The sequence below is a fragment of the Haloarcula nitratireducens genome (assembly GCF_019599505.1).
Window position 1 is genome coordinate 1 of the sequence record NZ_RKLT01000009.1, and the last position, 115,343, is coordinate 115,343.

Sequence of the window (115,343 nt, forward strand, 5' to 3'; positions counted from 1 at the left end):
GAGCAGGCCAAACTCCTGTTCGCGAAATCGATCCACGGCAACGATAATTTCGCGCCAGACGAAGAGGGTGTCGTCATTGGCATCGATACAGCCGAACAATTCTGAGAGCATCTACCCGCTACTACAGAACGGCAGTTCCACGCAAATCGTATAGAGAACTAGTGCCCTTCTGTCCAGACACACCACTGTTTCCGCTGAAAACCACGCAACACTGGTGGTACGTTTGTACACGGCGGAATATTTGCTGAGACCAACGAGAAAGCCCTCGTAGCCTAATCCTCAATAGCATCGATTAACTCAGCCGCCGTACTCGAAATCCGATCCAACCGGTCTCGAACCGTCGCTGGCGCGTCTTCGTCCCACGCGACCAGATAGAACGCCGAGTTGTCCGGGTCCAAGCCGAAGTGCCGACCGACGATGTAGGCCACCGCCTCAACCTCGACCTCCAAGCGGGATTTCTCCTCGCCGGGTTCACGCTCGAAGTGCATGGTCGCGTGGGCAAACTCGTGGATGAGCGTACTCGCAAGATCCGCGCGGTTCTCGCGGTCGATTACTTCCACGACCGGGTTCGTCGTTATCGGACTCCGTCGTTCACACACTCCACGTGCGGACCCGTGCTCCCACTCATCGGGAGCGACGATAGTTGCATCCACGCCGATGGCATCGGTTGCAGCCAACAGGTCCTCGACGAGGCCGTCTGCATCACCATACACTTCGGTTTCGAGCTCGAGCAGTGGTTCGCCCTCAGTCTGGGAGATATCAAACACCGATGTCGGCCGAAACCCAACCAGGCCTCGGGACCACTCGTCGGGCTCGGTCTCGTCGTACTCACACTCCGTATTCGCGTGATACGATGGTGCGTTCCCACACTCGGGACATTTGTTGGTGATGATGGGTGCCCAAATCCAGATCGCGTCCTCGCCTTGCTGGACGTGCCGGTCGAACTCTGCTTGCCACGTGTTGTACCCGGCGACCTTAGTCGCGTTAGGACACTGCAACTGGATGAGCAGCGTGTTCCGAGCCGAGTAATCGTGGAACTTGCTCTGCACCTCCAGCCACTGCTGGAACTGCTCGCTGACCTGGGCCTCGTCGGTCAGTTCAGCGAGGTCCTCGACCCAGGAATCGAGTTGGTCACGCATATCGTCGACTCGGGTGTCTGAATCGTCGAAAGAGTGCGTAGTTTGCTGGCCAGACGTCTCTGCATCAGGAAGATCGATTTGGATCGTCGCCATTGAGTTCTGTTGGGACGCACTCTCGGGTACGCCCCCGCACCTCCCTCGGGAGGCAGAAAATTCACGCTGTAGCGCTGTATGAGCGGTGAGAGACTGCGGCGCTGCTGCCGAAAGGCGAACGCTCAGTGCGGACTCCAACTAATATAGAGACTACCTGGACGCATTGCTATAGGAAGAAGCAGATCCCTCAATAGGACAGAAAATATCCGCTGCTCGGTCCCTCTTGAAGATAGGTTAGGGCCAGTTAGGCGGGAGTTCGTCTGCGTGATTTTCGATTAAATCGAGTAATGGCTCGATCTCGTCATACCGAGGTCCCTTCGAGACCTCACCCGTCTCGCGGTGCCACTCGATATAGCCTGCCTCAGCCAGTTTTGGGAGGTGAGTATGGATCAGCTGGAGCTGCGGATCATCTGCGCTGCCTGCGCCGCGAAACACGAAGTCAGACTCGTGTTTCGTCGCTCCATCTTGGAGGGCAAACAAAATCAAGCGCCGCTGGCGCTTGGCGAACATATCGAGGACCCTGTCCATGTTCGATGCTCCCAGCACACCCCATGAGACACTCTCACCCATAGTCTATCGTGATTAATCGCAATGGATATAAACATTTCGTCAAACTAACATACTGAGACGACACGTCATCTGCAAGAGAAACTAGATGGGCTACTCGCTTGCAGCCTCCCAGCCCGCGTGGAAGTACGCAATCGCTTGATTCGACTCGAAGACTTCTCCTGACGGCGAGTGAGCGAGTAGTTGCTCCGGTGGACTGACATCGACCACTCCCGCAGCACGGAGGTCCTCGACGAGATCGTGTGCTACAGACTCGTCGAGAGACAGTGGATCCGTTCCTCTGTCGCGGTCGTTGGTTAGCTGGCGGCGCTCGAGCCGTTCGTACTCTGGAATCGTTTCATCCATTATGTCACGAGAGGTCGACCCCTCACTCCGCCAAGGGGACAGAAAATTGACTAACCAACAGTTAGCGAGCTGTCCACCGAAGTGTTGGTTAGCGACACACCACTATGTCCGGAGCTTTTCGATTAAGAGCGCGGTCAGGTCGGTAGTTTCGGCGCGACCATGAACTGGCAGACGTCCTCGGCGTCGAGGAATGGTGCGTAGTCGTGACCGGACTACTCCACGGAACGGACTGTGTCGCCATCTCTACGGATCCGGTCGAACGTTGAGAGATACGCGAGCCGGTCGTGAACTTCGTCGGTATCCAGCTCCAGTTCGGCGGCCAGTTCATTGACGGTTATCGATTCGTCGAGTGTCTGGAAGATTTCGAGTCCCCGATAGTACCTATGCGTAAGCTCTTGGACGCGGTCTTCGATCGGCGTGGACACCCCGTACCGCTTCTCGAGTTCGACCAGGGCCTCGTTCGCGAACGTGGCGAACTGGTCGTTACCAAGGCGTTCGATCTGGGCTTCGAGTTCATCTCGGACGACGTCGTAATCGAGGCCGGCCTGCACAAGCATAGCTACTGGTCAATGTCGACATGCGCTGGATCAGGATCCATCTTGAAGACGACATTGGGTTCCCAGAGGAGCCGATGCTCCTTGTAGGTCCCCTTACCCATCCCGCCGTGTTCTTGGTTCGATTCCGTCACCTCAAGGAATGCGAGCTCGCTGAGCAACCCTCGAATTGTATCAGTTGTGAGCGTGTCTGTCCCTTCGACGTTACAGACCTTCTTGTAGATATCGTAAATAACGGTCGTCCGGAACCAGACATTGTCTTCGGCGTTGTTAGTTAGATTTGCGAGCGCGTAAAGGATGTACTTACTGTGTGGTGGGAGCCCGGCGATTAGTTCTTTCAGCCGTTCGACTTCGGCTTGTTCTTGGGCAAGTTCAAGGTGATCTTCTGTAACTTCACCGATGTTATTGTTTTTCGCGTAGTCGCCTGCGTGACGGAGGAGACGAATCGCTTTCCGAGCGTCACCGTGCCGTTGGGCTGCCAACGCAGCCGTTTTCGGGATGACACCGGGGTTGAGGACCCCGTCGTGGAATGCATCCTTGCGGTTTTCGAGGATTTCCCGGAGCTGCTCGCCATCGTACGGGTCGAAGATGGTTTCATTGTGACCGAGGCTACTCTTGACCCGTTCAGTCATCTGCTCGCGGAAATTCACCTTGTTCGAGATGGAAATGATGCCGATAGGGACGTCAACTTTCCCGGCTTCGCGAGCCCTGGAAAGAAGCATCAACACGTTATCGTCGCCGAGCCGATCCACCTCGTCGAGTGTGATGAGTGCTGCATCGTACTCTTGGTTGAGGATATTCCAGAGGCGGTTATAATACTCGTTTGTAGAAATCCCTCGTGTCGGTACTTTCACACCAGAAGATGGCGTGTTGATCGATTCGGCGATCGTCTGGATTGTGTCGGCTTCCCCCTTCGCCTGCGCACAGTCAACTGTTACCGTCGCTAACCGCTTCCCCCGTCGGTCAGCTTCATTCCAAGCACGTTCCATGACGTGGTTTGCGACGAGTGATTTTCCAGAGCCGGTTTTTCCATACAGAATGACAGAGTTGGGGGGAGAGCCAGTCACCGCAGGGCCGACCTCGTTTGCGAGTTCCGTGATGTGTTTATCCCGGCCGACGATTCGATTCTCGTCGGGGACGTGGTCGATATTGAGAAGTTCGCGATTCGCAAAAATATCGTCCCCGCCGGTTTCATCGACGGTCTGGAAGAGTTCGTCAGGCTCCTCCAGGTCACCGCTCTCGTTACCGTCCATGAGGGTCGTTTCACCGAACCACATCAAAAATCTTGGGACTTGACTCCGAGTTAGAGATGGTCTCTACACAGTGAATTCGACCGCGAGAAAGGAAGAGAAGGTAACTTTGAATCCAGTATGGACCCACCGATTTCCGAGTTAGAGATGTCAGGACGGTAGTTGAGAGCGATTCCCACATTGATGCAAATAGTTGTTGGAGATCCATTGACACTGGCACAGGCGACGAAACAAAGACACACCCGATTCCGAGTTAGTTTTTAAATCGCGAATTAGAGTGAAATAATCCGAATAGAGTTTGACCAAGCACAATTATACAGAATCAAGGAGAATACCTGCGGCTTTAGCCGCAGGATGACTCTGACACTACTCGAGACAATCTACCACTCGATAGCACGCCAGAGTTTCCACTCCGCAATGTCCAAGTAGTGCCACTTTGTCGCAGGGAGCAAGGTCAGGTCGGAACGGAGCGGATTCCGAACGACCTTCGGAGGCGGTCTACCCGCCACTAATGAGACAGTATCCGAAACGCCGACGCGGTGAACGCGAATCCTCGAAGGGTTTGTCTTTCGTGCCCGTCGGTTGAGCAAAGCCTCGAAGATACCTCCGAGTCGTTGAAGTCTGCCGGACTCTCTGTGGCAAAAATAACACAGAAAGTCCGAATACGATGAAGGATAGGAGTACCGGCGGGTTGGCACCGCCAGACAGCCACCGACCACGACGACTGGGTGAAACGAGTTCCCGTAAAGTGGCGGCGACCCTGGTTGCAGACCTGAAACTCCCACCGCTCGGGATTCCTCCGCCTTCAAGCGGAGGAGGATGTCAATCGGGTGCTAAACGCTGGAGACTGCGAATCTCGTCAGCAACACTCTCGACAAGTTCGAGGTGGAGATCTTGCTCTCACAGAGTGAATAAATTGGAGCAAGGATGCTCGGGTATGGTTGGTTAGCACGATATACTGGGCGAGCTGTTGCTAACCAACACTATTGGTGATCCGCGTTGGTTAGCTACTCGTTGCCGTAGCGCAACGTCGATAGTGGGTTTGTCAGGTTGCGCTGCTGTCACTCCCGGCGGCGGGGGACATCTTGTGCGGTGGCGGTATCGTGAGCATCCCGCGGGGCCGCCCGAGTGCCGGATGGGTGAAAGCCCGGCACGGCTCCGCCGTGCCCGGAACACAGCGAACGACGCGCGGTCGCGTGCGACCGCGGGAGACGAACGGCGACGCCGTGAGTCAGTGAGCGTCCTCGTTCCGGCGAGGGAGGGCGGCCCCGAGGGTTCCGTGGATGTCGGCGGATGGAACTCTACAGGACAGTCCGCGGTCGGTTTCGGTTCGACACCCAAGTGGGGCGCTCGGACAGATTCTGAGGCTATAGTATGAGCTCAACTGTCGGCCGACCAGAAACGGCGCTGGTGGGAGTCCACGTGCACTGGTATGGCACCAGCTGCGGATTTGGGGCGGCTGTCGAGCATACGATTCGTAATAAGTGGATGCGTCGAATCGAGCGGGCAGTGTGATGACCGCGACGTCTGGGTCTTGGCGAAGTGGTGGCGGCGATGAGACGGTGAACGCTGCAATCGACGCAGTGATCGGCCAGAGGTTGAGTGCGGGAGACGATGTGTGCTCGCAGGACGGGTCTGACGAGCTGGTCAGCGACTGCGAGGCGGGGATCCCGATGGTCCGTAGCAAAGTCCCCGTGGTAGTTCTGGAACTCGCTGGGGACCACCGGGAGCCGATAGCGCTGGACACGGCTGGAACGGTCGAGGGCGTTGCGGACTACGTGGGTGTTGTTGCAGACGAGATCTGGCAGAAGCTTCGGTACGTGGCGTCAGTCGGCTCAATATGTGTTTGGTCAGTCGTCATCGATGGCCTCCGTCACTGGTTCATTCATGATCCCGATGCAGAGCTGCACGAGCACGTAGCGGTATATGTGGATGATGCGTAGGGACGACTGTGGCCAGTTCGGGCGGAATACACGCTCTCGGACGAGTACCGAGACTATAAAATAGATGAGAGTAGGAACTTCTGGTGGCTAGTGATCTTAGTAAATCTGACCAGTCTTTGGTTGGTGGAATTTGGCTCGATCAAGTAGTAATACAATCTCTTCACAAGACGTATTCCTATAGTAGTGGTTTATATCGATATCACCTCCTCGATATGCGTGACAGTATAACAAAACTGGTTTCAATCGCGTTCCTCGGCGGCCTTATCGGTCGTGGATTCCGGTACGGATTCAGTGTCACGATAGCGCGAGGCTTAGGGCTTGATGCGCTCGGTATATTCGCGTTTGGGATGGTCGTGATGAAGGGTGCGGGGGTATTCGCACGCGTTGGATTAGACAGTGCAGCGAACAAATATATCCCCATTTACCGAGGACAGGATGACGCAGAGAGACTAAACGGAACTGTTCTTCTCTGTCTTTTGATTCCTCTCCTTGTTGGTACTATTGTCGCCGTACTTCTCTACTTCGGGCGAGGAGTCATCCATTCAACAGTTGGAGTAACGTTTGATCCGACGACGCAGTTGTTCATCGCCGGGATCCCGCTCTTTGCCGTGATGATGGTCGGTGTGAATGCAACGTATGGACTGAATGAAACGAAATACTCGGTTTACATCCGAGACTTCGGGCAATCCGGTGTCGGTATCGTGCTCATCGCAATCGGGGCGTTCATCTTTTCGGACCTGAACGCGCTTGTCGTGGGCTATCTGGCTTCGATAGTTATCGGAGTTGGGCTTGCCGTTGTTTTCCTCCTGCGTGAAGACGCACTCCGATTCGACGTTCAACCCGTCTTCGAATATCGGGAGATACTTGCTTTCGCACTCCCGCTTACATTCGCCGCAAGCATACAGTACCTCGTCTCTTGGACGGATATCCTCGTCCTCGGCGTCTTCGTCCCCGCAACGCCGATCGGGCGGTATCAGGCGGCATACCAGACATCCGTCCTTCTTCTCATCGTGCTACAATCGGCAAACTCGGTTTTTCCCCCTCTTGCCTCCGAACTCCACGACTCCGGAAAGCGAGCAGAGTTGAACCGCGTATACACTGCGGTGACGCGTTGGGTAACGTACCTAACTGTACTCGGATTCGCATTTGTTGCCATTTACGCAGCGGATATCCTCTCGATTTTCGGAACAGACGCACGATCCGCTCAAACTGCTCTCATAATCCTTGCCGCTGGCCAAATGATTAGCGCCATTGTTGGCCCCACTGGCTACCTCCTCATAATGACCGACTATGAGCGTCTCACCCTCGTCAACAACGGGTTGGCAGCACTCCTCAACCTCGTGCTCAACGTCGTCTTGATTCAGACATACGGGATTCTTGGTGCTGCCATCGCTACAGGAATATCGCTGGCTACGATGAACATCCTCCGACTTGCGGAAGTCTGGTACTTTCTCGAAATACATCCGTACTCTCGACGGTATTGGAAAGGTGGAATCGCTATTGCGGCCTCAATCGTTGTGCTCTTCCTTGGGAAGCTGCTGCCGATTAGCAGCCTCCCCCGCGCGATTCTTGCCGGTGCAGTGGCCCTCGGCCTATTTGGTATCGTAATTTGGCGACTCGGATTCGATGACCTTGACGCGGCTCTCGTCGAAGCGATAAAATAGATTTACTCTGCGTATCCCAGGTCTCGAAGTCGTTCTGCGACAACATCACTACTGACGTTTTCAGTGTCGGTACTCGGGTCGTCAGCGCGGATTTCTCGGCGTGGGCCATTCTCAAAGACTAGCCAGGGAACGGTGACAAGTTCTGGTGTATACATGCCCCGAGGGTGGCCCCACTCAGAAATCGCGATGGGAGAAGAACGTTCTCCAACCATATTCCCATGGTCGCCAGTGACCACCGTTTTACCGTCTAGTTCCGTCATTAGCTTCTCGATGTGCGGAAGGGCCCGGTCCAGATTATCCTCGTACATGCGCCAAATCTCGTCTGGGCTGATGTCGATTTCGCCCGTGATCAATTTATCCCAGACGTTCCCAGTCCGATCCTCACCCGTCAAATGTTGCTTGTCGAACTGTGTTGCGGAGTCGATGAACGGGTAGTGGGGCTGCATATAGTGCACTAAGAGTCGCTTGTTCGGATACTGTTCTGCCGCTCGGTTCGCGTACTTCGTGACGGTCTCCGGGAGAACAGTCCCGTACTCCTCATCCCATCCCTCGCGCTGCCAGACTTGGATAACCTTGTGGAATGTCGTATCGATTGTTTCTTGGTTCTGATAGAACTGAGGATTTGCTGTTACATACACAGTATCGCGGAGATCTCGACCGTTGAGATTGGCGCTGAGGAATTCAGTTGTTGCTGACCCCCTCGACACTCGGGATTCCAGCTGGCCTGGAAGTTCTGAGCGCCGCTCAAACATGTCGTACCGGCAAGCATCAAGAATGAGTAGACTATCCCAGTCTTCCTCGAAGATATAGGTCCCGGACGTATTGCAATCTCGCGTTCCCAGACGTCGATGGTAGAGGCGGTTTACGTGACGGAGAAAAAGCACAGGACTGTCGAGTGCACGGCGAATTCGCGAATACGTGTTCATAAACGGGCTAAAGAGAACCGATACAATGAGAGTTGTGATAAGACATATAAGTAAACATCGGAGAATGATAGAAACCACAAGCATTAATCCGGTCTCGGTGTACCAACCAAACATTGCATATTTGCTATCTATTCCATCAAGAGTTTCCTCGGAATAATGGGACTGCACTGAACGAATACGCACGAATACTGGTGGATAAGGGCCATGAGGTAAGCGTTATCGCAGCAACGACGAATGAGAATCAAGTAGAAAAGACAACCATTCAAGGAATCAATGTCTATTATATTCAGACATCTGATTTGGGAAAGAAGTCCTTAGCAGCGACTCGTTTTGGGTATAACGGGTTACAAACGGTTAACCAGATACAGCAGAACAATTCTATTGACGTCCTACATATGAACGCATTTCCTGGACTAGGAGCGGTTTTGAAGCCACTCCCCGGCAAGAAGAGCCCGGATGGAGTAGTAGCCGACGTTCGAAGCCTAGCGACTAGTAACAGGATATTCAGTTTAATATCGAAATCCGTTCTTAATATCCAAAACAAGCTTGTAGAGAATATGGCGACGATTGATCCACTGATGGCGAAAGATATCTTTGGTACATCTGAGGATATTGATATTATCCCACTAGGTGCAGACTTTGATAGATTCTATCCTGGCAAGCAAGAAGAGATAAGAGAAAAGCTGGGACTTGACCCGAATGATATCGTTTTCGGATATACAGGGGTTCTCAATGAGGTAAGAAGAATAGATACAATAATTGAGGCTTTTGCAAAGATAAATGGGACTTATCCAAGAGCAAAATTAGTTATCATCGGTGGAGGAAATGATTACGACCGACTTACGCAATATGCATCAACTCTTGACTGCGATGAGGCGGTAATCTTCACTGGAGAAGTAGCTTTTAAGCAGGTTCCAAAGTACGTACGTACCTTTGATATCGGCATTTCCCACATCCCAGATCGCCGACCTTTCAAGATTCAACCTCCGATAAAAACAGTAGAATTTCTTGCTTCTGGACTGCCGGTGATCGCGACAGCCACAGCAGGGAACGAAAGGTTTGTCATTGATGGAGAAAATGGGATTCTATGTCCAGAACTATCTACAGAATACGCGAACGCAATGGAAAAATTAATAAATAATCCTGAAGAGCGTGAAGAAATGGCAGAATCTTCTCGTAGCTCAGTAGAAGAATACGATTATAAAAATATAGTTTCAACCAACTTACTGCCCCTTTACAACCGGATATGCTGAAGAATAGCTCCCGGCATTATAGTCCGCTCAATGTACCAGTCTTTGTATTCATCAGTGCAGTATTTGGAATTCTTACCCTATTACCGCCTATTGTAACAGTTGTAGTGCTAACGCTTCTCACCATTGTAGCTGGCTATCTGGCTCTTCACTTCGACAATTATGTCGCATCGATCTTCTCTGTTGCTTACCTTCTTCGCCTTTTTGTTATATTAGTTGACTCTAAAATTGGCCTTCTCCCCTCCCCACCAATTGCGACAGGCCACAATCAGCACGCGATTCAATTAGTATCTGCTTGGACAAGTGGCCAGTTTCTTGGCGTTCTATCTAGTCTCACCCCCATGCGAATATTTATCGCACATATTCTTTCTCCGTTTTACATTCTTATAGGAAAATCTCCCATTTCTGGCCGTATTGGGATTGCAACAATAAGTCTCCTCATAGGATATATTATTTTTAAATTGGCACGGGAAGTGGTAGATCGAAGAACTTCGATGCTAGCTGCTGCAATCGTACTCTTGTGGCCGACGATATTCTACCGGTCAATCGTAATTCAGCGAGAGGTAGTAGTAACAGTTGTGTTGCTTACAGCATTGTGGGCAGCCTCTCGAATGATAAACGAAATTACAGTCTCCTCAGTGATTCTCGTTATTCTTTGCACATTAGCAATGGTCGTACTTCGAAAGGAGAATCTCGTACTGATCGCAGCCATGGTCGGAGTGGTCAGTCTGATTAAGAGTCGCGATAAGCCCTATTATCTTGCTGGCTTCGCGCTGCTCGCGATTCCATTCACAGCGTTCTTCATCCTAAATTTCAATGATTTTACTGGATATGGAACCGCTCTCACACCACAGGCCCTAGACGCGTTCGCGTACGGGCGTGCTCATGGGTCCGCAACGTACCTTATCGGGCTACATTACAACACATGGCTTGATGTCATACTCTACGCTCCAGTAAAGATACTATACTTCCTCTATTCGCCGTTCCCCTGGCAGATCCGGGGGATGACTGGGGTGTTAGCTGGGGGAAGCGCTATAATGCTCTTCGTTGCGACGCTGTTCCTCCGGCGTGGGATTGCGACGCTCAAAAACAGGCCCTATTATCTCACGCTCCTGCTCTCGTACCTGGTACTGGGCATTACGACATACGCGATCGTAGAAATGAACTACGGCGCTGCGGTTCGCCGTCGGATACAGTTTGTTCCGATACTCATCCTCATTGGTGTGGTCGGCCTCTCGAATGTCCGCTTCAATGTTCGATGGTGACCGCGATGACACAAGCCATTTTATCGCGGTTGAATAAAATGGTACTATCATGACTAACGTGCTCTTTCTCGTCGTGGACTCCCTCCGGTATGATGCGGTATTTGGGAATGAGTTTGAGACGCCAAATATCGACGAACTTGCGGCAGAAGGGGTTTCATTCTCACAGAGTTTCTCTCAAGGTATCAGCACTGCTCCATCGATGACGGCGATGCTCACCGGTCGATACCCGCTGGATTATGGCGGGCACTGGTACTTAGAGGAGGACCAACCGACGATAGCGGAGGAGTTCCAGCGAAACGGCTACACAACCGGTGCGATTCATTCGAACCCGAACGTCTCCCGTCTCCGAAACTTTCATCGTGGGTTCGATACGTTTGAAGAGAATATCCTTCCGATCGATCCCGACGGTTTCGTGGAAAACGCTCCGAATGACCTCATCAGGTACGCGAATAAGCTTGCGCGAATACTGCGCCGGACCCCGTATATGCCCGCTCGAAACGTGAATAAGCATCTTACAGAGTGGGTAGATGAGACGGACGAACCGTGGTTCCTCTGGACGCAGTACATGGACGTTCACGGCCCGTATCTCCCTGGAGACGATTTCAGTTATCGGAACAAATTCCGGGCGGAACGCCTCTGGCGAAAAGCAGCGGTGAATGCTCCGGAAGAGGTAACCGACACCGAGCACCAGGAACTATGGACGAACTACCGAAAGGAAGTCGAATACTTGGACCAAGAGATTGGGTCGTTCCTAGACAAGCTTGACCGACTCGGCGAGCTGGAAGACACTGCAATCATCATTGTAGGCGACCATGGAGACGAATTTAGAGAGCATGGACTCTATGGCCACAGAAACCTCCCATACGATGAGTTGACGCGGGTGCCGCTAATAATCCGATTCCCTGATTCGTCATCAGTGGACCAGCCAGCGACGGTCGAAACAATGGTCCGGACCATCGATATTCTCCCTACGATGCTTGACCTCGCGGACGCAGATCTCTCAACAGAGATGGACAGTCGGATAAACGGCGAATCACTTCTCCCCGTGCTTAACGGCCATGAGCCGAGCTATGACGTAATCGTGACTGAGAAAGAAGCCCGTGGCGAAGATTTCCTCCGATTTGGGTTCCGAACGGAGGAATGGAAATACCTGTATGATGGTGGGGACAGCACGCAGTATCTCTTCAATCTCTCGAATGATCCAGGGGAGACAGAAAACGTTGCCGACAGAAACCCAGATACGGTAGAGCGGTTTCGTGAGCACCTAAACCAGCGATTCGAAAGCATCGAAGCCACTTCCGAAGATATCGAGATCCCCGAAGTCGATGACGAACAAGGTGTAGAGGGGCAACTGCGCGCTCTGGGCTACAAATAAGTCACTCCCATCGTCCATTGAGCGCGAGTTCGGCGACTTCCTGCATCGACCGTCGTTCGATTTGTCCCCGGTCGGCAAACTCGTCGACAACGGCGAGTACGTCTTCGAGTCGTTGGAGATCTCGCTTGGGCTCGTGGCCGAGATTGAACGGATGGAACCAGAGGTGGAAGACACCGCCAGTTCGAGCCGCGCGTTCGATTCCCTTCTCTGCTCGCTTTACGGTGCTTTTCGAAGGTGTATATTGCCAGCCGCCATGAGTAGGACGGAAGATCTGTGATCCGGGAACTGCCACAAGGCCGTCATGGACAGACGGCGTGACTGCTGGGGGGGTTTGGTGGAGGGCTTCGTCGGCGAAACGAAGTGGAGGTTTCAACGCGCTAGGGAGACGTGGTGTCTCGTACCATCTTGCATCGACCTCGCGGTACACCTGCATCTGTGTCTCTCGAAGTACATCGAGATGGCCGATGTCGTTCCGCGGGAAGATGAACGTCTGGGGATCCTCGCCGAGCGCATTGAGTGTTTCAATAGCGCTACCAAGTTCTTCGCGTGCGTTCTGGGCTGAACAGCCGTCAGCTCCGAGCGGCATGTGCGTTGCGCCGTGTAACCCAATCTCCTGCTCGGTTTGGCACGATCGGAGCCGATCGAGTAGCCATGGGGCGTACCAAAGGTCGCGGTCGAGACCATCAGTGCAGGGAAGTGCGCCAAACCAGTCGTCAACCCATTCGAAATCGGGGTTAGATTGACCAACGTGTGTGGAGTCGCCTTCACAGTCAGTCAAGAGATGTGAGACGATCGCCCACGTCGCAGGGATTCGGTACTCGTCGAAGAGGTTACAGAGGTGTTCGATGATGGAGGGTGTCTGTCTGTACGCTGCTTCGAACTCGTCGACGCGGCCTAAGTCGAACATCCCCCACGCGAGCTCCGTATCGAGGGAGAGAACGAATACACCTGTGTCTTCGTCCACGAGCTACTCCATATATCCGAGATCTTCTAATCGCCCAGTTACGTCTTGGTCCGGGGTCTCGGTTCTCCTGGCTTCCTGGGCGATCGAATCCGTATATGCAACCGCTCGCTTATCTGGTTCGGACTCTGGCAAGAACAGTTCGGTACGAGGCTCCCCGTCCATTTGCCGGGGGATATCTTCGCCGTGGAGGTGGAGAAGCGTTGGGGCGATATCGAGGATGTGCATGTCGGCAAGGTCGGCATCACCATCGATATCCGATCCGTGTGCTATGAACATCCCTGTGTCTTTGTTCTCACCGCGCCACTTGCTCGGCGATCCGAAGACGGAATCACTTCCAACCTTGCCCTCAATATGGACGCCAGGAGCTTGATTAAGAACGATGTCGGGGCCGTCGTCAAGATGTTCGCCCGTATAGACGTCGTCACCTGAGAGGACCTCGTCGAAGACTGGCTGCCCCTGATTATCCGTAATACCGGAAAGTGCTTCCATCAATTCGTTGGCGAGCTGTTCTCGCTCTGCCGGGTCGTCGACTAAGAGGTATACCGGTCCCTGCCCACTCGCGATAGCCGTCGACTGTTCCCAGTCGATAACGTCTTCCTTTGCGCTCTTGTTTACTGACCCTTCCTCGTCGGGGAGATACATCTGAACGCGCTCGGGGAGCAATCGTCGGGCCCACCACTCAACGCCGATTTTGGCGAGGACGGGACGGATACGTTCTTTCGTAATACCCAGTCGATGAAGGTAGTCACTGATGCCGGAGTGTGTGTGCAAGTAGCCGTTCTCCTCGAGCCAAGTGTTGATTCGAAATGTCGTCGTGATCTCGTTTGAACCATGGTCGGACATTACGAAGAGGTTGTCTAGCTCCTCGTTCTCGACGAGGTTGCCGACCCGTTTGTCGATTCGCTCCCATGCTTGCTTGACCATGTTCCAGTCCCAGTAGAAATGTTGCAGGACGTTTAGATAGAACACAGTCACGTGGATTGTCTCGTAGTTCCCTGTCGAGAGTTCGTCTTCGAGTACGTCGAAGCGCATGTCGATCAGGTCGTATATCTCGTCGATGCAGGGGTTGTCGGGAGCGTCACGGGAGAGAAGAGACATCTTTTCGGGGTGAACGGCGTAATCATACTGTTCTCGCAGTTCCGTTTCCAGTTCGGCTGGGTATGTGTACCCCGACTGTTCTGCTCCGGGACCGCCAGCAATGTGAATCCCGTTGAGTTCGGACGGCGGGTAGGACGTTGGGAGGTTGATTACGGCGGTGCTCCCGTCAATGAGTCGCCAGTAGTGTGTGCCGTCGAAATCGCCAGCAGCACTTCGATTCTCGATTTTCTGTGCGTCTCGATCGACGGCTTCCCACCAGAAGACACCGAGTTTTCCTGGGTTCGTTCCGGTTGCGTAGCACTGCCAGTTCGGACATGTCACGGGTGGGAGACAGCTTTGCATATCCTCGGCGACCCCCTCTTCGGTAAGAGCAGCGAAGTTCGGGAGGACACCATCGTCAATCCACGGTTGGATCAATTCGAAGCATCCCCCATCTAACCCGAGGACCACGGTCGTCATTTGACAGTCATCGACTCTCGATGAATAAATCAGCTACGGCTTCGGTATTTCCGGATACGCGGGACCCTACTGGAGAACAGATTTGTTAGTTGGGATCCTTGAGGAGAGTATCATAGGCGGCTGCCACGTCATCAAGCATAGCGTCTGTCGAGAACTGCTTCGCGCGGTCGGCGCCACGAGCGCCCATCTGTGCTCGGAGTTCGGAATTAGCGAGGAGTTCTTCGAGGCGGTCGGCGAGTGCATTAGGGTCGCCAGTTGGAATAAGATACCCGGTTTCACCGTTCTCGACCTGCTCCGGAATCCCAGCGATATCCGTCGCGACGACCGGGAGGCCGCTCGCCATCGCTTCAGTGATCACACGTGGTGTCCCTTCCCGGAACGAGGGAAGCACAAGAATGTCACTGGCTGCGAGAACGTTCGGGATATCCGTTCGGAACCCAGTCAGGAACACGGTATCAGAAAGGCCGCGGTTTCGGATCTGCTCTGCAAGCGACTCACGGAGTGGGCCGTCGCCAACGAGGCAGACCGAGAGGTTCTCGTGAGACATCGACGCTACGCTATCGAGAAGTATATCGAACCCCTTCCCCTCTGCCAAGCGACCGATCATCACGACGCGCGGTCGACTACCCGGGAGATCGGTCGCGGGTTCAGCGTCCTGAAACGTCTCTAAGTCAGTCCCAATGTAAACCGTCGTGTACTGTTCCGGCGAACCGATCCCGCGTTCAAGATACTCATCTGCGATCACGTCGGCATTTGTGAGTATGCGGTCGGTCCGACTGGCGGCTGATCGCTCGCAGCCGAGTACGAAACGGTTCAGCAACGTGTTCCGGTCGTCAGTGAAGGGGACACCATGCACGGTATGAACGACATTGGGGACTCCAGCGAGAGACGCAGCAAACCGACCGATGATACCGGCTTCGGTGCTATGGGTGTGAACTATGTCGAACTCGTGGTTCTGTAGATAGTTTGCGACGGATAGCACTGCAGGAACGCCTGTGACGGGATTATAGTGGCGAATTAGAGAGAACACTTCCGTGTCAACTCCATTTTCGTGGAGGTGAGCGAGTTGGTCGTCATCGTAGGACGCTCCACAGCCGACAGTGAATTGATAGTCTTCAAGCCCGAGAGCGATGTCAAGGACAACGCCCTCGGCGCCTCCCTTAAGTAATCGAGTAATCAGATGGAAGACACGCGGACGAGTATCACTCATCGGCCGTATACATTCCTAGGTAGGACAGGATAATTTGATACCAGCGTTCTGATAGGGTCCGCTTGAAACATATATTCGCTCTTCTACCGATATCTTGACTGTCAAACTGATTTAGTCGCTTTGCTCTGCAGGCACTGTTCGTAGATCGGCCTTTGTCCATCCAATCTTGCTTCCATATATCCTTAGGGCCTTAGCAGTCTTTCATACTATGCGTGCTACTAAGAACTATCTCTTACATGTCTGATGTCATAGATGCCGGCGAGTATCTGTACCGCGGGCACTGGTCACTACTCTCGTAGCAGTGCAGCGCTTACATCGTGACCCAACGCCGTTGCTTCGTCGAGCGCGTCGATTGGGGGTGGGTCGCCTGTGTCGATTCCCCCGTCGAGACAGATGCGTTCCTGATTAGGTGTCACATTTGCTTGTTCGAAGTCTATGGACTTCAGACTACCGAGCGCTGGTGGGTTTGGAGTGGCAGCAAGGAATGCGCCGTTAGTCGGAACCTCACCGATATGTCCAGTTGTATCAGATCTACGTCTCCAGTATGATTTCCCCTTATATTCGAAGAGACTACACCAGATCTCTGTCTCTGTTCCTCCAGAAATCATGTGGTTAATGCATAGATTAATAACAAATGACAAACAAACAGATTGTATGGATAAATATACTGAGGAGAAATATAGTAAAAATGAAAGTGCTGCGTTGTGTCCGAAGTGTGGTCATGAGCTTGGAGATGACGAGGTTGACCGTGATTACGAAGGTGGTGACTTTACAAAATACGACTGTCCTAACTGTGAAGAAGTAACGTATGACGAATCGTACGGTAGTCGGGCTCAACGGGTTTCCGCTGGGGAAGTTGAACCTGAAGAGGTGTTCCCGTGGATGAGAATAGATCACCGGAACGAAGACGAAAAACGAGAAGCAATCGAAGCAGAGGAAGAGCCCCTCGAATGCGACTTCAGCGATACCATTGAAGAGGGCGTTTGTGCGAACCCCATATGTGAACACGAGGGCGATCTGAAGATGACCGTTTACGGTACGAAGCTCTGTCAGGAGCACTACAACCGAATCAGCAAGGAATCCAAACTGGAGTGATACAGAACGCTGAACCACTGCACTGACGACTATTCATAGAATTTTCGATGCCATCAGCGAGGCTTGCAGTGAACGCCTTGTTCACCATCGGGGTAAAGCCCCGAGGCACTCGCCTTGCTTATCTATAGAGAAAGATACCTGCGTGATCGTATTCGTGGTGTAGTGCCTCGAAATCCTTCGCGTTATTTGACAGCAGGACAGTCCCGTGCTCACCACACCACTCGACGAGCTCGGCATCAGTCGTGTATTCACCGACCCGGTCTTTCGCCTGCTTAACGGTGTGGCCACGTTCTCGGAGCAGTCGTTCGAAGACTCGACTGACATGTTCGTCGAGTAAAATCTGTGCGCCCGTCACTGCACGGGTTCTTTGGGCTTTAGTGACGACTCCTGAACTCGATTGAATGCCGCGTCGTTTGCAGCCTCGAGGTCGCGCAGCTCGTCAATATGCGCGTAGTAGTAGGACAGCGATTCGTAGACATCCGCAAGAGCAATGTCGAGTTGGTCCGCAACGTGAGCGGGCGACTGCCCACTGTTAATCACCCGGGCAGCAACGTGACGAACACCGATACGCGTGCCATCGATTCGTGGCTCGCCACCAAGGTTGTCCTCATCATGGGTGATATTCATAGGTCCTGCTAGGGACTCTCATCGGTTATCTCTTTGCGGTGGCCGGTTCCGTCTTGCTGACCGATGCGCACTTTGATCGATATGGCTGGGTTCCTGCCCCGTACTATCCTGACGTTGTATCGGGTACGGCTGCGAGTAGATCTTCATGGGTGATGGCGTCGGCGTCACGTTCGGCGGCGTGCATGGCAGCGTCGTCGACGATCCCAACGATGTCGGCGCTGCTCAGCCCTCCTGTCTGGTCGGCGAGTGCCTGGTAGGCCTCCTCGTCGAGTGTGGTTGGGCGGTCACGCAGCTGGACGCGGAAGATCGCCGCACGAGCGTCGTGGTCGGGTTTGCCGATTTCGTACTGTTGGTCGAAGCGGCCTCGACGGGTGGCTGCGTCGTCGAGGAGGTCGGCGCGGTTCGTTGCGGCGATCACGAGGAAGTTCGGGTCCTCGGCGTCGAGGTGGGCGAGGAATTCGTTGACGACCTGGGCGTGTTCGCGATGGAGGTCGTCGTCGCGACCGGCCAGCAAGGCATCGATCTCGTCGATGAAGATGACACAGCGCTCGAAGTGTTGGGCCTCGGCGAACAGTTGGGTGACCTGTTCGGTGGATTCGTTGATCCAGCGGGATTTGATGTCGCCCGCCGACAGTTCGAGATACGGGTGGCCCAGTTCCCCGGCGATCGCGCGGGCCAGGAGGGTTTTGCCCGTGCCGGGTGGGCCATGCAGGAGGATGCCGTTTGGGGGGGCGACGTTGAAGCGTTCGTAGGCCGCGTCTGTGTTGCAGAGTGGGCGCAGGACTGTGCGGCGGAGGTCGTTTTTGCGGTCTTGGAGGCCGCCGATGTCTGCAAAGTGGGTTTCTGGGGGTTGTTGCCATCCATACTCGAGGTTTCGATGATTCGACTCCGGACTGCTCTCACCATTATTGTCTGGTCTAGGGCTACCCCCGTTTGCGCTCTCTCTGGATTGCGTTGGTTGGTCTAGATCGGCCCGCTTCCGATGTTTTGACTTTGAGGAACTTCCACCTGTATCAGTCTCTCCGTGAGCGGCGAGATCAGCGTATGTCATCACAGGAACTGAAACAACCCAACTGAGAGCCATTGGCCATGTATTATCGAACAACGCTGATACTCGGAGTACTTCGATCGTTGCTGAAATATTAGGCAGTGCGGGGCTCCAGAGAGGAAGAAACCAAATTGCAGTCAAGATTGTTGATCCAGTAATTATGCTTAGAATCCAGCCTCGCTCTATATCTTCATCATCTTGACCTGCTGCCAGCTCCAGAACCGTCACCAAGGCTATCGCAGCGAATCCAGGAAGAAACCAAATAGAGGGAACGCTAGCAATTGCTGCGAGCCATCCAAGTGACCCCGAAACTTTTGCAGCAGTCCAGATTACGGCCAGTGGAATAAATAGATAACATCCAGTCAATAGGACCGCTGAGGTGAGGATTACACTAATCGTTCTGAAGACGTGTCTATACCCTCGCTTACCGGCTGTCTGCTTAATTGAGGACGTGTTGTTTTCTCGATCGTCCATCATCTTGTTTCTAACTACGAGATTCTCTCTCTAGTAGCTTGAACCGTATTCATGGTCATTCTGATCGGTCCTTACTTGCGTCGGTGTCTGCCCAGTCATCTAGTTTCCGTTGCCTTGGTTCTGAGTTATCCGTCGTATCTACAACCGGGTTCTCACGATAGCGCTCAAGACCTGCTTCTGCCCAATCAAGAGGTGACTCGTGGAGGCTTCGTGTAGCGTAATCTGCCCCGGCATGAGCATCTTGAGCTGTACGCTTTCCACCCTCCTTGATCGCTTCTCCTTTGCTTTTACTCCATTCTCTCTTCCCCTCTGAGACATTGTTTGCGACAGTACCTTTGACTGCACTTGTAGCCTGCCCAGCAGCGGCACCAGCTTTCCCCGCTGCGGCGCCACCTGCGCCTCGAGTAATGTGTTTATCGACGCCGCGAAGTCCTTTCGACGTCCCGTGCTTGGCTTGCTCCATCAGCTTTGTACGAGTCGACTGCTCGCCGGCTTGGCTCGATGAGGAGCCCTGTGAGCTGGACTTACTCTTCGCGCCCTGTCGGCCGGACATCTTGCCGGGTGACAGTCCAGCCATCGCTGCGGATTTGATGCCAACGAGTGCAGGGGCGACGAGGCCGATCAGCCAGAAGAGATACGCCTCAAGCACTTCGCCGAAGCCGGGATCACCAGCCTGTTGACTGGCGGCGGTTGCGCCCTGTCCAGCCACGTCGGCGTAGGCACCAGCAGCGGCGGCGCCCGTCTGCAAGAGACCTGCCATCACGATACCAGCCAGCAGCATGTAGGTGGTCGCTCGGAGCACGGTTTTCGCGAGCTCCGAGGCATAGCGGAGTGGCCCGAAGTCCAGATAGAGCATCGCACCGAGGACAGGCAGCAGAATGAACGTCGCGTTGAAGAGGAACTCCCGGAGGACGAAGACACCCAAGGCGAGGAGAATGCCCGCCACGGAGATCATGCTCAAGATGAGGGCGCCGATCGTGACGCCAGCGGCCGAGGCGGCTGCCCCGTCGATACTCGCTTTCAATACTTCCGGCCCAAAGGCAGCGCCGTACTCGGCGGTAAAGACGTAGCGAATAATCGCGTTCGTCAGGAGCAAGCCAAAGTGCATGAGCTGGCGAGCGACAGCGACGAAGATGATCACCTTCAGTGCCTTCCAGACGAGCATGAAATTCGTCACCTCGCGTGCGTCCGCGAAGGGTTTGCTGGCGACGCCCGCCATGAAGACAATGGCAAGGAGTTGGGGGAAGATATCCAGATTGTGTTGGAAGGCTGCCTGCAGCGCTGGGTCCGAATAGGGACTGTCGAAGATGATGAAGGTGCGCATCCCGTTGGCGATGAGTTCGCCAATGAAGCCCAGAATGCCAGTCAGAATGTACGTGAAGAAATTGGCTATCCAGTCGGTGAATGCGAATGCCAACGGGATGAACATGCTGTCGGTCGGGAGTGTTCCGATGGCCTGCTCGACTGACGCTGGGACTCTCGGACCGACGCTGTTGGCGACGACGCGGAGTGATATGATCTGTGAGCCAATCATCGGTGTGACATTATGGGGACGGTAGCTTTTGGGTCGTATCGGGGCTGTTGTCCAGGCATGATTTTATCCTGTATCTTGTCGGAGGTACACAAACGGTAGGAACAAGAGAAGAAAGGCGGCGATCGATACGATGGCGCCGGCGAGGCTCGTCAGTAACTGATAGATGTTGAACGGCTCGGGCTCGAAAGCCAGCTGTGTCTCTGCCGGCGAGTAGTAGACATTCTGTGTGGTGTTGGTGACGCCCGCAAACGAGACAGTGACGTAGAGGTCACGTCGCTCGACGGTGATTGTGCCATCACTCTCTGTCGTCACATTGCTCTGGGCAGCGCCGGACAGCCAGAGTGTTCGATTGGGGAGTGGCTGGCCAGTGGTTCCGTCGGTTAGCTGGATCCGGGCGTGAGTCTCGTTTTGCATCGTCGTCGACAGCGTCGCATTGCGTGCCTGCACGGTACGTGTCGTTAGGGGAACCGAGTCGTTGTGGATATCTCGAACGCCCGTAATCGGCTGGTCGGTGTTTTCGATGACGACGGTCCGGTAGCTGCGTGGGCGAACCGACGAGAGATTCACGTGCTCATCGAGGGGGGCTGCGTTCGTCGAGAGGTTGTCCCCCTCCAGTCTGGTAATCGTCGGTGCTGCGGTGACGCTTTGATTTTGCTCCCAGTGGAGCGTGGGCCAGCGTTGCTGGGCGACGAGTTGCAGTTCGAGGATATTTGGAGCAGTGACGGGTTGGCGACGTGACTCGGCCGCTGTCAGCGACTGATCGCTGAGAGTCGCGTTGTCGAGCGATTGGGTGACCGTTGCGTTCGGCTCAGTGAGTGTTCGGTGGCTACGAGTGGCGTTATCGTATTGTCGCTGTGAATAGACGCCCCAGACGTTCTGGAGGCGACCAGCGTCTTCGAACCGGGCATAGCTCCAGAGGCGTCGGTCATGGAGAGAGTGTGATCCCTCGAACTGCAGGATGACTTTCTCGATTTGGCCATCGGCGTGGACGACGGTCTGGGTGACGGTGAGCTGTTGATTGGTGGTTACGAGGATAGGAGTGCTATCGGTGACTGTCTGGGAGAACGACCGTGACTCCGACGTCGTGTTCGCCGCTTGCCAGCCACCGCCAGTACGAGTGTACGTCGTGGTCTCTCTGGTAACGGTCGTGTTGATGGTCGCACTCACCTGCATGGTCGTCGGCTCGGTGGCGGTCGCGTTCGTGTACGTGAGTTGCCGGGGCGACGTTTCGTTTCCGGCCCACGTCTGGGTGCCAATTTGGACCTGCCGTGAGACGTCCTGCTCGAGAAGCTCGTAGCTGACACACGTCCTGGTGTCGCCAGTAACGGAACAGGTCTGGTCAGGGAGCCGCGTCGTGTAATCGAGGTAGGTCAGTGCCGTCCCGGTGCGGGGAATCAGCAGTGGGTCGCTCTCGTTCGATTGGGTGGTCGTATTGAGGCGAGTCCGTGTTCCTTCGCGTGTGCCAAGCAGCGTGATGTGAGCGTCGGCGACAACGGTGCCGTTGGTAAGCTGGGACTCAGGGAACCACAGGCTCGTCGAGTCGTTTCGCGCGATCGACTGGAGCTGTGCGAGGCGATACGCTTCGAGTGTTTGCTGGCCTGGGCCGACGCTATACGGGGGCTGGGTCGTCGCGTACGTGAAATCCCGCATGCGACTCACGTTCGTCACGGAGACGTTCTCCGCTCGCACGGCAGTGTCGAGTCCAGAGCTGACGAAGGGCGGCAGTGTGCCGGCTGCTGGATCCCGATCGTCGGCGATGAACGCTCGTGTCGCGTTGTTAGGTGTGTTGCTGGCTGCTGTTGTGACTGCACTCCCGATCGGGAGAATGAGGAGGACAACCAGTAGCAGACCGACGCGAGGGTGAGTAGCCAGCATAGCAGACGGAGGAGTCGCTTGTATGGGACAGCTGCCGGTGTTAGGGCATGACGGGCACGATCATGCCCGGGGCGAGGTTCTCGAAGAGGCCGACGAAGACGTTGTAACTGACTGAGAGGACGATCATGCCGGCGCCGCCCCACATCCCACGCCAGCCCCACTGGGCGCGGTCGGCGCTGCGTCCGGAGACAAACCAGACGGCGGTGCCGACGAGAAAGATGATGATTCCGAGTTGCCCGAGTGTGGTCGCGACGAACTGCTCGATCTCTGTGAGCGAGCTCGTGATCTCGCTCTGTTGGGCGGCGGCCACGCCGGTACTTGCAATCACCGCGGTCAACGCAACCAAAATCCGTGTGAGACCTTCACGCGGTCGCATACAAGTTGTACATCAGACTAGCGACAGTTAAAGTATTTGATTAACTCAATAACTTGTAATTTAGAGGATTAATACATCGGTTCTAACTGCTATTCTAGACAGAATAGTATATTCAAACTCCTGATTATTGGAACCTTAGTCTTGTACGTTGAGGAACACGGGTAGTGTCGCGGGACAGAGAACCTGTTTGTGACGTCTTCTATTGAGTCGCTGACACGAGTCGCGTCCCACTACATGAGTGTTACTTTGCTAGACATTTTGGTGAGGATATGATAACCAACACTGCTTTTGTCTGTTGGTTAGCGTCATTTGGATAGGGTTCGGTTCGGTGCTGCAGAGTGGGCTTGAGGGGATGCGGTGATTGGAACCCGATACAAAGCGGACGAACAGCATGACCACCCGTTCAAGTGTTTCAACTGAGTGGTTCCTTTATATTCATTTGCTCGGTCATCACACCCCGTCGTTCAAGTGAATACAAGCACATTCACTGAGAAGGCGAGCTCTACGATACTTCGAAAGGCGCAGTACGTGGGCGACATAGAGGCTCCAATCCGATTAGAAGTTGAGGACCGACTCGATATCTTCCTTGCTGGCAGTATTGCCCTCTTTGATATCGTCGATAGCGCGAAGAACCCTATGGGGAACAACGGGCCGACCATCTTGGCCGTCCACGTCCGTTGGTATGAGACCGATATCATGAACGGGGCTAGTGTCAGCCTCACTCATCGTATCTCGTAGCATGACGTGCTACAATATGGAAACTCACATGAGGACATCACCAGATGTGCTAACCAACATCTGCTGCTCAAACATCGCTATTGTTGGTTAGCCACTCGTCGCGGTCGTGCACTGCTAATACTTTGTAGTTCGAGTCACCGACTGCCACTTCCGGCGGCGGAGGACATCTTCTGCGGTCGCGGAGTTGTGAGCATCCTGCGGGCTGCCCAAGTGCCGGATGGGTGACAGCCCGGCGTGGACACCGGCCGCGCTCACACCACAGGATTCGACCCTTTGAATCCACTTTCACTGCCTTCCCACCTCGTGTGGGAACCGATCTCCTCATTATGGGTCGCTTCGATCTCGCCCTCTAGCAGGAGTGCGCCACGGGCCGTGACAGATCACGATCTGGAATCAGATAAAGAAGAAATACATTACGATACCGATCGCAACCAACGATCCAAGTCCCAAGAGGTACGGAATAACTGACCGGCTCTTGGATTTCGGATAACTGTCGGCCTGTAAACGACCTTCTATATCGAATAGTCGGTAGTCTTCATCTTCATATTCGTAATCGATCCCCGACGCGCTGATAGACCGTCGTTCGATTTCGGTTCGAAGCAGAACTTGTTCGTCCAGAACGTCAACGCCTCGCCAATCCTCGTCGGTCCGGATGAGGTTTCCGCCAGCCTCCGTAATCATACCTGGTGGAATTCCAATTGCGGAGTGACCGTTCACAGATTCTGTACTTTCGAATTCGAGCGTTCCGATATCCGCAGTGATCAGTTCTTGCTCACCAGTACAGGTTCCACAAGTTACTCTCGTTGTCCCTCTGCACTTGCTGCAGGTGACGATACCTCCACCCCCACAGTTGGTGCATCGGTGCTCGCCTTGGCCACTGCAGCTGTTACACATCACGTGCCCGGATCCAGTGCAGGTCCCACAAGTATGAGATGTCCCATCGGCTTGCCGTGACCCACTTCCATTACAGTCTGGACAGGTGATCCGTCCGTTCCCACCTTTGACTCCCCAGCCAGAGCAGTTGCTACAGCTTTCCATCCCGCTTCCAGTGCAGGTACCACAGCGGTGCTCACCATTCGTACAGTTCGTACACTCTATATCACCAATACCATCGCATGGCTCACAGGTATCGATACGTAGCGGTTCCGTGACGTAGTCGACAGTCGTATCTATACACTCCTCCCGAGCAGGCTCTAATCGTCGTTCGAACGGTACCCGCTCATCAGCTAGTTCGTCGTATTCGCTCGGCGGAACCTGAATGTTATCCCTCGTCTCAAGAACGTACTGTTCGCGACGAATCGTCTTCTCACACTCTTCAGATTGGACGTCTACTAACCGCGCTGAATCGGCGAAATCATTCGGACGCTTCCAGCTGTCTCCGAATTCCGCAAGAGAAGCTTCCCCGAACTGCATTGCTTCATCGGTCGATGTATTGGTTGATTGTTTGGCTTTAGTTGTCATGATTTTAGATACTGTTGGTGAGTTGTCCTGAGTCAATTCTTTAAGCGACGGTGCAACCAGTGCCATCCGCGGAGGCTTGTTGTCCAAGCAACGAGTCCGAAGGTGGGAAGACTGGCTAGTGCCAGAAGGCGGTCCCTGTCGAACCACCACCAGAGATAGGTTTCTTCATACGGGTTGGGGTAGCTAGCAAGGAGGCCGTCTAATCCAGCCCACACGAATGCAAGCGTAACGAGGGCGATAGTGACCGTCCACCCAAACAGGGCAGCAGTCCCCCGAAGCGATTCCCGGCTCCCGCCTGGCGGCGTCTCTCGGGTAATTCGGGCGACGCGATGTGCCCCCATGATGACGATACTGGCGAAAAGGACAGTCTCGATAGCGGGAGTCAAGTGAATCCCCGTGATATCAGTGTACCCAATCTCCAGTCCAGCGACAGCCGGTGTATCGAAGGCGTCGGCCAGGAACATTCCAGTTAGCGAGACTGGCAAGAGGAGTACAAATTCCGGGATACGAATTCTATTTCCGAGATGGTCGGTCCAGTCGGCAGAGAGGACAGCTCCAGAAGCCAGCCAGCCGATAGCGAGGGCTGCGCAGTAAAGTGCTGTTTCCATTACGATCACGACGAGATGAGATAGCTCATCGCCTACACCTGCGACCGTACCTATCAGTGCGACAGCACCGAAAATGAATCCGACAACGATGATAGCAATGATGAGCATCCCTGCCAGAAGCGCGAGTCCGATAGTACTCGTGAACTCAACTACGAGAGCTCGAAGTTCGACGCCAAGCCACGGCCCGATGTAACTCTCCGGTGGTTCGTATTCTTCTCGCTCGTAGGATTGTCGGTGATTGTACGCTTTTTGGGTATGGTCTGTTCGTGTAGATTCCCGGTTAGTTTTACTCTCTCGAGTTGCCTGTGCTGTCGCGTCTGTACGGGCCTGAGTGGTCTGGGTGGTCGTCTCGCCAGACCGTTGATCTCCACGACCGGACCTTGATCGCTTGTCCTGCGTCTGAGAGTCGATGTCCTGGGGCGTGAATTGCTCCGGCGGAATCGTTGCTCCAAACCGTTGCCAACTCTGGTAGACGGTTGGCGCTTGGTCACCGAACCGAGACAGGAGGGTGTCATAAGCTGATCTATTTGACGGAGACCCAAGACACTCTGATGCATCCATAATCCGCTGAAATCGGTGCCGTGCTTCCGGATGATCGCTAATATCGGGGTGGCTCATCTTCTTCCCCGCCCGGATTGCCGACTCAATCAGCTCGCTATCCGCTGTTCGTGGAACATTGAGTCTAGCATAGAACTCATCCACCTCAGGCGACGGAGCGAACTCATCGCTTTCTCGGCCCCTCATCAGCTGGCAGTCCTCTCAGTCCCAGGCGTGGGACAGCTGTTGTGGACTTCGCTGATCCTGATGTTCGAAAGTCTCCAGCCCATATCACTGTCAGCCGTCCATTCGGTGGTTGTCAAGCCGGGTGAAGAATTCGAGTCGTTCGGCTTCGTCCTCTCGTTCGTAGATGCCAGGTGACGAATCGATTACGGAGTCGACCAGGGGACCGAATATAGTTTTCACTTCAAGAAGGTCCTCAGTGCTCACCTGGGTCATTGACACGTCTATCAAGAACGGTGCCATGATCAGGTCTGTCGGATATTCGATTTCGACAGCGTCCTCCAGTATGAAGATCGCCATAGAATGGTCTGGATCATCTTCGAGTGGACATACGTAGGCCACTCCAGGATGGCTAATGAGTTCGTCCAAATACGAGGTCAAGACCGTATCTAGATCTGCCAGCATCTGGTCTAGACGTTCCTCGGGTCCAAAGAGGGGCTCGTCTAACATCTCTAGGTTTCGAGCGAGCGAATCTCCTTCGGCAGTAAGATTGACCACCAGAGATTGGTACTTCGAACCTAAATCCAGGCCTTCGTCAATATCGCTGATATATTCAGACTCTTTCAGTCTCTCGATGAGTTCTTGTTTCCCGTTGATCAGTGTATATACTGAAATGAAGCCATCGCCTGGCTGATCGGCCGGCACATAGTATGCCGTGACGAACGCATCCTCTAAGGTTTTAGCTGCGAGTAGTGTAGCCCGTAGGTTGGATTGTCGTTCGACTTCCTTTCGTTTCTCGTTGATTCCATTGACCTTGTCCTTCATCCCGTCGAATAGGCCCATAGCTTCTATCTTACAATTTCATATATAAATTTTCCTAGTGAAATATCAATAGCGATAGACGAGGTGATTTGACTTGATCGAACCGTCTCTGTAAGAGACAAAGGCTAGTGTTTTACTGCACCTTAGAACAGGTAAAAGCCAGACTGAGAAAGTGTAGACCTGACTGTTCCTATCAAGATATTCATCAAAATTCTCGATAGCGGGAAGTTCACTTGTTGTTCCTAACCAACGTCGTAGCGGCTCTCGTTGGTTAGCTCCTCGTCATTGTCGAGCACCTCAACAATTGGTAGTCCGGGTTACCGATTGGCACTGTCGTCGTCGGGGGAACATCTTGTGCGGGTGCGGAGGCGTGCGCATCCCGCGGGGGCGCCCGAGTGCCGGATGGGTGAAAGCCCGGCACGGCTTCGCCGCGCCCGGACCACAGTGAGCGACGCGAACGTCCTCGTTCCGGCGAGGGAGGGCGGCCCCAAGGGTTCCTCCGAACATGACTACGGGAGACGAACAGCGCATCACTCCGGGGCTTGTAGTATACTGCGTTTAGTTTTCACGGGCGTGTGGACTTCAGCGGCTGGTGGTCGACCTACGCAGTAACCCGCTCGATCAACGAGGTGATAATCCGTGATTCGGCTTTGCGGAGGTGCTCGGCTGCAGTCGCCGTGGCACACTCCAGGTCGGTTGCGAGCTGCTCGAGCGTGACGGTCCGTGGGATCTCGTAGTAGCCACGAGCGACTGCCACTTCGAGTGCTTCTCGCTGTCGAGTCGGGAGCGACGCGATGATACTCTCTGTTGCGACTCGGGAGCCACCGACCTCCTCGATTGTTACTGTCACCGCATCGGGGAGTGCGTCCATGGCCGCTTGCATGTCGGACTGGGCGCCGACGAGCGTGAGTGTCACCGTCTCATCTTCATTCAAGACGATTGGCGGGATAGTCAGCAAGGTCCCTTGCGTGAACACCTCGAATAGCGACCGCGACGCCGCAGTCGCCTCCCCTCGCAGGTAACAGTAGCAGTTACGGTCGGACAACGGGAGAATCTCGTAACCCTCGACGTACGAACTCGCCGCGAGTATCGGCTCCAAGTGGTCGTACGATCCGTAGATTCGGAGCAGGAACGTCGTCGGTTGGTCAGCGACATTCCAATTGATAATCTGTGTCTCGTCGATCTCGTCGCTACTCGTGAGGTGCTGGTGCATCGGTCGGGCGCCGAGCGTGGTCGGATCGATCGTGAGACGGACACGTTCCATTGTGGCAGCGGTCGTTCGTACTCGGTTGGTTCGTTCCGGTTCGGTATAAACCCGCCAGAGAAATCCGGCCGTCGTGACTTCTCCCTGCGGCCGTTTCAGCTAGGTATGCGACACAACCTTGACACAGTCGATCGCATCATTCGCGGCGTCGTCGGTATCTGGCTCATCATGGTTGCGTTCACAGCGCTTCGTGTTCGCCGGCGAACGACGGCTGCGATTGTGGGGATCGCTGGTATCGGACTGCTTCAGAACACGGTTACAGGATTCTGTGGCTTCAATGGTCTTCTCGGCCTCGACTCAACTGAAGAGCGGTGCGACGACTGTTGATATTGATAGGGAGATACTATATGATCGCCCGAATATGGTTGATTCATATGGTCGTAAGGCGTTCAGTTCCAGCTAACAGGTGTTGTTAGCCAGAACAGGTCGAAGAGTGGTAGCGAACCGCCGCTCCGCGCCGGTATTCGCCGCTCCGCTCGAGATAGCCGCACCGCTACTGCGATGAACAAGACAACTGCACGCCAAAGTCAGCTCAACCGAACTTGTCTCAGGGTGGTGGGAGTCTTGTTACTCGGCCGTTGTGTGGCCTGCTCTCGGCCGGTGGGTAACACCGCACACCCCCGTGTGCGCTAACAACAGGTGTTAGCCCAGATTCGTTCATCGTTGGGCCTCCGCGGCACTGATGATCGCCTGTGGATGCCAGATTGTCACTCTGTGAGCACCGTCGTTGGTCTTGTCCTGTCGCACGCGGCGCGGTGAGTCTCCCGCGAGGGCGACGAGTTTCTCGAAGATGCGCTTGAGCTGGCTACTGGCGAACTGTTCGTTGGCATGGGCTTCGAGATACGGACACAGTGTCGTCGACGTGAGTACGACGCGTGTGCCGTTGCCATCCGAGACGTACTGGCCCCACTCCTCGAGATGGGTCAGGACTTGCTGGACACGGCGATGGACTGGGTAGGGATCGGCCACGACCGCTCGTGGCCCCTCGCGAACGAGCGTCACGAGTTTGTCGTCGTCGGCGATTGCGTCGTCGTCGATCTCGGTGCCAATCGTGTCCGCGAGATGGGTGACACGTTGCTGGGTTCGGGCGTCGGCCCGGGAGCGGGTCTTCTGTTCGTCCCGGAGATCGTCGCGGACATCCTCGATCTCGTCTTCGACCGTCGACTTGAGTGAGCTGATCGCTTGCGTGCGCGTGATCTGTTCGTCTTTGAGGGCTGTCTCGCGCTGGTGGCGCTCGGCGGCGAGTTTGGACTCGAAGCGGTCCATGACTTCGGCTGTGATCGCGTCGGTGTCTTGGTCGACTTGTTGTTGGAGGTCGTCGACGCGGTCCTCGAGGCTGTTGACCCGAGCCACGAGGAATTGGATCACGTCCTCGTCGGCGTCGCGGTCGGGCTGGACTCCGTCAGTGCTCATGGGTCGCTACTGTGTTGGGTCGGAGTGGCTGGTGGATGAGTCTGGTCGGTGGCCGTGGGCGTGATATCAAGGCCGGTGACGGTCTCCACGCCAGTCTGTCGCCACGCACAGCCAGTCCAGACCTCTTCGATGCGGTGTAGCTGGTCGTCGTAGGGTTCGAAGCGGAGACGTCGTTGTGCGCCTCGTGTCGGCTGCCACGTGATGGTGGTGCTCTCAGACCGCATTGGTGGCCTCCGTCGGTTGTTCGTTGTTGGTCACACACCGAGAGTCGATGCTATTTTTCGGGAGTCGCGTATAGTCGTACATGCTTCCGATTCCGTTGGAAGCACGGTCGGACGTGCTGGACCACGTCCCGGCCATTTGTGGACCGGTGTCCCGTGCCTCTACGTTCATCTCCAGCACCCGGCCACTTAGTGGTTTGCAATACAAAGTGCATCTCATAGTGCATCCCAATTTATATTACAAATGGCCATGTACTATACGCTACCAATGGTATTGCATCGACAGCAATCGATGCCAAACGAGAACTACGAGCCCACAGCGAAAGACGAGCAAGTTCTCGATGCGCTCAAAGCGGGTCGGGACGCAGGACAGCCGTGGGGGCGAGCGAATCCGAAATGGCTAGTGGAGCAAACCGATCTTGATAAGGGAAATATCGAGTTCTGTCTGCGGAATCTCCGCAACGCAGGGTGGGTCAAGCGTGTCGCTCGGGGGTTGTATGAGTTCGTTGAGGATCCCCGGACGTGTGAGGGTGGTGACTGAGTGGTACAATAGTAGTTCGCCATCGCTTTGGTCAACACAGTAAGCAAAGTCCCACACTGGCTACTAATCTAATTGGCATCTACCACGAGTGGCCTGCTGGAGAGAGGTTTATATTCACCGTAGAGGTTGGATAGATTCGAAAGTGCTTATTCACCTCGGTCAAGAGGCGACTCACTACATTTCGTCAGAATACGCGAATAACCCCTCCATTTCTGTTAGCTCTCTTGCCAGAGCTCCTTCCATCGATGCGGCTTGGGGTCGTGAGCCACAGCTCCGCACTTTGACCAAGCTTTGAGGAGAGAGTGTGTTCGTGAAATTCACTCCACTTTCGTCGGTCCCACTCAGATGTTCCCGAACACGCTTACCAATGTCATTCGTCGAACCGACATAGTATACACGTTTGCTCTGGTTCAACGCGTTGGTAGCCTGTTCCTTCGGTTCGAACTCTGAGAGTGGGGCCCCTGCCTTGATTTTCGTCTGGACGGCTCTACGGCGATCCCAAATCTTTGGAGGTTCATCTTCGATTGACGGCGTGCAGTCTAGTACATATACAAAATAGGGGGAATCAGCAGTGGCGAACTGAGTCTCAACCTGCTGGATCCCAGAAGTGGATTCCAGATCAGTAATGATCTCGAAGGGTGAGTGGGGCGTCGCAGACCGACTTGGGGGATTATCAACGAATGCAGTCATGTTCAATGGAAGAGTTGTCGGTGTATGAGCCCCCATTCCGTAGTCAACGCCTTCATGAAAGGCATCTATTGCAGTGATACATTCGGCAAAATCTTGCTTTTTTAGTGTCTCCACCGGGGCGTATAGCGGGCGCCCGACTTGTTCATGGAGTAGTCTCTTTAGTGCGATAGCTCTCGTTGCAACACGAGACGTATCCTCGGAATAGCCCTCACTCTTTCGTGCGTATTCGACAGGTCTTGTTCCCGGTCTGAGCTCGGTGAACATCGCTGTTGTGAGTGGATTGACGCTGGTAGTCCGCTCACCAAGCTTCTCCGCCAAGATTCCGATTAGTTGATCTTTTTTGTACTCGTCCTGAAGTCGGTTAATTTCCTCACGAAAATCAGGCATAGTGGACACGATTTCTATCCCCGGTAACATGAGTATGTGTCCTCTAGTTGACTGGTGTAGGATATTCGAATCTATGATTGATATTAGATATTTAACTGTTGACATTCAGTTTATTAGAAAAACCGCTTTCTCTATTCCGAATGGTTTCTGAAACCCATCACTGTCTGCGATGAGGTTGGCATCTCGCTCTGTAACTCGCCTCTTGTCTTGTCAGCCAATTAGTGGAAACAGTGGGGTGTGCTACTAATATCAGTCACTTGACCCGCAAGGAAACATTCTTTTTCAAGCTCAGGAATCCTCGACCAAGCAAACGATTCAATTTCTAGAAATTGCTCACCAAGAGCCGTCGATGGCACGTTGATACGCAGTCTCGGCTTGATCTGCAACCGCATCCCAATCGTATTGCTGTGCCCGTTGCGTAGGACTCGAAGATGGACGGTCGCCATGGAGTGCGGCCTCGAGTGTCTCTGCTAGTGAGTCAACCGTTGGATCGGCGAGAAAGCCTGCATCACCGATGACTTCATCAGCAGCGGATTCCGGGTGGTCGGCTGCGATAACAGTGCAATCGGCAGCCATCGCTTCCGCGAACGTGATGCCGAATCCCTCGCGCGTGCTCGGTGATGCGAAGACGTCCGCGGCATGCATCTGGGCGAGGACATCTTCGTACTCCTCAAGGAATCCCAAGAACGAGATCTGCGGGGCACTATCCAGATTGCGTGCCTGTTGTTCGAGCGCTGCTCGCTTTGGACCATCACCCACGATGCCGAGTGTCGTCTCTGGTGGCGCAACTCTATCGAATGCCTCAAGGAGAAGATCGACTCGCTTATCTTCGATCAACCGCCCCGCGAATAGCACGTCAAATCCATCGTCGGCTGGTGTAGTCTCTTGGATTCCCGTGTAGTCAATTCCATTGGGGACCGTTTGAATCTGAGAGCTGTCGGGCCCGATTTCCGTAAGCCGGTTCGCGGTCACGCCTGACACTGCGATTGGATACTGTGGAATCCGTGCTGTGACACGCTCGACGAGCTTGCCAAATGGAGCAAGATTTCCGAGATAATCGTCCCAATACGTACGCCAGACTTCGTGCCAAGTCGTTACAACTGGCGTCGCTGCACTGAGTGTCGAGAGTTTGGCGGCGAGGACGGGGAAGTACGGAAAGACACTGGCAACAACGACATCGTGTTCATCACGACGGCGCTGTAATGGGATGACGACATCCTTCGCGAACTCCAAGGCCTCTGTAATTGAACGCTCCCCATCTGCGCCAGTGTAGAGCTCGCGCTCTGGACTCACCGCGCGTAGCGTCATCCCTTCATGGGTGATTTCTTTGGGACCGTCCCAGAAGTGCCGACCATAGATGGTAACGTCGTGGCCATCGTCGGCGAGACGAGTGCCGATCTCGTGAATGCGCTTTTCAGCCCCGCCGGTGTTGAACGGGTAAACGACATTGGAGACGAAGGCCACGCGCATTATCGGATACACTGCGAGTAAGGGATAATTTCTTTTCGATGTGCCGACAGTGCATCAGTTACACGAATCCGTGATGCGGTTTGCGGTCTTCGAATGGTATCGGTCACGTAACACCTATATCATACCATGTTTTGAATCAAGACAATGAGCGAAGATTGGGAGAACGTGATTCTGCTGTCTGCGGATGCGCTTCGCGCAGACCATCTCTCCTGTTATGGCTATCACCGCGAGACGTCGCCCGTACTGGACGAACTCGCTGAGGAGAGTATTCGGTTCACGAACGCGTACAGTGCGAGTTCGCATACCCGCGAAGCGGTGCCCGCACTATTAACGGGGAAATACCCGGATGTCGCTATCGACTCGAAGTATCACCTTGCTTCGGACACTATCGCAACAACACTCTCCGAAGAAGGATTCGCTACTGCGGGCTTTCACTCGAATCCCTTCGTCTCTCGAGCATACGGGTTCGACCAGGGCTTCGATGTCTTCGACGACGATCTTCATCTCGGCCAACACAAGCTAATCGCACTCGCCCAGCGGGCGCTCGACAAGTTTCGGAATCGCCATTATGCACGGGCTGAGGAAATCAACGAGCGCTCGCTGAAGTGGCTCGACTCTCTAGATGACGAGGAGCCGTTCTTCCTTTGGAACCACTATATGGACACGCACGGGCCGTACGAGCCTCCCGGTGACTATGCGACACTGTACGCTGATCAGGGTTTGTCGGGGCGGGATGCACAATCACTGTACCAGCGTGCTATCGATGATCCCGAGTCGATTACAGACGATGAACGGCAGCTGTTGATCGATCTGTACGATGCTGAAATTCGATACAATGATGAGTATATTGGTGAATTATTCGATGAGCTTCGTGAGCGGGACCTGCTTGAGAGGTCTCTACTGATTGTGACGGCTGATCACGGCGACGCATTTGGAGAACACGGCTATTATGAACATCCACGGTATCTACATGATGAAATTACAAAGGTACCTCTATTTGTTCGGCCGCCAAGTGGAGTCTCAAGGACCGTGAACACACCCGCCAGTACTTTGGATGTCGTCTCAACTATTAAGTCATATATTGGTCATGATGTCGAATTTTCGCTGCTCGCCCCTTCTAAAGACAACAGATCTGTGTTCTCACAAGCTCGCGGAGAAGATGCTAACAGTCACCTACGCCGGTACGCTCTTCGAAAACGAGACAGAGTGTGCTTTTGTGAACACGATATCGATACTCAGGAAATCCGATTCACCGAGACAACAAAAAAGCCACTTCGTTCTGAGTTGAAAGCCCACGTCGAACAGCGAATAGGTATTAAAAACGAGAATGAACCTGCGGCAGATAGCGAGGTAGACGAAGAAATTGAACGTCGTTTAAATGCATTGGGGTACAAGGACTAATGCACATTGGAATTAATGCAAGGACCTTTTTAACAGATGAACCGGGGGGTGCTGTTCAGACCGCTATAAAAATAGCAAAACGACTTGCAGAACGTGACGATGTTGAGGTTACATTGTATGGAAGCAAAAATCTAAAAAATGCGTGGCCCAATAATGTCTCTATTCGTGGATTTGGATACCCCAATAAAATAAACTTCTTCGGCGTAATTTGGGAACGCTCTGTTCTTCCAGCTTTAGCTTCGCGCGATGATATTGACATATTACTTTGCCCAAACGGAAATGCACCTATGACACCGGTTAATTGTCCTATCATTACATATATTCACGATATAAATGCGCAAAAAGGAATGTCTAGTGGAGTCCATCAAATTTACCGTCGACTTTTGGTTCCACAAGGGGTTAAAGTATCTAATAAAATCATAACAGTATCAGAATTTTCAAAGAGGGAGATTCAGAAACATCTTCCGGTTCATTCATCAGATATTCATGCCATATATAATGGCGTAGATGATTATTATTTAAATAATAAGGAGGGCGTAGAATACGAGTTACCTGAAGAATATATCTTATATGTAGGCTCTATGAATCCGAGGAAAAATATATCTAATCTAATTAAAAGCTTTAATATATTTAAAGACAAGATAGATAGTAATTATAAATTAGTACTCATTGGCCCAGGAAATAAATATATATTCAAAAAAATAGATATGGTGGAAGACGGCTCTGATATTATCACACCTGGTTTTGTATCCCAACCAGAGCTAAAATATATATACAAGAACGCAAGTCTATTTGCGTATATCTCAAAATATGAAGGGTTTGGGTTACCCCCTTTAGAAGCTATGGCGTGCGGTACCCCGGTAGTAGCATCAGAAAGTACTTCACTGCCAGAAGTACTAAATGGAGCTGCCGCATTTGTTGACCCTGAAGAAGAAGTCGAAATTGCAGATAAATTCCTCGAGGTTGTGTCAAATAAAGATGTGAGGAATAAACTACAAAGAGATGGACTACAACATGTGCAGTCCTATACATGGGAAAGCACTATTGATAAATTATTGGCTATATTTGAAGATGTCAAGTAATTGCTGGAATAGTACTACGTACCTATTGATTAAGATCCTAGCTTATCTAACTCTATAGCGATTTGTTGCCAAGATGGGTTTGCTGGTAATTGCTATAGTTAGAAGATATCAACGCTTAGTTATTCTGTTAGCAAATTAATCAGAGCCACGCGTTTTGTGGTACTAGTGAGATCGGCTACCGTCCCTTCCGGTACTCTGAAAAATTAGCAGATATTCGTCTCATCATATCTGACTCAGTGTAAACATAAAATATATCATAGAGCCCATTATTACTGTAGTTATGATAGAATATCTAAGGGATATATACGATTTTGCACAGTCAAATCCAAGAAAAATTCCTACAGCTGTTAAGCACGAAGTTAATTACTATGGAAGATGTATAAATCAAGAGTACTACAAAAAAGCTGGGAAGAGAAAAGGATTTGATTTAGTTGAAAAAGATTGGGATACTGCAATAATTCTTGACGCATGTAGGTATGATTTCTTTAAAAACAGAAATCGATTACTTCAAGGATCACTTAAAAAAGAGATTTCACCAGGATCTGAAAGTCGTGAATTTATTCAGCGTTCTTTCGTTGGACGAGATCTACATGATACTGTCTACGTAACAGCAAATCCATATACGAAGCTAGTAGAGCCTGATACATTCCACAAGATATTTCTTGACGAAGCATGGGATGAACAAGGAGATCAGGCTCCTGCTGACCGAGTAACGAACGTGGCAATGGATGCTCACAAAAAGTATCCCGAGAAGCGTATCATTGTACATTATATGCAACCACATCTTCCTATTATTCCCTCTGAGCAAAATAGTATCAATGATTCACTAAAGGGTGTTAGAGAGGGATACTGGCCTACTGGAACTACGACAATGACAGAAGTAAGAAAGGCATATGCAGCAAATCTCGAATATGTGTTAGAATATATTGAAGAACTAATAGAAACTGTGGATGGGAAAATTGTTGTGACTGCTGATCACGGTGAACTCCTTGGCGAAAGACAGTCACCGATCCCGGTTCGTGGTACTGACCATTTCCCTAATTTATACGTTCCTGAGCTGATTGAAGTACCGTGGTTGACAATTCGTGAAGAAAAACGCAGAAAGATAACTGAAGAACCACCTGAAGATGAATTCACTGTGGACGAAGAAGCAACCCAAGACCGTCTTAAAGCTCTGGGCTATATTTAAATATACGATCTAAATTTTAAGAACTATGTATTTCATTAGTGGTATATACTCTTATGCATATTTAAAGAGATTGAGCGGATCCACACTTTGCCTACGAAAACGTCTCGAAACAAAACTATTAATAAGTATTTGACTTTAAGAAATACGCGAGAAAGAATGACTAGATTGAATGAGGAATTCGAAGTCGTTATTCCAAGTATTAAAGAGAATATTCTAACAACAGATTCTATTCCAGAAAATATTCCGGTCCATATTATTGGAGAGGGAACTATAAATGAAGCGAGAAATATTGGTGTAAGTAAATCAAATGCTGAAACTATCGTTATCTTAGATGATGACTTATCCTTCGACAAGTCCACTCTATATGATATAGTTGATATGGTTGATGAGAATACATTAGTTGGTATGGCAGAAGATACAGTAGGACTAATACTTGGAAGATCTATGGTATTTAAGAAATCTCTATGGCGAGATATTGGTGGATTTGATGAGAGGCTTATGTCGCATAATGGTGATACTGATTTTGCCATTCGATCAAAAAAGAATAATTATGAGATTAAGCGGTTTCCACAATCTTGGTTTTATCATGAAGAGCATTCTCGATCTGTAACTACCTTTGATAGGGCATGGCGACTCGCATATCTATGTATTAAACATCCTAACTGGGCGCCACATCTTATCGATTCTTTTTTGCTAAAGCCTCATTTTCCTTGGATTCGAATGTGGTCCTCTAGGAATTAGTCTATGACTGATCAAGATATCTCAGAAAAGTTTAATATTTTCTACCAAGTTCTTTCAGGCACTGGTGCTAAAATAGTCCTCGCTCTTGTTGGATTTATCGGGAGTATTTATTTCGCTCGGGTACTTGGACCAGTACTGTTCGGAGGTGTTTCACTTATTTATGCCTTAGCTGAATGGGCGTCTCATCCGATGTATGGAGTAGGCGCTGCCACAAAAAAACGTGTATCGGAGTCAGATAAAAAGCGGGGTGTACTTTTCGGCCTTTTAATTATCTCTGGAGCTATTTGGACGTTCATTATTGGAGTATTAGCAGTTGGTCTTGAGGTTTGGATCGTCTCTCTTACTTCTTTAACAGCGGCTCCTGAATACTTGATAGGTATAACAGCTACGACTGGTATGTTCACGGTCTTAGGAAGGCTAGTAGAGGGAAGAGGAAAAATTAGTGCTTATTTATGGACAAATGCAGCGAGAAAGACTGTTGCAGTATTGTTCCAAGCGGTATTACTGTATATCGGATTTGGTACAGATGGGTGGGCAGCAGGTATAGTATTTACATCGGCAATATCTCTTTTAATATTGTCTCTTTATGTAGAATCTGAACCAAGAATACCGAATAAAAATGATATACTAAATGTGTGGGAATTTGCTAAATATAGCTTAATAACGTCAACCTTGTACGCTGGATATAGTCGACTAGATCTATTCTTATTGGGTAGTATAATAAGTACTTCCGTAGCTGGGTACTACCAGGTAGCATGGCAAATTACTATGTTTGGGATTTTCGTTCCGACTGTTATCGGCAATTCGTTAATGCCAAAAATTAGTGCTTTAGCAAATAAGGGTCAGTGGAATGAATTACTTACAGAGGTCCGATCTGGAACCTCGTTTGCTAGTATAATTACGATTCCCGTGCTCTTTGGGGCCCTTGCAGTAGGGAATCCACTAATCACTATAATCTATGGAAGCGAATATACGCCAGCGACAAATTTACTTGTTGCAGTGGCTTTGGTGCGCGTAATTGACTCTCAATCGGATTCAATAATTGCGGCGATTAGTGGTCTTGATCGGCCTGATATTACGCTTTTGATTACCTTAGCAGGAATAATCACTAATATTCTTATAGGATTGCCTGCATTATATTTGATAGGACCCGTTGGTTTAGTTATTATTTCTGCACTTTCTGAAACTGTGAGATGGTTTGGTGGTGTGATATTCCTACGGAAGAAATTTAAGGGATTTAATCCAGTGGGTAAAATTCATGCAATTCAGATCGTGTCGGGATCGATAATGTTTATATTAGTAAAGTTAGTTACCGATATCATCGTTATCGATACGATTTATGAACTTTTTGCTACTATCATCTTTGGAGGCTCAATATATACACTCTTAATAATTGGACTAAGTGAACAAACCAGAATCTTGGTTTATAGGTATATACCGAGTTCTAAAGTCACTGAGTAAACCGTATTACTTTACTACCTTAAGCACATACGCCGCAACAAGCGTGGATTTGATAACTAGTTACGATGTTTTGGTTCTTCATACTGCCAATAAATTATTATATATAGTATAATAATCGCACGCTAGAAAATGAGAAGAAAAACAAAAATAATTATAACGACCCTTCTATTTTTGGTCCCGCTATTTATAAATGAATCATTATCGAAATCTGTATTCTATAAAGACGTATTCTTTTATGCAGATTCTATTGTTGCAAATCATATAATCCAGTTTGGCCACGTTCCAATATTTTCAACAAAAACGATTTCCAATAATTCTCTTATTTACTGGGGAAAAACTTCGACAAGGCAGTCCCAACCTATTCTGCCTATCTTTGTCTCAATGACTAGCTTGATTACTGACTCCCCGAGCCATATATTCTATAGTAGTCTGCCCTTATATTTAGTCCGAGGTCTATTTTATTATATACTTGCCCGGAATTTTAGCTCAGCAAAGATTTCGATTCCAATAGCATTTGCTGGCATGATTGGTCCTCAATCGTCTCCAATTAATACTGGTGCACGTGCTTTAGATAGCATCTTTTTTCTCATAGTGATCTGGCTTAGTGTCTACAGCTTCCGAACTCAAGAGAGCAAGTTACCAGGTGCTATTCTGTTACCTATTACTCTTTGGTCTCTGTTATTTTTATACCCAAGAGCCTTTATGGAGGCAGCTATATTTTCAATCCTTTCTGCCGCCGCGCTATATAAAATTAAGGGTCGTGTTGCATGGGGAGGATTAATTACCATCATTTGTGGCGTTTGGGTTATCTTCTATATTCCATTCAATGTCTATGCATTTTATGCATCGGATATACTGTTATTTATTACGGGCAGTGGGAACTTATTATCTTCAGCATCATCTACGGTACTATCAACAGCGCTCAAAAGACCAAGATATGGCTTAATTGCCATTATACCTCTATTTCTACTGGGTCTATTAGGTGGAATAAAAGTACTATTCGATATTAAAAACTGGTTTCTTGAGAATGATCCTATTCAGTATGCTAAAATCCCGATGTTTCTATGGGGGGTCTCGTCTATTATTTTTTCTCTGATGCATATTGCAACTGGACAGATTTGGCTTGTTTCTAGATATATTCCTATTTCTCTCCCCCTTGCCACTATTGCTGTCTCTATAGGCCTCCAAGATATATCACTCGGTTTATCTGAGAGAGTTAATGGTAGAGTGGTATTAAATATTCTTTTAATAATGATTGTTTCATCTGTATTCCTTTCTTATACTTTCATTGCAGGTTCCGCTTGGACCAATATTCACACTTATTCAAGCCAAGAAATAGAGAGTGCTGAGTGGATAAATAACAATTCGAACGAGATAATTATTTCTGATTTATCACAGGGTGCATTATTGGCTCAAAATTCACACACAGCTCGATATCCACTCAACCAATCGTCAGTACATGGGATATTTTATAGCCAGAATATGAGTAAATTTAATATCGAAACAGAAGCAGGTATTTTCCTTCTCAATAGAGAAATGACAACTGATGGGTTCTTTATTCCGTCCTATCCACGTCGCCCAATTTCTACCGAACATTATAATACTATCATATATAAAAGTAATGTAATATACTCGAATGGTGATTCTAGAGTGATAGACTCAAAAAATGACGCATCTTAAAATCTTCTGTCTGCCATTCTCTAGCTGAACGAGTTTGAGAAGCGAGGAGATCGTAGCGAGAAGTGTCTGTGAAACTTGCAGACCTCCTCAGCGAAACATTTAATGAAGACAATGAATACGTGGGAGAACAAGCGTACCCTGACATTCGTCCGACGATTTGGAGTCCGTCTCCAGACGGTAGGGCTTTTGATTAGGGAGACAGTCACTATCTTAGACTTCTGGGTGTCGGTCGCCTCCACAGTTCGGTCTGGAACGGGTTCATACACTGTCTGAAGTCCAGAGTGACCCGCCAATGACCGGAGCCATCGTGGATCACGGCCACGAGAAATAAATTTCGGCTGACGGAGAAAAGAAGGTGTTATACGCCGCTATCGACACCGACTCAAAATTGCTGCTTGAAGTTCATGTGTTCAGCCGTCGTAGGACTGACTTATAGCAGCATTCTTCCATCGGCTCGTCAAGGAACACTACGTCGCTCATATGAGTTTCTCGTCGATGATTCGACTCTGCTTGGTGACCACGATTATGAGTCACTGACTGTCTACACGGACGGATTTCGGGCCTACCCCGAAGGGGACGGTAATGAGTTCGACCGCAAATAGATCGTCTATAGTGGCGGTGAATACGCTGACGGCGATATACCTGTGAATACCTGCAGAGCCACGCGTTCTAACAGACGCGTGGCTCTCGTCTCACCGAGGAATCTCAAAAGACAAGCTAACACCGTATCACAGAACGTTTCAGCTCCGCCGCGAACTCTACAGAAAACCAGTGATGAAAACGCTCAAAAATGCTCTTGATGTCATCCTCTAAAAATTAATATCATACTCCCAAGAGCGTTCTTGGCGATTATGTACAGAAGTGACTATATCTACGAAACTCATGACTTAAGTTCTGTGACAACTCTTAATAATACACTGATTATTTTAACAGAATTTATAATATTCAGAATTAATTTCGGATTTTGGAACTATAAATCTGATTATTATAGATATCTATTAAATCACTGCCGACAGATTTGTAGTGGATTTTCTCAGCATATGTAGATAATGCTTTCTCCGAGTGAGAGAGGTTTCCCTTCAGGAATTCATTTACTTTTGATGCAAACTTCTCTTCTGAACCAATACTAAAGACCTCTCCCAAGTTATTTTCTTTAACTATCGACCCAATATCTGTAGGATGTGATGCAATAATACTGGTATTAGCCATGACTGCTTGCCTAAGGGGGCCGGAAATTCCCTTCGTCCTTCGATATGGGAGGACAAGTAAATCTGATGAAATAAAGTAGGATGCTAATTGATCCTCTGGAATATATTCGAACCGGGTGATTATATCAATTTGAGAATCAGTATTCAATTCTTCAATGGTACTAGAATCTACATATCCTTCTTTGCCAGCAAATACTATAGCACATTCTTGAGTGATATCTTCAAGTGCATTAACCAAGATATCTGGACCTTTCTCCTCTCGCATTTCTCCGAAAAATAAAATAATTGGTTTTTTCAACGGAAGATCGAGCCCCTTTCTTGCTTTTTCTTGAGAAATATCTTCTGATAGAGGTGCTGTAGGTGCTGGTATTTTTGTAACATTTTCGCTTGGGATTCTAAAGATTCCATTCATAAGTCTAGCTCTCAATTCTTCAGAGTGTGTCAACAACTGGTCTATATAGCCAAATCGAACTAAAGAATATGTTGAAATATCGACCATTATCTGAAGTCCTTTCCTAAGCTCCGATGTCAATTTCTCTTTTGAAAATTTATTAGTCGGGTTGGAGCTTCTATAGGGATGATCTCGATGTATAGTTGCGACAGTAGGGGTATCTAAACCATTTTTTATAGCAGACAATAGTAATGGTGGCTGGAGAATATCTAGTGTTAACAAATGAATAATATCTAATTCTATACAATTTGAGATATTTTTTAATTGGTTATAATAAGCTATATTTTGATTGATGTACTTTAAATACCCTGGAGAATTTCCAGCTACAGTAGATTGCACTTCAACGATCTCTAGACGACTATGATTGTCAAATTCTTTTTTGCGCTTATGATTCTCTGGGATAAATAGTGTAACCTCATGTCCTAATTCAATAAGAGACTGAGAAATTAGATTTGCATATGGCGTATGGTGCCCATCCCATCGTAAACTTACTAAACCGATTTTCATATGTGAATTAATCATGACTAACTCTGATACCCAATTATAGTGGTTTGAATACTATTCTATGGAATAATAAACCTTCTACTTTCTTTTCGCTTAGCTTTAATATGGTCTTCAACATAAATATATCTAGTATCACATCGAAAATATAGTCGGTAACCAAATCACTAATATCCGATTTGGATAACTAATACTATATTTTAATGATTGTAAAATATCTATACCATCATGATTTAATGTACTATATCGAATTCTTGCCAACCACAAAGCTATTTTTCTCTCGCCATAGAGTATTCATGTGAAAATTGACGAAAAGAAAATTGTCGTCACTGGTGGCGCTGGATTCATCGGTTCACATCTCGTCGATTATTTGGTCGCGACGAACGACATCACCGTAGTTGATGACGGCTCGAATGGCCACCAAGAGTGGGTCCACGACGAGGCAACGTATCTTGAGGGCGATCTCACTGACGAAGCAGTCGTCGCTGAGGCAATTACCGCTGAGACAGACCTCGTTGTCCACCTTGCGGCCTCGAAGCTCGTCGATACCGACACACCCCGGCGGCAGTTCACCGACAATAGCGCAATCACCTACAATATCCTGGAGCGAATGGATGATGTCGGCGTTGAGAACCTCGTGTTCACCTCCTCCTCAACTGTCTATGGCGAAGCCCCACGCCCGACACCCGAAGATTACGCTCCACTGGAACCGATTAGCGTCTACGGCGCGACGAAACTCGCCGAAGAGTCTCTCATCTCGACGTACGCCCACAGCCACGATATCCAATCGTGGGTGTTTCGCTTCGCCAACATCGTGGGTCCACGTCTGGCTGGCGCAGTGATCCCAGACTTCATCGACAAACTCCACGAGAACCCCGACACGCTGACCATCCTCGGCGATGGCCGCCAGCAAAAATCCTACATGCACGTTGAGGAGTGCATCGACGCGATGGTCCACGCTGTCGAACACGCTGACGCCGAGCACAACGTGTTCAATCTCGGCACACGGACGACCACCTCTGTTGACCGCATCGCCGACATCGTCGCCGAGGAGATGGGCATCGATCCCGAGTACGAGTACACTGGTGGCGATCGCGGCTGGACTGGTGACGTCCCACGGATGCGCCTCTCGATCGACAAGCTCGCAGCGCTGGGCTGGGAACCTGACCAGTCGAGTGACGATGCCGTTCGCCAGTCCGCTCGTGAGCTCATCGAAGAACGCTCAGCATAGGCCAGACCCTGTCGTGAACAACCCAAACCCGGTATTGGGTAGCTCATGCCCGGAACTGGGAGCGGACTTGACGGCGTTCGATGACTCTCCGGCGGCTCACCTCGGGTCAAGATAGTATAGAGTGGTCCGAAGCCCGGGCTGACCCTTTAGGATCCAGTGCCCGAATGCAGCGACAAATAACAGACTCTGAAAGACCACGTATGGCTCGAAAGCAAATGCGACGAAGTGGCTGATAAACGACGAGTCATTTGGATACGGCGGTGGCGCCAGTAGCGGCCAGACGAGATACGTCGTCCATGTAAGCTGACTCAAATCGCCCTGTAGCAGACCGAGGACCGTACCCGGTCCTAAATCGCTCAAGCTGTGTGCGACATAGCCGACAGCGAAGGCGAGGACAATCTCTTCGCGCTCGTAGACACGACTGATCCAGTAGAGAACAGTAAGCAGTACCGCTGCAACCACCAGCGAATGAGCCAACGATCGCCCGGAGGGAAGTATCGGGACACTCCAGGCAAGTGGCTTGTCGACGAGATCGGGAAACTGCGTACCAAAGGCAACAGCCAGCAAGGTCGCCGCCGTCAGTCCCCTCCTCGCTCCCAGACGTACAATAGCAAGATAGCAGAAATATCCAACTGCGAGATGTCCCCAGGGCCACATTGTCAGGTATTGCTCATCCGAATATCTGTATTCATAGGAAAAAAGAGCGATTTGGTCAACTCAACTGGAGTTTCGCAGCGGACGTACTAGACGTTTGTGGAGTCGTCAGTCGCCGACTTCTGTGCTGTCTTATGGCCCGCAGTTCGATAGACGCACTGCGCACAAACCAGGACCTGCGGGAGCGTCCGTACCGGCAGACACACGCAGTGGACATCTCTGCCGAACTCATACTCCCGTCGTCCTCCTCCGCGAGCGTCGCCTGCGGAGTTACTAGTCTATTTATAGATGAGCAAGGCGAGTGCCTCGGGGCTTGCCACCGAGACGATTCACAAACTCTGTCCGAAGATGAAGGCGACAAGGACGACTGCGACTAGAATGGTGAAGATGAGCATGAGCAGGACGATAATGACGGGCGAAACCGCATTGTCGTTGTGCAATAGTGCTTTCAGCGCCATCGACCTACTAGAGCTATCAGTAGCGGTAGCAGTAAAAGGATAGCTGCTCACGTCGATGGAACGAGAACCGCTCACCGCTCTATTCAGAATAAATCAATGACTCATGGACTCAATGATTGTGTTGCCCGCCCAGTCACCAGGGCTGTTACCAACGCGATGCTGGCTGCAACTGCCCACGGGTCCGGTTGTTCCCTAGACTGAGCGCGAAAACCGGTCGAGGGTTGGATGGCGGTAGCTACACGGTTGCGGTTACATGCTGATACTCAGCCTGCGACGGTGTCGGCTGTAGCGTCAATCCAGCCAATGCCAGTTCTCGAAGTACTTCAGGTGGTACTCCCTCCGTCTCACGAAGCACTGCATCGAGCGTCCACGCATCGTACTGACTGGCGTTCGGTGCGATCACGTCGACAGCTGCAGTCGGCATTGCGTCCTGAATCGTCCGTGCAGCACGTCGCACTTGCTCCCGTTCCTCGACAGTGCAGCTCATGCTTCGACACCTCCGACAAGATCTCCGACCAGTGAGCCACCGACACGTGGGCCAATGTCCCAGCCACGCTGCTGTCGCGTATGCTCGCACCAATCTTGTAGGGTCTGGCACGGCGTTTCGTCGAGCTCGAACTTCTCAGCGTTCAGATCTTCGTCGACGACGACAATGGCGGACTCGTAGCTGTCCCAGTGGTGGGCAGCGTTCTCGCCGTCAACCCCGATGAAGGAAGGGTCCTGGGTCAGTCGATTGCGGGCGATACGTTCTTGGGGATTGGCTTGCGTAGTTGCCATTGGTTCTCCAGCAGAACCCACGCGCCTCGGTGCGCCAACACCGGGGCGATTTCCTGAAAGAAATTGCCCAGCGACGCGTGTGTTCCTACTCTATAGAAGGGCGGTGACGTACTTAGTATTTTTGCTTATAGACCAAAATAACGGCCAACAAGGTCAAGATGTATCTTCTATTTCGTCCTTGCCTTCCTCACTAATGATGTAGTAAGCCCGGTCGTCAGGATCTGCCTCTCTAATTTCACCATCATCAAGTGCATTCTTGTCAATACGGAGAACAAGCCCCTCTTCAACAAGCTCCTGTAGATAATTCTTCACAGTTTCCTTCCCAACCCGGAGATTCCGATGTAGTCGCAAATTTCGATAGATAAGGACAGGAGGCATTGCGAGAGGATATTCGCCCATGAATTGGAGAATCAAGTCTTTTCTCTCGCTTTTCACCATATCCCCATTCTCTGGACCTAATGGCATATTCTCACCGGTAAGATGGTTTTTACATCTACAAGCTGATTCTTTAGTCTGTTGCATACGAATTTAGCTTGTTAGCCAAAACACTAAGTGCTTGCGCTGTACACAGTCATAGCACAGCCGACGCGTCGCTCCTCGGGCGTCGTTGGAAAACCGAGTGCGACGCCGTGTCATCAGCACGGGCGCCGCGTCGGTCAAGCAAACTGCATGAACGCACACGCAACGGGGAGTCTTGAATCCTTCCCAGGGACTGCGTCGTATCGCCAGCCGACAATTAAGCGTCGTTGTACCGAGTCACGGCATCCACGACCGGCCTGTCGTCCATGTCCTCACAGTAACCGTTGGAGCCCGGTCCACGACCGCAAAGTCACCCCCGGAGCCCCAGCATGACGCTCTACAACCTTACAGGCTTCCAGCGCGACCTCCTGCAAGCCATCGCAGCCATCGAGGACCAACCCTACGGCCTCGCACTCAAGGACTATCTCGACGAGCGCTACGCCGACCCAATCAACCACAGCCGCCTCTACCAGAACCTCGACACCCTGATCGACCAGCAACTCGTCACGCGCGACCCGATTGACGACCGCACGAACGCGTATACCCTGACCGACGCCGGCCAGCGACAGCTCACCCACTACGCGGAGACACTCCATGCGGTGTCGCCCGCCATCAGTGGGCCTCGCTCATGACGGCCCCCACACAGTAACCCAGCCCCACACGTCCAGCAGCCACCGCTTTGGCCCGTACCGTGGTCGGTCGCCCTGGTTCGATTCCGGGACGGGCACTGCAGCAATGTCCAACCCAACTTCCACCGACAGTCCCGTCGATGAGCGAGACGCGGCCGTCGCCGACGCACTGGATATGACTATCGGCCAGACCGAGCCCGCACTCGAGGACTGCCTCGACCAATTGGCCGACCACGACATCGACCCGCTGGTCGAACAACTGCTGGCAACGCTCGTCGACACCGTCAGTGACCTGCAGGACACGATTGAGGACCTGCAAGACGCACACGAAGCGACTCACGACATCGCCACCACAGCCAGCGCTGCGAGCGAACAGAACGCGTCAGAAATAGACGACCTCGACACCCAACAGGAGGAAACCCACGAGGTCGCCAAGAGCGCTATCGCGAAAGCCCAGCAACTCGAAGCTGACGCTGACCACCAGGAAGACGCCGAACAGTTACCCCATGGCGTCGAACCAAGCTCCTCGCCGCTCGATTTCTTCGCGAACTGTCGCCACCAGAAGATCAAGACGATGTTCGTCGAGGAGTCCAACCGCCAGAACACCTTCCGTGCGATCAGTGTCGCGACGCGCTGGCCCGAGTTCGCCACCGAACGGACTGACGGCAGTGGCGTCTTCTTCACGAAGGATGATCTCGAAGACGCCTTGCTCGCGGAACTGGGGTCGACGCCCCATCGCCAGACGGTTGCCCGTGTGTGGGACAAGCTCCAAGAGTTGGGCGGCACGGATCTCGTCCACAAGACGCGGCAGGTCGGCCGCAAGCAGGACCAGACCGAACTGCTGGCGATGGATATAGAGACCGCTGAGGGCTTGCTGGACAAGCGCTACGTTGGCCTTGACCTGCTGGATGGGAGCGAGGACAAAGCAACCACGGGCGGTGTCACGCCCGTTGTGACGGGCGAGGAGGGGGCAACCGCGTGACGCACGGGAACTGAGGACAGAACGGGCGTCAACCGAGCTGTGGGAACACGACGGCACGTGCCCTGCCGTCGTTGGCATTGCTGTTTGCTAGCTGCAGGACTGGGCGGGCGGCCCTCCTATTCAGGAGCCGAGAGAGTGTACATAACACGAACGAGGCAGCGGCAGTGTTCGGCGCCGTCACAACGGGTGTGACGGATACAAGGGGTTCTCTTGCAGCGACTTAACTGGATATCGCCGTTCTCATTATAGTTTAAATGGTCTGTCTATCTCTTCAAAGATGTACTTCGGTTCGAGCCTATCAGATACCTCTAGCGTTGTGCTCTCCTTTAGGGGGAACCAATTCGTGGACAGATTGTAAATAGCACTCGAAGCTGTGTCATTAGCTACGTAATAGGCGGAGCTCGAACGACTATTGATATCTTCTATCTGAGTCTGCACAAAATACCTCATTATCGTATTCTTCCCGATTCCTCTGAGACCGAAGACTCATATCCTTTAACCCAGAAGCAAATAGCAACCATAAGTTTAATTAGCTGGAAATTCAACTATAGGTTGAAGCATGTCTGGCGAGTACGACTCCGAAGTGAGGAGGTTTCAGGACTTAACAAAGAGTTCAGAGGAGAACTACGGCTCCAGTTCTGAACTAAACGGTGCATTCTACTCAACACTTCAAACTCATCAGGAACAATACGGTGGTGGTGCCTGTAAGGCGAATCGTCACCATCCCGTTGAAGGACCTGCCACTCTCCTGCTGTCAGGTATCGAAGGTGGAGACCCTTCGAGCGGGGAAGTTTCTACGACAACGGTTACTTTGGATGAGGGAGATACTGCAACGATAGGGGTCGGAGATAAGCGTTTTCGAATAAAGTTTCGAGGACTTTTCCGCTCTAGACCAGATGCAAGTAACATTAACCACAGTCATGGGGCCGCCTTCGGACTGGATATTTGGGTTAACGATAAGGAACAGTGGATGTCAATTTTTGACTTTCAGGCATTCAATGAAGAGTTTGAATATAAATGGGAAGGTGACGTCGTACGTCTTGTCATAGATGAAGCACTTGGCCGGAATCCAGAGATGGACTTTGTGCAACTCGTAAGTGAAGGACTATCGCCAGCAGAGGCGCTCGACTATTGGATGGTCGAAGTACGGGGACGTTCACAAGCGGAGTGGGCTAAGGAACGGGGCAAAACTCCACAGGCAGTCTCGAAAAACGTGAACAACGCCAAGAAAACCCGGTAATCTCAAAATCCAACTTATTTAGGACTAATAAAAAATCTATATTCAATAGCTAAAAAGGTAAAACGCAGACCCAATCTGAAGTTATCACTTCCCAAGAGATCTAGGTTCAACTTCCACCCGGTTGCGTCGGGCCTACTCATCGCCGACAGATTCCTACGCTATGGATCTAATTCGTAGAGCTTGACTGGATTACAGCACTTTCTGGCAACTGGCCGCGACTGGCTGCAGTTCTGACTATTTTGGGCTCTGTTGAAACCCTCTCCACCTCTTACGGTTTCGTATAGCGGTTAGTTTCTGTGGCTTTAGTCGTGAGCGGCCAAGAGAGAACCTTTCTTGGATGTCAGCGACGGAGGATTTCAACAAGGCTCATATCTTTGGAATACCCGACACATCGAGTCAGTCTCGTTCGCTTGAAACAGACGGCTCATTACAGGCTAGCAATCTGTACGACTATATATCACATCGAAATATTGAAATTACTATCTAGCATGTATCTGGTGATGCCACGATTTTGGCAACGGAAATCAAGCAGTAAGGGCTCGCAGTCACCTTGGTTTGTGAAAGTAAAAAATAGGTCCTCCCCACCGCCAGCCTATACGTTTCAACTTGAATCAGCTGGAATACGCATCCTCAAAGGGATGGGACTAAAATCAGGAGACTCCTTCCCGTCCGAAGAGTTTTGGACACTTCGAGATCTCGGATATACCTACACACTCGGCAAACCAGCTGAAAGTGACATTGAGTCACTTCTTTCCGATGAGATCGGAGAATCTAATGTACAACAGCTATCGTTAGAGAAGCGAACACTATTTATTAAAGCTATACTGGACGAATACGAAATCACCGAGATTGAATCGCCCAAATTCTATCGTCTTCTCCGATCCGTTGAAGAAGGGTCACGAGATAATCGATTCCGGCTCCTTGAATACCTTACAGAGGATCTCTCCGTATCAGCAGGTACTGTTGATGGTATTGTCGGCTGTGGCTACACCTCGTCAGTATTTGGAGCGCTCGTCTGCAGCGCATTCAACGAGTATCTCAGCCAGTTCAAAGGCGAACTAGCCGGTGACTTTGAAATATTAGGGCATAGAGATGACTTCTCGTATCTGTTACTTGATCAATCCGCCTGGGACGATATTCCACTACTCAAGGGCTTTTCCCTTGATCTGCCTCAATCCTACTTAGACGAAGTACTTCCAGAATCCTCTGAGCCAAGATATGAAAAAGCCATACTAGAAGCAATTCATGAATCACAGTTCCTCGGAGACTCAATTGGTAGAGCAGAAACCACAATTGGGTCGGTAATATTCGAGGGTCTCAAGAACTCAAGTGCAGAAGATAATCAACATCTCTCTCTATCCCCGAAAATTCTGCTCATTATTCCCCGTCAATCCCTTGCAGATACAGAAGTTGTCAAGATTGTCTGATTGGGAATCGTACTGTCCTCTTTTTTGGCATCACGCCCATTCCACGAGCCTGTGCTGGTCGAGATTGCATATCACACCGGGTTAACGGTGAGTAGCTCAAGTCTGAACCCAGAATTCTAGTATACGAATTCCGACAACGACAAGCCACAGAGCAGCGATAGCCGGATTACGGTCGCGGCTAAGAATCGACTAATGTGACGGATTGGCACGCAGTTCGCAGGTACGCCGTACACTACGATGCCGATGGTGAGATAACACTCGAGAGACAGATCTCCAGTATTGCCATCAAGCGCCGGACTTTGTTCAAGATGTCTTAATCTGTGAGAATGGAGCTTTTCAGATAGTTGTGAGTGCAATCTCCTCAGAAAACACTACCAGCACGACGATGTCGTAGCTGTACTCCGTCGGCCCTTTCCCGCGAACTCGTCAAGTCCTCTCAACTTGGATTACTGAAATCCACACTCAGTGTACGTGCTGGCTACGCATGGCGCTCGAAGTCCACCCCCTCATTATTGCTGCCGTCGACGCTAACTAAGCGCTGACGACAGCGCCGCTCTATAGCACGGATACTATCGTTGGCATAGACCGTCCACTACTCGAGACAGTCGTTAGCTAATGTAAATTCTAAACTAGGTGGATTCATTGTGCCCCTTGCACCGGCCAAGGTAGTGATTCGAATCGACTACTGCCACCCTCTCCGGTGGCAGACATCTTCTGCGGTGCGGATGCGGTCGGATTACTCGAAGTCGTTGAGCGAGGACTGGGTATCGTCTGACGTACCTGGCTTGTCAGCTGCACGCGTTGGCTGGTCGTCTTGCCCCGCCGAATCAGATGCGCTCTGCCGCTGTGCACGGACCCACTTGTCGAACGAGCCTTCTCCAGGGATGGCAGTCGGGTCAATCGGGATGCCATCCCTCTTGATCAGGGCCTCGTTCCCCGGCGGCGTGTCATCGTGCGAGCAGACGAGGAGTGATGACCAGCCATGTTCAAGGTTTTCGATTGACCCCTCCCACGTGCCTCCGGTTTCGTTTCCGGACCGCACGACGACCGTGTACTTCCCGAAGCCATGAATCAGCTTGTTTCGCCCCATTGCCGCCCCAATGTTCCAGGACGTGCGTGGATGGTATGGCGAGGCAAGCGTCAACTGCCCTTCTATCACCGCCTCTCGGACAGTTTCATCTTGCAGGCAGTGGTGAATGCCCTCTGCGGGGAACTCGACCACCGGGCCACCTCGCTCCAATCCGGCCTTCTCGGAGGTTTCATCGATTCCCTTCGCACCACCCGAGACGATCCCGAACCCGTCGTCAATGACCGTTTCGACCAGTCGTCGAGTGTAGTCCCGGTCGGTCTCGTCTGCGTCCCGCGACCCGACGAACCCGACCGCAGTGGTCTTGAGATGGTCGCCCTCGCCGGCCACATAGAGGAAGGGCGGTGCCTTGCGATCTAAGATATCCGCCAGCCGAGACGGATACGATTTCTCATAAAGGGTCGTGACCCAGATGCCGCGGTTGTTGAGATCTTCGAGGGCCATTGCCAGACGCGTTGATCGACCGAGTCGCTGTGTTACCCACTCTCGGTCAGCCTGACTCGTCCAGATATCCGTGGGCCACTCGTCTGGTTCCAGTTCCAGGAGAGATCCGGGCGAGTCGAGAGCGGAATCGGCGACGTTGGTGGCGAAGTCCTGCCAGCCGGCCGGCCCCAGGCCATTGTCCGAACCCTTGTCATCTGGTTTCCCACCGAGGTGAGACGCGAGGAGGAGGACGACATGGCTATCGCGGGAGAGGTCGGGTTGCTCCATCTTAGCTCACCCGCCTCGGCGCTCGGCCAAGGCGAAAGGATACACTGGCCCGCTCCCGGCTAGGCGAAGCTCCTTTCCTGTCTCTGTCAGCGTCCACCTAGATGCGACTACATCGTCGACGAGGAGGACTGCCTTGGGGCGGACTTGGTCGGTAGTGTCGAACGCTCCTTCGACGTTCCAGCACTTTTGGTACGAGTTTGCCATGTCCTTCTGTGGATGAGTGTTTTCTACCTTCTTGATACAATCGATAAACGGGATGTCCAACTGCTCTGCCAGCCGGCTGGCGAAGTCGGTGACCACTCCATCCGTAGATGTCGAGGGGACGGCGGCAATCCACTTGGGTTCCGGAGACGGATTCCAATCCTCGCGGATGAACGCGGCGGCTGCCTCGACGAGATTGTCGTCGAAGTGGCCGTGTTCATACTTGCCTTTCCGCACTGCTGTTCCCCAGCCGGGATCATCCCAAACGCAGAGTGTCCGACCGGCCTTCAGGCGTACTGTCTCAGGAATTCGATCGCGACCGCCATTTTGCCTGTGTCTCTGCTTTCGGGGCTCGATCACGTTCCACCCTTCGCTCTGGTAGTGCTCAACTGCTTCGTGAATCAAGTCCTCATTCTGGACGGTGGTCGGGAGGAAATTGCCGTCGCAGTTCGCACACTGTCCGCACGGTTCGTCTAAATCTCCGTCGAGTTCGTTGTCGACGAACTGGGTGAGACACTCATTCGTGACAACGAATTCCTGCATCCGTTCGAGCTCTTCATAGCGCCGTTCCGTGACCTGCTCGAACCGCTCGGAGGCATACCGCCATGAGTTTGCAGTTCTCACATAGCCCTCATCCTCCCTGCTGATGGCGCCCTCCACCTGGAGGATATCGAGGCACTTGTTCAGCCGCCGCCACCTGATGTCTGTTTTCCTCAGTATCGCGCGTCGGTACAGTGGCTCATCACTTGTCTTGATCGCCGAGAGCACACTTTCGAAGTCCTCGGGCGCTGGGAATGCGTTCTCGATGAAATACTCCGCGATGTCGTCGTCTTCTTCGCCGGAGAGGAGGATAGCGTACGCCTCGTCAAGGTCTCGCCCGGCGCGACCGATTTCCTGGTAGTACCGAATGAGGTTCGGTGGACGATTGAAGTGAATGACGAAGCCGAGATCAGGCTTGTCGAACCCCATTCCAAGCGCGTTGGTTGCGACTAAGGCGTCGACCTCGTTGTCAAGGAGCTGCTGTTCGCGCTCACGGCGGGCTTCGTCGTCGAGCCGACCGTGATACGGGAAGACGTCGAGACCTCGGTCGGTCAGCCAGTCGGCGACGTGTTCGACTTCGTTGGTAGTGAGACAGTAGATGATGCCGGAAACTGGGGTTTCGGTCACGTTCTCGGCCAGCCACGCGAGGCGCCGTTCTCGGGAGCCGAGCTCGATCGTCTGAATTTTGAGCGAGTCGCGGACGAGCGTGCCGCGAACCGGCTCTAGGTCGGGAAGTTGTGTGGTGACGTCCTCGACCACTCGGTCGTTCGCTGTCGCGGTGGTTGCAGCGACCGGGATATTGTCCGGCAACCGTTTGATGATGCGCCTGATGCGCCGGTAGTCGGGCCGGAAGTCGTGACCCCAGTCGGAGATACAGTGGGCCTCGTCGATGACGAGCATTCCGAACCCCTGTTCCATCTCGGTGAGGACGTCCTTTCGGAATTCCGGATTCGCAAGTCGTTCGGGTGAGATGAGCAACACATCGCAGGTGCCATCGATGACCGCCTGCTTTGCCTCGTCCCACTCCTCCTCGTTGTTGGAATTGATGGTGATTGCGTTGAGGTTCAGGTGCTGATTGGCATTCAAGATTTGATTTCGCATTAGTGAGAGGAGCGGGCTGATGAGGAGAGTCGGGCCTGCACCCTGATCTCGGAACAAGCGGGTCGCGATGAAGTAGACTGAGCTTTTTCCCCAACCCGTTCGCTGAACGATAAGCAGACGCTCCTTCCCGTTAACCAGCCTGTTGATGGCCTCCCATTGCTGTGGCCGGAACTCGGCATCAGGACCGATGCTCTCTTCGAGGAGTTTCTGGGCCTGCCCCCTCGTAACGCGCGGTGACGGCTCGGAGGACATATCCCCCGGATTTGAATCCGAGTGCCGCGTTGTATGCGTGGTTTCGGTACTACGGTGGGTATGCTGTTGGAAGTGGGATTCGGACGCGAACGTCTCGCCACACTCCTCGCAAATGAGGTCTGTGTCGACGTCTTCCTCAGACGACTGTTCGTCGGAGGAGCTTCCTCGGATGTCGGCCTTAGCTTTGCGGGCGGCTGCTCTGAACTCTTCGGCCCGCTCTTTATCGAAGTAGCTCACCTCGATAAGCTCGTTGATGGAGGCATCCGCGACGGCGTCGAGATCGCGAAAACCGGCATTGTACAGCAGAAAGAGATACCGTAGCGAGTGTCCATTGAGGTGCAAGATAGACTTCTCGTCGCCGCTGCAAAACACCTCTCGGAGGGCAGTTCTTTTGGTTTCGAATGACCCACCCCGATACGCAATCTCAGCAAATGCTTCGGCGACCGTCTCTCTCGGTACCCCGCAGTTTGTAGCTATCTGGTTTTGAATCGTGTCATCGTCCCCTCGCAACTCCCTCGCTCCCTGCCGGATACAGCGTGCGATATCCGGGTTTATGGCCGAGACTTCGGCCAGTTCGTCGGCTGTCGCGTCGGCAATATCAGCAATCGTGGTAAATCCCGCCTCTCTGAGGTGCTTCGACCGAGTTGCTCCGACAGCGGGAATCTCAGTATGCGAGAATTGTGGTTCCGACATTCTAGTTACCTCGAATATACTTACCGGTTACATTATACTTTGTCAAATATATTTTACATATTGAAGGACAATACTAGCAGCAGGACGGGCAGACACCCCTCCTATTCAGAACCGAGAATGTGTCCATATCACGGCCGAGGCGGCGACAGTATTCGACGCCGTCACAACGGGTGTGACGGATCGAACAACAGATTTGGCTCTGCTGAACTCCTATTTTTCGGATATGAATACAGGTGAAACGCACTAATTGCGGACTGCCCAGCGAGCACGGAGATCACGCCGAACGACATGAGAGAGTTACTCAGGAACGAGCGCCTGTGCGTTGTTGAGGTCGTTTCACCTACTGCTTCTGTGGCTTTCCTGATGTATGCGTTCCGTTCGGACCCCCTCGGGTTTCTCTGTTAGTTATTCCTTGAACGTGAACAGTCCTCAAAACTTGGGCAATCGACGAATAACAGAATGATGGAAAATAACAATATTTAAACCAATATATTTTATCATACATCTATAGTATATGAGCCACTGGACGCAGGAGGCGCAGAAATACGGGCCTAAGTGGGACAGAATCGCCTCCGATGTGCGAAAGCGTGACGATTGGACGTGCCAACGATGCGGCATCAAAAGCGGTCCACACGCTGACGACGATGGACGTGTCTTGGATGTTCACCATATCGTCTGGAAATCCCGGGGTGGTAGTGACAACAAGCAAAATCTCGTTACGCTCTGCCGCCCCTGCCACGGTGTCCAACACCCCGAGAACGAGAACTTTGATCGTCACCGCCACCGCGCGGCCCTCTATCCCGAGGACGACGCTAATGAACAGGTAGCGTTTATCAACTCGGCTAAAGAAAGCGAAACCATCGATGCCTACCTCTCGCGGCAGTCAAGCAGGAAATGCCAGCGATGCCGGAAACTAGCTGACGATAGGAACGCTCTCCTCCTCTACCCCAACTTCACCGCATCTGACTTAGATGGGGACGCACCCGGCGAAAAATGCGCCGCGCTCTGCGAGCCTTGTGCAGGCCTCGTCCACTCCGATGACGCGGAGACAATTGACGATGACCTCCGCACCATGGGGAACGCGCCCGCTCCCCATGATCTTACCGACCGCATTGATGAAGCCGCTATCTCGGGATACTCCTCTACTCGCAAGCTTGACGCTACGCGCGAGCCCGTCAACTACAAGGAGTGGTTCCTATTCAAGAGCCCGTACCGCTACGTCCACGCTATCTGGCGGAACCTCGGAACGGTCGCATTGTTCATCGCGTTCGCTTTCGTTACGACGCGTGACCTTGAACGACTGGCCGTGTGGATGAACGTCATGGTGCCGTTACCTGCCCCCGGCTGGGATGCGTATGATATGGGCGTCCTGATGCTTCTCGGTGCCGGAATAGGCGCGTATACAGTACGCTGGGGCATCGCGGCCCTCACGCAGCAGCTCTGGCAGCGGTTCGACCCGAAAATGGAACCACATCACTTCGAGCAGACGGTGTGGTCGCATTATCGAGTGAAGACTGGCTTCCTGATACGCTACGTAGCGCTCCCGTATGCAGCCCTCGTCTTCGTAGCGATAGCCCTCACCGTGTTCCTATAGTCGGGTCCAGATATATATCAATTGAATAAATTTATTAACGTTCCAATCATCAGTTTGTCTACTAGATTCGATGACTAAGCTCGACAATCGCTACTCTGAAGAAATCAATATCGTGGCTAAACGCGCCGGTTTCGTGGAATATCTCTGGAATAATCCGCGACGTAAGCGTGAACTAGTTGAGGAACTTGACTACTCTCGATCCACAGTAAATCGTGCGGTTAGGGAACTGAAGGGTGCTGGATTTGTGAGAGATAAGGGTAACAGGCACGTCACTACCCTCACGGGAAAATACGCCGCAGAGCGGTATCATGCCTACATTCAGGAGAGTACCGATATTATTTCTGCACGAGAAATACTATCTCCACTCGACAACACACTTCTCTCGTCGGAATTTCTATTTGACGCCGAAACAGCCCTTCTAGCTGGCCCTGCGCCAAAACAACCAGTCGAATACCTCATTGAGGTCGCCGAAAATGCGAATACTATCTCTGCTTTTCTCCCCTCGTTATCTGATAAAAGAGAACTTGAACTTCTACTGGGACTTTGCTCTCAGCGAGGAGTGCAGCTTGGTCTGAACTTCACTAGTGAGAGTTTAGAGGAAATCGTTGATCGATACCCGGAGTTGATTCGAGGACTGTGCGATAATGAGCAGTGTACCGTCCAACAAGGCCCTACTCCCGATTTTTCTCTCTATATCATCGAAGCAGAAGAAGAAGCATCAGTTCTGATCATCGTCTACGACGAAATGCAGTCTGCTTACGGAATTCTGAAAACTAGTACAGCAACAGCCGTCAAAGAAGGGAAGGCCCTGTTACAGTCGTTCAGTGCTGGATTGACCGATGCGAGCGAAGAAATACAACAAGAGACAGTAGAACTTTCTTCGTCCCCTGTAGAATGGAATTCTCTCGTAGGAACTACTCACGGTCCTTAGAACTCGAAGAAGAGGGTCTGGAGAGCCGTAATCCTCGTACTCCAAGGCTGAGTATTTCTGCCAACTACCAACAAGTATAACCCACCCTCGAGTGCAGTTGAGATCTGCGCTCGACAGAGCAGTACCACATGGAGTCGACCGAGAACAGTTCGTTCCAAGATTCTTATTGCTGCTTAGAAACGGGACCAATTGGGATATCGTCTGTCTATTGTGAGTAAACAACAGCACTCCCTGTATCGGGTGAATTGCTGGTTCGATACGGATTTCTGCTCAACGCAGTACTGAAGGAAAATATCGAAGTGATTTTTGTCCTCAGTGTTTCTGCATGGTTACGGACAGAATCACGATACGTAAGTATTAGTCGTAAAAGATGAATGCTTCTTCAATTCAACTAACAGTAGCTGAACCTGAATACTTGCTTTTATGGTATCCATCAGGGAGTGACATACCGAATCACCCCTTGAGAATACATCAATCTATGAACACCACTTCTTGTATGGGTTTATTCAAGAACCTATCTGTCGGGGGATCGCGCCCGAAGAAGGACAAGGAGACAGGCTCAATACGGTGTGGAGACTGTCGGGAAATCATCCAGCCAGATGCGCGTCGATGTCCTAACTGTAATGCGAAGATATTCACACTACGAGGACGGGCGACTCGACGAGGTGGAGCCGTTCTCGCCTTGCTGTTCTTCGCAGGGGCTGGCGGTGGGGGAATTGGCAGTATAATTCTCCTGCTCCTTGGTCTGCTTATACTGGGAGTCGTCGGCTACTTCTACGTGAAGCGTCCCATCCACACACTTCGTCCTCCTCACCGGCCGCTGCGGCCCGAAGAACAGGCTCATCAGTCGGCTAATCAATCAGATTAGTGACGTTGACTTTCACTATCCTCTATAAAAACAATAAAAAGACAATGGATTAATTCTTCTAACCGTTCATACAGAGCTACTTTGTGACGAGCGGTCGAGAGCGTATCAGGGCTTGTATGGTGGAATCATTTGACTCTGCTGAACCCCTCAGAGAGTTATAGACTCGCCCGATAGTCTGGTCTAATGGGACGAATCCAAGTTATCGGGAGACGACTGGATTGGACGTCACCTTAGTGCCATTACGCGGTGATAGGACGCTCAAGTGCCGTTAGCATACTTGTATACGTATACAATGAGTAACCAAGTAGCAGTCGTATACCGGCTGTATATGTCCGCTATCGAAAAGATTATCTAAACAATTAACACATATGCGATTTAGAACTATACTATGGCAGACAACTGGACACTTGGGATTGACTTGGGAACAACGCGTAGCGCGATGGCTCATGTCGTAGACGAGGAGCCGAAAATCATCGAAAACAGCGAAGGGGAGAGTGTTACTCCGTCTGTCGTCCACTTGACTGAGGACGGTGAGTCCGTTGTAGGGGAGGCGGCAGTCGACAATATGATGATGAAACCGGACCGGACAGTCCGGGAGATTAAGAAACTCATAGGGACGAACGAAACGGTATTCCTCGGCGACGAGGAGTACAATCCCCAAGAGGTGTCTGCGCTGACTCTCCAGAAACTGGTGAACGATGCTGAAAATCGGCTTGGTGGCTCGGTGACGAACGCCGTTATCACAGTTCCAGCTTACTTTACCGACCGGCAGCGGAACGCCACGCGTGAGGCCGGCGAGCTCGTGGGCCTTGATGTGGATCGGCTGTTGCCGGAGCCGAGCGCGGCCGTCCTCGCTTATGGCCATCGCGAGCAGCAACTTGGCGAGGTCGAAAACGAGAATATTTTCGTGTACGACCTCGGTGGGGGTACCTTTGACGCGACGCTAGTTGAGGCTGAATATGAGCATAATTACATCGAAACGATCGCGACCGACGGTGACGACGTACTCGGTGGCTCCGACTGGACGGAAGCGCTCGTCCAGTACGCCTACGACGTAATCTATGAGGACACTGGTGTCGACATTAGTCAAAACGACGAGTACATTGAGCAGCGCGGGCGAATCTTCACGGCTGCTCAGGAGGCGAAACACGGCCTCTCCGAGCAACAGAGCGTGAACCTAACGGTTCCCTTTGTTGTTGCCGATCAGGGATACAACCTTGATAAGGAGATTACCAGGGCGGACTTCGAAGAGATGACTGCTGATCTCCTCGCAGACACGGAGCTCCCGATGGACGATATCTTTGCACGTACGGAATATACCGTCGAAGATGTTGACAGAGTCCTTCTTATCGGCGGCTCAACGCGTATGCCACAGGTCGAAGAGTTGGTTGAAGACTATTTCGGGATAGAACCGTCGAAGAAAATTAGCCCAGACCATGCAGTTGCGCTTGGCGCATCAATTCAGGCGGCCTTCCTTGACGACGACGTTACGGGAGCCAGTATTAGCGGCAATGAGGACGACGGCCCCAGCGGAGTTGTTCTTATTGACGTCTTGCCACGGACGATTGGAATTAAGGTACAGCCAGGGGATAAGTTCGACCCGATTGTCGAGCGAGACTCACAGCTACCAATCACAGAGCGATCAGAGGGATATAGCGTTCAACACGCTAACCAAACCTCAGTCGCGATCGAGGTCTTCCAAGGTGAAGACGAATACGCGCCGAACAATGAGAAACTGGGCGACGCATTGCTTGAGGACATCCCACCTCGTGAGCCGGGGCAGGGGCAGCTCGCTGTCGAGTTTACTGTCAACAGCGATGGAACACTCGAACTATATGGCGAAGACATGATGAGCGGGAAAGAGGTCACCGCCGAGATCGACTCGGCACTGGACAGCAACAGTCGGGACAAGGCACAACTGCCCCCTGACGCCTGAGGTATCGACACCGCTGCAGCGTTCAGAGACGAACGACGCATCCGCTAACGATTTTCTGCATCGCACGTCAGGGAAACGGAAGTCCAGCCACAGGCGCAACTGATAGTCAAATGGGAGTGAAATAGATCATTTCTCAGCTTCAGGAGTATCGAACAGTTCCGTAGTAGTCTCGATTGCCAGCCGCCGTGGCGTGAACGAGGCCTCGGCAACAGAAGAAACGCCATCCTCGCTCAGGTCAAGATCCGCTATTTGTGGATCATACACTTTGGCTGCCCCCAGCGGGGCGTACCGCTCTACTATCGGGAGCGTGCCGATCTGGGACGCTGTTTCCCACCCTGTTATGGCAGCGATGTCGGAGTCATCCGGAAGTGAGGCAAGGTCGTCAGCTACCAGATGCGCGCCGAGATACTGGACGAGTCGGCGACTAGTCCTGACATTCGAGTTGATGGCCCCTTCACCGTCCGACTGAACAGCCTCCATATGCTCCATTAGACCATCGTGGTCGTCGGGCGCTGGCTGGAAGACCGCCACAAGACCGACACCGTTAGTTGCGATTTCGTTAAACGTACTCGCCGACTCGATGATCCGGTGGCGGGGGTATTGCCCAGTGTCATCATAGTATAACGAAATGGCGTCGAGCACTGTTCGCACCGTCGCTTCAATCGTCTGGTTGGTCGCCAACACTCCAATTTCGAGTCCCTGAACGGGGGTGTCATCTTGGCGCCCCCCATCGCTTGACCCGCTCGGATATACCCAGTCGGGGTCGAACTCGGGTGTGTACTGGACCCCAGCCGGGAGATTCTCAGTCGAGAGATAACTGAAGTCGAACTCATCCGGTTGATTGAGGTCAACCTCGTCTGGTGTCAGATCGCGTTTGACCTCACGTATGGCCGACTTGTCACTGTTAGCCGTTGTGGTTAGATATTCGACGTTCGAGCCTATGAGCGGCAGGATTCTGGGCATCAATTCGGCTTCCATCCCGTCGAGTGGGATACCCTTGGAGAGCCACTTGTCCCCATCTTCGGCGCCCTTCTGTTGGGCTTGCTCGGCCGTGGCGTCGCTCTCTTCGGGTATTGTCTCCCCATCGGCAGCCCCATGTTCTGGTGTGACCTCGTTCTCCTCAACTGCTCTGTTCGATTCAGCCTGTTCGTTTGAGGCAGCGTCGTCCGTCAATGGCGGTTCGTCGTCCGATTCCGCGTGCGAGTCTGAATTTTGATCAGATACCATCAGTTGTCCTGGAGCTTCCGCTGTTCACTTGTCGAGGGGTGAAGACCGACCACAAGTAGCGCTGGTATGATCCAAATAGCGGTTCGTGGATTGCGCTTCAGGAAGGCAATGATACGTTCCCTTGGTCCCTCTTGCTGAGCCCGCATCAGCCGCCTGAATAGGCTGTCGTTGTTCTGTCTTCATTCCCTGTCCTCTCTAACCTGGACCATTTAGGAGAAAAATTATATTTTATTTATATAAGTGTTTTACTATATGCGGTTATTTTGGCGCCGTCACGAGGGAATCGGTGGTGTCAAATAACCGGTTATCGCCGTGGAACTCACCTACTGAGCTGCTGCCTCACCGCTGCAATCGGTGTCCCGATGAGTGCAAGCAGCACGATTCCGATACCGACGGTAGCAAGTGGCCCCGTCCCGGTAACCTGTCCGCTCTGGATGAACAGCACGATGAAGATGATCGCTGCGAGGGCACCGCCTGCCACCTCGATATTCTCAGTCCAGTCCGGAATGTCGACGACGTTGCTGACCCCGCGGAGTCGACCGTAGAGACACGCCACCGAGACAGCCAATAGCAGAATCGTGAGTGCACCCCCTCCAATGAGAAGCACGAGACTCCACAGAACAGCGAAAAGCGCGGGGAGCGCTAGGAGTCGTGTAGGCGTGGTACTCTTTGTGAACTGGTTGCCGACACTAGCCCTCCCACCGGAAGTGACTCTGTCGCTGAACCGGTCAAGATACGCAACGCTCAGCAGTCCAACGAGAGCGAGGCTAACGGCAACAGTCCCAGCATCTCGGATGATCGGAATAGGGACGCTGCCGAGTACGAATTCGACTACCAATACATAGAGCAGATAGCTCACACCGACGAGGTCAAGCAACGAGAACATCGTCGACACTTCCATTGCTGCGAGATCGACTGTCGACCGGACATGGTCGATTACGCGTCCGAATGTCCCCGACTCATCATCCTCTGTCTCGTCCTTGTCCGCATCGGTGGTTTCGTTCGTTCCCGTACGCTTGCCGCCGTCAGTTGCACGGGTGGAGTAGGTCTTCGAACTGTCCGTGTCGATGTCGGTTTCACCGGCCTGCCGACGCCGTGCGCGTTCGTGACGGCGCTCCTCACGGGTAGACCGATTCTGTTGCTGGTCGCGACTAGACGACCGTTGCTTGTTCCACTCTTGGTCATGGGTTTTGTGTCCCGATTCGGATTCATCAACCTCCGACTCCAGTCCGAGGTCGCGTGCCGAGACGCTATTTGGATCGCCCAAGGCGTCGTTTGCTTGCCACGTCTCGTAGGCTTCTGTCGCCTGCTCAGCTCCGAACCGTTCCCGAAAGGTATCGTAGTCTTCCTTCGAGTCCGTCGAATTGAGTGTCTGTCTGGCCTTGTTGAACTGCTTCCACCGCTCGTCAGCATTGTCGTGTGTCGATAGTTCTGGCTTGAACTCGGCGACGTACTTTTTCGTATGGTTGGCGATATCAGTCGCGTCAGCCGACGGTGGTACTCCGAGTCGTTCGTAGTAATCCTCCCTGTTGATATCGGGGGCAGTAAACTCCTGGGTAGCGCTCATGCTGAACCCCCTTTGTCCCGATCATGGATCATTGTCACACCAGCTCCTCCGCGTGCTCGCGCACTTCTTGTTCTGGATCGTTTCTCGCCATCTCTTGGAGCCGTTGTCGCGTCTCCCGTGCTGGGATACCGGCCAACATATAGCAGGTCCCGATTCTGACGTCGGGGTGCTTGTCTTCGCTAAGCTCTAGCGCAGTCTCTTGGAAGGAGTTCACATCATCAGCCCCCTTGCTGAGGATGAGAAAGCCGATCGCGAGTGCGAGGTACCCACGGACGTCGTCCGCGAGCATGGATCCAGTAATCAGGCCGAGAAGTTCGGTTTGGAATGGTTCGACACTCTCCGGGTAGTCACGCGCCATAAACGAAATCACGTTGCCGATATTTTCGCTGATTTCTCGATTATCGTCGCGCAGGTAGGGTAGCAGGTACTCGACGATATCATCTGTTGGCGCTTCGGTCGTGTTCACGACGTTTTTCGGACTGGTTGCGACGACCGCGCTTAGACAGTACGACGCATTCACCCGTGCCTCCTCGTCGTTACTCTGTAAGAGCCCGAAGGCGTCGTCGACCGTCGCAATAGAGGGTCGTGCTCGAATGCTTCGCGAGAGGGTCCGATCCGTGTACTCTTCGTAGGTTATGAACCCAATCCAGCTAGCGTAGACGAACGCGACCAGCGACGCCAACGCGCCGATGTCAGCGGCGCTGAACGCGGCGCTTGCAGTCCCGAATACTATGCTAAAGAGGAAGTATGCCGCGACGAACAGCGCCGCAACGGCAACCCCGTAACCGAAGCCCCCAATCTGGTCCCACAGCTTTTTAATAAACTGAATGACGGATTCATTGGCGATACCTCGCCCCCCGTATCGGATCCGCGACCGGATATTTTCTAGTTGTATGTTCATTTTAAGCTATTTATACAGTCGAATAGTCACTCCGCGCTTCCGTGTCGGTTCGAGCGCGCTGATTATGTGCCTGTAGCGATTCACTGGCCTGCTGTCGCACTTCCCTCTCGGAATCGTTTTGCAGTTCCTGCAACAACTCCCGGGATTTCTCGTTGTGAATCAGGCCCAGAGCGATGGCGACCCATGCCCGAACTTCGGGATCCGGGTCGTCAATGATTGCGCCAACATACTGCACCACCTCGTCGGCAAGTGCCGGTTCGTAGTAGGCTAGGTTCCCTGCGATGATCACACAGTTCGCCTGGACAATCGAGTCCGGATACGAGATGCCCGAATAGACGTCGTCACGATATTTGGCAACCTCTTCGGGGTACTTTTCGGAGAGATACACCAGTGCCTCGCTTCCACTTTGCCTGACGTCGACGGACTTGTCGTGTAGGAGATCGGCAACTTCGAACACGACCTCCGCGGGTTGCATAGCTAACTCCTTGGTCACTTTACTCGGTACGTTCTCCATTCCAGTCGCGATGGCGTTTGCCGCGAGCGCTCTGGTCAGCTCGTCATCACGGTGGAGATAGTCGAACGAGTCGACGACGCCCTCGAGATTGGGATTCTGTACATACTCAAAGACGGTCTGCCGGTCGTCAAGTAGTGACCACGCGCGATATCCGCCATAGGCTGTCAGTACAATGGCGCCGACTAACGCAAGCGGCGCGACTGTGTCTACAATAGCTTCCTCCGCGACAATCCCCGGAATCGTTAGTAGTGCCCCGACAATCATGAAGGGAATTGCAAGCACGAAGTACCAGAGAAAGATTAGCCCAAATCCAACGACAGCCGCCGCCCGTTTTCCCGCACGCCGATAACTGCGCCAGATTGGCTCGATGGTGAGCCAATCGAACGCGACCGAACATAACGGTCGGACCCGGGTAAATACGTCCTTGGAATGGGCCTGTGATATCGCATTAGTGTTTTGCATATACAAGTTGACAAGCAGTTACCATTCCTATTAAACCCATCAAAGGCTGCTTATATTGCAGGTATTTCCAGTATATATATCATGTTATCTGGAACTCATATCCCCTAATGACTGAAACCACATCATAATTTTATAACTATCTAATACCTATCTGAATATGTCTTATTCACCTGCTGATTTGGTGAAGGATGCTCGAAACGGTGATGGATACTGTGACAGCTGCCCAGCCCAGATTGATGGTCGGTCACAACAGGTGCATCCGGGGTACTTCAATTTCCAGTCAGCAGAGATCATGTTCGTCGGCATCGAACCAAGCCACCGGGTAAATTGGGACAAATACACCACGTTTGACGAGTACAGCGATGCATCCGGAGAGGTGTTCCTTCGGCCAGAAAATGGTGGCCGAGTGTTAGCACGGGCGCTTGCGAGGGTACCCGACATTGGTATCAAGGATACGTGGATCTCTGACTCGATCAAATGTCGTCCGAAGGGGAGCAGCAATACAACGCGGTCAGCCGAATTCGAGCATTGTAAACATCACTTGGCGGCGGAAATAGAAGCAGTGTCACCAACGGTTATCGTGGCACTCGGTGGGAAGACGGTTCCACGTGTAGTGGAAGTGGTTGCACCTAAGACGACAGATATCAGCGTCTCAAGTCCGAAAACGGACTGTGGGCGGATCCTCCAGACGGTCCCCCCGATCATCGTTGCACCGCACTGGGGACACGGTCATCTTGAGAGCTGTCCAAGTGATGACTGGGGGAATGGCTGGGCGGATACAGTCCCGTATCTTGAGGACAATTATGGCAGCCATCTACAGATTCTTCAGGATGCACTGCAGTACGCCTACACCGAATTGTAGTGCGTGGTCAACGCGTTGTCCTTCGATGGAAATGCTGTACGGGAAACTAGGGAAAAGAGTGACAATGCGCTCGAATTAGTAGTGCGAGTTCTTGACTCTGCAAAGCGGAGTTACACGATTCAGGCTCATGTGTCCGCTAGAGAGGACAGGTGGTAATAGTGTTTAGTATATTATAGTAGTACGACCGACACAAGCAGTTCGCTGATAGCGACTCCTCCGCAGCTAAATTACCACCCGCTAACTAATACGGTATCAGAATCTCATCGTGTGTTGGTTAACCATCGGTAGCCTCAGCAAACTTTTCATAGTCAGCGACCGGGTCGGCTACTGCCACCCTCTCCGGCGGCAGACATCCTTTGTGGTGCGGGTGCAGCTGTGGTCACCGTGAGCACTGGAAGTCGTGCTACGGCTTGGGCAGCTCGCTACTTACCGCCAGATGCAGTACATGCGATCGGGTAGTACGTAATACAGTACAGAGAGACAGCCGTCAATCGACATCGCCCTCTCGGTGGCGATCTCCCTCTTGGTCCTGACAAACACGCTCCATTGCAGATAACAATGGCCGCAGATTCGCTAGTAGCATACAGGTGGACCTAGTGATTATACTCCTCGCTTTGCTGCGTCAACTCGCTGCGAAGCTCGCTTTGCATCGGATCTGCGAAACCCGGTGGAAGGCGTGATCGTTTCAATGTCCCCGTAATTTCAGCAGCGCCGAGATTGTCTCCCGTCTACGGACGGCCGCGCGGCGGCGGACACGAGGTTGTTCACCGACCCATGGACAAAACGGACCTAATTCAATAACTACCAGAGACTAATGCTGCTGGAGACTTGAGGACATACATAAGCGACGCTGGAACCACGGCCATAGGGCAACGCTCAACCCGGGTTCGGGAGGTTGCGATGACTGTTCGCGAACCGAAAGATGCGGGTGCAATCGCTGATAGTGGTGGTGTTGCCCGCAACACGGCCGAAAAGTCCTTAATCAGCTCGTCGAAGTAGATACACTTGTGACAATTGGCCGTAGTCGCGAGAGTTTGAACTCGAATAAGACAAGAACGCCGGTAGAGAGCAGCTGAAGTAACCAACTAGAAATCGAGTAGTCACTTCGCGTACTTACTAAATTGGTGCCTCGTTTGATTGATAGTGGATAGAAATTTTAAAAACGTAGTAATGACTAACCTCAGAACAGTTAAGATAAATGTTAATTGTTGGTAGCGGCGGTGTGCATTTTCTACGAAGTCTATTTGAGAATGCTAATCAACGACCTAATCATGAGCCTCACCAGACCTCTTTGAAACAGCATTGTAGAAAGATTGGAAACGTGGCTCGGTGTTATCATCGGTGTACGCGCCGCGTTAACGTGAAAACAAACAGTGCGATTAGAAACGCACCCAGAAATCCTTGGATAGAACTGAAAAAACGGGTCAGTACCGAAGTTCCAGCGGTAACGTCGCCGAATATTAGAGTAACAAAACTTTGAATGCTGAAGACGAGTGCTGCTACGAAACTAGTACTGGGGAGTACGGTTTCGCTGGTCGCATAGATTCCCGAAAACAGGAGGATCGTACCGATAGACGTGTAGACCACGCGGTCTGGATGCTCCCCGTACCCTGTGATCATGCCCATGAGTCCATTTCGAACCCAATGGGTAAAATCATATATTCGATGTAGCATGGAGCGCTCTTCGCTGAACATGCGATCCCAGTGACCTTTCCGACGATATAGCATTTCCCAATAAAAGAACGATCCAGCAGCAACACTATTGCCTGCTTCTGAAGAGGCATTCTTTGCATACACATAAGTCGTGACCAGATCTTCGTGAGTTGATGTCGTGTCGCTACCGGTCACCACGGCTCGTGCCTCGTCTGCAAGCTGGTGGATGCAATAGTTTGCGGCAGCAGGGTCAAGGTCGTCTGAGTCGCTGAAATCAAAGCCATCGAACCGCGTTCGATGAAACTTAATCCAACCAAGCAGGTGGCGGCTACGTTCGTCAGTAAAAAGTACATCTCCGAGGACACTATCGGTGAAGTCGTAGACAGCAGCACCAGAACGAGGTTGTTCAATTTCACCGCCATTGATCTCTGCTTCTACGAAGTTGATATATTGGATTTCGCCAGTGGGTTCTGGCTCGAAGAATACCGTGTCTGCACGCATACCCTCGCAGTTGAGTTCCCCTGTAACCTGCACATCAAAGAATTCGGCTGTAAATTCGAACGATACCTGTTCGAATGAGACTGTGTCTGCAAAGACAGCATCGTCAAATGTAGCGTCGTTTCGAAATCTGGACCCATACCAAAACATCGGTCCCCCAGCGTAGTGCTCTGCAAACCACGCGTACGCGTCGAATTTGGTTGCACACATTCGAGCACCACTTTGAAATTCCGCTCCCTGGAATGCTGCCATTCGGCTGAATTCACTCATTTCGAAGTCAGCCGGATACTGGAAGTTGACCCCTTTGAACGAGACGTATCGATCGTACTGGTTACTATGAAATCGTACTGGTCCTTCGAATCGCGACTGTGTGAATTTGACGCTAGAGTGGAAATCAACCGATCGGAACAAAATACTCTTGATGTCACTGAAATCATACCGTGTTGTCGGATCCTCGATTTGGGGATCGATATCGTCCCGCCCGACGAACGTACAATGTGAAAACAGCATCCGCTGTCGGAACTCTGCCCGAGAACAGTCCACGTTTGCAAATCGGGAGTAGCGGAAATCGACATACGATCTTCCGCTTTTGCCAATGACTTGTCCTCGGAGATTAAACTGGTTGAACTCTACATCGATAAATTGCTGATGACGACGCCGACGGTGAGGCTCTTTGATCGTGTTTGCCTCGGCAAGTTGCGTGAGAAACTCTTGTGAGATATTTATATTGTCTGGTCGCTCGGCGGGTGAGAGGTGAAATACACACTTATCGAAGTCATCAAGCGATTCCCGTGGACAGTGCCAAGTCCCATCTTGGACACCGGGATCGTCGTGGCTGAGATGATCAGACGGTTTCTCGGACGACCACTCATCGGCTATCTCCGCTAATTCGACAGTGTGGGTACAACCTGAACTAGAACCCATCTGGCAACAGTTTAGATTTCACTCTTTATTTATCACTAACGGATTAGACATGTCGGATTCAACAGAGCTTTGCAGGAGAATATGACCATTCTCTATTCAAAGCTTTATTTGCTAATAGTTCGCTGAGACGAGGCGGCTGTTAACCTGTGAGAGCTACATGATGAGCACCAAACCAGACGACCATGACAATATCGCGAAGTAGCCAGCACCGAAGAATTTGCCGCCCAATCGATACTATTCTAGACTCGAGACAGTTGTCGCCGCTATCTTGTTGAGCGATTGTAAGACCGATGGTGGTTGATTGAGTCCCCGTGTTCTAATCGGGAGAAAGCATGCGATCGTTGGAGCGAATGTAGTCCGCCAGTGCTGCATACAGAGGCGCACAACTATCTTCGTCAGATCGGTGGGGGGCTACACGACCCAACGTTTCCCAGTCCCCAATTAAAACTAGCCGCTTGCGAGCCCGCGTAAGGGCAACGTTCAATCGTCGAGGCCCTTCCTCAGGGAACTCAAGGAAGCCACTGTACCCGTCAACATTACTCCGGACGAACGACACGATTATTGCCTCGCGCTCTCCGCCCTGGAACGAGTCCACAGTGTCGATACTCACTGCATAGGGGTTCTCGATATCTAATTGATTTACCCGACTGCCAATCTCTCCTATTTGCCCGCTGTAAGCCGTAATAACACCGATATCGTGGGGATCCACTCCACTTTGGACGAGTAGCTCGACTTGCCGGGCGACAGCCTTAGCCTCCGCTGGATTGTAGAATGAATGACCACGCTCTCGCCGTCTCTCTTCGCCGGTGATATTGATCCCTATTAGGGAATTTAAATCATCTATTTGCCAGTCTCGGTTGCGATTGGCAGTCTCTAGTTCACCGTTGTAGAATGCCTCGTTGGGAAACGTTGCGATCTCATCGTGCATTCGGTACTGCTTTTTCAGTAAGACAGCGGACTGTTCGTCGTAGCGATTCAACAGATACTCGAACAGAGAAATATGCATATCTTCCTCCTGCATCGATTCGTTAGCACAATACGGCGGGAGTTGCTTATGGTCGCCAGCCAAGACGAGTTTTTTGGCACAGAAGAGTGCTATGGCTGTTGCTGGCCGACTTGCCTGTGTAGCTTCGTCGACCACCGCGATATCGAATTGGTTGTGATCGAATTGGGCCGCTCCTGATGTCGTCGCTGCGACGATATCCGCATTGTGCTCGGATTGGTGGGCATAATTGTCGATTACAACGTCATTACGAGAGTTATTTCCAACACGAGCGATCGACATTTGCGAATTGTCTTTCTGAGCAAGTGCGTGAAGCGTGCCTTCTTCGGGCGATCCCCGGCTACTATCCCCGACCAGAAGATTGTCGACAGCCTGATTCGAGTGTGCAGTCACAAGCACGGACTCGTTACGTGACGCAGCATACTCAACGTAAGCTGTGAGTGTTCGCGTTTTCCCAGTTCCAGGTGGACCATGGATACACACGAGATCGTCCGCACTATCGGCCCAGACCAGTGCTTTCTGTTGGTAGTCGTTCAATTCGACGGCCGGGTCTGGAGAATTATGTTTATTGACTGTAAACCCGATCGCTCTTTGTCCGGTGAGAAGCTCCCGCTTATCTGGATTCTGTTCGACTTTCTTAATTGCAGTCATGCGACGTTCGAACGGCACCGGATTCAGAAGATGGGAGAGCCAAATTTCTATCTCATCATCCTGAAGTACACTATCGACTGCCACGGTATCCTCTATCTCATCCCAAAGCGGACGGAACATAATCTGGGGGTCGTCTACAGACGTGACTTTCACTGGAATCGGAAAGGCGTCAGCGTCTGTATCGACGATACATCTGTTTCCTTCAAAGAGATTCTCGTCGTCGCGAAGATCAATCTCTTCGTCGTCATCCAATAGAACTTGATATATGTACGATGGGTTCCCTGTTGAATTCGAGCCAGTGGTTGAAAATGCGAACGGACCCGAAACGCTCTGTCGGCGAATTGCTTCCTTAAGGCCGAGTTCTTGATACGCCTGCCAGTTGGTCTCTCGCTGAGTCGTTCGCTCTGACTGAATGAAGTGTTTCAGACCGTCGAAAAATTGAGCCTGATCTGCCTCGGAGAGTTGATCGGTGGGCTGAACCGACTCGGCCGGCAGTTCCGAGTCATCAAGATCCAACTTTTCCATTGAAAGCCAGAACCGAAGACGATAACCGATTTCGTGATGTTGGAATTTCGAACAGGATGTGAACCGCTGTGTTCCGTGGCTAGTTTTTGTGTCGTACCAGATGAATTGTCCCCTTTCAGGTCTGTAGACGACGTACTCGTCTGACGGTTCGGGCGCGTCTTCAGCGAACAACGGAATCAAATAGCCAGGCCCTTTTGGGTCTTCAATTCCGAGCTTTTCGACAGCTTCTTGAGCAGCTTCTTTAATATTAACTGCGGGATACCCGTTCTGTCCCATGTCGGTTTTCACTAGCTCTGCCCGTCCAGGACTCCAGTCTTCGAATAACCCCCCTACCGTGTTTTCTGTTGCCATACTCTGCAGGGTGTTTTTTCTGTTCCATGATAGTTTTTCCTCTTATGTTATCTACTGACAAAATATTCATGAAATACTTCTATTAACTCTGGTATGGGAGATCACTGATTCCTTTTAGAGTTCGATTGCTATCCACAATTTTGCTACTTGTAAATATTTAACAGAAGAACGTCGTACTAGCCCTTGTTGCAGTCGCGTTCACAATTTTAGCCTCGGTGAATTTGGGTGACACACGACACAAGATGAGTTAGTACGGTATGTAGAGCAACACGAAGGCACCAGTTCCAAACAGAAACATCTCGAGCAAGCATACGAAAATGTCGTCATTCACGCGGAGCGGTCCGGTTCACCACTCCTTGACGGGATTCACAAGGTAGTTGAACAGAACGAGTGGCCTGGCTGAACGCTCAAGGCCGAGGATTAAACCCCGGTCTCCCGTTGAAATCCTATTCGTCATCTCCATTCTCGCGTGCAAGCGCTTTCGTTAGGGCTGCCTCTTGACCGCTGGCCACCTTCTCAGAACGCAGTGGTGTTCAGAGTGCTGTGCTGAATGGAGAGCGCGTATCTTGCACGTCCCTCCGTTTAGAATTGGATTGGCTACGGGGAAGATCTTGAGCCAGTTTCAAGAGACGGAGGAAAAGAGCCCGTTTCAACAGATGGCCTCTACTCCGATGACACCACCTCGTAGGGGAGCATCATCTCCTGGTCTTCGTGTTCGAGGATGTGGCAGTGCCAGGGGTAGATGCCGGTGTAGCCGGTGAAGTTTGGCTTGATGCGGACCACCTCCTGCGGGTTGACCAGCACTGTATCCTTGTGGAAACGGTTGTTCGGATTCGGCAGCGTGGGCGCTCCAGAGAGCGTCACGTAGTCCGAGATGTCCGGCCGCGTGGTAGTCTCGCTGTCGATGAAGGCTTGGGCGGCATCCTGGTACCCCGCTTCGTCATCCCAGGTGAAGCTCTCCTGCTCAAGCACTTCGAAGTCGACGAGGTGCAGGTGGATCGGGTGAGAATCACCCGTGGTGTTGTACAGCTCCCAGACTTCGGAGGTGCCGAGCGTCGGATTCACGATCGCGTCGTCATCCTCCCAGAACGCGAGGTCAAGGAAGTGGCTGTCCAGTTCGTCTCCTTCGAAGTCGCCACTCTCGACCGTGAACACCGCGCTGTCGAGCGTGAACGTCCGGGTGATTCCGGACGAAGTGGTCTCCGGCTCCTCGTACTTGTTGGTAATCCGATCGAGGAACCGCTGTGGCGGGATGGTCGCGTCCGGTTCCGTCACCGTATCCGTGACCCGTATCTGGAGCATCTCACCCATCGATTCGATGTCCGGGCCACTGTTCAAGCCGGCGTACGGGAACTCGGCATTGTTTTTGACCGTGAACGTCGTCCCCTCGTAGCCGCTGAAGTCGACGACCACGTCCGCCCGCTCGGCCCCAGAGAGAAGCATCGAGTCGATTGGCCCCTTTGGGCCGACCGTGCCGCCAGGGCCCACGGAGACCACTTCGTCGAGGAAGCCGAGGTCCACGCCGATCTGCTGCATCAGCGGAACGTCGCTATACGAGTCTGTGTCCTCGTTGTAGAACCGCATGTTGAACGACCGGTTGTTCGACCCGTTCAGGAACCGGAACCGGTAGGACCTGGGTTCGACTTCGATGTACGGGTATGCCTTCCCGTTGACGACCGGGATGTCGCCGGCGAACTCCGCTTCGTAGTCATCCTCGTCGCCCGGTGGGTAGAACAGGTCGCCATTCGATTCGAACGTCCGGTCCTGAAAGAGGATCGGGATCTCGTACTGCTCGTTCGGGAGGGCGTTCTCCATCGGGTCCCGAAGCAGGTAGAAGCCCGCCAGACCGGCATATACGTTCAGGCGCGTGATGCCGAGCGCGTGGTCGTGGTACCACAGCGTCCCCGGTTTCTGGTCGTTCGGGTACTCCTTGGGGTTCTTATACGGAACTTCGCTGTTCGGGACGCTTGCGATGTCCCCGGCGGTCTGGCCACCCGACGAGATCCACGCTTCGGGGTACCCGTCGTCCTCTGGGGCGACCACCCCGCCGTGGAGGTGGGTAACCGTCCGGACGGCGGGTGCGCCCTGGCCCGCGCCGTGGATCCGTTCGTCGACACTCAACAGGTGGTCCGAGGGAAGGTTGTTGATGTATTCGACTTCAACGGGACGTCCGGGACGTGCCTCGATGGTCGCTGCGGGATACGTCCCTTCGTACCCCCAGAGTGTCGTGTCCTTTCCCAGCGAACTGGGAAGCACTGTCTGCGTAAATTCGCTCAGTTCGATCTCGTAACGGTCGGTCCGACCCTTCCGGTTGGCTGGCGTCAATACTCCCGGCCGCGGGAGCGGGTCTTCCCATTTGTGGTCTCCGAGCGCCAGCGGCGTGTTGCCAGTAACGGCTGCAACTTGTCCCGTGGTCCAGGGCGATGCTGCGGCGAGGCCGGCAGCCCCAGCTGCTTTGAGAACGGTCCGTCGATTCAGGTAGCGTGATTGCTTTCGTTCGTCACTCATAGTTGTAGACCGTATCTTGTTACTTCGAAGAGGTCGACGGAAACGACCTATCTTGTAACAGGATACTCACAACTAACGGAAGTTCTGAGTATTGTAATGGTGTTTTTAACCTTAATGATGAAGCGAGTAGCATCCATTTAGAATAAAAAATTCATATCCTAATCCCATCCACGTGTATTTTCGATGTCGAGTACTTATTGTAGACCCCTCATCTGCGTACTGCATCCCCCCTCTATATTCAGCACACCCTTCGTGACAGCAGTTGTGGAGAAACTGCATTCCGCAGTGCTACATCAATCACCTGCACTGACCACATGAGTCAGGATATATCATCTGCTGAAGGTTTCAACAAAGCCTTTTAGCGGAAACTATCGTCTGCAGTGGAATAGAATACGATCAACAGAGCAGATTGAGTCGTCATATTCTGGTATCAGTCTGCCCTCATACCGCTCGCTACGCAGCTAACCAACACTACAGCAGACCTCCTGTTCGTGTTGGTTAGTCAGCCATCGTTTTGAGACACTTTCCTCAGTCCGTAATCCGGGTCGGCTACTGCCACCCTCTCCGGCGGAGGACATTTTCTGCGGTGCGGATGCGGAAGCGGTCACGGTGAACACCACAAATCGTTCACCTGAGCAGCTCGCTACTGACCGCTAGATGCAGTACACGCGTTGACCCAGCCCGTGACGCAGTACAGAGAGACAGCCGTCAATCGGCATCACCCCTCGGTGGCGCTTTCACAAACACACCCTGTTACAATACGGCAGATTCACCAGCACCACTCAGGAATGCAGCTAGTCGTACTCACCTTGGTGCGTCAACTTGCAAGCTCGCTTCGCAGCGGCGCTGCGAAACCCTGAGAAGAGTGCTCTGCTCGCTGTCACCGACTGAGAACGAACACCATCAGATGTCTGCCCCCCACGCCTCGTCGACAGTGGTCGTCAGAAGTCCACCGTCTCATCGTCCATTCCGGGGATGGCTCCAAGCACGTGCTGCCGGAGGGGGGCTGCAGCCAGAGAGCCGGTAACATGCCCCCGCTCCAGCACCGCGAGCGACATGCCGGTGTAGCTTGGTCGCTGGCGGTCGTACTCGATGATCCGATCGTACCGGCCCAGCAGCGGCGCGCAGTTGGCAGCCTCGACCGCTCGAAAGGCGTCCTCGAAGTCAAGCACCTCTCGGAGCTGTGACGGCCGACGCCGGGCGGCGTCGGCGGTCATATACCGGTAGACAGAGGAGACAAACATGTCGCCGAGCGCGGCGCCGGCGAACAACGGGACGTACCGGTCGGCGGATCCGAAGCAAGCTCGATGGAGGTTGACCACCCAACCACCGAGACTGATCCCCGAGAGGACGACTGGCCCGTCGGTCCGGTCGGCGATCCGGTCCGTGAGCGCCTCGAGCAACCCTGCCGAGGCGGCGAGCATCCCGACGAAGTTCTCCAGCTCGCCCATCGCTCGAATGTACTCTCGACTCGATCCATCGTGAAACGGCGCCCTCACCGCGATGAGATTGATCGGCAGGTCCTCCTCCAGCCCACAGAATAGTCGCCGGACAGAGTTTGTACTGAACCGCCCACTATCGAACGGCCGCTCCCCACTCCCGTGGTGGTACACGAGCGTCGGATACTCAGGCCCGAGCCACTGCCAAGGCAGATACGCGGTTTCGAACACCCCGCATGGAGTGTCGACTTCCACATCGCATCGACCGGCGGTGCGCGGGTCGCCCACCTCGTCGACGGGTAGCGTCGTCTCCGATGTCACGTCGACGAGCGGCGGTGCGTCAACGGATCGTGCAAAGAACGTCGACTCGCCCAGGAGAAGAGCACTGAGCCGGATCGTCGCAACGTCGATGAGTTCGTGTCGGTTGATCATGTCTGGGGTGTCTGCCTTGATAGGTGCCGCTCCCCGCTTCAAGTTTCGATGGGACTAGGAATTAGGATAGCGCTCTCATTACGAGTAGGATGTGGACCCGTTCACCGTGTCGCGGTACCCGGCTACTGACTCCCAGTCGAACATTGCCTCGAACAGTTTGCGCTCGGCGGCCCGGAAGTGCTGGAGGAAGGTGGACTGGGAGATGTCCATCAGGTCGGCGACCTCTTCACCGCTGGTCTCGCGGGGCCACGAGAAGTAGCCCGTGAGATGTGCGGTCTTGAGGGCCTCTAACTGTCGGTCAGTGAGGCGTTCTTCGACGCCAGCGCGGAACTCACCAGGTGTCTCGGTGGAGCGCTCCCGCTCTTGCTGGGCCACGAGATCGGCGTTCGGGTGGGAGTTGCGCACAGCCTCGACCACGGTCCGCACGTCGGCGGTCTGTGGGAGCTCGGCGGTCACCCGACCGCCGTCAGCGCCGGCGGACAGCGACTGGACCACACACCCCTGCTCGGCAACGGTGGCCACGACCGACGACTCCGAGACGGTGAACCGGAACACAACGGCGTCGTCGTGCTCTGTGACGGCCTGTGCAGCCACGATGTCAGTCGAGTCGGCCACGTAGTCGTCGACCGCGTCGGCGTTGGTCCCTGTGACCGTGAAGTACTCAACCAGTTGGCCGTCGGTCCCGACAGAGAGCCGTTCGAGTTCGAGGTTGCAGTCGAGAGCGGCCGCCAGCGAGAACAGCGGCCCGTCGCCGTCGGCCATCCGGAAAGTGAGTTCCGTCACTTGATCGGCGACCAGCGACCGCTTGCTCTCGACGGCGTTGATAGCGTAGGCGATGGTCTCGCCGAGTTCCTCGAGCACCTGCGGGTCCACCACGTCCACGGCGTCAGCGTCGGCGGCGTGGACCACCAATGCGCCGTAGCAGACATCCCGGTAAGTGAGCGGAATCGCTAGCGTCGCCCCGGAGTCGGCCGGGGCGGGGTCCCCGTCGTCCAGCGTCCTGGCCACCGCGGTCACGCTGCCGGCCAGCGCCCGGTCTACCGGCGTCTCTTCGGTATTGTTGACCGCCGAGACGACCTGTTCGAGTTCGGCATCGTCGATTCCGGCGTGAGTCCGGGCACGGACCGCGTTGTTGACCATGTTTCGGGTAGCAACCCACGCTGCGTCGTACGATCCGGTCGAAGCGAACTGCTCGCAGGTGGCCCGCTCGACCTGCTCGCGGTTGTCGGCCTGCACGAGGCGGCGGTTGACCTCCCGGAGCACCTCGTTGGTCTCGTTGAGGCGTTCGAGGCGCTCGTTCTGGCCTCGGATACGGAGTTCCCGCTCCTTGCGCTCGGTCACATCGGTATCGACTGCGACGTAGCGGTCGGCCTCGCCCGCCTCGTCGGTGATGGGTGCAATAGTCATGTCCACCCACCGGAGGTCGCCGTCCCGATGCTTGTTGATGATTTCGCCGTCCCAGACCTCGCCGTCGGTGATGGTCCCCCAGAGGTCGGCGTAGAACGACTCGTCGTGTTCGTCGGACTTCCAGAGGCTCGGGTCCTCGCCGACTACCGCCTCGGGGTCGTAGCCCGTAACCGACTCGACGGCAGGGTTAGCGTACTCGATGGTGCCCTCGTCGTCGGTGATGAAGATGGCGTGACCGGCGTGTTCGACCGCCTTTCGGAAGCCACGGAGCTCCTCGTTGGCCTCGCGGAGGCGCTTCTTGATGCGGTCTTCCTCCTCAACGTAGGTCGAGAGGTAGTGGACCGTCGCCACCGCGAGGAGGCTGACGGCGAGGCCGGGGAGTTCTTCGAGGCCAGTCGTCGCCCCGGTCATCGCGGTCCAGACCTGCCGGGAGGCCATCAGCGCGAGCATGACAGTGAGGAAGCCGAATCGCCGGTCGCCGCTCTGATAGAGTAACGCCAGCGAGTAGCCGACGCCAGCGACCCGGAGCGCGACCGACGACGCGAGGACGAGGCTCACGTCCATCGTGAGACCCTCCGTAGTGTCTCGGGTGGAGGACACTTTGGAACGCGAACGTGTTCGGTCATGTCTACAACTGGTTCGTCGTCCCCCTAAAACCGAAAACCCCGTTTTCAAAATGTTGGAATTGCGGTTTGTAGGGGCTGTATCCGACTATCTGGAACGATTAGGACATCGAGCTCGCTTCTCGAATCGGGAGATCACTCGGGGCGACCCAAACAGTATCGGTACTCTCAGCGGGGGGGATTTCGGCCGGTGCGAGGGTGCCCAACAGTATCGGTAGTACGCTCAGTCCCCTTGCACCTGTAGGTCCACGTGTGATGACTCCGAACCAGACGCGGCGCGGACGCCCCTCACGAACTGGGCGGTGGTCACGGTGAGTCGTGCCGACGACGCTGAGGCCGCAAGTATCCCTTCGGTGCCGGGCGCGGACATCCTTGACGGGATGGTCGACGACGAGACGCCGGCCCCCCGCGAAGAACTCTCGAAGACCGAGTACCGGACCGACCTTGGCCTCGCCATGGCCGAGGACGCCAAGCGCGTCGCCAAGGGCGAACTCTCGGGCGACGCCTACTGGGAGAAGTACGACGAGGCCGCGGAGGCCGAGTTCGGTGACGACTACAGAGAGACGCCGAACCCGGCAATCGACGCTGACGGGGCGCGCCAGACCGTCTCGCGTGAGACGGCCGAGAGTCTGGGCTGTTCGGTCGGGTCAATGGAATCGGTCGCCGAGTCGATGGCGAGCGAGCAGGGAGACGGCGATGGAGCAGACGCCCGCTCGGGCGACGAGAAGTGGGGCATGGTGATCGACCTCCAGAAGTGCGTAGGGTGTGACTCCTGCACGGTGGCGTGCAAGGCCGAGAACCGCACCCCGCCGGGAGTTTCGTACAACGTCGTAATGGAGGAGGAACACGGCGAGTTTCCGAACGTCACGCGGACTAACGTCCCCCGGCCCTGCATGCAGTGCGAGAACCCGCCCTGTGTGCAGGTCTGTCCCGTCTCGGCGACATACAAGATGGACAACGGCGTCGTCAACGTGGACTACGACCGATGTATCGGCTGTCGGTACTGTATGATCGCCTGTCCCTACGGGGCACGGTACTTCGACTTCGGCGACAACTACGACGACGAAGTGATGGGTAGCGGCGAGGTGACGAGTCCGGAGTACGGTGTGGACCGCGGTCCCCGCGAGGGCGGCAAGTCCCCGGTCGGCAACGTCCGGAAGTGTAGCCTCTGCATGCACCGACTGAACCGCGGCGAGGAGCCGGCTTGCGTCGAGACGTGCGTGGGAGACGCCCGGAACGCGGGCGACCTGAACGACCCCGAGAGTGAGGTGTCGGAGATGGCCAAGTCGAATCGCTCGTTCCAGCTCAAGGAGTCGGAGGGGACCGACCCGAACGTCTACTACCTCAAATAGGATCATGGCAACCAACACGCTCGACTACGACCCTGGTTTCCGGAACGGACGGTTCCGCGTCGCGTGGTACGCCTTGTTAGCGGTGCTGCTCGTGGTCGGCGGGTGGGCCACGTGGCGTCGCATCAGCCTCGGGATGGCCTCGACCAACCTCACGAGCATCTCGCCGTGGGGCGCGTGGGTCGCGTTCTACATCTATTTCGTCGGCCTCTCGGCGGGGGCCTTCCTCGTCAGCACGCTGGCGAACGTCTTCGAGGTCGAAGGGCTAGAGAAGATAGACAGAGACGCGCTGTTCGCGGCCATCGTCAGCATGGTGGTCGCGCTCCTGTTCGTCTGGACCGACCTCGGCCGGATGGACCGGATGTACCACCCCTTCCTCTTCCGGCAGGCGACCTCGGCTCTGTCGTGGGAGGTTCACGCCTACGTCGCCTACATCGGCGTCCTCGTGACCGAACTCTACTTCTCGATGCGCATCGACCTCGCGCGGGTCGCCGAAAAGACCGAGGGCTGGCGCGCGAAGCTCTGCGCGCTCCTCACGCTCGGGCGGCGGGAGACCTCCGAGGACTCGGCCGAGACCGACGAGCGGTGGCTCAAGCGCGCCGGACTCCTCGGCATCCCGTTGGCCATCTTCATGGTCCACGGCGGGACCGGCGTGCTGTTCGCGGTGGCGAAGGCCCGGCCCTACTGGAACAGCGGCCTGTTCCCGGTCATCTTCGTCATCTCGGCGGTGGTGTCAGGCACTGCGATGGTGTCGGCGCTGTACGTCCTCCGGGCGAAACTGCTGACCGGCGAGACGCTAGACCGCGCGCTGATGGACCGCCTCGGCAAACTGCTCGCGGGGTTCATCGCCGCCGACGCCGCGTTCACCGCCATCGACGCGCTCATAGCACTGAACTCGCTGCACCCCCACGAGGTCGAGACGTGGCTCATCGTGCTGTTTGGCGAGATGTCGTGGTCGTTCTGGTGGTTCATGGTCGGCCTCGGGTGGGTCCTCCCGCTGATTCTGCTGAGCAAGCGGTCGTGGCGTCGATCGCCGATTCCGCTGATGCTGGCGGGCCTGAGCGTCGTGGTCGGCATCGTCGCGGTCCGGTTCAACATCGTGGTGCCGCCCCAGATTCTGCCCGTAATGGAGGGCCTGCCTCACGGATCGTATTTCCCGACCGCAATCGAGTGGCTGACCTCGGCCGGGATGATAGCGGTCGGCCTCCTGCTCTACTCGCTCGGCGCAGAGGTCCTGCCGCTCCGCCCGCTCGAGACGTTAGAGCCAGCTGGAGCGACCGGAGACGGCGAGGCGCACAGCGCGGATCAGATGCCCGCCGCCGCGGATGGCGGCCGGAGCGACGGAGGTGACAACCGATGAGTTCCACAGACGACTCAGACCCCGAACCTACCCACGACTCTGAGGTAGAGACAGAGAACGACACGGACGACGCAGACGCGTCGTTCACCAGACGCGACTTCATGAAAATCGCGGGCGGCGTCGGCGCTGTCGCCGCCGGTAGCACCGCCAGCGTGAACCTCGACACGACCGATCTCTGGACCGACAGGGAGGAGCACTACGTCGGCACCGACTTTGGCGACTACGGGGCCGAGGACGTGATTCACACCACCTGCGGGCAGTGTAACTCTTTCTGCCCCATTAAGGTCCGACTTGCTGACGAGAGCGGGACCGGCCAGTACAGTTCGCTGGTCCGGAAGCTGGCGGGCAACCCCTACTCCTTCCTGAACACCCAGCCGTTCTCACAGGTACCCTACGACAGCAACCCCCAGAAGGTCGCCACGGGCGACTTGGAGGGGACCGGCGACGTGGCCGGAGACCGATGGTCGCTGTCCGGCGCGCGGATGTGCCTGAAGGGACAGGCCGGAATCCAGACCGCCTTCGACGCCTACCGGGTCCGAAAGCCGATGAAGCGGGTCGGCCCCCGCGGCTCCGGCGAGTGGCAGACCATCTCGTGGGAGCAGGCAATCACAGAGATTGTCGAAGGCAACGAAGAGTTAGGTCATCCTGGCCTCCGCGAGCTGTGGGGCTACGCGCCGAAGGAGGAGGTCATGTCCGACTGGGAGGCCGTCCAGGACGGCGAAATGGAGGCGGAAAAATTCGACCGGAAGTGGGAGGACACACTCATCGACACTGACCACCCGGGCCTCGGGCCGAAGGCCAACCAAATCGTGGACGTGGGCGGCTACCGCCGGAACTTCATCCGGGGGCGGCTCTGGAAGCAAGGCCTCGGGTCGCTCAACAGCGTCCACCACGCCGGGACCTGTGGGTTCTCCAGCGTGATGGGTAACGTCCGGTCGTTCGGCGGGAAGAAGAAGCGCCAGTACGCCGATATCGAGAACTGCGAGTATCTGCTGGTGTGGGGCACCAACCCGCTGGTCGCCAACAAAGGACCGACGTGGCTCGCGCCAAAGTTGACCAACGCGATGGCGGACGGTATGCGGATGGACGTGGTGGACCCGCGCCTATCGAAGACCGCCGAGAAGGCCGAACAGTGGGTCCCGGTCGAACCCGGTGCGGATGCCGCCCTCGCCATGGGCATGGCCCGGTGGATTATCGAGCGCGGTCGCCACGACGTGGACTACCTGCGCAACCCCTCGAAGTCAGCTGCGACCGCCGACGGCGAACCGACGTGGAGCGACGCGACCCATCTCGTCCGGGTGGACGCCGAGGCCCAACCGAAGGCCCGCGCCTCGGATCTCGGCCTCGTCGGTGACGACGCCGACGCTGCCGACGAGTTCGTCGTCGTGGACGCCGAGACGGGCAAACCGATGCCCGCCGACGACGCCGACGCGGCCGTCCTCGACGTGGACCTCACGGTCGGTGGCGAGCGCGTCCGGAGCGCGTGGTCACTCTACCGCGAGCGCGTTTTCGAGCACACCGTCGAGGAGTACGCCGACATGGCTGGCGTCGCGCCCGAGACCATCGCAGAAGTCGCCGACGAGTTCACCAGCCACGGTAAGCAGGCCGCCATCATGTCCTACCGCGGCCCGGCCAAGCACGCCAACGGCTTCCAGAACCAGCGCACCATCGCCACCCTCCAGCATCTCATCGGCAACTACGACTGGAAGGGCGGCCAGATGACGCCCTACGCCGGGTTCGCCACGATGTCGGGGCGGTACGAACTGGGGACGGTTCCGGACGGCCACTCGCCGTGGGGCGTCCCCCTGCTCCGGGGCGGCGTCAACTACGAGGACACGTCGCTGTTCGAGCGCGACGACGGCTATCCGGCCAAGCGTCCGTGGTTCCCGGTCGCGCCGCCCTACGCCGCACAGGAACTCTACGGGAGCGCGAAGGACGAGTACCCCTACTCGGTCGAGGCGTTGTTCCTGCGGCCCTACTCCGAGAACCATGTCATGTCGGTCGCGGGCGGCGACAGGATACCTGAGGTGCTACAAGACACCGAGAAGATTCCGCTGTTCGTCGCCAGCGACACCGTGGTCGGCGACACCAGCAAGTACGCCGACTATATCCTGCCCGAACCAACCTACCTCGAACGCTGGGAGAACTTCGGCACCTACCCGAACAAGCGATTCGCCGACGAGAAGATCAGCCAGCCGAGCGTGAAGGTAGTGCCTGACGCCCGGCCCTTCGAGGAAGTCCTCATCGACATCTGGAAGGAGATGGACTTGCCGGGCGTCGGCGAGGACGCGATTCCGGACGCCGATGGGAATCTGTGGTCGCTCGACTCCTCAGAGGACTTCTATCTCAAACTGGTCGCCAACATCGCCTACGACCGCGAACCGGTCGCCGACGCCACCGATTCGGAACTCGATACCTTCCGGAAGGCCCACGAAAAGGGCCTTGGAAAGCACTTCGACCTGAAAGAGTGGAAGGCCGCGGTCGAGCCCGATGAGTGGCGCAAGGTCGTCACGGTTCTCAACCGCGGCGGCCGGTTCGAGGAACCGATCAAGAACTACGGCGAGGCGTTCGCCGAACACGGCCACGACTACGACTACGCCGAGCGCTACGGCGACCGGTCGAACGCCTACGACGGCGACCACCTGCGGTACAAACTCGGCGCGCGTGCCGACTTCTACAGCGAAGTTGTCCCGAAGGGCAAACACTCCTACACCGGCGAACGATTCGACCCCCTGCCGAAGGTCGAGGACGTGCGCCACTATGACGGGTCGGTCCAAGCCGGAGTCGTCTCCGACGAGGACCCCGAGCGCCCGCTCCGACTGGTCAACTGGAAGCCCCGGACGCAGGGCGCCCACCGCACTCAGAACAGCCCGTGGCTCCGCGAGACCCGGCCCGAGAACCCTCTCTGGGTGAACCCCGAGGACGCCGACGAGCGCGGCATCGAGAACGGGGATCGCATCGAGATCGACGCCGGACGCCGTACCGTCGAGGCCGTCGCCATGGTCACGAACGGCATCCGGCCCGGCGTCGTCGGCGCGATGTGGGGGTGGGGCCGCGAGGGAGACGGTGCGGTCGCTCAGACCATCGACGGCGAGACCCGTGAAGTGGTCGAGCGCGACGGTCACACGCCCTACGAGTTCGACGAACCGATGCGCGAGGAGGCCGGGTACGCCAAGGGCCGGGACGCTGGGTTCGCCATCAACCACATCCAGCCCCTCGATTCGGAACTCGGCGACGTGGGCCTGAGCGACCCGGTCGGCGGGAGCAACGCCCAGTACGACGCCTTCGTGGACGTGACCAAGCAAGGTGACGGTGAATGAGCGGGACGACCGACGACGGTGGCGACGCGGACCTCCCCGCGACCGATCCGGAGTTCCTCCGGCTGCGCGCCCAAACCTACGACCTCCTGTCGGCCTGCCTCGACGGCGACGTGGGCGCGCTGGTCGAGGCCGCCGAGAACGGCTACTTCGTCCAGCTCTCGGCGGCTTTTCCGGTGGACGTCGACCCGGAATGCCTCGCGGAGTACGACGAGGAGGCGCTCGAAGTGGGCTACGAGAACCTGTTCGCAGTGCCCGGCCCGCACTACGTCCCGCCGTTTGCCTCGACGCACGCCGCCGACGCGCCCAGTTCCGACGATACGACGGCCAACTACGAGTCGGACTCGGCCTACCACGCGGGCGACGCGGGTGAACTCCTCGGGAAACCCGCGGCCGAACTCGCCGAACTCTACGCTGCCGTGGGTTTCGAACCGACGCGGGGCGACGGGATTCCCGACCACGTCGCGGCCGCTTTCGAGTTCCTCGGGGCGCTGGCGCAGGCCGAGGCCGACCGCCGGACGGCCGGGAATATCGAGGAGGCCGAAGCGCTTGCCGACCTCCAGCGCCGGACGCTTGACCGCTTGGGCTGGCTGGACGAGTTCCACGACCGGGTCCGCGAGGCCGACAGCGCGGAGGGCGCGTTCGCCCGAGTCGTGGGCATCGGCAGAACGTTTGCGGCGTGGGACGCTCGGTCGGGTATCGTCGCGGGCCAGACAGACAAACGAGACGGGGACTCACAGGAAGCTGAACCAACAGATGACCAGCGCGAGACGACTTCGAATTCAAACTCATGACCGACTCAATCACCCCCGACGACCTGCGCGACCGACTCAGTAGCATCGACGACCCTGACCTCGGCGACGACGTGGTCTCGAGCGGCCTCGTCCGCGAGGTGACAGTGGGCGACGGTACCGCTAGCATCAATCTCGCGCTCGGCGCGGTCCACTCGCCGACCGAGAACGCGTTGGCCGAGGAAGTCCGGAGCGTGGTTCGAGAGGCCGGACTCGACCCCGACCTCTCGGCGACGCCCGAGCGCAAGCCCGGCGCGGAGCAGGTCCTACCCGGCGTCGATGCCGTCGTCGCCGTCGCCTCCGGCAAGGGTGGGGTCGGCAAATCCACCGTGGCGTCGAACCTCGCGGCCGGACTCGCCGACCGCGGGGCCAGCGTGGGCCTGTTCGACGCTGACGTGTACGGCCCGAACGCGCCCCAGATGCTCGGCGTCGAGGCCGCGCCCGAAATCGAGGACATCGACGGCGAGAAGCGTCTCGTGCCGCCCGAGAGCCACGGCGTCGAGGTGGCGAGCGTCGGGTCGCTGGTCGGCGACGACGACCCGGTCATCTGGCGTGGGCCGATGGCCCACAGCGCGCTCACCGACCTCTTCGACGACGTGGCGTGGACCGGCCTTGACTACCTCGTGGTGGACCTCCCGCCGGGGACCGGCGACGTGCAGATGTCGGTCCTCCAGACGCTCCCGGTGACCGGCGCGCTGGTGGTGACGACCCCGCAGGCGGTGGCGACCGACGACACCCGCCGGAGCATGCGCGCTTTCGGCGAGTTCGACACCCCGGTGCTGGGCGTGGTCGAGAATATGCGAACCTTCGTCTGCCCCGATTGCGAGAGTGCCCACGACGTGTTCGGCGCGGGCGGCGGCGAGGAGTTGGCTGACGAGACCGGCCTGCCCTATCTGGGGGCGCTCCCGCTGGACCCCGCGGTCCGCGAGGGCGGCGACGACGGGACGCCCCTCGTCCTCGGCGAGGGCGAGACGGCCGAGACCTTCCGGAGTCTCGCGGGCCGGGTGGCTGATAAAGTGGGACTCCTCCGGCGGCACCGCCGGATGAAAAACGTCGCCGGATCGGAGGGGGTCGTGTCGTCAGCTACCCACCCCTAAAGGGGTGGGCTTGTCAGTGGACTCTTGTCTACCGATACGGGTGTGTCGGACGCCACTTCGGTAGCGCTCACGGTTACTCTCCACGAATCCGTGGCGTCCGCGCCCAACAAGTGGCCATGCCCTAGAAACTCACTCCTTCGCCACGGAACTTCCAAGACCCTGCTGCAGGTGCCGTCTCGCCCGCTCGGCCGAGTCTCGCAAGAGCGGCACATCATCGGTAAACACCTCGACAGCGACAGTCCCGTCGAAATCCGACAGCGGCTCGGCCACGAGCTCGTACTCGATTTCGCCGGCCCCGATCGGCAGATGTGTATCGCCACGCCCGCGTGCGTCGTGGACATGCAAATGCGAGACGAGATCAGCATACTCTCCCAGGAACCGTTCGATCCCGTCGTTCCCATCTTCCATGTATGCGTGGCCGACATCGAAACAGACCGCTGTCTCGGTTTCGCGCGCGATATCGCCCAGCACTGAGAGGGGTAGCCCGCGAGCTTGGTGGCCAACGTTTTCGACGACGAGTGCAACCCCGGCATCGTCACCGGCGCTCGCGATAGCCGACAGTTGGTCGGCGAAGACCTGGCGCTGCTCAACGTCGTGTGGGTTCCGCATCGTGCCGTGGAGGACGGCCTTCTGTGCGCCGAGTGTCCCCGCCCAGTCAAGCAATTCCGTGAGGTGAGCAACGATTGCGTCATTGAGCTGATGAACCCGTGTCGAGACGACTTGCTCGAACGGCAGGTGGACACAGAGCTCCGTGTCGACGGTGTCCAATGCTGTTCGAAGGTGACTGTTCGTTTCCTCGGCAGGAACGTACGCCGACTCGCCAATCGAGAGCTCGGCGAACGCGAAGTCTCCAGCTGTCGCTTCCAGTCGTTCCACCGAGTCGCCGACTGTCACTCCGACCTCCATAGCCACATCTTCGTGGCCGATCTCCTTAGAGGAACTGTTGGCGCTCACCACCGCTATCGAGCTACTCAGTTAGAGCGGGGACCCACTAACAAGCCTCGGGCTTGACCACAAGGTAGTCGACTCAGTCGGTCAGGTACTGTTTGCGTAGCTGCGTAATATACTGGTTGTCCCAGTGTTTTGTTTCCACGTAGTAGGTGAGTGCGGCGGCGACGTAGTCCGGAGAGAGCACGTTGGAGGTTGCCAACGTACAGAGGATATGGGGCGTCGTGAAGAGTGTATTCCGGTCGTCAAGCGCGAGGCTGACGAAGAGATAGTTGGTTGTGTTGAACTCGTCGGTGACAAAGAGGTCTGCATTGAGATCGTTCGCTAGCCAGATGCATTCGGATTCGCCGCGATCAAGTCCATAGTCGAGCGGCTCGTCGATCCGGTCATCCACGTCGTGCGTCGTCAGGTGGGCTGCTGCTTGGAGGACGAGGTCGGCAGCTGCGGAAAGAAGGTCATCACTGCCCGTGGCTGCACTGGTCTCTCCGAGAACACTTGCAGGCGTGTGGACGTCGTAGGACGCGAGGAACGCTTTGAGTGGGTCTGCTCCCGTTGGGGCAGTAGCGCGACCGTCGACAACAGGTGTCGCGAGATTCAACAGAACATTTGTATCGACGACAGCGACAGCCTGCGCCGGCATCCTCAGGCGTGTGGCCCGTTGTCCGCCGTCTCTGACTGATCGCTTCCGGTCCACTCGGGAACATCGCCGTCATAGAACACCTCGTCATCCGGAAGGTCGTCTTCAAGTTGCGGTCCAGGAGGTGTTCGATCGATCGACGCTCGCAGCAGTTTCATTCGCATCGCTTCCTCCCGACCAAGTATGGCCTCGACGGTCTCATGGTCGATACGCTCCTCGTAGTAGGCATCGCTCAAACGACGGTAGAACTCCTTGTCGTTCGCGAGTGCGTCTAGCTCATCTTCGAGGGCAGTGATAAGAAGGCGTGTCCGAGAGATATCGAGGATCTCCACAACGCTGTCAGCACGCTCGACGAGGGATTTCGGCGCGTTGAAGTCCACCCGTGTTTTCTCCCCGGACATATCTATGTGTAGAGTCTACACATGGATAAATCCATTGTGGTCCTTGGATTGTCCACCGGCAGTAAACCCGTTCACCAGTCTATAGACAAAAACAGCGCTAATTCAGTATTTTGAATCACATTGCAAAATACTAATGTCGATGGAGGGCCGAGTACGTGTATGAGCGACTCTGGAACCACGGACCATACGGCAAAGCTCACCCGGATTCGGGAGGTTGCGATGACTGTTCGCGAGCCGAAAAATGCAGGTGAGATAGCTGATGCTGCTGGTATTGCCCGCAATACGGCCGAAAAGTATCTCAATCAACTCGTTGAGGCAGACAAACTCACGACGATCCAGCGTGGCCGCGAGACCTGCTACTATCCAGACCCTGTCACCCAGTATTTCGATCAGATTCGTGACCTCATCAACGAACAGCAAAAAGACGACCTTACGGCTGAATTAGATGCCATCCGTGACGATATCGACGAGTGGAAGGCGACATATGATGTCGAGTCTGCTGACGAGCTCCGGGCGACTGTCGGTGATGATATTCCAGCAGCCGAACGCAAACAGCGGCGACACGATGCAGAAGATTGGGACTACTATGAGCACCAGGCCATGCTCATCAAGCAGGCAATTCAGCTCTACGACACGATCGAGGCCACTCGCGATACGCAGCTCACATCTGCTAATTGACTCGGTGACAGCAAATGGGACACTCACCGATTCCTGGCGACACGCATCTCCACCGCTATGAGGTCCACAAACGCGTCGCAAATCGACTTCGACGAGAAAGTGGTGTAACGGCTGTGGATCCTGACCCGAGTCCAATGCGTCCAGTCCGTCTCGTGGCGACACTCGATTGCACGGTCTTTTTTGACCAGAATCTGGATGCTGGCGAAGCGACGCTTGAATTTGAGTGGCGTCCACATTCCGAACGCGATGAGTTCCGTATCCAATATAATGAACCAGGGACGCAGTGGTCATGCGGATGGCATCAGGACGAAACCCATGAGAACCTGGGGCCGAGCCACTTCCAAGTAGACCATAAAACATGGTCAGCATCGCATCGTGAATCTGCACCCTTCACAGATTCGAATCCGATGGCAATTCTCGAAACTTGTCTTCAGGAGCTTCGAGACCGCGTCCCGAGTCTTCCTGACAGTGTCCGTTCGAATCCATAGGGCCGCTATGCAATAGGATCGGTCACGACTATCTTTGTTAGTGGATAGAACAGTGGTCCAATCGAAAACTCCAGCTCTAACAAGCGAGTGAGTTAGTCTCCTTGAACGGACGAGAGAGCGATCACTAGTGTTCTATCTCGGTTCAGAAGGCGGTACAAAGATCTTCCAGCCACCTCTCTGCATGGTCGTGGCCGTAGTATCGGACCGTCTCGGTGCGCCGATCGTAGTCGAGCCAGCCGACGCCGGCTAGCTTCGGGAGGTGAACATGGGTGAGCTTGATTTCGAGGTCATCCTCATTCACTGTCGGGACTCGACCCGCAAGATGCGAGACCAGGTCATCGACAGTAGCTGTCTGTGAATCGGCGTCGTTCTCGAAGAAGAGGATAATTTCGCGACGAAGCGTATGGCTGAGCAGTTCGAATAGCTGGTCTACCCGCGGTGCGTTGTTGGGATGACAGGGTTCAGATGACATTGGACTGGATAGTGACAGATATTTATATAAAGTCATTTGTAAACTCTGTTCCCGGTTCGACTGGTTTTCAGTACCTGATTTATAGCCAACCTTCAAATAGAACTTGGCGCTAAGCCCCTTTTCCTCACTGGTTCCCGAAGGGCTTCGTGAGTCACTTGACCAGGATGAGTCGTCTGACTGAACGACTCACGGCTGCGAATTGCATCCCGACCTCCTACTCGAAATTCGTTCTTCATCTACTTTCTCGCGTGAAACGACCGTTAGCCAGGGTTGCGAATTGCGTGGTGGTAACTGATCTTCGACCAGAGAAGGGCTATTTCGTCACTTATCGGTGAGCTCTGGATACGTCAACTGGAGTTCGCCATCCAGTGTGTAGTTACTACTGAGGGTCCCGCCCGAGAGTTCGATGATTGCGTGGATAGTGAGGCGTGTAGCCGCTTGCGAACCCGGAATGACGATGAGATTTAGCGTGCTGATCGTTTCATCTGCGAGGTCGTCTAAATCAGTGATTTCGATAACTGTTCCGGGGACCTGATCAGGCGTATAGAGTGCTATCGATGGTGGTGGAGAGCTATCCCCTTCCACCGGCGAGACGACAGCGACCTCTGCGGGGGATTCCGTTGCTGTCTCGGGCATCCAGACTCTCAGCTTGATGGATTCCACGTTCGTCCCCTTTCGATGCCAGATCTCCGTCGAGAGGTCGATACGTTCGGATGTAACGCTTCCGTCAACACCCAAGTGACCTACTTCCTGGTCGTTCTCTGTGAAAATGAGAGCTTTCCTCCCGCTTGATTCCGTACTCACAGTCGGTTCAGAGAGTGTTTTGCTACCCCTGACTGTACTACAACCTGCTGTTGCGGCGACCCCAGCAGCACATACCGATGTAAGGTACGTGCGTCGTTTCACGAGCGGAGAGAGGTTTCCAGTTCATAAAGTTATAGGGAACGCTCAAACCCGCTTTGAGCCTTCAATCTCTCTCATATCTGGATAACACCCGTTGCGAGCAGCGCTGCCGACAACACAACGAAATCCCCCACTCGGTAACCACTCAGTCAGCCACGCGCACCTCGAAACGTGCCCCGCCAGTCTCGCTTTCCATGGCGTTAATTTCCCAGCCATGCCCGGAGATAATCCGGTCGACAATTGCCAATCCGAACCCACTCCCGTCTTCATGTGTTGTGTACCCTTTGTCGAAAATACGATCACGCTTTGCTACTGAAATCCCCGGTCCATCGTCCTCAATGTACACTCCCCGCCCCCTCGAAAGCACGCCTGCAGTGAGCGATACATCACTGGAACCGTGTTCGACGGCATTCCGAATGATGTTCTCGAACGCTTGTGAAAGCCGGGCCGAATCACAGTCTAAGAGCATACTGCCAGTAACTTCGAGCGAACTCCCCGGCGCACGGACGTTCTCATAGCTCGTCGTTACCACCTCGGCAAATTCGATGTGATCTCGGTTGCCGATCAACTCACCGTCTTTCGCGAGTGTGAGCAGTTCCTCGATGAGTGTGTCCATGCGACTGACTGCCTCAAGTGCCGTCTCCAACTGTCCGCTCTCGTACTCCATCGCCGCCATACGGATGTTTCCATCAGCGACGTTGAGCGGGTTTCGAAGATCATGTGCAACGGTCGATGTAAATTCTTCCAGTTGGTCGATTTTTTCGACCAGTTCCTGCTGGTTCATCTTCCGGTCGGTGATATCCCGCGTTATACCAATTAAGGAGACGACATTTCCCGACTGATCGGTGATGGGTTTACACCGCGATTCGACCCATATTTCGACCGTGTCGGACTTGTTGGCACGATACTGGACAAGTTGTGGTTGACCGGCCGAAGCACGCTCCATTGCAAGGGTAACGCGGTCGATATCTCCCGGATGTACTTGGTCGAGAAACGACTGTGGCTCGGCCCTGACCTTTTCGATAGACTGCCCAAAAATCGCCTCATGACCATCGTTGATGAACCGCAATTCCGACCAATCTGGCGAGAACACCCAGAAGGCTTGATCAGCGACACTGACGATTTCTCGTAACTGTTCGTTAGTTTCCTTGATTGCTTGCTGTGAACGGCGGTGCTCAACATACGTGACAATCTTATTGACGAGCAACGGTGCTTGATTCCCGATAACCTCCTGAATGACGTAGTCCGTGACGCCAGCTTCGATACTCTCGCTTGCAACCGTCTCATTCCCAGTTTCGGTAAAGAGCAGGAACGGAATGTCAGGGTAGTCTTCGCGGACGCCTCTGAGAAAATCAATGCCGGTTCGATCGGGCATGTGGTAGTCGGAAAGAATGCAATCAACTGTTCTTGAATCAAGTATCTCCCGTCCTCGGTCAGCAGACTCCGCTGTTACTACACTGAGACGGTCACTCTCGTTCGTCAGTTGTCTACTAACTAACTCCAGAAGCTCCGTATTGTCATTGACATAGAGTACAATAATATCGGGGCTATCTGCCATCAACCGTTATTGGTGAAAACGTATCAAAAGGGTTCTTGCCCAGAACTCAACCATGATACTGCGATGTGGATTGTCGCACAGAGTTTCCGCGCTTCCTCCCACGAGTACACTCGTGGGCTTCCGCGCTGTTACCGCTGTGAGCCCACCACTAAACATCAAACAGTAATATTGAGGCTAAGCGAGAAAATCCTATAGCGAATACAGCACGCCTTTAATGCAGCTATTCTTTCGTGGACTGGAAGGTTGTGTCACCGCCGCAAGAATCGAAGTTCGATGACCGTCCCTGTCGGTTCGTTATCCTCGATACGCATCGAGCCACCGCTGTTCGTCGCCATCCACCGCACGAACCACAGTCCGAGTCCGTTCGTGTGCTGGAGTGGTGACTCTCGCCCAGCGGCGACCGACCGTTGTTCGAGGGCAGGAATCCCCGGCCCGTCGTCGGCGACACGAACAACTACAGCATCCGACTCGTCGTCGATTGTGACCGTAAGGGCGACCGCGGGTCGGCTCCCTCCGTGTTTCACCGCGTTGTCAACAAGCTCGTTCACGGCCAGTTCGAACGCCTCGTAGACCGTTGCCTCCGCGACGGGCGGTGTCGCAACCGAGATCGACGCCGTCGGATAACTCAGCTCCGCCTCCGATGCGACCTCGTCGACGTGCTTCGCCACATCCATGGTCGTGACGAAGTCAGACGCGCCGGGGTCCGATACCGTATCGAACTCTCTGGCAAGCTTAGAGAGTTCAAGCAGGTCGTCGCTAGCTTCCCGAATCTTGGCGGCGGCGTCCGATGCTTCCTCCTTAGTCGGGTCATCAGTGAGGGGGTCCGTCCACCCCTGGATGACGATCATCTTGTTCCGGAGGTTGTGCCGGAGCACTCGGTCGAATACGGATAGTCGACGTTTACGTTCCTGTAACTCAGTGATGTCACGGCTGACACAGACTAATTCTTCGACCGTTTGGTCGGGGAAACCTACGGAGACGGTCGTCTGGACCTGTCGCTTCTGGCCCCTGTGGTCGACGAGCGTCGTCTCCACCGTCGTCTCCGTCATCTCTTCGGCGAGGAGCTTCGTCTTCGCGTCCGCTAGCGCTTCGGTATGGTCAGCCTCGAACACAGTGGAGAGATGCTCGCCGGTGATGGTGTCTTCCGGTAGTCCCACAAACTGAGCCATCGCTGTGTTGAACGATGTGAACGTCAGGTCTTCGTCAAGTGTGTAAATCAGGTCACTCGTCGTCTCAACGATACGCTCGTACCGCTTGAGCTCCTGCTGACGCTCTTTCCGGTCGGTGATATCCTCAAGGAGGCCGACTACGCCGCTGATCTCGTCGTTGCTGTCCCGCAGCGGGGCCGTCGTGAGTGCCACGTCGATGAGTGACCCATCTTTTCGCTGGCGAACCGTCTCGTAGCCAATGACCGGTTCTGCTCCCGCTATCACCTCGTTTCGCAGTTCGTCGAACTCCGCTTGCTTCTCCGCTGGAACGTTCGGGAGCGGTTCGCCAAGGGCCTCATCTTCCGACCAGCCGAAGATGCGCTCACACCCCTTATTCCACAGCTGTGTGATGCCAGCCTCGTCCACTGCGAGTATCCCGATAGGCGAGGCGTCGAATACGGACTGGAGCAGGTCTTTCGTCTCTTTGAGTTCCCGCTCGCGTTCCCTGCGCTCGGTGATATCCTGAATAGTACCCCGATAAACGGAGGACTCGGACTGGTGTGGTTCACCTCGAACGTGTGTCCATCGGGTCTCGCCGGACGCTGTCTGGATGCGACAGTCAAGCTCCTGTGGTTCACCGGTTGCCACCATCTCTTCGAATACATCACGGACCTCCGGTTCGTCCGCCGGATGGTAGAACCCGAACGCCTCATCGAGGTCAAACTCGGTTTGCGGCCAGACACCGAGCAGTTCGGCGAGTCCCTTGGTGAACTCAGCATCACCCTCATCGATGTCGATTTCCCAACCGCCGATGTCGGCGATAGCCTGCGTCTGGTCGAGGAGATCGACCAGGCGTTCCCGTTCACGCTCCTGTGCTCGCCGTTCGGTGATGTCCTCGATGGTCGTGATAACGCCGATTCGCTCGCCCGACTCGTCGGTCAGGGGGGCGGCGTTGATAGAGAGCCAGCGTGTCTCGCCTTCCTCGGCGATACCGTGTTCGTAATCTCGGACGGTCTCACCCGTCGCCATCACTTGGCTGAACGGAAGGTCTGCGCTGTCGACCGGCTCACCGTCCTCTCCGACAATCTCCCAGCTTGGTTCGTCGAACGCCCGGCCGAGCGCATCTGACCGCTCTAGCCCGAGGACCTCCTCCGCCGCCGCGTTCGCGCGGACAATCTGTCCATCGGTATCGAGCACGGTAATGCCGACCGGGCTGGCCTCTAGCAGTCGTTCGAGCGTCTCGGTCTCCTCGCGCAATCGCTCTTCGGCCACGCGCCGAGCCGTGATATCAGACTGGAAGCCGATGTAGTGGGTGAGCTCCCCTGTGTCGTCGTAGACGGGAGAGATTTCGAGGTCGTTCCAGAATTCGGTTCCATCTTTCCGGTAATTTCTGAGTTCGGCGCGCACCGCCTCACCCGCGTCGATGGCCTCGTGGAGTTGCTGGACAGGCTCCGGTTCGGTCGCCTCGCCCTGCAAGAAACGACAGTTGCGACCCAGCATCTCCTCGCGGTCGTACCCGGTCAGCTCCACGAACGCGTCGTTGGCGTAGATCAGCGGCTGGTCGCTCTCAGCCTCTGCGATGGTGATTCCGGTCGTCGCCTCGTCCATCGCCCGCCGGTACAGCGCGAGTTGGAGTGACTGGCGACGGGTCCGGAGGAGTGACTCGACACGCGACCTGACGACGGCTTCTGTCGCTGGAATATGGAGCGTATCGTCGGCCACTCCGCGTAACCGCTGAGCGATCTCGCGCGCTCCGCGCTCTCCAACCAGCAGGAGCACCGGTAGGTACCGGTCTCCTGTCTTCTCTTTTCGGTCCCGAAGCGTGTCGGCGACCGCACGGTAGCTCGCTTCGCCGATAATACAGAGGTCGAACTTGGGGAGCGGTTCGTCGGCATCTGGGGCCGCCACGACTACCTCATAATCGTCAAGCAGGTCGTCGAGCAGGTTTCGGTTGCGTTGGCCTTGGACGAGGAGGAGAATTCGGTCACTACCGTTCGATGTACCGGGCCTCTTTTCCTCACCGAAAAATGACTCCTCGTCGCTCACGATTATGTTTCGCCCTCCCATGTTGGTGTCCCGGTCAGGACTCCCCGAAGGTTGTCCAGGGGTTCCCCGATGTGAATCCCGTCGCTGTCTATGCGGAACGAACGCAAGGTAGACTCGAACGACCCGAATCGCTTCTTCAGGACACCGGCAGCCTTCTGTATGTCACCACGAACCTCGATATATCGGAGGAACAAGATGTTATCCGCGAGATAGCTGACGTGGCTATCCGAGGCCCGGAAACCACCTGTGACATCCTGTATCTCATCGGTTATCACCACCGTCACGCCGACGTTTCGGAGATAGCGTGCCAACGCATGGAGTTCCTTGCGGAGGTCGCTTCCCTCCGCATGGAGGCTCAGTTCGTAACCGGCAGTCCCGTCGATGAGCACGAACTTCGTGTCGTTCTGTTCAACCTCGGTTCGGACTCGGTCGGCGAACTCGTCGGCAGACAGCGTCAGTGGTTCGACGGCGTCGACAACCATTTCACCCGACTCGATGTGTTCACTGACCGGAAGACCAACGGCCGCTGACCGATGTTTGAAACTCTCTTCGCTCTCTTCGAATAGGTAGAGAGCCGCTCGCTCGTTCCGGGCGGTGAAGGCCTTGGCCAGCGTTGTAGCAGTTGTCGACTTGCCGACACCGCTTGGACCCGAAATGAGCGTGATGCTCCCTCGTTCGAGGCCGCCACCGAGTAACGCGTCGAGTGACTCAACGTCCGACGACACCGTCTCGAACGCTGACTCGTGGTGATGGTTCTCTGGACGGATTTTGGGGAAGAGACGGATTCCTTGCCCCTCGTCAATGCGGAGTGCGTGGGTGCCGCTCTGGAAGTCTGACCCGCGAAGCTTTTCGATTTTGAGGAACCGACCTTCATCGGTCCGCGAAATAGTTATCGAGCCGTTACAGAGATACTGAAGCCCTTCATCGGCCTGCTCCGCGTCCGGTTGGCTCGTGAAGAGCGTCGTCGCCCCTGTATCCTTCAGATAACGCATCAGCGAAGCGGCCGTCTGGTTGAACTGGTACTCGTCCGGAGAGAGATGGCGTAACTGTGAGAGGGGGTCGATGACGACACGGTTGGGTCGGTGCTTCTCGACGGCTTCGGTGATGGCTGACTTCGTCGATTGTCCCTCGACCTCGCTCGGCAGTAGCACAGAGTACGACTCCTCGTCGATGAACTCACCGCCCGTTGGACTCAGGTCGAGTATAGGTATCTCCGAGAAGTCGAATCCGAGAGTCTCTGCGTTCTCAATCATCTCGGCTGCCGGCTCCTCGAAGGTGATATACAGAACGTTCTCTTCGTTGTTGATTCCCTCAGCGAGAAAATGATATCCGAGGATGGTCTTTCCCGTTCCGGACCGTCCACGAACCATATACGTGCGGTTGGGGACAAATCCTCCGTGAAGTAGTGTATCCAGACCATCAATTCCGGATGAGACCCGAGAATCAGTATTCATCGTGAATTCAAATATGACTGAAACATCAATAATCATGGGGTCCTCTCCCCTAGGAAGTAATTGTCTGAGTCCGGGAAATTATACGCTGAACAGGCGCAATACCACGCCGTTCACGGCGTGGATACGCGCCGTCACCTGGGCGAGAATCCACGTTCGACAACTCTCTGAGTTTCAGAATACCGGCGTTTAAGTGACAGGCAACCATAGCAACGGGTAGGAATCGGTCGGAACGGAGCGGATTCCGAACCGTCCTTCGGAGGCGGCCTGTCCGCCCACGTAACGAGGCAGTATCCAAAAGGGTAGTCGGTGAACGTCACATCCTCGAAGGGTGTGCCGACGTGCCGACTGCTCAAAGCAAACATCACGATACCCCTGACTCCAGTGACGCCTGCTGGCGTCCCTGTGGCAAAAACAACACGGGGACGCCGTACACGGTCAAGGAGAGGGGTAACGGCCACTTGGCATGGCCAGCAGTCCACTACACCGACGCTGTGGGACTACTCGTGCCCGAAAGGTGTGGTAGTCTGCCAATTGGACTACAAACCTGAAACTCCCACCGCTCGGGATTCCTCCGCGTTTACGCGGAGGAGGATGTCAAGCAGTTCCGGTTCAAACTGATTAGGGTATTATGAGCCTCATGTCCACTCAAAGAGGCAGGTTCCTGAATACAATGCCCTATCTCGGGCACGACTTTTCTGACGAGAGTCAGAGATGTTGCGACTTTTTCGCTATACTGTTCCCCTGCACTGACGATTTAGGTGCAATCGGAACTCGTCGATCAGGTAGCTTCGACTATGAGAAACTCATCGTCATAGATTTCGATTCGAGAGTCACTGTAGTCAAACGAGACACACATGTCCGCGTGCGAAGTGAGTATCGCCTCCAGCGAGTCAGGATCTATCGTCTCGTAGAGCAACGGCAGGTCAGTAATGGCAGTCGACTCGAAGCTACTGACACTCGCGAGGACAGCTTCGCTCACACGTTCATCTGCGGCGATCTCTTATTTCATTATCGGCATAAGTGTTTTCAGCGGGATAATTAGCCGTGACATTTACCCCCGTGCACCCTATGTTACGTACTGCCCAATCCGTAGCGTCTTTGAAGAGTCGTTACAGAAGAAAACTTGGTGGGAATGCTATGTTGCGATTCTCGGTGACAACAAGTGACAGAGGTGTCGATCTGACTTCCTCCCACGACTGAAGTCGTGGGCTTTCTCCTTGAACCTCTGTAAGCGAGAGTGAGCACGCCCGAGAGTCCGGCCACGCTGTTCCCACCTCCAAGACTAAGGTTGGTATTCATCAACTAGCGAACCGATGTAGTTTTCGAGTGTGTCATACACTGAGCCGAACTCGGGGAGATCGGCGACCAAATCTGGGAGCGTATTCTGCCAGCCCTCACGAAGTTCCTCCCGTTTCTCGCGGGGAAGTCCGTCTCGGAGGTCGATGTCCAGCCCGTCGTGTTCGCACTTCCGCGTGAATGCTGGAACGATAACCGAGTCATCGATGTCGGACTCGGTAATCATCCGATAGAGATCGTAGTAGTCACGAGCCTGTGACCGCTGATACAGCGCTCGCAGCTTTTCCGCGAAGATTTCTTCAAGGCTGTACGCGGTCAACTCGAATTCGGGGACATCCTCGTAGCTATGGAGATGGTCTACCGAGGCGAACGCAACGTGTTCGTCGATCATCACGTCAAGACTCGTCGTATTCTTGTGGCCGAGAACGGCGGTGTACTGGATGTCGATATCGACGTAGTGCGTCGGATACTCATCTCTCTGCAGTTCTCGGTATTTGATCACCTCGAAGTCGATACCGGAAGCTCTGGCCGCGTCTTTTACTGCTTCTTGCAACTCTTCTTCACCCCCGCGGTACGCCCCCTCGACACCGAAATCGAGATCTTCCGAGTAGCGCCACGTCTCCGGGAAGTACAACTTGCTAAGCGCGGTTCCGCCCTTGAACAGGAGGTTGTCTCCGTACGGACTCGTGTAGATCGCCCACAGGATCCACGAATTGACGTAGTTCTTCTCCGCGTAGCCGAGGCGGACATCTAGCTCTCTAGCCAGCCGTCGAAGTTGCGCGTCGGATATCATGAGAACTCATTCGGAAGGAACGATTCGGGGGCGACGTTCAGACGCAGTTGATACGTGCTGTCCCTGGTCCCCGTCGCTTCTCGTGTCGGATCGAGCAGCGGGTACCCAGTCGTGAAGTTCTCGACGAGGTCCCGGTACTCCGGAAGGTCGATGTCTAACTGGTCGGCGAGATACACGAGTCGTTTCGTTGCGGCACCGTTCCCAACTCGCCGCAGGTATTCGACGACCCGGTCCCACGAACAACGCGTGTCGACAGCATTCTGCATTGCCGTCGCAAGTTCGCTAACCCCCCCGCAGAACTCCGGATGATCGGCGCAATCGACCAGCGTCTTTTCTACACTCGACAAATTCACCTGGTTCGACCCGACCGCCGTCGGTTGATACCCGAAGAACTTCTGCTCTGTGACCGTCACCGGACGGTACGTGACTCCGTGGATTTCACGCTCCCGGGCGCGCTCTGTCGTCACGATGTACACCGTCCGGGACAGCTGCTCGGTAAGCCCGTGGTGATTCATCGCGCTCCAGTACCCGATATACATCGGCTCCACCAGCGCAGACGCGATCACGAACTCGTGCTCGGTATACACGGCGTTCTCGCCCGCAGCGAGCGGCAGAATCAGATACTTCCCGTGCGCGATCCGCTCAAGCCAGCCCTTCTCCTTGAGCGCATACGCCATATCCTTCGCCGATTTCCGTGGGATGTCAAGGACGTCGGCGATGTCACTAATCGTGATGACCTGTCGGTTCTCGCTTGCGAGCCGTGACAGCGCCTGCGACTCACGCGTCGACAGGCTCTTCCGTTGAGTCCCCTCGTCGTTTGTTGACTCCATAGCCGCTCAGTGTACATAGACTTTAAATCCCGCCATGGATAAAGGTGCCCGTTGAGAGCTAGTTCGGTGAGAGTTGCCTCTGTAACCGCTTAGTGTACATAGACTCTAAATGATACTCTAAAGTATCATACTTCAAAGTATGATTCTGCGAAGTACCATATCATCGAGGTAGTCCTCGAACCGCCGTTAATGAACCCAGCGCAGCCCTTACACAGGTCGCCTGCGAAGCGCCAACCATGGAACAGACGCCTGAAGCGTTCGCTGCGGCGCTGTCGTCGGGCGACACAGCGCGTGTAAATCAAGCAATCGACGAAGTCAAAGAGCTAGATCCTGCGGACCGAGCTGCACTGTTCGAGGACTGCTTGGACCGGTGCCAGGACCTGTTCGAAAACGGTGATGGGTACCAACGGCAGTCTGTGGTTCGTTTCGAAGCCGCGCTGTACCCGCGTCTCGAACTCCAAACCGTTGGCATGGAGGCTACCGATGAGGCGTTGCCGGGCGAGTGGACGCTCGAAGATGCTGCCTGGCAACGCATGCGACTGTTCGGCTGCTATAGCATGGCCCTGATGGACGATGATGGGCGCGTACGACAGGCTGGGATCAAGGCCCTCGAGCAACTGGCGGTAACACTTGATATGATCGAAGCCGAGGACGACCTCCAGATAATCGCGGACGAGCTAGCACGGTATGCAGAGCACCACGAAGGCACCAGCTCCAAACAGAAACATTTCGACCAGGCATACGAGAACGTCGCCGTGCACGCGGAGCGGTCCGGCTCGCTGGTCCCCGAAGGACTTCGCGAGGCACTTGACCAAGATGAGTCGTCTGACTGAACGACTCAAAGCTGCGGATTGCATCCCGATCTCCTACTCGAAATTCGTTCTTCATCCACTTTCTCGCGTGAAACAGCCGTTCGTTAGGGGTGCGTATTGAACGAACGCTGGAAATGACAGCTGATCAACCGCCAGTCGTTAGCTTTCCGTACGGATGAATGCAAGTACCTCTTCGACGAAGCGGTCCGGCCCGGTGAGCATCGCCTCGTGTGCATGCCCATCGAAGGTAACGATCCGGCTGTTAGGGAGTGCGTCGTTGATCGGGCCCGTCGCATCTTTCAAGAGTGGAGGGCTCTCGCTGCCGGACAACAACAACGTCGGCGTCGTCATATCAACGAACCGCGCAGCATCAAACTCGTACTCGCCGACCGCCGCTAAGCTGCGGGGCCAGACGTGTGCCGCGTCCACAAGGTCCTGCCAGTCCGGGGCGGAGCGTTGCGCGTTGATTTCCTCCGGCGTGGAGTGGGCGATTTCTTCGAGGAACAGGACGAGCACCTGCTCGTTTTCACCGCTGTCCAGCAGCCGTTTCATTTCCGCAAGCACCGTCTCGGAGTGAAGTACCTCGGGGGCAAGCCCCGAGGCGTCACCGTTTTGTCCATGTCGTCCAGAAACGGACGAATGGACGCAGGCGAATTTAATTCCCCTCGCCCTTCTTCTCTCGAAGTCGGCTGGAATTAACACCCGAACACCCTGGTGGTGTCCGTGAGGGTCGGGGCCTCCACCAGCCCCCGACAACTCCCGTCTCACGCCCAATGGGCGGTTTTGAGAGGAGTCGCATTTCCAACCCTCCGAACGACCGTTTCACAGTAAGGTCTTTACTGTCCGTCACGGCCGTTAATCCACAGTACGAGGCGTGGTAAGTTAAACCTTTGACGGGCTTCACCCTCGGGGTCAAGCCCCGAGGCACTCGCCCTGCTCCGCCTGTAGAATACACCACTATGTACGTCAGCCGGCATCTGGACGAAGTCGTCGTCGCTGGTGACGATGAGACGACCCGCTTGGACGGCGTACCGACGAATCGTGGTGTCATCGACGCCTTCGCCCAACTCGCTCACGTCGACGACACGCTCTACGTCGTGGCCTGCTTTGTCGAGTTTGTCAGCCAGCGGCGCCGCGATGTTCTCGTCAAGCAGAAACGACACCTGCATGGCTACGCGCCCGGCAGATCTTCAGGGCCGGTGATGATTCCTGGGTCCGCTTCTGCGGCGTCATGAAGCTCTCGACGGTGTTCTTCGACCATCCGCATCTCCTCGGGGTGATCATGGTAGTACGCCAGTGCGTGGTAGACGTCCGAAATGGTAAGGTCAAAGCGGTCCGCAACCGTCTGCGCGTCGAGGCCGCGTTCTTCGACCAGCGCATGGATGTGGCTCACGGTGATTCGCCGGTCCCGAATGTGGGGCTCGTCGTGAATCTTCGACTCGTCACCCGAGACGACGGTGTTCATCTGCTTTGACATAGTGTAGCTTACTATTGCAGCGGCCTTCAGTCTTTGCCGGTACAGGCAGTCAGCCGCAGATTCGGTACCTCTGCTCACGCCGCTTCGCGCCGTTCGCAGGGTCGCGAGAGGGCGCCGCTCCCTCAAACCGCGCGAGCTGGTTTCAAAGCCCACACGCAGACAGCGGGATCTCTGGGTCCGCTCGACTTGGAAAACATGGGCGGAAATGGCCGACCCTCGCTCCGCTCGGCCCACTCGTCGTGTGAATACTATCGGTCACTCCGTAGCTCTGACTAACGGCTGTTTCATGTGAAATACTGTCTAAAGAATAGGAGTTCAACAGAGCCGACGATACGTTCTCTGGAATTTATTCCTGCGCGCTGGCAAAGCGATCTCTGAGCGTCGCCTCGCGCGTCTCGAACTGGGTGGCTTTCTCGCGGACGTCACGGCCGACGCGTTCGATCTGGGCGAGTGCGACCTGACTCTCCAGCCCGGTCTGTCCGTCTCCATCAGTATCAGCGTTAGCTCGTTGCTCGTAGTTCCGTTCGACCGCCCGAATCGTCGCTTCGGGGTTGAACAGGATGTCGTTGGCCGTCCGAACGTACCCATCGAGTGCCGCGCCTTCTTTCCCCGTGAAGAAGTGCGTCAGCGCGTACGTCGCTCCGGAGTGAAGCGTCCACATATCGATGTCGAAGGGATCAGGAGCTTCCGCACGGGCGTCGTTCGCCGCCCGGTCGGCGAGATAGGAGGGAAAGCCGAGCAGTTCGTAGAACTCCGAGACGTCGAAGGGCACCTCAGTGAAGTCGACGGTAATGTTGCCCGCGTCTTCGATGAACGCGAGCAAGTCGTCTGCGACCAATCCGAGCTGCCCGAGAATCCCTTCCCACCAGCCTTGGAAGTCGCTCACATCGCCGACGTGCTTGACCGTCTCGCGGTCGGTCAACTGCCGAATCGAGTTCGCACAGTAGCTATCGCGGGCGAAGCCCTCGACGTAGACGGCGTGGCCGCCGAAGAAGTCATAGCCCGACGTGACACCCATCGTTATCGGCTCGCTTCGTCCCGGGAGCGTCACCGAGAGGCCATCGAAGAGGACATCCATGTGGACCTCACCACCGCCGCGGTACTGCCGAATCTCGCCGAAGACGACGTCACCGAGCGGGTGCCCATCGAGTGACTCCTCCCGAAGGACGTCTTCGAGCGGGCCGTACACCTCGACGGGATTGATGATCGAATAGCTGTCCGTCGGGACGTGAAAGAGCGGATCGGTCTCCTCACCGCGTGCCTGTCGGTCGAGGCGTTCCGGGTCGACGACAGCGTTGAACCGGTTAGTCGGTATCCACTCGTCGGTGTAGGGGTTGGTGTAGGCTACCGTCGTCTCCACCGCCCGTGGGACGGTGCGAATCGCCTCGGCGAACGAAACCGGTGAGTCGGCTGTCTTTCTCTGTGCATACCACGTCGGGAGGTCTGCATCTGTTCGGTCGTCGACACCCGCGAATACGGTCGTTGTCTCTGGAGTCTTCATGTTGTTCTCCGCGAGCACTCACTTTCGAGCGCCCGCACCCGTCAGGGCGCTACAAAACGCGGTTGCGCGAACTGCTATTGGAGTTTGACTCCGTGGTCCTCGCCCAGGTCGTGCTGAGAATAAATCTCGGCATTTTCAGAAATATTCTAGTCGAGAACGTCTAAGTACGCAGCACGACAATTCCCATTCGAGGCATTCACATGGTCGAAACCGACCGCCGCTCTACGGACGACGTTCGCTAGCCGGAGCCGCCACTCCCTGAGGAGAGCGGGCTAACCCTCGAAGAGTATCTCGCGATGCAACAGGCGATCGGTCACACGACGCGGTTTCGTCTCTTCCGCACGCTCGTCGCCAACCGAACTGAGTGCCGCCGAACTCAAATCCGCGGTCGACGTAGAATCGCATAATTTCCACTATCACCTCGACGAACTGGTCGACGTCGGACTCGTCGATAAGCGCCAGCGACGAACCGCTGATAGTCAGGGCTTCTATACGTACTATCGACCAACTGCGATGGGACGTGGTATCCTCGAATATGGTGTCGAGGAACTGATGCGCCGCGAGCGCGAGTTCGACGACACCTATTCATAGTACGTCAGCACCTCTGCAGGTGTGTTCCTGTTAAGCGCTTAATCAGGTCGTTGCTGGTTGTGCGTGCAACAGTAGCACTTTCACAACACATCGACCTAGGTTTCTGCGGCGTTAGTGAACTCTGATATAAATGCACTGCACAGAGTGTCTGTGGCAGCGCCCACAAATTCCACAATTCACGCAAAATTTCACATGAGCCGGCTCTCACACCGCTCCCAGAAGACTTCATCCACTTCGATGCAGCGGTCGGCGCGTGCGAGGAACGGCCCGTGGGCCGTGACCGCGCGCGAGGGGCGTCCGAGCGTAGCGAGGACGACGGCTGGGGAGGAGACTGGCACGAGAAAAAAGAAGCCCGTATCGGGCCTTACAGCCGCACGTTGCGTTCGGGGAACTCGATAGAACTCCAGCCCGTCAGCGCCACGGAGACGCGTCCCTCGTACCAACTCGTCGCGACCGACCGCAGCCGCACGCGTTCGCCTTCTCGAACCAGCGTCTGCTCCGACCGCATCCACGACGTGAACTTCGTCGTCCCCGTCTCGTCTTCGATGAGCCCGACCTGCCGAATAGCTGGATGGCTCGGCTTCCAGAGTTTCGTCACTCGCCCTTCGATGCACACCTCGTTACGCTTTACGTCACCGAGTCTCGCTATCGGAACCACCGTTCCACGGCCGAGCCACTCTGCTTCCGTTACGTCGACCGACGCATCCACGATGTCCGCACCGTCTGCCAGCCGCTGAGCCAATCGCTTCGAGAGCGCCGCCGCCGTTGCCCCCGTTCCGACTCGCTCGCTGATACGCCGCGCCTGCCGATTCACGCTCGCCAGCTCCGCTCTGGAGAGTTCCGACCGCGGGTCCACTCTGTCCGGGTCCGCCCACGGATCCACGCTCGCCGCTCGCTTTCCGAACGCTCGTCGTCGGTCTCGGTTCCCCGCTTCGACGCTATCTCTCGTCCGGGCCTCTCTATCCGAACCCTGTCTGTGGTCCCACCGGCTTCGCGTCCGCCCGATCTCCGTCTCGCGTGCTGCCAACCGCTCTTCCGCTTCTAAGGTCAGCCCCCGTCCGACCGCCTCGTAGTGGTTCGTATCGACGGTTCCCTGTCTCTCCTGTTCGACAGAGGGCCGCAGTTCGGGCGTCTCCTCGACCACCTCGAATCGCGCCGGAATCCGTTCGTTCGCCTGTACATCCACCGAAACTTCATTACCGATAGTGCGCTTACTAGACATTGGTGTTCAACCACCGAAGGCGTTTCACGACGCCCGACAACCGCGACCCTTACATCGCGGTTTTCCTCACAACCGACCAGACAGACACGTCTGCACGCGCCGTTCGCGCCTTCGTGAGCGCCCGTGAGGGCGCGAACGGCGCGTGCCATCGGCAGGACCTCCCAGTCACGCGCGGCCGGCCAGCCCGACCGAGCGGCCAGCACGCAAGCCGTTTTCGCGGCCGAGCGCAGCGAGGGCCGAACGCGCGCTTGGTGCTGGCGTCCCGAAAGGGCGAGCGAGGAGCGCGGCGAACGGCCGTTCGCCGTCGCGGTTCGGGCGTCGGGCCGGGCGAGCGGGACGAGCCACGCAGAGACCGACACAGCCGCTCTCCTGGTGGATTGAAAGGGCGAGGTGCGCTCGCCACGTTCGCGCTCGGGAGTCGCTGTGTGGCCCCTCTCCGAGCGGCGCGAGGAGATGTCACACAGCGGCCGCGAACGCACCGAGGGCTTTCGAGCGGTCTCCCCCCTTGACACACCCTCTCGATATGACCTATTTCTCCGACAAAGCGAAATGATGGGATACTGTACAGAAAGTATCAGTATCGAGGTGGCTCAGCTAGTTCGTGGTGAAAGATATCACGCTAAGAACTCGACGTCGAGAAGTTCGGTAAGCCCCTCGACATCGAAATCGGCATCTGCGACGACGAGTGACTCATCGAGAGCTGTAGCAGTCCCAGCGATGTACGCATCACGGGGAGAGAGTGCCTGGCCCTGTCGATGAAGTTCGTTCTGGAGTTCTGCAGCGGCACGGGCAAGATCGAGCGTTTCGTCGAGAAAGACGACCCACTCCAATGCAGAATCGAGTGCATCGAAGTCAGCGGGACAGGATTTGAACACCTCTCCTTGATAGACTTCGAACGCCACTAACGGCGGTGCGACTGCACGCTCGTCGGCGTGTCGCTTCACGTACTCTACGGCTGTCGAATCACCGTCAAGGTACTCAATGAGGACGCTACTATCGTAAACTGTCATCGAATACCGACGCTGTCTTTCATCTCTGTACGCGCGTTTCGGGCACCTTCGGCAGCGTCAGTTCCCTCCCAGAGGCCAGCCCCCTCGTGGATGCTATCACGTCGCTCTGCAATGAGTCTAGAGAGAAGCTCGTCGAACGTCTCATCCTCACCTTTCAACGAGGCTAAGGCCTCGTGAGTGTCGTCATCGACGCGAATGCTCTTGCTCATACGCACTGTATACGACCGAGTATACAATACTATTACGACGGTTCTTGAATGACTTCGACGACTTGTGACAGCCTCTCCGCCGTGGTCAAGTGCCAACCATCATGCGAGCGGCAGGATGGAATAGAAATCGCGATTTCCGAAATCACGATTTCTCTACAAAGCTGAACCCGCTGACGGTCTCGAATATGCTAACTGGCGAGTGTCTTGTTCAGGGACTACACCGCTTCCAGACCGTGCGCTTGGTCAACTACCCCACCCTAGTTCGCTCACCCTGAGGGGGTTCGCTCGTGGAGAGTGGGGCTTGTCCATGAACTCGGCCTTGAACCCGTTCGGGTGGGCGGTGAATCCGTCACTCGGCGTTCACGAGACATATATACCCATTTGAGGTCATCCTACAAATCCCACTGGGTGTACGCCATATGGTGTACCCAAATCCCTTCTCGTACTACTCTCGGTACTGATATCCAGATGTGCACAACCGTCCGACAGGTGCAATAACGACTATCTCGCCTGCGAGCGTCGGAGACCAATCAGTGTAGTGTAGATGGCCGATACCGTTCCACCGACCGATAGCGACCTCCCGGTCGTAGCCGAGAGCACTCAGACCTACGTGCGAATACAGCCTGCAACCAAGGCGCTCGATCCAGTGGGGATAGAGCGGCAACTGCGTCGACTCCATCGACTCGAAACACAGTCTACAGGCCGATTCAGCGGACTTCTGGGGACAGCTCAGGCTCCTCTCATCGAGTGGTTGTTGGTCGGCGACAGCGAGCGCCTGGCGTACTACGTGAGCGTCGATCCCGATTCGCAGCTCGACTCGCTCGAAGGCGTCTTGCGAGGGCTGTTTCCCGAGAGCTATGCCTTCGAACGGGTTAGAGAGAGCAGGAAAGGGTTGCTGTCTGGAATCCTCGAAGCCTTGGAGGACGACAGCTCGACAAACACACAGACGGAACCACCTGCAGCCATCGAGTTCGAGCGCCGCTGTGAGCACCCGAAAGACTGGCAGACCAGACTCACGCCCTTCGAAGCGTTCTACGAGAGCGACGACGACCGCATCCCGCTATCGGGTGTGGTCGAGACGATTGCGAACAGTCCCGCTCCCGTAGTTTTTCAGGTACTCTGTCGGCGAAAGCCCGACTGGTCCACAGACCTCGAGATGCGCCGGCTCGACATCGAGTCGGGGAGCGACACGCTCGGTGGGGCGCTCACCAATGCCGTGTTCGGCCGGCCGGAGGATCCCGAGTCCATCCGTACGAAACCGGACGAGGTGCGACTAGCGGAACTCGACGAGCGCGACCCACGGAACTCCTTCGAGGTCAACGTCAGAGCGTTCGTCGGGAGCGATCCTGGAGATGGACGAATGGGGCGGACGCCAACTGACATCGCGCGAGACCTCGAAACGGCGTTCGGGCCGGTGGGACACACGACCTACACGATAGCGGGCCGAGTGAGAAGCGGAGACGACACGACAGCCCTTCGACGGGCAATCGAAGAACGAACGTTCCGAACGAGAGCGAACGGACTGGCCAACCGACTGCCGTGGAGTGTCTCCCGAAGTCCGACACTCGTCGCCGACGCCAGCGAGGTCGGGGGCTTTTGCCTCCTCGACGGCGCGAAACTCACCGCGGCTGGCCGTCGTCTCGCCGATGCCACCCCTGTCGACCGACAACCGCTTGCCCACCCCCCGCAACGACAACTCGATCGATATTATGGACCGGGGCTCCCGCTTGGCCATCCGCTGACACAGGACAGCGCACCTGACCCGAGTCCCGTCTCGTTGCCGCCGACGCTACAGTCACTCCACCTGGCGTGGTTCGGCAAGACCGGGTCGGGCAAGTCGACGAGTCTCGTCACGGCGATGCTCGACAACCACGAGGCCACGGACGGTGCGGATATCCTCATCGACCCGAAAGGCGATGGGATGCCTCTCGAGTACATGCAGGCACATTACGAGCGCTACGGCACGCTCGAGGACGTCCTCTATTTCGACTGTGCCGAGCTGTTGCCCGCCTTCTCGTTTTTCGATATCCGGGACGAACTCGATCGGGGCATCGCTCGAACCACGGCCGTCGAGGACAGGGTCGAACACTACATCGAGATACTGATCCAGTTGATGGGGCGAGACCGCTTCGAGCAGGCGGTTCGCTCGCCCGACATCATCCGCTACATGGTCAAAGCGATGTTCGACCCCGTAAGCGGTGCGGACGCGTTCAGTCATCGCGATTTCCACGGCGCGATCCAGGAGATGCACGACCGGAACACCGCCCCGCCAGTCTCTGATGGCGACCTCGAACGCATGCTTGCTGGCGTCGTCGCCAACCGGGCGCGAACGTTCGACGAGATCATGCAGGGGGTGGCCAATCGCATCGAGAAGGTGCCCGTCGACCCGCGATTGGCTCGGCTGTTCAATCACGTTCCCGAAAGAGGAACTGACAGCACCGACCCGCACTTCGACCTCGTGGACTATCTCGACGAAGACGTCGTCATCATCTTCGATACGGGGCAACTGCGGAGCGAGGCACAGCGTGCGCTTGCTCTCTTGGTTCTCTCGAATCTCTGGTCGGCGCTCAAACGGCGTGCCCGTGGGTCGATGAATGCCGAGGATCCGAACGCATCGGCGAGCGAAGACGCGATGACGGGCGACGAGACGATGGGCACCGAAGACGGCACTCGTCCGCTGGTCAACGTCTACATCGAGGAGGCCGCGAGCATCGCCGTCTCCTCGCTGCTCTCTGAGCTTCTCTCCCAATCCCGGAGCTTCGACTGTGCGCTTACCCTGGCGATGCAGTTTCCTGCCCAACTCCGCGAGTCGAGCGAGCGGGCCTATCAGGAGGTCCTGAACAACGTCTCGACCATCGTCACGGGTAACGTCGCGGTCGACGAGAAACTCACCCGACGGTTGGCCACCGACGAGATGGATGCCCGAGAGGTAGGGAACCGACTCCGGGCGCTCCGTCGCGGCCAGTGGTTCGTCTCCCTGCCCGCCGAATTCGATACGGATGAACCCACTCCGTTCACGGCTCGGTCGCTTCCCCCGCCCTGCGGCCATCCGGCGTCGACGATGGCGCCGCAGCGTCGCGGCTTCGAGGAAGCACTAACGATGGCTCACCAGAACGTCGTAACTACGGCTGGCCTTCGACTGATCGAACCGAGTCCGGCCGAGGGTGCGGTCGGCCAAGACGAGGGCGTGCCGATTCGCGCCGACAGCGCGCTTCCCTACACGAACCGATTGCCGTCGATGGTACTCTACGACGCTTCGCGACACGGCCTCGTCTGTGATGGCTGTGAGAGCCGCTACGACCCGGACAGTGCGGGCATGCTTCGAGCTATCGAGTGCTGTGCGTCACTGGATAGGGTCGACCCCGACGACATTCCCATCTGTGAGGTGAATCTCAAGCTCTCGACGGGGGAACGCGATGTCAGTGAGTTCTCCGATAGACAACTCATGTTTCTCCAAGCGGTCTACAACGCCCAGCAACTGCGCTATGACCCACCCGAATACGACCTCCTCTACGATAGTATGCTCCGATTGCAGGAGTACCTCGGCATCGAGAGCGAGGCGATTCAAGACCTCATCGACGACGGGCTCCTGACACACGATACGGACCGCCCCCATCGACTGTATACGGTGACGCCCGCGGGCAGGTCACTCATCGGTGAGCACTACCGCAAGGGTATCGATTACGGCCACGGCAAAGGCGACTTAGAGGAGACGAGCCAGCACGTCCTCGCGGTCGAAGTCGGTCGTCGCTACCTAGTGAGTCAATACGAAAACGACCCTGACTCCTCGGTCGTAAGAGTCGTCCCGTATTTCGAACTCGACGAACGCGATCAGACAGCGGTCCCCGCTTCGAGCGCGATGGGCGGCGATTCGGAGGAACTCGTCGAAGCCGCCGACGAGTACGACCGTCACCGCATCGATGCCGTCGGTCTCGACGCAGAGGGCCGCGTCGTCGTCACGCTCGAAGCAGAGCGAGTCAATCACGACCTCCGTCGAGCCGTCCCGGAGGACTTCGATAAGATGGCCGCCTGTGACCCCGACGAGGCTATCTGGATAACGATGTCTCATTCGGAGGCCCACCGTGTGTTACGCGCACTGAACGACCCGCTGGAAGGCGAGCCGCGTGTCGAGAAAACGTACGCCGAGAGCACGCCAGCGAGCGAGTTCCGCATCGACTCGCCGGGCTGTACGGCGATGTTCACGCTCGAACAGGTCCGAGAGATGGTGGCCGAACAGGCTGAATAATACCGCTGGCTTGAGGACGTGCGCTCGGAACGCGCCCCCGGTTTGCATCTCTTTGCCTGCGTCTGTTGCCAATCGAACGAATAGCAGTCCAAACAGCGCGAGTGAGAGGCAGAAGATATCCAATTATAGAGAGTCAAGGAGAAAACCCACGACTGCAGTCGTGGGATGAATCCGACCTAGTAAGTCACAAACCACCGTATTGAGTGGTGTGAGTGGAGAACTGGCAGTTGGCTCGGTGTTTGCCACGGTTCGTAGCCGAAATCAAAACGTAAGCCGACCACTCCGACAGTCGTTAAACAATCAGATATCTCCAAGTCCTCACGGCGAGGATAGGAGTAACGGGGACGTGGCTTTCCCAGTGGCTGACTGTCCAACAAACCGTAAATTCCCAACCATCCGAATTGACGGGAGCAACATAAGAACCTCGGGAAGCCCACGACTTTACTCGTGGGAGGAAGTCACAGTGACCCGACGTGAAGGGTGCACGGCTTATTTGAGCGATCCAGCGAGAGAGACACCAATTCGACAAGAGGGTTTGATATCCGTGCAAGAGACAGCGCGCACATCTCGTACAGAGTCACTTCCCGCTTTCAGATGGGCGAGCTGCTCACTACAGGGCGTCTATCTTGCACAGAGAGGTCCTCAAATGTCGGTGGCAAAATCGGACAGTATAGTGCGCGAGTCGACTACAGACTCTTTTTAATCGCTCAGTCAGCCACGCGCACCTCGAAGCGTGCCCCGCCAGTTTCACCCTCCGTGACATCGATTTCCCAGCTATGTCCGGAGATAATCCGGTCGACAATCGCCAATCCGAACCCACTCCCGTCTTTATGCGTCGTGTATCCCTTGTCGAAAATACGGTCACGTTTTGCTGCTGAAATTCCCGGTCCGTCGTCTTCAATGTACACTCCCCGCTCCTCCGAGAGCACACCTGCGGTGAGCGATGCATCACTGGAACCGTGTTCGACGGCATTCCGGATGATGTTCTCGAAGGCTTGTGAAAGACGGGCCGAATCACAGTCTAAGAGCATACTTCCAGTAACTTCGAGCGAACTCCCCGGCGCACGGACGTTCTCATAGCTCGTCGTTACCACCTCGGCGAATTCGATATGATTTCGATCGCCGATCAACTCACCGTCTTTCGCGAGTGTGAGCAGCTCCTCGATGAGTGTATCCATGCGACTGACAGCCGCCAGTGCTGTCTCTAACTGTCTGCTCTCATACTCCATCGCCGCCATACGGATGTTCCCATCAGCGACGTTGAGCGGATTTCGGAGATCGTGTGCAACGGTCGATGTGAATTCTTCCAGTTGGTCGATTTTTTCGACCAGTTCCTGCTGGTTCATCTTCCGGTCGGTGATATCCCGCGTTATACCAACTAAGGAGACGACATTCCCGGACTGATTGGTGACTGGTTTACACCGCGATTCGGCCCATATCTCGACCGTGCCAGATTTGTTGATACGATATTGAACAAGTTGTGATTTGCCGGCCGAAGCACGCTCCATCGCAAGGGTAACGCGGTCGATATCTCCCGGATGTACTTGGTCGAGAAACGACTGCGGGTCGGCCCGAATATTCTCGATAGACTGCCCGAAAATAGCTTCATGACCATCGTTGATGAACCGCAACTCTGACCAATCTGGCGAGAACACCCAGAAGGCTTGATCAGCGACGCCAACGATTTCTCGTAACTGCTTGTTGGTTTCCTTGATTACCTGCTGCGAACGGCGGTGCTCAACATACGTGACAATCTTATCGACGAGCAACGGCGCTTGGTTCCCGATAGTCTCCTGAATGACGTAGTCCGTGACGCCGGCTTCGATACCCTCGCTTGCAACCGTCTCGTTCCCAGTTTCGGTAAAGAGCAGGAACGGAATGTCAGGGTAGTCTTCGCGGACGCCTCTGAGAAAATCGATGCCAGTACGGTCGGGCATGTGGTAGTCAGAAAGAATGCAATCAATGGTTTCCGAGTCGAGTATCTCACGCCCTCGATCGGCAGACTCCGCTGTTACTACACTGAGACGGTCACTGTCATTCGTCAGTTGTCTGCTGACCAACTCCAGAAGCTCCGCATTGTCATTGACGTAGAGGACCGCAATATCGCGACTATCTGCCATCAATCGCTATTGATGAAAACGTAGCAAAAGGGTTTTTGTCCAGAATTCAACCATGATACTGGGATGTGGGTTCCAGCAGCAAGAGAGGACTAGAAGCTGCGAGAAGCGATATCGTAGTGCTGACGATACCCTCTCTATTCAGCACGACATCCCTGTCCGTTTCCAAGGGTTTCAACAGAGCCGGTATGGCGTAATCCGATGAAACCCCTGTGAAGTACCTCGGGGTCAAGTGGGTTTGAGAGAGCGCCGCTCTCTCGTCATCACGAGACGGCAAAGCCGTCTCGAACGACCCCGAGGCACTCGCCTTGCTTATACAGAATCAAGGAGAATACCTGCGGCTGTAGCCGCAGGATGACTCTGACACTACTCGAGACAATCTACCGCTCGATAGCACTCCAGAGTTTCCACTCCGCGATGTCCAAGTAGTGCCACTTTGTCGCAGGGAGCAAGCTCAGGTCGGAACGGAGCGGATTCCGAACGACCTTCGGAGGCGGTCTACCCGCCACTAATGAGACAATATCCGAAACGCCGACGCAGTGAACACGAATCCTCGAAGGGTTCGTCTTTCGTGCCCGTCGGTTGAGCAAAGCCTCGAAGATACCTCCGAGTCCGTTGAAGTCTGCCGGACTCTCTGTGGCAAAAATAACACGAAGAGTCCGAATACGATGAAGGAGAGGGGTACCGGCGGGTTGGCACCGCCAGACAGCCACCGACCACGACGACTGGGTGAAACGAGTTCCCGTGAAGTGGCGGCGTCCCTGGTTGCAGACCTGAAACTCCCACCGCTCGGGATTCCTCTGCGTGAACGCAGAGGAGGATGTCAACTGTAGAATCGCTCTGTTACGTTCTCGGCTGGTCCAACCTTGGAGTTCGTCGCCGCCTCTGATACTGAACAGTCACGATGACAGCCTTGGAGTGGGAAAATAGGTTTGAGTACGTCCACTGAACAGCGGGGCCCATGCCCGCTCAGCGTGGCGCTCGTGCTATCATTCGGCGTTTCAGTCGAATCCAACCGTTCGACCATCGCGATCTGAATAGTCAGAACTCAGATGGGTATCCCGAACCAACCGTCCAAGGTTGGCACAGTCTCTGGGTTTGCCTAACCTTGGAAACTGTCTGTATCTGGTTCTGTTCGGATTTCTCTCTCGTAGCCGTCAGCCGAGTCCGCGACTGCACGGCCGCTCGGCGACTCGTCATCGAACCCCCGTGGAACTGTCTCGATAACCTCTCTCCTAGGGATGGCATTCCGTACACCCAGTCTGATTAGCGGTGGATAGTCCAAGGTTGGAGAAACTATTTATATAACTGTAGGTGACTACTGCATCGGCGAGCTCGGTGGCTGTCGGTCCACGGGGCTCCGGCGAAAGGCGATATAACCAGCGACGATCGCCGAGAGGAACGCGACGGGGAAGCCGACGAACACTATCGCCGTCGCAAGTCCAATGGCCTGCGTCCAGACGACTGCCATCGCGAGACCGCCGCCGACGACGAAGCCGACGGTCGCCCCGGCGACCGTCCGGAGTCGACGCCGCGTTCGTGCGGACGCCCGTCCGGTCGCTCGGCGTTCCGTCCGGTAGGTCAGTCCGAGATACGTGAGCGGAAGCGCGACCAGCCCGGCGACGAGTCCGGCCGGTAGCCCCAGCATCGCGGAGGGCCAGATGTGCGGTGCGAGGGCTTCCGTAACGCCGACGCCGACGATAGCGAAGGCGAGGACTCCTGCGAACAGACTCACGACCGACTTGCGAAGTGTGTTCATACCCGTTCTTCGTCACCCGGAAGGATAATATCAGGTGTCGGTTCTCGCTTTCAAGGAATTATTGTGCGGAAAGAACGTCGATAGCTGAACTCTTCTACCGATGGCGGATGGGGAGTCCCCGCGCTACAGATCTGAGCGAAGCTAAGGGGGAAAGCGGGGACTGCCTTTCAGGGTTTCCCGCTCTCCGTAGCGGGCGCAGACTACCGGCCCTGTACGATCTTCTCCACTCGGTCGATGACTCCCTCCCGTTCCAGGAGACGGTTCATCGCCTCGTA

93 protein-coding genes and 5 pseudogenes (1 of these 98 running past the window's edge) are annotated in these 115,343 nt (G+C 54.8%); 34 read left to right on the plus strand and 64 right to left on the minus strand.

Annotation, left to right across the window (positions count from 1 at the left end; all coding sequences use genetic code 11):
* Positions 1-272: 272 nt before the first annotated feature.
* From EGH23_RS17255 to EGH23_RS17275, 5 genes and pseudogenes are all read right to left on the minus strand, one after another.
* Positions 273-1,232, minus strand: coding sequence for an ArdC-like ssDNA-binding domain-containing protein (locus EGH23_RS17255; protein ID WP_220581222.1), 960 nt, complete (start codon positions 1,230-1,232; stop codon positions 273-275).
* Positions 1,233-1,466: 234 nt separating this feature from the next.
* On the minus strand, positions 1,467-1,802 hold the full coding sequence (locus EGH23_RS17260) for a DUF7344 domain-containing protein (RefSeq protein WP_236044910.1): 336 nt from the start codon (positions 1,800-1,802) through the stop codon (positions 1,467-1,469).
* A gap of 90 nt (positions 1,803-1,892) precedes the next feature.
* On the minus strand, positions 1,893-2,144 hold the full coding sequence (locus EGH23_RS17265; protein ID WP_220581223.1) for a DUF8069 family protein: 252 nt from the start codon (positions 2,142-2,144) through the stop codon (positions 1,893-1,895).
* A gap of 212 nt (positions 2,145-2,356) precedes the next feature.
* Positions 2,357-2,701: pseudogene (locus EGH23_RS17270) on the minus strand (hypothetical protein); the annotation flags it as partial.
* A gap of 2 nt (positions 2,702-2,703) precedes the next feature.
* The gene (locus EGH23_RS17275) at positions 2,704-3,951 is read right to left on the minus strand and encodes an orc1/cdc6 family replication initiation protein (RefSeq protein WP_220581225.1); all 1,248 of its coding nucleotides are present in this window, start codon (positions 3,949-3,951) and stop codon (positions 2,704-2,706) included.
* Between the two features lie 1,511 nt (positions 3,952-5,462).
* Between EGH23_RS17275 and EGH23_RS17280 the strand changes: the two genes are divergently transcribed.
* Positions 5,463-5,891 (plus strand): hypothetical protein, encoded by a 429-nt coding sequence (locus EGH23_RS17280; protein WP_220581226.1) that lies wholly within the window; start codon positions 5,463-5,465, stop codon positions 5,889-5,891.
* A 212-nt stretch (positions 5,892-6,103) separates the two neighbouring features.
* Positions 6,104-7,555 (plus strand): oligosaccharide flippase family protein, encoded by a 1,452-nt coding sequence (locus tag EGH23_RS17285; RefSeq protein WP_220581227.1) that lies wholly within the window; start codon positions 6,104-6,106, stop codon positions 7,553-7,555.
* 2 nt (positions 7,556-7,557) lie between these two features.
* Here EGH23_RS17285 and EGH23_RS17290 read toward each other — a convergent pair whose 3' ends face one another.
* Positions 7,558-8,307 carry an alkaline phosphatase family protein gene (locus EGH23_RS17290; protein WP_328766321.1) on the minus strand — a complete coding sequence of 250 codons (750 nt, stop codon included), beginning with the start codon at positions 8,305-8,307 and terminating at the stop codon, positions 7,558-7,560.
* 365 nt (positions 8,308-8,672) lie between these two features.
* On the opposite strand from EGH23_RS17290, the gene EGH23_RS27070 reads away from it, so the two are divergent.
* The 3 genes from EGH23_RS27070 to EGH23_RS17305 are packed head-to-tail and all read left to right on the plus strand — an operon-like array spanning position 8,673 to position 12,371.
* On the plus strand, positions 8,673-9,734 hold the full coding sequence (locus EGH23_RS27070; protein ID WP_220581229.1) for a glycosyltransferase family 4 protein: 1,062 nt from the start codon (positions 8,673-8,675) through the stop codon (positions 9,732-9,734).
* Positions 9,728-10,996 carry a glycosyltransferase family 39 protein gene (locus EGH23_RS17300; RefSeq protein WP_220581230.1) on the plus strand — a complete coding sequence of 423 codons (1,269 nt, stop codon included), beginning with the start codon at positions 9,728-9,730 and terminating at the stop codon, positions 10,994-10,996. The genes EGH23_RS27070 and EGH23_RS17300 overlap by 7 nt, the downstream gene beginning before the upstream one ends.
* 49 nt (positions 10,997-11,045) lie before the next feature.
* Positions 11,046-12,371, plus strand: a complete 1,326-nt coding sequence (locus EGH23_RS17305; protein WP_220581231.1) for a sulfatase family protein — start codon at positions 11,046-11,048, stop codon at positions 12,369-12,371.
* 1 nt (position 12,372) lies between these two features.
* Here the strand turns inward: EGH23_RS17305 and EGH23_RS17310 are convergent, their stop codons facing one another.
* The 4 genes from EGH23_RS17310 to EGH23_RS26895 all read right to left on the minus strand — a co-directional run bounded on the left by EGH23_RS17310 (position 12,373) and on the right by EGH23_RS26895 (position 16,518).
* Positions 12,373-13,335, minus strand: a complete 963-nt coding sequence (locus tag EGH23_RS17310) for a polysaccharide deacetylase family protein (protein ID WP_220581232.1) — start codon at positions 13,333-13,335, stop codon at positions 12,373-12,375.
* A 3-nt stretch (positions 13,336-13,338) separates the two neighbouring features.
* Positions 13,339-14,892, minus strand: a complete 1,554-nt coding sequence (locus EGH23_RS17315) for an alkaline phosphatase family protein (RefSeq protein ID WP_220581233.1) — start codon at positions 14,890-14,892, stop codon at positions 13,339-13,341.
* An 85-nt stretch (positions 14,893-14,977) separates the two neighbouring features.
* Positions 14,978-16,102, minus strand: coding sequence for a glycosyltransferase family 4 protein (locus tag EGH23_RS17320; RefSeq protein WP_220581234.1), 1,125 nt, complete (start codon positions 16,100-16,102; stop codon positions 14,978-14,980).
* Positions 16,103-16,389: 287 nt separating this feature from the next.
* Positions 16,390-16,518 (minus strand): hypothetical protein, encoded by a 129-nt coding sequence (locus EGH23_RS26895; RefSeq protein WP_268899469.1) that lies wholly within the window; start codon positions 16,516-16,518, stop codon positions 16,390-16,392.
* Between the two features lie 238 nt (positions 16,519-16,756).
* On the opposite strand from EGH23_RS26895, the gene EGH23_RS17325 reads away from it, so the two are divergent.
* Positions 16,757-17,197 carry a hypothetical protein gene (locus EGH23_RS17325; protein ID WP_220581235.1) on the plus strand — a complete coding sequence of 147 codons (441 nt, stop codon included), beginning with the start codon at positions 16,757-16,759 and terminating at the stop codon, positions 17,195-17,197.
* A 118-nt stretch (positions 17,198-17,315) separates the two neighbouring features.
* Here the strand turns inward: EGH23_RS17325 and EGH23_RS17330 are convergent, their stop codons facing one another.
* The 12 genes and pseudogenes from EGH23_RS17330 to EGH23_RS17380 form a co-directional block, all read right to left on the minus strand.
* Positions 17,316-17,552, minus strand: a complete 237-nt coding sequence (locus EGH23_RS17330) for a DUF5615 family PIN-like protein (protein WP_220581236.1) — start codon at positions 17,550-17,552, stop codon at positions 17,316-17,318.
* Positions 17,549-17,824, minus strand: a complete 276-nt coding sequence (locus EGH23_RS17335) for a DUF433 domain-containing protein (RefSeq protein WP_220581237.1) — start codon at positions 17,822-17,824, stop codon at positions 17,549-17,551. Before EGH23_RS17335 ends, EGH23_RS17330 begins: the two co-directional genes overlap by 4 nt.
* Positions 17,825-17,927: 103 nt before the next feature.
* Entirely contained in the window at positions 17,928-18,875 is a 948-nt protein-coding gene (locus EGH23_RS17340; protein WP_220581238.1) for an ATP-binding protein, read from the minus strand.
* A 526-nt stretch (positions 18,876-19,401) separates the two neighbouring features.
* The gene (locus EGH23_RS17345) at positions 19,402-20,775 is read right to left on the minus strand and encodes a hypothetical protein (RefSeq protein WP_220581239.1); all 1,374 of its coding nucleotides are present in this window, start codon (positions 20,773-20,775) and stop codon (positions 19,402-19,404) included.
* 168 nt (positions 20,776-20,943) lie between these two features.
* Complete coding sequence (locus tag EGH23_RS17350; RefSeq protein ID WP_220581240.1) at positions 20,944-22,755, minus strand: DUF8186 domain-containing protein; 1,812 nt, start codon at positions 22,753-22,755, stop codon at positions 20,944-20,946.
* A gap of 40 nt (positions 22,756-22,795) precedes the next feature.
* Entirely contained in the window at positions 22,796-23,131 is a 336-nt protein-coding gene (locus tag EGH23_RS17355; protein ID WP_220581241.1) for a hypothetical protein, read from the minus strand.
* 555 nt (positions 23,132-23,686) lie between these two features.
* Complete coding sequence (locus tag EGH23_RS17360; RefSeq protein WP_220581242.1) at positions 23,687-23,857, minus strand: hypothetical protein; 171 nt, start codon at positions 23,855-23,857, stop codon at positions 23,687-23,689.
* A gap of 405 nt (positions 23,858-24,262) precedes the next feature.
* Positions 24,263-24,550 (minus strand): hypothetical protein, encoded by a 288-nt coding sequence (locus EGH23_RS17365; RefSeq protein WP_220581243.1) that lies wholly within the window; start codon positions 24,548-24,550, stop codon positions 24,263-24,265.
* Positions 24,551-25,362: 812 nt separating this feature from the next.
* Positions 25,363-26,046, minus strand: coding sequence for a hypothetical protein (locus tag EGH23_RS26455; RefSeq protein WP_236044911.1), 684 nt, complete (start codon positions 26,044-26,046; stop codon positions 25,363-25,365).
* 414 nt (positions 26,047-26,460) lie between these two features.
* Positions 26,461-26,682, minus strand: a pseudogene (locus EGH23_RS27235) (DnaJ domain-containing protein); the annotation flags it as partial.
* Positions 26,683-26,772: 90 nt separating this feature from the next.
* Positions 26,773-27,501, minus strand: a complete 729-nt coding sequence (locus EGH23_RS17375) for a hypothetical protein (RefSeq protein ID WP_220581245.1) — start codon at positions 27,499-27,501, stop codon at positions 26,773-26,775.
* A gap of 580 nt (positions 27,502-28,081) precedes the next feature.
* Positions 28,082-28,744 carry a helix-turn-helix domain-containing protein gene (locus EGH23_RS17380; RefSeq protein WP_220581246.1) on the minus strand — a complete coding sequence of 221 codons (663 nt, stop codon included), beginning with the start codon at positions 28,742-28,744 and terminating at the stop codon, positions 28,082-28,084.
* Between the two features lie 105 nt (positions 28,745-28,849).
* On the opposite strand from EGH23_RS17380, the gene EGH23_RS17385 reads away from it, so the two are divergent.
* A complete protein-coding gene (locus tag EGH23_RS17385) occupies positions 28,850-29,071 on the plus strand; it encodes a YgaP family membrane protein (RefSeq protein ID WP_220581247.1) in 222 nt (73 codons plus the stop codon).
* Positions 29,072-29,401: 330 nt separating this feature from the next.
* Here the strand turns inward: EGH23_RS17385 and EGH23_RS17390 are convergent, their stop codons facing one another.
* On the minus strand, positions 29,402-30,157 hold the full coding sequence (locus EGH23_RS17390; RefSeq protein WP_220581248.1) for a hypothetical protein: 756 nt from the start codon (positions 30,155-30,157) through the stop codon (positions 29,402-29,404).
* The gene (locus EGH23_RS17395) at positions 30,154-30,381 is read right to left on the minus strand and encodes a hypothetical protein (protein ID WP_220581249.1); all 228 of its coding nucleotides are present in this window, start codon (positions 30,379-30,381) and stop codon (positions 30,154-30,156) included. Before EGH23_RS17395 ends, EGH23_RS17390 begins: the two co-directional genes overlap by 4 nt.
* Positions 30,382-30,670: 289 nt before the next feature.
* Between EGH23_RS17395 and EGH23_RS17400 the strand changes: the two genes are divergently transcribed.
* Positions 30,671-30,919, plus strand: a complete 249-nt coding sequence (locus EGH23_RS17400; RefSeq protein WP_220581250.1) for a type IV toxin-antitoxin system AbiEi family antitoxin domain-containing protein — start codon at positions 30,671-30,673, stop codon at positions 30,917-30,919.
* A gap of 174 nt (positions 30,920-31,093) precedes the next feature.
* Here the strand turns inward: EGH23_RS17400 and EGH23_RS17405 are convergent, their stop codons facing one another.
* Complete coding sequence (locus EGH23_RS17405; RefSeq protein ID WP_220581251.1) at positions 31,094-31,996, minus strand: GIY-YIG nuclease family protein; 903 nt, start codon at positions 31,994-31,996, stop codon at positions 31,094-31,096.
* A gap of 333 nt (positions 31,997-32,329) precedes the next feature.
* The gene (locus tag EGH23_RS17410) at positions 32,330-33,466 is read right to left on the minus strand and encodes a glycosyltransferase family 4 protein (protein ID WP_220581252.1); all 1,137 of its coding nucleotides are present in this window, start codon (positions 33,464-33,466) and stop codon (positions 32,330-32,332) included.
* Between the two features lie 144 nt (positions 33,467-33,610).
* On the opposite strand from EGH23_RS17410, the gene EGH23_RS17415 reads away from it, so the two are divergent.
* From EGH23_RS17415 to EGH23_RS26460, 8 genes and pseudogenes are all read left to right on the plus strand, one after another.
* Complete coding sequence (locus tag EGH23_RS17415) at positions 33,611-34,867, plus strand: sulfatase (RefSeq protein ID WP_220581253.1); 1,257 nt, start codon at positions 33,611-33,613, stop codon at positions 34,865-34,867.
* Positions 34,867-35,949, plus strand: coding sequence for a glycosyltransferase family 4 protein (locus EGH23_RS17420; protein WP_220581254.1), 1,083 nt, complete (start codon positions 34,867-34,869; stop codon positions 35,947-35,949). The genes EGH23_RS17415 and EGH23_RS17420 overlap by 1 nt, the downstream gene beginning before the upstream one ends.
* A 280-nt stretch (positions 35,950-36,229) precedes the next feature.
* Positions 36,230-37,138, plus strand: a complete 909-nt coding sequence (locus EGH23_RS17425; protein ID WP_220581255.1) for a sulfatase-like hydrolase/transferase — start codon at positions 36,230-36,232, stop codon at positions 37,136-37,138.
* Positions 37,139-37,294: 156 nt separating this feature from the next.
* Positions 37,295-37,879, plus strand: coding sequence for a glycosyltransferase family 2 protein (locus EGH23_RS17430; RefSeq protein WP_220581256.1), 585 nt, complete (start codon positions 37,295-37,297; stop codon positions 37,877-37,879).
* 3 nt (positions 37,880-37,882) lie between these two features.
* Complete coding sequence (locus tag EGH23_RS17435) at positions 37,883-39,340, plus strand: oligosaccharide flippase family protein (protein WP_220581257.1); 1,458 nt, start codon at positions 37,883-37,885, stop codon at positions 39,338-39,340.
* Between the two features lie 129 nt (positions 39,341-39,469).
* A complete protein-coding gene (locus EGH23_RS17440; RefSeq protein WP_220581258.1) occupies positions 39,470-41,020 on the plus strand; it encodes a hypothetical protein in 1,551 nt (516 codons plus the stop codon).
* A 68-nt stretch (positions 41,021-41,088) separates the two neighbouring features.
* A pseudogene (locus EGH23_RS27240) lies at positions 41,089-41,509 on the plus strand (transposase domain-containing protein); the annotation flags it as partial.
* 5 nt (positions 41,510-41,514) lie between these two features.
* A pseudogene (locus EGH23_RS26460) lies at positions 41,515-41,833 on the plus strand (IS1595 family transposase); the annotation flags it as partial.
* A gap of 138 nt (positions 41,834-41,971) precedes the next feature.
* Here EGH23_RS26460 and EGH23_RS17445 read toward each other — a convergent pair.
* The gene (locus EGH23_RS17445) at positions 41,972-43,201 is read right to left on the minus strand and encodes a glycosyltransferase family 4 protein (protein WP_220581259.1); all 1,230 of its coding nucleotides are present in this window, start codon (positions 43,199-43,201) and stop codon (positions 41,972-41,974) included.
* A 277-nt stretch (positions 43,202-43,478) separates the two neighbouring features.
* On the opposite strand from EGH23_RS17445, the gene EGH23_RS17450 reads away from it, so the two are divergent.
* Positions 43,479-44,411, plus strand: a complete 933-nt coding sequence (locus tag EGH23_RS17450) for an NAD-dependent epimerase/dehydratase family protein (protein WP_220581260.1) — start codon at positions 43,479-43,481, stop codon at positions 44,409-44,411.
* Between the two features lie 96 nt (positions 44,412-44,507).
* Here the strand turns inward: EGH23_RS17450 and EGH23_RS17455 are convergent, their stop codons facing one another.
* From EGH23_RS17455 to EGH23_RS17470, 4 genes are all read right to left on the minus strand, one after another.
* A complete protein-coding gene (locus EGH23_RS17455; protein ID WP_220581261.1) occupies positions 44,508-45,068 on the minus strand; it encodes a metal-dependent hydrolase in 561 nt (186 codons plus the stop codon).
* A gap of 690 nt (positions 45,069-45,758) precedes the next feature.
* On the minus strand, positions 45,759-46,010 hold the full coding sequence (locus EGH23_RS17460; protein ID WP_220581262.1) for a hypothetical protein: 252 nt from the start codon (positions 46,008-46,010) through the stop codon (positions 45,759-45,761).
* Positions 46,007-46,300, minus strand: a complete 294-nt coding sequence (locus EGH23_RS17465; protein ID WP_220581263.1) for a hypothetical protein — start codon at positions 46,298-46,300, stop codon at positions 46,007-46,009. The genes EGH23_RS17460 and EGH23_RS17465 overlap by 4 nt, the downstream gene beginning before the upstream one ends.
* A gap of 153 nt (positions 46,301-46,453) precedes the next feature.
* On the minus strand, positions 46,454-46,822 hold the full coding sequence (locus EGH23_RS17470; RefSeq protein ID WP_220581264.1) for a hypothetical protein: 369 nt from the start codon (positions 46,820-46,822) through the stop codon (positions 46,454-46,456).
* Positions 46,823-47,148: 326 nt separating this feature from the next.
* Between EGH23_RS17470 and EGH23_RS17475 the strand changes: the two genes are divergently transcribed.
* The 4 genes from EGH23_RS17475 to EGH23_RS17490 all read left to right on the plus strand — a co-directional run bounded on the left by EGH23_RS17475 (position 47,149) and on the right by EGH23_RS17490 (position 51,097).
* Positions 47,149-47,451 (plus strand): helix-turn-helix transcriptional regulator, encoded by a 303-nt coding sequence (locus EGH23_RS17475; RefSeq protein WP_220581265.1) that lies wholly within the window; start codon positions 47,149-47,151, stop codon positions 47,449-47,451.
* A gap of 103 nt (positions 47,452-47,554) precedes the next feature.
* Entirely contained in the window at positions 47,555-48,430 is an 876-nt protein-coding gene (locus EGH23_RS17480; protein WP_220581266.1) for a hypothetical protein, read from the plus strand.
* A gap of 559 nt (positions 48,431-48,989) precedes the next feature.
* Entirely contained in the window at positions 48,990-49,670 is a 681-nt protein-coding gene (locus EGH23_RS17485) for a hypothetical protein (RefSeq protein ID WP_220581267.1), read from the plus strand.
* A 638-nt stretch (positions 49,671-50,308) separates the two neighbouring features.
* Positions 50,309-51,097, plus strand: coding sequence for a hypothetical protein (locus EGH23_RS17490; RefSeq protein ID WP_220581268.1), 789 nt, complete (start codon positions 50,309-50,311; stop codon positions 51,095-51,097).
* Positions 51,098-51,833: 736 nt separating this feature from the next.
* On the opposite strand, the gene EGH23_RS17495 is transcribed toward EGH23_RS17490, so the two are convergent.
* Complete coding sequence (locus EGH23_RS17495) at positions 51,834-52,895, minus strand: DNA-processing protein DprA (protein WP_220581269.1); 1,062 nt, start codon at positions 52,893-52,895, stop codon at positions 51,834-51,836.
* Between the two features lie 6 nt (positions 52,896-52,901).
* Complete coding sequence (locus EGH23_RS17500) at positions 52,902-55,682, minus strand: RecQ family ATP-dependent DNA helicase (RefSeq protein ID WP_220581270.1); 2,781 nt, start codon at positions 55,680-55,682, stop codon at positions 52,902-52,904.
* A gap of 514 nt (positions 55,683-56,196) precedes the next feature.
* Here EGH23_RS17500 and EGH23_RS17505 point away from each other — a divergent pair.
* The 3 genes from EGH23_RS17505 (at position 56,197) to EGH23_RS17515 (ending at position 61,011) form a co-directional block, all read left to right on the plus strand.
* Positions 56,197-57,276 carry an HNH endonuclease gene (locus EGH23_RS17505; RefSeq protein WP_220581271.1) on the plus strand — a complete coding sequence of 360 codons (1,080 nt, stop codon included), beginning with the start codon at positions 56,197-56,199 and terminating at the stop codon, positions 57,274-57,276.
* 70 nt (positions 57,277-57,346) lie between these two features.
* Positions 57,347-58,207 (plus strand): MarR family transcriptional regulator, encoded by an 861-nt coding sequence (locus EGH23_RS17510; protein WP_220581272.1) that lies wholly within the window; start codon positions 57,347-57,349, stop codon positions 58,205-58,207.
* Between the two features lie 1,256 nt (positions 58,208-59,463).
* Positions 59,464-61,011, plus strand: a complete 1,548-nt coding sequence (locus tag EGH23_RS17515) for an Hsp70 family protein (RefSeq protein ID WP_220581273.1) — start codon at positions 59,464-59,466, stop codon at positions 61,009-61,011.
* 126 nt (positions 61,012-61,137) lie between these two features.
* Here the strand turns inward: EGH23_RS17515 and EGH23_RS17520 are convergent, their stop codons facing one another.
* From EGH23_RS17520 to EGH23_RS17535, 4 genes are all read right to left on the minus strand, one after another.
* On the minus strand, positions 61,138-62,184 hold the full coding sequence (locus EGH23_RS17520; protein ID WP_220581274.1) for a hypothetical protein: 1,047 nt from the start codon (positions 62,182-62,184) through the stop codon (positions 61,138-61,140).
* Positions 62,185-62,557: 373 nt separating this feature from the next.
* Positions 62,558-63,805, minus strand: coding sequence for a DnaJ domain-containing protein (locus tag EGH23_RS17525; RefSeq protein WP_220581275.1), 1,248 nt, complete (start codon positions 63,803-63,805; stop codon positions 62,558-62,560).
* Positions 63,806-63,839: 34 nt separating this feature from the next.
* A complete protein-coding gene (locus EGH23_RS17530; protein ID WP_220581276.1) occupies positions 63,840-64,706 on the minus strand; it encodes a HEAT repeat domain-containing protein in 867 nt (288 codons plus the stop codon).
* Between the two features lie 10 nt (positions 64,707-64,716).
* Positions 64,717-65,682, minus strand: coding sequence for a HEAT repeat domain-containing protein (locus EGH23_RS17535; RefSeq protein ID WP_220581277.1), 966 nt, complete (start codon positions 65,680-65,682; stop codon positions 64,717-64,719).
* Between the two features lie 157 nt (positions 65,683-65,839).
* On the opposite strand from EGH23_RS17535, the gene EGH23_RS17540 reads away from it, so the two are divergent.
* Entirely contained in the window at positions 65,840-66,544 is a 705-nt protein-coding gene (locus tag EGH23_RS17540; protein WP_220581278.1) for a uracil-DNA glycosylase family protein, read from the plus strand.
* Positions 66,545-67,879: 1,335 nt separating this feature from the next.
* Here the strand turns inward: EGH23_RS17540 and EGH23_RS17545 are convergent.
* From EGH23_RS17545 to EGH23_RS17565, 5 genes are all read right to left on the minus strand, one after another.
* Positions 67,880-69,619, minus strand: a complete 1,740-nt coding sequence (locus tag EGH23_RS17545; RefSeq protein ID WP_220581279.1) for an ion channel — start codon at positions 69,617-69,619, stop codon at positions 67,880-67,882.
* A gap of 316 nt (positions 69,620-69,935) precedes the next feature.
* The gene (locus EGH23_RS17550; RefSeq protein ID WP_220581280.1) at positions 69,936-72,149 is read right to left on the minus strand and encodes a DEAD/DEAH box helicase; all 2,214 of its coding nucleotides are present in this window, start codon (positions 72,147-72,149) and stop codon (positions 69,936-69,938) included.
* Between the two features lie 663 nt (positions 72,150-72,812).
* The gene (locus EGH23_RS17555) at positions 72,813-74,657 is read right to left on the minus strand and encodes a multicopper oxidase family protein (RefSeq protein ID WP_220581281.1); all 1,845 of its coding nucleotides are present in this window, start codon (positions 74,655-74,657) and stop codon (positions 72,813-72,815) included.
* A gap of 941 nt (positions 74,658-75,598) precedes the next feature.
* Positions 75,599-76,528: a hypothetical protein gene (locus EGH23_RS17560; RefSeq protein ID WP_236044912.1), complete on the minus strand. Its 930-nt coding sequence runs from the start codon at positions 76,526-76,528 to the stop codon at positions 75,599-75,601.
* A gap of 78 nt (positions 76,529-76,606) precedes the next feature.
* A complete protein-coding gene (locus EGH23_RS17565; protein WP_220581282.1) occupies positions 76,607-78,499 on the minus strand; it encodes a bacterio-opsin activator domain-containing protein in 1,893 nt (630 codons plus the stop codon).
* Positions 78,500-78,869: 370 nt separating this feature from the next.
* Between EGH23_RS17565 and EGH23_RS17570 the strand changes: the two genes are divergently transcribed.
* Genes EGH23_RS17570 through EGH23_RS17590 form a run of 5 tightly spaced genes read left to right on the plus strand, consistent with a single transcriptional unit; the run spans position 78,870 to position 86,472 of the window.
* Entirely contained in the window at positions 78,870-79,910 is a 1,041-nt protein-coding gene (locus EGH23_RS17570; protein WP_220581283.1) for a 4Fe-4S ferredoxin N-terminal domain-containing protein, read from the plus strand.
* Between the two features lie 4 nt (positions 79,911-79,914).
* Positions 79,915-81,267 carry an NrfD/PsrC family molybdoenzyme membrane anchor subunit gene (gene nrfD, locus EGH23_RS17575; protein WP_220581284.1) on the plus strand — a complete coding sequence of 451 codons (1,353 nt, stop codon included), beginning with the start codon at positions 79,915-79,917 and terminating at the stop codon, positions 81,265-81,267.
* On the plus strand, positions 81,264-84,587 hold the full coding sequence (locus EGH23_RS17580) for a molybdopterin-dependent oxidoreductase (RefSeq protein ID WP_220581285.1): 3,324 nt from the start codon (positions 81,264-81,266) through the stop codon (positions 84,585-84,587). The genes nrfD and EGH23_RS17580 overlap by 4 nt, the downstream gene beginning before the upstream one ends.
* Entirely contained in the window at positions 84,584-85,378 is a 795-nt protein-coding gene (locus EGH23_RS17585; protein WP_220581286.1) for a molecular chaperone TorD family protein, read from the plus strand. Before EGH23_RS17580 ends, EGH23_RS17585 begins: the two co-directional genes overlap by 4 nt.
* Positions 85,375-86,472: an Mrp/NBP35 family ATP-binding protein gene (locus EGH23_RS17590; protein WP_236044913.1), complete on the plus strand. Its 1,098-nt coding sequence runs from the start codon at positions 85,375-85,377 to the stop codon at positions 86,470-86,472. The genes EGH23_RS17585 and EGH23_RS17590 overlap by 4 nt, the downstream gene beginning before the upstream one ends.
* Before the next feature lie 129 nt (positions 86,473-86,601).
* On the opposite strand, the gene EGH23_RS17595 is transcribed toward EGH23_RS17590, so the two are convergent.
* The 3 genes from EGH23_RS17595 to EGH23_RS17605 all read right to left on the minus strand — a co-directional run bounded on the left by EGH23_RS17595 (position 86,602) and on the right by EGH23_RS17605 (position 88,458).
* A complete protein-coding gene (locus EGH23_RS17595; RefSeq protein ID WP_220581287.1) occupies positions 86,602-87,378 on the minus strand; it encodes a sugar phosphate isomerase/epimerase family protein in 777 nt (258 codons plus the stop codon).
* A 121-nt stretch (positions 87,379-87,499) separates the two neighbouring features.
* Positions 87,500-88,018, minus strand: a complete 519-nt coding sequence (locus EGH23_RS17600; RefSeq protein ID WP_236044914.1) for a hypothetical protein — start codon at positions 88,016-88,018, stop codon at positions 87,500-87,502.
* A gap of 44 nt (positions 88,019-88,062) precedes the next feature.
* On the minus strand, positions 88,063-88,458 hold the full coding sequence (locus tag EGH23_RS17605) for a hypothetical protein (protein WP_220581288.1): 396 nt from the start codon (positions 88,456-88,458) through the stop codon (positions 88,063-88,065).
* A 159-nt stretch (positions 88,459-88,617) separates the two neighbouring features.
* Between EGH23_RS17605 and EGH23_RS17610 the strand changes: the two genes are divergently transcribed.
* Positions 88,618-89,136 carry an ArsR/SmtB family transcription factor gene (locus EGH23_RS17610; protein WP_220581289.1) on the plus strand — a complete coding sequence of 173 codons (519 nt, stop codon included), beginning with the start codon at positions 88,618-88,620 and terminating at the stop codon, positions 89,134-89,136.
* 630 nt (positions 89,137-89,766) lie between these two features.
* Here EGH23_RS17610 and EGH23_RS17615 read toward each other — a convergent pair.
* The 8 genes from EGH23_RS17615 to EGH23_RS17650 form a co-directional block, all read right to left on the minus strand.
* Positions 89,767-90,096, minus strand: a complete 330-nt coding sequence (locus tag EGH23_RS17615) for a DUF7344 domain-containing protein (RefSeq protein ID WP_220581290.1) — start codon at positions 90,094-90,096, stop codon at positions 89,767-89,769.
* A gap of 321 nt (positions 90,097-90,417) precedes the next feature.
* A complete protein-coding gene (locus EGH23_RS17620; protein WP_483867119.1) occupies positions 90,418-91,002 on the minus strand; it encodes a DUF8121 family protein in 585 nt (194 codons plus the stop codon).
* A 142-nt stretch (positions 91,003-91,144) separates the two neighbouring features.
* A complete protein-coding gene (locus tag EGH23_RS17625; RefSeq protein ID WP_220581291.1) occupies positions 91,145-92,557 on the minus strand; it encodes a sensor histidine kinase in 1,413 nt (470 codons plus the stop codon).
* Between the two features lie 248 nt (positions 92,558-92,805).
* Positions 92,806-95,751, minus strand: a complete 2,946-nt coding sequence (locus EGH23_RS17630; RefSeq protein ID WP_220581292.1) for a PAS domain-containing sensor histidine kinase — start codon at positions 95,749-95,751, stop codon at positions 92,806-92,808.
* Positions 95,752-95,753: 2 nt separating this feature from the next.
* Positions 95,754-97,241 carry an ATPase domain-containing protein gene (locus EGH23_RS17635; RefSeq protein WP_220581293.1) on the minus strand — a complete coding sequence of 496 codons (1,488 nt, stop codon included), beginning with the start codon at positions 97,239-97,241 and terminating at the stop codon, positions 95,754-95,756.
* Between the two features lie 742 nt (positions 97,242-97,983).
* Positions 97,984-98,184: a HalOD1 output domain-containing protein gene (locus tag EGH23_RS17640; protein ID WP_220581294.1), complete on the minus strand. Its 201-nt coding sequence runs from the start codon at positions 98,182-98,184 to the stop codon at positions 97,984-97,986.
* A 303-nt stretch (positions 98,185-98,487) separates the two neighbouring features.
* Entirely contained in the window at positions 98,488-99,294 is an 807-nt protein-coding gene (locus EGH23_RS17645; protein ID WP_220581295.1) for a nucleotidyl transferase AbiEii/AbiGii toxin family protein, read from the minus strand.
* Positions 99,291-100,124 carry a type IV toxin-antitoxin system AbiEi family antitoxin domain-containing protein gene (locus EGH23_RS17650; RefSeq protein ID WP_220581296.1) on the minus strand — a complete coding sequence of 278 codons (834 nt, stop codon included), beginning with the start codon at positions 100,122-100,124 and terminating at the stop codon, positions 99,291-99,293. Before EGH23_RS17650 ends, EGH23_RS17645 begins: the two co-directional genes overlap by 4 nt.
* A gap of 236 nt (positions 100,125-100,360) precedes the next feature.
* Between EGH23_RS17650 and EGH23_RS17655 the strand changes: the two genes are divergently transcribed.
* Positions 100,361-100,957, plus strand: a complete 597-nt coding sequence (locus tag EGH23_RS17655; protein WP_220581297.1) for a hypothetical protein — start codon at positions 100,361-100,363, stop codon at positions 100,955-100,957.
* Positions 100,958-101,095: 138 nt separating this feature from the next.
* Here EGH23_RS17655 and EGH23_RS17660 read toward each other — a convergent pair whose 3' ends face one another.
* From EGH23_RS17660 to EGH23_RS17675, 4 genes are all read right to left on the minus strand, one after another.
* Positions 101,096-101,488: an alpha/beta fold hydrolase gene (locus EGH23_RS17660; protein WP_220581298.1), complete on the minus strand. Its 393-nt coding sequence runs from the start codon at positions 101,486-101,488 to the stop codon at positions 101,096-101,098.
* 284 nt (positions 101,489-101,772) lie between these two features.
* Entirely contained in the window at positions 101,773-102,105 is a 333-nt protein-coding gene (locus EGH23_RS17665; RefSeq protein WP_220581299.1) for a DUF5615 family PIN-like protein, read from the minus strand.
* A gap of 2 nt (positions 102,106-102,107) precedes the next feature.
* Entirely contained in the window at positions 102,108-102,413 is a 306-nt protein-coding gene (locus EGH23_RS17670) for a DUF433 domain-containing protein (RefSeq protein ID WP_220581300.1), read from the minus strand.
* 346 nt (positions 102,414-102,759) lie between these two features.
* The gene (locus EGH23_RS17675; protein ID WP_220581301.1) at positions 102,760-103,914 is read right to left on the minus strand and encodes a hypothetical protein; all 1,155 of its coding nucleotides are present in this window, start codon (positions 103,912-103,914) and stop codon (positions 102,760-102,762) included.
* 200 nt (positions 103,915-104,114) lie between these two features.
* On the opposite strand from EGH23_RS17675, the pseudogene EGH23_RS17680 reads away from it, so the two are divergent.
* Positions 104,115-104,505: pseudogene (locus EGH23_RS17680) on the plus strand (winged helix-turn-helix domain-containing protein).
* A gap of 188 nt (positions 104,506-104,693) precedes the next feature.
* On the opposite strand, the gene EGH23_RS17685 reads toward EGH23_RS17680, so the two are convergent.
* The 4 genes from EGH23_RS17685 to EGH23_RS17700 form a co-directional block, all read right to left on the minus strand.
* Positions 104,694-104,843, minus strand: coding sequence for a hypothetical protein (locus tag EGH23_RS17685; protein WP_220581302.1), 150 nt, complete (start codon positions 104,841-104,843; stop codon positions 104,694-104,696).
* Between the two features lie 26 nt (positions 104,844-104,869).
* On the minus strand, positions 104,870-105,727 hold the full coding sequence (locus EGH23_RS17690) for a DNA-binding protein (RefSeq protein WP_220581303.1): 858 nt from the start codon (positions 105,725-105,727) through the stop codon (positions 104,870-104,872).
* 614 nt (positions 105,728-106,341) lie between these two features.
* A complete protein-coding gene (locus tag EGH23_RS17695; protein WP_220581304.1) occupies positions 106,342-106,737 on the minus strand; it encodes a PIN domain-containing protein in 396 nt (131 codons plus the stop codon).
* Positions 106,734-106,946, minus strand: coding sequence for an antitoxin VapB family protein (locus tag EGH23_RS17700; protein ID WP_220581305.1), 213 nt, complete (start codon positions 106,944-106,946; stop codon positions 106,734-106,736). Before EGH23_RS17700 ends, EGH23_RS17695 begins: the two co-directional genes overlap by 4 nt.
* 544 nt (positions 106,947-107,490) lie before the next feature.
* On the opposite strand from EGH23_RS17700, the gene EGH23_RS17705 reads away from it, so the two are divergent.
* On the plus strand, positions 107,491-111,192 hold the full coding sequence (locus EGH23_RS17705) for an ATP-binding protein (RefSeq protein ID WP_220581306.1): 3,702 nt from the start codon (positions 107,491-107,493) through the stop codon (positions 111,190-111,192).
* 707 nt (positions 111,193-111,899) lie between these two features.
* On the opposite strand, the gene EGH23_RS17710 is transcribed toward EGH23_RS17705, so the two are convergent.
* From EGH23_RS17710 to EGH23_RS17720, 3 genes are all read right to left on the minus strand, one after another.
* Entirely contained in the window at positions 111,900-113,312 is a 1,413-nt protein-coding gene (locus EGH23_RS17710; protein WP_220581307.1) for a sensor histidine kinase, read from the minus strand.
* A 1,315-nt stretch (positions 113,313-114,627) separates the two neighbouring features.
* The gene (locus tag EGH23_RS17715) at positions 114,628-115,068 is read right to left on the minus strand and encodes a DUF8147 domain-containing protein (RefSeq protein WP_220581308.1); all 441 of its coding nucleotides are present in this window, start codon (positions 115,066-115,068) and stop codon (positions 114,628-114,630) included.
* Positions 115,069-115,268: 200 nt separating this feature from the next.
* Positions 115,269-115,343 carry the 3' portion of a hypothetical protein gene (locus tag EGH23_RS17720; RefSeq protein ID WP_220581309.1) on the minus strand. 135 nt of this gene lie beyond the right edge of the window, so the window shows 75 of its 210 coding nt (coding positions 136-210); the start codon falls outside the window, past its right edge; the stop codon is at positions 115,269-115,271.

Excerpts from the sequence above, each read along its gene's own strand:
- EGH23_RS17255 (WP_220581222.1), bottom strand. The coding sequence starts at position 1,232 with ATGGCGACGATCCAAATCGATCTTCCTGATGCAGAGACGTCTGGCCAG.
- EGH23_RS17260 (WP_236044910.1), bottom strand. The coding sequence starts at position 1,802 with ATGGGTGAGAGTGTCTCATGGGGTGTGCTGGGAGCATCGAACATGGAC.
- EGH23_RS17265 (WP_220581223.1), bottom strand. The coding sequence starts at position 2,144 with ATGGATGAAACGATTCCAGAGTACGAACGGCTCGAGCGCCGCCAGCTA.
- EGH23_RS17275 (WP_220581225.1), bottom strand. The coding sequence starts at position 3,951 with ATGGACGGTAACGAGAGCGGTGACCTGGAGGAGCCTGACGAACTCTTC.
- EGH23_RS17280 (WP_220581226.1), top strand. The coding sequence starts at position 5,463 with ATGACCGCGACGTCTGGGTCTTGGCGAAGTGGTGGCGGCGATGAGACG.
- EGH23_RS17285 (WP_220581227.1), top strand. The coding sequence starts at position 6,104 with ATGCGTGACAGTATAACAAAACTGGTTTCAATCGCGTTCCTCGGCGGC.
- EGH23_RS17290 (WP_328766321.1), bottom strand. The coding sequence starts at position 8,307 with ATGTTTGAGCGGCGCTCAGAACTTCCAGGCCAGCTGGAATCCCGAGTG.
- EGH23_RS17300 (WP_220581230.1), top strand. The coding sequence starts at position 9,728 with ATGCTGAAGAATAGCTCCCGGCATTATAGTCCGCTCAATGTACCAGTC.
- EGH23_RS17305 (WP_220581231.1), top strand. The coding sequence starts at position 11,046 with ATGACTAACGTGCTCTTTCTCGTCGTGGACTCCCTCCGGTATGATGCG.
- EGH23_RS17315 (WP_220581233.1), bottom strand. The coding sequence starts at position 14,892 with ATGACGACCGTGGTCCTCGGGTTAGATGGGGGATGCTTCGAATTGATC.
- EGH23_RS17320 (WP_220581234.1), bottom strand. The coding sequence starts at position 16,102 with ATGAGTGATACTCGTCCGCGTGTCTTCCATCTGATTACTCGATTACTT.
- EGH23_RS17325 (WP_220581235.1), top strand. The coding sequence starts at position 16,757 with ATGGATAAATATACTGAGGAGAAATATAGTAAAAATGAAAGTGCTGCG.
- EGH23_RS17335 (WP_220581237.1), bottom strand. The coding sequence starts at position 17,824 with ATGAATATCACCCATGATGAGGACAACCTTGGTGGCGAGCCACGAATC.
- EGH23_RS17340 (WP_220581238.1), bottom strand. The coding sequence starts at position 18,875 with ATGACATACGCTGATCTCGCCGCTCACGGAGAGACTGATACAGGTGGA.
- EGH23_RS17345 (WP_220581239.1), bottom strand. The coding sequence starts at position 20,775 with ATGTTCATCCCGTTGGCATTCGCATTCACCGACTGGATAGCCAATTTC.
- EGH23_RS17350 (WP_220581240.1), bottom strand. The coding sequence starts at position 22,755 with ATGCTGGCTACTCACCCTCGCGTCGGTCTGCTACTGGTTGTCCTCCTC.
- EGH23_RS17355 (WP_220581241.1), bottom strand. The coding sequence starts at position 23,131 with ATGCGACCGCGTGAAGGTCTCACACGGATTTTGGTTGCGTTGACCGCG.
- EGH23_RS17360 (WP_220581242.1), bottom strand. The coding sequence starts at position 23,857 with ATGAGTGAGGCTGACACTAGCCCCGTTCATGATATCGGTCTCATACCA.
- EGH23_RS17365 (WP_220581243.1), bottom strand. The coding sequence starts at position 24,550 with ATGATTACGGAGGCTGGCGGAAACCTCATCCGGACCGACGAGGATTGG.
- EGH23_RS26455 (WP_236044911.1), bottom strand. The coding sequence starts at position 26,046 with ATGCTCATCATTGCTATCATCGTTGTCGGATTCATTTTCGGTGCTGTC.
- EGH23_RS17375 (WP_220581245.1), bottom strand. The coding sequence starts at position 27,501 with ATGGGCCTATTCGACGGGATGAAGGACAAGGTCAATGGAATCAACGAG.
- EGH23_RS17380 (WP_220581246.1), bottom strand. The coding sequence starts at position 28,744 with ATGGAACGTGTCCGTCTCACGATCGATCCGACCACGCTCGGCGCCCGA.
- EGH23_RS17385 (WP_220581247.1), top strand. The coding sequence starts at position 28,850 with ATGCGACACAACCTTGACACAGTCGATCGCATCATTCGCGGCGTCGTC.
- EGH23_RS17390 (WP_220581248.1), bottom strand. The coding sequence starts at position 30,157 with ATGAGCACTGACGGAGTCCAGCCCGACCGCGACGCCGACGAGGACGTG.
- EGH23_RS17395 (WP_220581249.1), bottom strand. The coding sequence starts at position 30,381 with ATGCGGTCTGAGAGCACCACCATCACGTGGCAGCCGACACGAGGCGCA.
- EGH23_RS17400 (WP_220581250.1), top strand. The coding sequence starts at position 30,671 with ATGCCAAACGAGAACTACGAGCCCACAGCGAAAGACGAGCAAGTTCTC.
- EGH23_RS17405 (WP_220581251.1), bottom strand. The coding sequence starts at position 31,996 with ATGCCTGATTTTCGTGAGGAAATTAACCGACTTCAGGACGAGTACAAA.
- EGH23_RS17410 (WP_220581252.1), bottom strand. The coding sequence starts at position 33,466 with ATGCGCGTGGCCTTCGTCTCCAATGTCGTTTACCCGTTCAACACCGGC.
- EGH23_RS17415 (WP_220581253.1), top strand. The coding sequence starts at position 33,611 with ATGAGCGAAGATTGGGAGAACGTGATTCTGCTGTCTGCGGATGCGCTT.
- EGH23_RS17420 (WP_220581254.1), top strand. The coding sequence starts at position 34,867 with ATGCACATTGGAATTAATGCAAGGACCTTTTTAACAGATGAACCGGGG.
- EGH23_RS17425 (WP_220581255.1), top strand. The coding sequence starts at position 36,230 with ATGATAGAATATCTAAGGGATATATACGATTTTGCACAGTCAAATCCA.
- EGH23_RS17430 (WP_220581256.1), top strand. The coding sequence starts at position 37,295 with ATGACTAGATTGAATGAGGAATTCGAAGTCGTTATTCCAAGTATTAAA.
- EGH23_RS17435 (WP_220581257.1), top strand. The coding sequence starts at position 37,883 with ATGACTGATCAAGATATCTCAGAAAAGTTTAATATTTTCTACCAAGTT.
- EGH23_RS17440 (WP_220581258.1), top strand. The coding sequence starts at position 39,470 with ATGAGAAGAAAAACAAAAATAATTATAACGACCCTTCTATTTTTGGTC.
- EGH23_RS17445 (WP_220581259.1), bottom strand. The coding sequence starts at position 43,201 with ATGATTAATTCACATATGAAAATCGGTTTAGTAAGTTTACGATGGGAT.
- EGH23_RS17455 (WP_220581261.1), bottom strand. The coding sequence starts at position 45,068 with ATGTGGCCCTGGGGACATCTCGCAGTTGGATATTTCTGCTATCTTGCT.
- EGH23_RS17460 (WP_220581262.1), bottom strand. The coding sequence starts at position 46,010 with ATGAGCTGCACTGTCGAGGAACGGGAGCAAGTGCGACGTGCTGCACGG.
- EGH23_RS17465 (WP_220581263.1), bottom strand. The coding sequence starts at position 46,300 with ATGGCAACTACGCAAGCCAATCCCCAAGAACGTATCGCCCGCAATCGA.
- EGH23_RS17470 (WP_220581264.1), bottom strand. The coding sequence starts at position 46,822 with ATGCAACAGACTAAAGAATCAGCTTGTAGATGTAAAAACCATCTTACC.
- EGH23_RS17475 (WP_220581265.1), top strand. The coding sequence starts at position 47,149 with ATGACGCTCTACAACCTTACAGGCTTCCAGCGCGACCTCCTGCAAGCC.
- EGH23_RS17480 (WP_220581266.1), top strand. The coding sequence starts at position 47,555 with ATGTCCAACCCAACTTCCACCGACAGTCCCGTCGATGAGCGAGACGCG.
- EGH23_RS17485 (WP_220581267.1), top strand. The coding sequence starts at position 48,990 with ATGTCTGGCGAGTACGACTCCGAAGTGAGGAGGTTTCAGGACTTAACA.
- EGH23_RS17490 (WP_220581268.1), top strand. The coding sequence starts at position 50,309 with ATGGGACTAAAATCAGGAGACTCCTTCCCGTCCGAAGAGTTTTGGACA.
- EGH23_RS17495 (WP_220581269.1), bottom strand. The coding sequence starts at position 52,895 with ATGGAGCAACCCGACCTCTCCCGCGATAGCCATGTCGTCCTCCTCCTC.
- EGH23_RS17500 (WP_220581270.1), bottom strand. The coding sequence starts at position 55,682 with ATGTCGGAACCACAATTCTCGCATACTGAGATTCCCGCTGTCGGAGCA.
- EGH23_RS17505 (WP_220581271.1), top strand. The coding sequence starts at position 56,197 with ATGAGCCACTGGACGCAGGAGGCGCAGAAATACGGGCCTAAGTGGGAC.
- EGH23_RS17510 (WP_220581272.1), top strand. The coding sequence starts at position 57,347 with ATGACTAAGCTCGACAATCGCTACTCTGAAGAAATCAATATCGTGGCT.
- EGH23_RS17515 (WP_220581273.1), top strand. The coding sequence starts at position 59,464 with ATGGCAGACAACTGGACACTTGGGATTGACTTGGGAACAACGCGTAGC.
- EGH23_RS17525 (WP_220581275.1), bottom strand. The coding sequence starts at position 63,805 with ATGAGCGCTACCCAGGAGTTTACTGCCCCCGATATCAACAGGGAGGAT.
- EGH23_RS17530 (WP_220581276.1), bottom strand. The coding sequence starts at position 64,706 with ATGAACATACAACTAGAAAATATCCGGTCGCGGATCCGATACGGGGGG.
- EGH23_RS17535 (WP_220581277.1), bottom strand. The coding sequence starts at position 65,682 with ATGCAAAACACTAATGCGATATCACAGGCCCATTCCAAGGACGTATTT.
- EGH23_RS17540 (WP_220581278.1), top strand. The coding sequence starts at position 65,840 with ATGTCTTATTCACCTGCTGATTTGGTGAAGGATGCTCGAAACGGTGAT.
- EGH23_RS17545 (WP_220581279.1), bottom strand. The coding sequence starts at position 69,619 with ATGGGTTCTAGTTCAGGTTGTACCCACACTGTCGAATTAGCGGAGATA.
- EGH23_RS17550 (WP_220581280.1), bottom strand. The coding sequence starts at position 72,149 with ATGGCAACAGAAAACACGGTAGGGGGGTTATTCGAAGACTGGAGTCCT.
- EGH23_RS17555 (WP_220581281.1), bottom strand. The coding sequence starts at position 74,657 with ATGAGTGACGAACGAAAGCAATCACGCTACCTGAATCGACGGACCGTT.
- EGH23_RS17560 (WP_236044912.1), bottom strand. The coding sequence starts at position 76,528 with ATGATCAACCGACACGAACTCATCGACGTTGCGACGATCCGGCTCAGT.
- EGH23_RS17565 (WP_220581282.1), bottom strand. The coding sequence starts at position 78,499 with ATGGACGTGAGCCTCGTCCTCGCGTCGTCGGTCGCGCTCCGGGTCGCT.
- nrfD (WP_220581284.1), top strand. The coding sequence starts at position 79,915 with ATGGCAACCAACACGCTCGACTACGACCCTGGTTTCCGGAACGGACGG.
- EGH23_RS17580 (WP_220581285.1), top strand. The coding sequence starts at position 81,264 with ATGAGTTCCACAGACGACTCAGACCCCGAACCTACCCACGACTCTGAG.
- EGH23_RS17585 (WP_220581286.1), top strand. The coding sequence starts at position 84,584 with ATGAGCGGGACGACCGACGACGGTGGCGACGCGGACCTCCCCGCGACC.
- EGH23_RS17590 (WP_236044913.1), top strand. The coding sequence starts at position 85,375 with ATGACCGACTCAATCACCCCCGACGACCTGCGCGACCGACTCAGTAGC.
- EGH23_RS17595 (WP_220581287.1), bottom strand. The coding sequence starts at position 87,378 with ATGGAGGTCGGAGTGACAGTCGGCGACTCGGTGGAACGACTGGAAGCG.
- EGH23_RS17605 (WP_220581288.1), bottom strand. The coding sequence starts at position 88,458 with ATGTCCGGGGAGAAAACACGGGTGGACTTCAACGCGCCGAAATCCCTC.
- EGH23_RS17610 (WP_220581289.1), top strand. The coding sequence starts at position 88,618 with ATGAGCGACTCTGGAACCACGGACCATACGGCAAAGCTCACCCGGATT.
- EGH23_RS17615 (WP_220581290.1), bottom strand. The coding sequence starts at position 90,096 with ATGTCATCTGAACCCTGTCATCCCAACAACGCACCGCGGGTAGACCAG.
- EGH23_RS17625 (WP_220581291.1), bottom strand. The coding sequence starts at position 92,557 with ATGGCAGATAGCCCCGATATTATTGTACTCTATGTCAATGACAATACG.
- EGH23_RS17635 (WP_220581293.1), bottom strand. The coding sequence starts at position 97,241 with ATGATTATTGATGTTTCAGTCATATTTGAATTCACGATGAATACTGAT.
- EGH23_RS17645 (WP_220581295.1), bottom strand. The coding sequence starts at position 99,294 with ATGATATCCGACGCGCAACTTCGACGGCTGGCTAGAGAGCTAGATGTC.
- EGH23_RS17650 (WP_220581296.1), bottom strand. The coding sequence starts at position 100,124 with ATGGAGTCAACAAACGACGAGGGGACTCAACGGAAGAGCCTGTCGACG.
- EGH23_RS17655 (WP_220581297.1), top strand. The coding sequence starts at position 100,361 with ATGGAACAGACGCCTGAAGCGTTCGCTGCGGCGCTGTCGTCGGGCGAC.
- EGH23_RS17660 (WP_220581298.1), bottom strand. The coding sequence starts at position 101,488 with ATGAAACGGCTGCTGGACAGCGGTGAAAACGAGCAGGTGCTCGTCCTG.
- EGH23_RS17665 (WP_220581299.1), bottom strand. The coding sequence starts at position 102,105 with ATGCAGGTGTCGTTTCTGCTTGACGAGAACATCGCGGCGCCGCTGGCT.
- EGH23_RS17670 (WP_220581300.1), bottom strand. The coding sequence starts at position 102,413 with ATGTCAAAGCAGATGAACACCGTCGTCTCGGGTGACGAGTCGAAGATT.
- EGH23_RS17675 (WP_220581301.1), bottom strand. The coding sequence starts at position 103,914 with ATGAAGACTCCAGAGACAACGACCGTATTCGCGGGTGTCGACGACCGA.
- EGH23_RS17690 (WP_220581303.1), bottom strand. The coding sequence starts at position 105,727 with ATGTCTAGTAAGCGCACTATCGGTAATGAAGTTTCGGTGGATGTACAG.
- EGH23_RS17695 (WP_220581304.1), bottom strand. The coding sequence starts at position 106,737 with ATGACAGTTTACGATAGTAGCGTCCTCATTGAGTACCTTGACGGTGAT.
- EGH23_RS17700 (WP_220581305.1), bottom strand. The coding sequence starts at position 106,946 with ATGAGCAAGAGCATTCGCGTCGATGACGACACTCACGAGGCCTTAGCC.
- EGH23_RS17705 (WP_220581306.1), top strand. The coding sequence starts at position 107,491 with ATGGCCGATACCGTTCCACCGACCGATAGCGACCTCCCGGTCGTAGCC.
- EGH23_RS17710 (WP_220581307.1), bottom strand. The coding sequence starts at position 113,312 with ATGGCAGATAGTCGCGATATTGCGGTCCTCTACGTCAATGACAATGCG.
- EGH23_RS17715 (WP_220581308.1), bottom strand. The coding sequence starts at position 115,068 with ATGAACACACTTCGCAAGTCGGTCGTGAGTCTGTTCGCAGGAGTCCTC.